The 112,032-nt window shown below is 69.9% G+C and carries 106 protein-coding genes, 4 tRNA genes and 1 other RNA gene (2 of these 111 only partly in view); 32 read left to right on the top strand and 79 right to left on the bottom strand.

Features of this window, described 5'->3' with window-relative positions; all coding sequences use genetic code 11:
* Positions 1-200: the 5' end (the start) of an ATP-binding protein gene (locus tag MRBLWO14_RS14010; protein ID WP_341933737.1), read on the bottom strand. 1,018 nt of this gene lie to the left of the window's left edge; only the first 200 of its 1,218 coding nucleotides appear in the window; the start codon lies at positions 198-200; the stop codon falls past the left edge of the window.
* 220 nt (positions 201-420) lie between these two features.
* On the opposite strand from MRBLWO14_RS14010, the gene phoU reads away from it, so the two are divergent.
* Entirely contained in the window at positions 421-1,119 is a 699-nt protein-coding gene (gene phoU / locus MRBLWO14_RS14005) for a phosphate signaling complex protein PhoU (RefSeq protein WP_341933736.1), read from the top strand.
* A gap of 66 nt (positions 1,120-1,185) precedes the next feature.
* Here phoU and MRBLWO14_RS14000 read toward each other — a convergent pair whose 3' ends face one another.
* Positions 1,186-1,935: a phosphoglyceromutase gene (locus MRBLWO14_RS14000; RefSeq protein ID WP_341933735.1), complete on the bottom strand. Its 750-nt coding sequence runs from the start codon at positions 1,933-1,935 to the stop codon at positions 1,186-1,188.
* Between the two features lie 79 nt (positions 1,936-2,014).
* Between MRBLWO14_RS14000 and MRBLWO14_RS13995 the strand changes: the two genes are divergently transcribed.
* Positions 2,015-2,839 carry a class I SAM-dependent methyltransferase gene (locus MRBLWO14_RS13995; RefSeq protein ID WP_341933734.1) on the top strand — a complete coding sequence of 275 codons (825 nt, stop codon included), beginning with the start codon at positions 2,015-2,017 and terminating at the stop codon, positions 2,837-2,839.
* Between the two features lie 61 nt (positions 2,840-2,900).
* On the opposite strand, the gene MRBLWO14_RS13990 is transcribed toward MRBLWO14_RS13995, so the two are convergent.
* The 3 genes from MRBLWO14_RS13990 to MRBLWO14_RS13980 all read right to left on the bottom strand — a co-directional run bounded on the left by MRBLWO14_RS13990 (position 2,901) and on the right by MRBLWO14_RS13980 (position 5,073).
* A complete protein-coding gene (locus MRBLWO14_RS13990; protein ID WP_341933733.1) occupies positions 2,901-4,022 on the bottom strand; it encodes a glycine cleavage T C-terminal barrel domain-containing protein in 1,122 nt (373 codons plus the stop codon).
* A 1-nt stretch (position 4,023) separates the two neighbouring features.
* Complete coding sequence (locus tag MRBLWO14_RS13985) at positions 4,024-4,626, bottom strand: FABP family protein (protein ID WP_341933732.1); 603 nt, start codon at positions 4,624-4,626, stop codon at positions 4,024-4,026.
* Between the two features lie 159 nt (positions 4,627-4,785).
* Positions 4,786-5,073, bottom strand: a complete 288-nt coding sequence (locus tag MRBLWO14_RS13980; protein ID WP_341933731.1) for a hypothetical protein — start codon at positions 5,071-5,073, stop codon at positions 4,786-4,788.
* A 72-nt stretch (positions 5,074-5,145) separates the two neighbouring features.
* Here MRBLWO14_RS13980 and MRBLWO14_RS13975 point away from each other — a divergent pair, with 72 nt between their 5' ends.
* From MRBLWO14_RS13975 to pstB, 7 genes are all read left to right on the top strand, one after another.
* A complete protein-coding gene (locus tag MRBLWO14_RS13975; protein ID WP_341933730.1) occupies positions 5,146-5,829 on the top strand; it encodes a response regulator transcription factor in 684 nt (227 codons plus the stop codon).
* A 52-nt stretch (positions 5,830-5,881) separates the two neighbouring features.
* Complete coding sequence (locus MRBLWO14_RS13970; RefSeq protein WP_341933729.1) at positions 5,882-8,047, top strand: RNA degradosome polyphosphate kinase; 2,166 nt, start codon at positions 5,882-5,884, stop codon at positions 8,045-8,047.
* Entirely contained in the window at positions 8,044-9,021 is a 978-nt protein-coding gene (locus tag MRBLWO14_RS13965) for an NUDIX domain-containing protein (protein ID WP_341933728.1), read from the top strand. The genes MRBLWO14_RS13970 and MRBLWO14_RS13965 overlap by 4 nt, the downstream gene beginning before the upstream one ends.
* Before the next feature lie 188 nt (positions 9,022-9,209).
* Complete coding sequence (gene pstS / locus MRBLWO14_RS13960; protein ID WP_341933727.1) at positions 9,210-10,310, top strand: phosphate ABC transporter substrate-binding protein PstS; 1,101 nt, start codon at positions 9,210-9,212, stop codon at positions 10,308-10,310.
* A gap of 135 nt (positions 10,311-10,445) precedes the next feature.
* The gene (gene pstC, locus MRBLWO14_RS13955) at positions 10,446-11,411 is read left to right on the top strand and encodes a phosphate ABC transporter permease subunit PstC (RefSeq protein WP_341933726.1); all 966 of its coding nucleotides are present in this window, start codon (positions 10,446-10,448) and stop codon (positions 11,409-11,411) included.
* Between the two features lies 1 nt (position 11,412).
* Entirely contained in the window at positions 11,413-12,510 is a 1,098-nt protein-coding gene (gene pstA, locus MRBLWO14_RS13950; RefSeq protein WP_341933725.1) for a phosphate ABC transporter permease PstA, read from the top strand.
* Positions 12,511-12,545: 35 nt separating this feature from the next.
* Positions 12,546-13,325 (top strand): phosphate ABC transporter ATP-binding protein PstB, encoded by a 780-nt coding sequence (gene pstB / locus MRBLWO14_RS13945; protein WP_251587067.1) that lies wholly within the window; start codon positions 12,546-12,548, stop codon positions 13,323-13,325.
* A 72-nt stretch (positions 13,326-13,397) separates the two neighbouring features.
* On the opposite strand, the gene MRBLWO14_RS13940 is transcribed toward pstB, so the two are convergent.
* From MRBLWO14_RS13940 to sigK, 4 genes are all read right to left on the bottom strand, one after another.
* Positions 13,398-14,282, bottom strand: a complete 885-nt coding sequence (locus tag MRBLWO14_RS13940) for an aminodeoxychorismate lyase (protein ID WP_341933724.1) — start codon at positions 14,280-14,282, stop codon at positions 13,398-13,400.
* 181 nt (positions 14,283-14,463) lie between these two features.
* On the bottom strand, positions 14,464-15,093 hold the full coding sequence (locus MRBLWO14_RS13935) for a DNA-directed RNA polymerase subunit beta (protein WP_341933723.1): 630 nt from the start codon (positions 15,091-15,093) through the stop codon (positions 14,464-14,466).
* 26 nt (positions 15,094-15,119) lie between these two features.
* Entirely contained in the window at positions 15,120-15,944 is an 825-nt protein-coding gene (locus tag MRBLWO14_RS13930; RefSeq protein WP_341933722.1) for an anti-sigma factor, read from the bottom strand.
* Positions 15,941-16,540 (bottom strand): ECF RNA polymerase sigma factor SigK, encoded by a 600-nt coding sequence (sigK, locus tag MRBLWO14_RS13925; RefSeq protein ID WP_341933721.1) that lies wholly within the window; start codon positions 16,538-16,540, stop codon positions 15,941-15,943. The genes MRBLWO14_RS13930 and sigK overlap by 4 nt, the downstream gene beginning before the upstream one ends.
* Before the next feature lie 209 nt (positions 16,541-16,749).
* Between sigK and MRBLWO14_RS13920 the strand changes: the two genes are divergently transcribed.
* From MRBLWO14_RS13920 to MRBLWO14_RS13910, 3 genes are all read left to right on the top strand, one after another.
* Entirely contained in the window at positions 16,750-17,409 is a 660-nt protein-coding gene (locus MRBLWO14_RS13920; protein ID WP_341936204.1) for a fasciclin domain-containing protein, read from the top strand.
* Between the two features lie 531 nt (positions 17,410-17,940).
* Entirely contained in the window at positions 17,941-18,441 is a 501-nt protein-coding gene (locus MRBLWO14_RS13915; RefSeq protein WP_341933720.1) for a hypothetical protein, read from the top strand.
* A gap of 105 nt (positions 18,442-18,546) precedes the next feature.
* Positions 18,547-19,095 (top strand): type 1 glutamine amidotransferase domain-containing protein, encoded by a 549-nt coding sequence (locus MRBLWO14_RS13910; protein WP_341933719.1) that lies wholly within the window; start codon positions 18,547-18,549, stop codon positions 19,093-19,095.
* Positions 19,096-19,125: 30 nt separating this feature from the next.
* Here the strand turns inward: MRBLWO14_RS13910 and MRBLWO14_RS13905 are convergent, their stop codons facing one another.
* The gene (locus tag MRBLWO14_RS13905) at positions 19,126-19,647 is read right to left on the bottom strand and encodes a CGNR zinc finger domain-containing protein (RefSeq protein WP_341933718.1); all 522 of its coding nucleotides are present in this window, start codon (positions 19,645-19,647) and stop codon (positions 19,126-19,128) included.
* Between the two features lie 25 nt (positions 19,648-19,672).
* On the opposite strand from MRBLWO14_RS13905, the gene MRBLWO14_RS13900 reads away from it, so the two are divergent.
* The gene (locus MRBLWO14_RS13900) at positions 19,673-19,873 is read left to right on the top strand and encodes a hypothetical protein (RefSeq protein WP_341933717.1); all 201 of its coding nucleotides are present in this window, start codon (positions 19,673-19,675) and stop codon (positions 19,871-19,873) included.
* 15 nt (positions 19,874-19,888) lie between these two features.
* On the opposite strand, the gene MRBLWO14_RS13895 is transcribed toward MRBLWO14_RS13900, so the two are convergent.
* The 12 genes from MRBLWO14_RS13895 to MRBLWO14_RS13840 form a co-directional block, all read right to left on the bottom strand.
* Entirely contained in the window at positions 19,889-20,419 is a 531-nt protein-coding gene (locus MRBLWO14_RS13895; protein ID WP_341933716.1) for a DUF1697 domain-containing protein, read from the bottom strand.
* Positions 20,416-20,997, bottom strand: a complete 582-nt coding sequence (locus MRBLWO14_RS13890; protein WP_341933715.1) for an isochorismatase family protein — start codon at positions 20,995-20,997, stop codon at positions 20,416-20,418. Before MRBLWO14_RS13890 ends, MRBLWO14_RS13895 begins: the two co-directional genes overlap by 4 nt.
* Positions 20,998-21,075: 78 nt before the next feature.
* Positions 21,076-21,151 (bottom strand) — tRNA-Thr (locus MRBLWO14_RS13885).
* Between the two features lie 73 nt (positions 21,152-21,224).
* A complete protein-coding gene (locus MRBLWO14_RS13880; protein ID WP_341933714.1) occupies positions 21,225-22,781 on the bottom strand; it encodes an alpha/beta hydrolase in 1,557 nt (518 codons plus the stop codon).
* The gene (locus tag MRBLWO14_RS13875) at positions 22,778-23,935 is read right to left on the bottom strand and encodes a DNA polymerase III subunit delta' (RefSeq protein ID WP_341933713.1); all 1,158 of its coding nucleotides are present in this window, start codon (positions 23,933-23,935) and stop codon (positions 22,778-22,780) included. The genes MRBLWO14_RS13880 and MRBLWO14_RS13875 overlap by 4 nt, the downstream gene beginning before the upstream one ends.
* A 53-nt stretch (positions 23,936-23,988) precedes the next feature.
* Positions 23,989-24,618: a dTMP kinase gene (tmk, locus tag MRBLWO14_RS13870; protein WP_341933712.1), complete on the bottom strand. Its 630-nt coding sequence runs from the start codon at positions 24,616-24,618 to the stop codon at positions 23,989-23,991.
* A gap of 28 nt (positions 24,619-24,646) precedes the next feature.
* Complete coding sequence (gene topA, locus MRBLWO14_RS13865) at positions 24,647-27,502, bottom strand: type I DNA topoisomerase (protein ID WP_341933711.1); 2,856 nt, start codon at positions 27,500-27,502, stop codon at positions 24,647-24,649.
* Between the two features lie 98 nt (positions 27,503-27,600).
* The gene (locus MRBLWO14_RS13860; RefSeq protein ID WP_341933710.1) at positions 27,601-27,930 is read right to left on the bottom strand and encodes a helicase; all 330 of its coding nucleotides are present in this window, start codon (positions 27,928-27,930) and stop codon (positions 27,601-27,603) included.
* 34 nt (positions 27,931-27,964) lie between these two features.
* Complete coding sequence (locus MRBLWO14_RS13855) at positions 27,965-28,303, bottom strand: TadE family type IV pilus minor pilin (protein ID WP_341933709.1); 339 nt, start codon at positions 28,301-28,303, stop codon at positions 27,965-27,967.
* Complete coding sequence (locus MRBLWO14_RS13850) at positions 28,303-28,554, bottom strand: DUF4244 domain-containing protein (protein ID WP_341933708.1); 252 nt, start codon at positions 28,552-28,554, stop codon at positions 28,303-28,305. Before MRBLWO14_RS13850 ends, MRBLWO14_RS13855 begins: the two co-directional genes overlap by 1 nt.
* 51 nt (positions 28,555-28,605) lie before the next feature.
* Positions 28,606-29,502 carry a type II secretion system F family protein gene (locus MRBLWO14_RS13845; protein ID WP_341933707.1) on the bottom strand — a complete coding sequence of 299 codons (897 nt, stop codon included), beginning with the start codon at positions 29,500-29,502 and terminating at the stop codon, positions 28,606-28,608.
* Positions 29,496-30,431 carry a TadA family conjugal transfer-associated ATPase gene (locus MRBLWO14_RS13840; RefSeq protein ID WP_341936203.1) on the bottom strand — a complete coding sequence of 312 codons (936 nt, stop codon included), beginning with the start codon at positions 30,429-30,431 and terminating at the stop codon, positions 29,496-29,498. Before MRBLWO14_RS13840 ends, MRBLWO14_RS13845 begins: the two co-directional genes overlap by 7 nt.
* A 451-nt stretch (positions 30,432-30,882) precedes the next feature.
* Here MRBLWO14_RS13840 and acs point away from each other — a divergent pair, with 451 nt between their 5' ends.
* The gene (gene acs / locus MRBLWO14_RS13835; RefSeq protein WP_341933706.1) at positions 30,883-32,850 is read left to right on the top strand and encodes an acetate--CoA ligase; all 1,968 of its coding nucleotides are present in this window, start codon (positions 30,883-30,885) and stop codon (positions 32,848-32,850) included.
* Positions 32,851-32,908: 58 nt separating this feature from the next.
* Here the strand turns inward: acs and MRBLWO14_RS13830 are convergent, their stop codons facing one another.
* Both MRBLWO14_RS13830 and MRBLWO14_RS13825 read right to left on the bottom strand, forming a co-directional pair.
* Positions 32,909-33,367 (bottom strand): RidA family protein, encoded by a 459-nt coding sequence (locus MRBLWO14_RS13830; protein ID WP_341933705.1) that lies wholly within the window; start codon positions 33,365-33,367, stop codon positions 32,909-32,911.
* Complete coding sequence (locus tag MRBLWO14_RS13825; RefSeq protein WP_341933704.1) at positions 33,364-33,588, bottom strand: hypothetical protein; 225 nt, start codon at positions 33,586-33,588, stop codon at positions 33,364-33,366. Before MRBLWO14_RS13825 ends, MRBLWO14_RS13830 begins: the two co-directional genes overlap by 4 nt.
* 76 nt (positions 33,589-33,664) lie before the next feature.
* Between MRBLWO14_RS13825 and MRBLWO14_RS13820 the strand changes: the two genes are divergently transcribed.
* From MRBLWO14_RS13820 to MRBLWO14_RS13800, 5 genes are all read left to right on the top strand, one after another.
* On the top strand, positions 33,665-36,223 hold the full coding sequence (locus tag MRBLWO14_RS13820) for a transglycosylase domain-containing protein (protein WP_341933703.1): 2,559 nt from the start codon (positions 33,665-33,667) through the stop codon (positions 36,221-36,223).
* The gene (locus MRBLWO14_RS13815; protein WP_341933702.1) at positions 36,220-37,158 is read left to right on the top strand and encodes a metallophosphoesterase; all 939 of its coding nucleotides are present in this window, start codon (positions 36,220-36,222) and stop codon (positions 37,156-37,158) included. The genes MRBLWO14_RS13820 and MRBLWO14_RS13815 overlap by 4 nt, the downstream gene beginning before the upstream one ends.
* A 53-nt stretch (positions 37,159-37,211) precedes the next feature.
* Positions 37,212-37,288: transfer RNA gene (locus MRBLWO14_RS13810), tRNA-Pro, on the top strand.
* Between the two features lie 84 nt (positions 37,289-37,372).
* Positions 37,373-37,846 carry a VanZ family protein gene (locus MRBLWO14_RS13805; RefSeq protein ID WP_341933701.1) on the top strand — a complete coding sequence of 158 codons (474 nt, stop codon included), beginning with the start codon at positions 37,373-37,375 and terminating at the stop codon, positions 37,844-37,846.
* Positions 37,843-38,598: an HAD-IIB family hydrolase gene (locus MRBLWO14_RS13800; protein ID WP_341933700.1), complete on the top strand. Its 756-nt coding sequence runs from the start codon at positions 37,843-37,845 to the stop codon at positions 38,596-38,598. Before MRBLWO14_RS13805 ends, MRBLWO14_RS13800 begins: the two co-directional genes overlap by 4 nt.
* A gap of 61 nt (positions 38,599-38,659) precedes the next feature.
* Here MRBLWO14_RS13800 and MRBLWO14_RS13795 read toward each other — a convergent pair whose 3' ends face one another.
* The 16 genes from MRBLWO14_RS13795 to ffs form a co-directional block, all read right to left on the bottom strand.
* Positions 38,660-39,919, bottom strand: a complete 1,260-nt coding sequence (locus MRBLWO14_RS13795) for an alpha-hydroxy acid oxidase (RefSeq protein WP_341933699.1) — start codon at positions 39,917-39,919, stop codon at positions 38,660-38,662.
* Positions 39,920-39,930: 11 nt separating this feature from the next.
* Positions 39,931-40,653 carry an FCD domain-containing protein gene (locus MRBLWO14_RS13790; RefSeq protein ID WP_341933698.1) on the bottom strand — a complete coding sequence of 241 codons (723 nt, stop codon included), beginning with the start codon at positions 40,651-40,653 and terminating at the stop codon, positions 39,931-39,933.
* Positions 40,654-40,756: 103 nt separating this feature from the next.
* The gene (locus MRBLWO14_RS13785) at positions 40,757-41,410 is read right to left on the bottom strand and encodes a thymidine kinase (RefSeq protein WP_341933697.1); all 654 of its coding nucleotides are present in this window, start codon (positions 41,408-41,410) and stop codon (positions 40,757-40,759) included.
* A gap of 7 nt (positions 41,411-41,417) precedes the next feature.
* Entirely contained in the window at positions 41,418-42,887 is a 1,470-nt protein-coding gene (locus MRBLWO14_RS13780) for a malate:quinone oxidoreductase (protein ID WP_341933696.1), read from the bottom strand.
* Between the two features lie 83 nt (positions 42,888-42,970).
* A complete protein-coding gene (locus tag MRBLWO14_RS13775) occupies positions 42,971-44,041 on the bottom strand; it encodes an aspartate-semialdehyde dehydrogenase (protein ID WP_341933695.1) in 1,071 nt (356 codons plus the stop codon).
* Positions 44,042-44,152: 111 nt separating this feature from the next.
* Positions 44,153-45,433 carry an aspartate kinase gene (locus MRBLWO14_RS13770; RefSeq protein WP_341933694.1) on the bottom strand — a complete coding sequence of 427 codons (1,281 nt, stop codon included), beginning with the start codon at positions 45,431-45,433 and terminating at the stop codon, positions 44,153-44,155.
* Positions 45,434-45,518: 85 nt separating this feature from the next.
* Positions 45,519-46,451, bottom strand: a complete 933-nt coding sequence (locus MRBLWO14_RS13765; RefSeq protein ID WP_341933693.1) for an EamA family transporter — start codon at positions 46,449-46,451, stop codon at positions 45,519-45,521.
* Positions 46,448-47,041 carry a recombination mediator RecR gene (gene recR / locus MRBLWO14_RS13760; RefSeq protein WP_096714913.1) on the bottom strand — a complete coding sequence of 198 codons (594 nt, stop codon included), beginning with the start codon at positions 47,039-47,041 and terminating at the stop codon, positions 46,448-46,450. Before recR ends, MRBLWO14_RS13765 begins: the two co-directional genes overlap by 4 nt.
* A complete protein-coding gene (locus MRBLWO14_RS13755) occupies positions 47,041-49,404 on the bottom strand; it encodes a DNA polymerase III subunit gamma and tau (protein WP_341933692.1) in 2,364 nt (787 codons plus the stop codon). Before MRBLWO14_RS13755 ends, recR begins: the two co-directional genes overlap by 1 nt.
* A gap of 176 nt (positions 49,405-49,580) precedes the next feature.
* Positions 49,581-52,085 carry a glycosyl hydrolase family 65 protein gene (locus tag MRBLWO14_RS13750; protein WP_341933691.1) on the bottom strand — a complete coding sequence of 835 codons (2,505 nt, stop codon included), beginning with the start codon at positions 52,083-52,085 and terminating at the stop codon, positions 49,581-49,583.
* Positions 52,082-52,864 (bottom strand): HAD-IA family hydrolase, encoded by a 783-nt coding sequence (locus MRBLWO14_RS13745; RefSeq protein ID WP_341936202.1) that lies wholly within the window; start codon positions 52,862-52,864, stop codon positions 52,082-52,084. The genes MRBLWO14_RS13750 and MRBLWO14_RS13745 overlap by 4 nt, the downstream gene beginning before the upstream one ends.
* A gap of 103 nt (positions 52,865-52,967) precedes the next feature.
* Entirely contained in the window at positions 52,968-54,188 is a 1,221-nt protein-coding gene (locus MRBLWO14_RS13740; RefSeq protein ID WP_341933690.1) for an acetate kinase, read from the bottom strand.
* A complete protein-coding gene (gene pta / locus MRBLWO14_RS13735; RefSeq protein ID WP_341933689.1) occupies positions 54,185-56,302 on the bottom strand; it encodes a phosphate acetyltransferase in 2,118 nt (705 codons plus the stop codon). The genes MRBLWO14_RS13740 and pta overlap by 4 nt, the downstream gene beginning before the upstream one ends.
* A 50-nt stretch (positions 56,303-56,352) precedes the next feature.
* Positions 56,353-56,928 carry a hypothetical protein gene (locus tag MRBLWO14_RS13730; protein ID WP_341933688.1) on the bottom strand — a complete coding sequence of 192 codons (576 nt, stop codon included), beginning with the start codon at positions 56,926-56,928 and terminating at the stop codon, positions 56,353-56,355.
* 101 nt (positions 56,929-57,029) lie between these two features.
* Entirely contained in the window at positions 57,030-57,650 is a 621-nt protein-coding gene (locus MRBLWO14_RS13725) for a rhomboid family intramembrane serine protease (protein ID WP_341933687.1), read from the bottom strand.
* Positions 57,651-57,693: 43 nt separating this feature from the next.
* An RNA gene (gene ffs, locus MRBLWO14_RS13720) (signal recognition particle sRNA small type) lies at positions 57,694-57,790 on the bottom strand.
* A gap of 89 nt (positions 57,791-57,879) precedes the next feature.
* Between ffs and MRBLWO14_RS13715 the strand changes: the two genes are divergently transcribed.
* Genes MRBLWO14_RS13715 through MRBLWO14_RS13705 form a run of 3 tightly spaced genes read left to right on the top strand, consistent with a single transcriptional unit; the run spans position 57,880 to position 62,327 of the window.
* Positions 57,880-58,869, top strand: coding sequence for a MoxR family ATPase (locus tag MRBLWO14_RS13715; protein ID WP_341933686.1), 990 nt, complete (start codon positions 57,880-57,882; stop codon positions 58,867-58,869).
* 13 nt (positions 58,870-58,882) lie between these two features.
* Positions 58,883-60,097: a DUF58 domain-containing protein gene (locus tag MRBLWO14_RS13710; RefSeq protein ID WP_341936201.1), complete on the top strand. Its 1,215-nt coding sequence runs from the start codon at positions 58,883-58,885 to the stop codon at positions 60,095-60,097.
* Positions 60,084-62,327, top strand: coding sequence for a DUF3488 and transglutaminase-like domain-containing protein (locus MRBLWO14_RS13705; RefSeq protein ID WP_341933685.1), 2,244 nt, complete (start codon positions 60,084-60,086; stop codon positions 62,325-62,327). Before MRBLWO14_RS13710 ends, MRBLWO14_RS13705 begins: the two co-directional genes overlap by 14 nt.
* 55 nt (positions 62,328-62,382) lie before the next feature.
* On the opposite strand, the gene MRBLWO14_RS13700 is transcribed toward MRBLWO14_RS13705, so the two are convergent.
* Genes MRBLWO14_RS13700 through MRBLWO14_RS13685 form a run of 4 tightly spaced genes read right to left on the bottom strand, consistent with a single transcriptional unit; the run spans position 62,383 to position 65,479 of the window.
* On the bottom strand, positions 62,383-63,273 hold the full coding sequence (locus MRBLWO14_RS13700; RefSeq protein ID WP_341933684.1) for a rhodanese-related sulfurtransferase: 891 nt from the start codon (positions 63,271-63,273) through the stop codon (positions 62,383-62,385).
* Between the two features lie 33 nt (positions 63,274-63,306).
* Positions 63,307-64,041 carry a hypothetical protein gene (locus MRBLWO14_RS13695; protein ID WP_341933683.1) on the bottom strand — a complete coding sequence of 245 codons (735 nt, stop codon included), beginning with the start codon at positions 64,039-64,041 and terminating at the stop codon, positions 63,307-63,309.
* A complete protein-coding gene (locus MRBLWO14_RS13690; RefSeq protein WP_341933682.1) occupies positions 64,038-64,766 on the bottom strand; it encodes an ABC transporter permease in 729 nt (242 codons plus the stop codon). The genes MRBLWO14_RS13695 and MRBLWO14_RS13690 overlap by 4 nt, the downstream gene beginning before the upstream one ends.
* Positions 64,763-65,479 (bottom strand): ATP-binding cassette domain-containing protein, encoded by a 717-nt coding sequence (locus MRBLWO14_RS13685; RefSeq protein WP_341933681.1) that lies wholly within the window; start codon positions 65,477-65,479, stop codon positions 64,763-64,765. The genes MRBLWO14_RS13690 and MRBLWO14_RS13685 overlap by 4 nt, the downstream gene beginning before the upstream one ends.
* A 228-nt stretch (positions 65,480-65,707) precedes the next feature.
* Here MRBLWO14_RS13685 and MRBLWO14_RS13680 point away from each other — a divergent pair.
* Positions 65,708-65,795: transfer RNA gene (locus MRBLWO14_RS13680), tRNA-Ser, on the top strand.
* Positions 65,796-65,958: 163 nt separating this feature from the next.
* On the opposite strand, the gene MRBLWO14_RS13675 is transcribed toward MRBLWO14_RS13680, so the two are convergent.
* The 8 genes from MRBLWO14_RS13675 to MRBLWO14_RS13640 form a co-directional block, all read right to left on the bottom strand.
* Positions 65,959-66,561, bottom strand: coding sequence for a GNAT family N-acetyltransferase (locus MRBLWO14_RS13675; RefSeq protein WP_341933679.1), 603 nt, complete (start codon positions 66,559-66,561; stop codon positions 65,959-65,961).
* 32 nt (positions 66,562-66,593) lie between these two features.
* The gene (locus tag MRBLWO14_RS13670) at positions 66,594-67,223 is read right to left on the bottom strand and encodes a phosphatase PAP2 family protein (RefSeq protein ID WP_341933678.1); all 630 of its coding nucleotides are present in this window, start codon (positions 67,221-67,223) and stop codon (positions 66,594-66,596) included.
* Between the two features lie 31 nt (positions 67,224-67,254).
* Positions 67,255-68,484 (bottom strand): multidrug effflux MFS transporter, encoded by a 1,230-nt coding sequence (locus tag MRBLWO14_RS13665; protein WP_341936200.1) that lies wholly within the window; start codon positions 68,482-68,484, stop codon positions 67,255-67,257.
* 226 nt (positions 68,485-68,710) lie between these two features.
* Positions 68,711-69,865 carry a cystathionine gamma-synthase gene (locus MRBLWO14_RS13660; protein ID WP_341933677.1) on the bottom strand — a complete coding sequence of 385 codons (1,155 nt, stop codon included), beginning with the start codon at positions 69,863-69,865 and terminating at the stop codon, positions 68,711-68,713.
* A gap of 53 nt (positions 69,866-69,918) precedes the next feature.
* Complete coding sequence (locus MRBLWO14_RS13655) at positions 69,919-71,295, bottom strand: cystathionine beta-synthase (RefSeq protein WP_341933676.1); 1,377 nt, start codon at positions 71,293-71,295, stop codon at positions 69,919-69,921.
* An 87-nt stretch (positions 71,296-71,382) separates the two neighbouring features.
* Positions 71,383-72,345, bottom strand: coding sequence for a carbohydrate ABC transporter permease (locus MRBLWO14_RS13650; protein WP_341933675.1), 963 nt, complete (start codon positions 72,343-72,345; stop codon positions 71,383-71,385).
* Positions 72,345-73,484 (bottom strand): sugar ABC transporter permease, encoded by a 1,140-nt coding sequence (locus MRBLWO14_RS13645; protein ID WP_341933674.1) that lies wholly within the window; start codon positions 73,482-73,484, stop codon positions 72,345-72,347. Before MRBLWO14_RS13645 ends, MRBLWO14_RS13650 begins: the two co-directional genes overlap by 1 nt.
* Before the next feature lie 104 nt (positions 73,485-73,588).
* Entirely contained in the window at positions 73,589-74,908 is a 1,320-nt protein-coding gene (locus MRBLWO14_RS13640) for an ABC transporter substrate-binding protein (RefSeq protein ID WP_341933673.1), read from the bottom strand.
* Between the two features lie 275 nt (positions 74,909-75,183).
* On the opposite strand from MRBLWO14_RS13640, the gene MRBLWO14_RS13635 reads away from it, so the two are divergent.
* The gene (locus MRBLWO14_RS13635; protein WP_341933672.1) at positions 75,184-76,188 is read left to right on the top strand and encodes a LacI family DNA-binding transcriptional regulator; all 1,005 of its coding nucleotides are present in this window, start codon (positions 75,184-75,186) and stop codon (positions 76,186-76,188) included.
* Positions 76,189-76,299: 111 nt separating this feature from the next.
* On the opposite strand, the gene rplL is transcribed toward MRBLWO14_RS13635, so the two are convergent.
* The 3 genes from rplL to MRBLWO14_RS13620 all read right to left on the bottom strand — a co-directional run bounded on the left by rplL (position 76,300) and on the right by MRBLWO14_RS13620 (position 78,538).
* Positions 76,300-76,680 (bottom strand): 50S ribosomal protein L7/L12, encoded by a 381-nt coding sequence (gene rplL, locus MRBLWO14_RS13630; protein ID WP_096715155.1) that lies wholly within the window; start codon positions 76,678-76,680, stop codon positions 76,300-76,302.
* Between the two features lie 48 nt (positions 76,681-76,728).
* Positions 76,729-77,217: a 50S ribosomal protein L10 gene (rplJ, locus tag MRBLWO14_RS13625; protein WP_067121242.1), complete on the bottom strand. Its 489-nt coding sequence runs from the start codon at positions 77,215-77,217 to the stop codon at positions 76,729-76,731.
* 340 nt (positions 77,218-77,557) lie between these two features.
* A complete protein-coding gene (locus MRBLWO14_RS13620; protein WP_341933671.1) occupies positions 77,558-78,538 on the bottom strand; it encodes a hypothetical protein in 981 nt (326 codons plus the stop codon).
* 303 nt (positions 78,539-78,841) lie between these two features.
* On the opposite strand from MRBLWO14_RS13620, the gene MRBLWO14_RS13615 reads away from it, so the two are divergent.
* Positions 78,842-79,522, top strand: coding sequence for a YqaJ viral recombinase family protein (locus MRBLWO14_RS13615; protein WP_341933670.1), 681 nt, complete (start codon positions 78,842-78,844; stop codon positions 79,520-79,522).
* Positions 79,523-79,541: 19 nt separating this feature from the next.
* On the opposite strand, the gene MRBLWO14_RS13610 is transcribed toward MRBLWO14_RS13615, so the two are convergent.
* From MRBLWO14_RS13610 to MRBLWO14_RS13585, 6 genes are all read right to left on the bottom strand, one after another.
* The gene (locus MRBLWO14_RS13610) at positions 79,542-80,063 is read right to left on the bottom strand and encodes a hypothetical protein (protein ID WP_341933669.1); all 522 of its coding nucleotides are present in this window, start codon (positions 80,061-80,063) and stop codon (positions 79,542-79,544) included.
* Positions 80,060-80,851: an LPXTG cell wall anchor domain-containing protein gene (locus MRBLWO14_RS13605; RefSeq protein ID WP_341933668.1), complete on the bottom strand. Its 792-nt coding sequence runs from the start codon at positions 80,849-80,851 to the stop codon at positions 80,060-80,062. The genes MRBLWO14_RS13610 and MRBLWO14_RS13605 overlap by 4 nt, the downstream gene beginning before the upstream one ends.
* Positions 80,848-81,426, bottom strand: a complete 579-nt coding sequence (locus tag MRBLWO14_RS13600) for a signal peptidase I (RefSeq protein WP_341933667.1) — start codon at positions 81,424-81,426, stop codon at positions 80,848-80,850. Before MRBLWO14_RS13600 ends, MRBLWO14_RS13605 begins: the two co-directional genes overlap by 4 nt.
* Positions 81,427-81,479: 53 nt before the next feature.
* Positions 81,480-82,139 carry a SipW-dependent-type signal peptide-containing protein gene (locus tag MRBLWO14_RS13595; protein ID WP_341933666.1) on the bottom strand — a complete coding sequence of 220 codons (660 nt, stop codon included), beginning with the start codon at positions 82,137-82,139 and terminating at the stop codon, positions 81,480-81,482.
* Between the two features lie 2 nt (positions 82,140-82,141).
* Positions 82,142-82,780: a SipW-dependent-type signal peptide-containing protein gene (locus MRBLWO14_RS13590; protein ID WP_341933665.1), complete on the bottom strand. Its 639-nt coding sequence runs from the start codon at positions 82,778-82,780 to the stop codon at positions 82,142-82,144.
* Between the two features lie 197 nt (positions 82,781-82,977).
* Positions 82,978-83,850 (bottom strand): LysR family transcriptional regulator ArgP, encoded by an 873-nt coding sequence (locus tag MRBLWO14_RS13585; RefSeq protein WP_341933664.1) that lies wholly within the window; start codon positions 83,848-83,850, stop codon positions 82,978-82,980.
* A gap of 70 nt (positions 83,851-83,920) precedes the next feature.
* Between MRBLWO14_RS13585 and MRBLWO14_RS13580 the strand changes: the two genes are divergently transcribed.
* The gene (locus MRBLWO14_RS13580) at positions 83,921-84,574 is read left to right on the top strand and encodes a LysE/ArgO family amino acid transporter (RefSeq protein WP_341933663.1); all 654 of its coding nucleotides are present in this window, start codon (positions 83,921-83,923) and stop codon (positions 84,572-84,574) included.
* A gap of 24 nt (positions 84,575-84,598) precedes the next feature.
* Here MRBLWO14_RS13580 and MRBLWO14_RS13575 read toward each other — a convergent pair whose 3' ends face one another.
* From MRBLWO14_RS13575 to MRBLWO14_RS13540, 8 genes are all read right to left on the bottom strand, one after another.
* Positions 84,599-85,402, bottom strand: a complete 804-nt coding sequence (locus tag MRBLWO14_RS13575) for an amino acid ABC transporter ATP-binding protein (RefSeq protein WP_341933662.1) — start codon at positions 85,400-85,402, stop codon at positions 84,599-84,601.
* Positions 85,389-86,054 (bottom strand): amino acid ABC transporter permease, encoded by a 666-nt coding sequence (locus MRBLWO14_RS13570; RefSeq protein WP_341933661.1) that lies wholly within the window; start codon positions 86,052-86,054, stop codon positions 85,389-85,391. Before MRBLWO14_RS13570 ends, MRBLWO14_RS13575 begins: the two co-directional genes overlap by 14 nt.
* Positions 86,055-86,057: 3 nt before the next feature.
* Positions 86,058-86,876 carry a transporter substrate-binding domain-containing protein gene (locus MRBLWO14_RS13565; protein WP_341933660.1) on the bottom strand — a complete coding sequence of 273 codons (819 nt, stop codon included), beginning with the start codon at positions 86,874-86,876 and terminating at the stop codon, positions 86,058-86,060.
* A 172-nt stretch (positions 86,877-87,048) separates the two neighbouring features.
* The gene (gene rplA / locus MRBLWO14_RS13560) at positions 87,049-87,738 is read right to left on the bottom strand and encodes a 50S ribosomal protein L1 (RefSeq protein WP_096715141.1); all 690 of its coding nucleotides are present in this window, start codon (positions 87,736-87,738) and stop codon (positions 87,049-87,051) included.
* A gap of 11 nt (positions 87,739-87,749) precedes the next feature.
* Positions 87,750-88,181, bottom strand: a complete 432-nt coding sequence (gene rplK, locus MRBLWO14_RS13555) for a 50S ribosomal protein L11 (RefSeq protein WP_025102337.1) — start codon at positions 88,179-88,181, stop codon at positions 87,750-87,752.
* 345 nt (positions 88,182-88,526) lie between these two features.
* Positions 88,527-89,621 (bottom strand): transcription termination/antitermination protein NusG, encoded by a 1,095-nt coding sequence (gene nusG, locus MRBLWO14_RS13550; RefSeq protein ID WP_341933659.1) that lies wholly within the window; start codon positions 89,619-89,621, stop codon positions 88,527-88,529.
* A 40-nt stretch (positions 89,622-89,661) separates the two neighbouring features.
* On the bottom strand, positions 89,662-89,937 hold the full coding sequence (gene secE / locus MRBLWO14_RS13545) for a preprotein translocase subunit SecE (protein WP_096715139.1): 276 nt from the start codon (positions 89,935-89,937) through the stop codon (positions 89,662-89,664).
* Between the two features lie 40 nt (positions 89,938-89,977).
* Positions 89,978-90,050: transfer RNA gene (locus tag MRBLWO14_RS13540), tRNA-Trp, on the bottom strand.
* Between the two features lie 190 nt (positions 90,051-90,240).
* On the opposite strand from MRBLWO14_RS13540, the gene MRBLWO14_RS13535 reads away from it, so the two are divergent.
* Positions 90,241-92,064, top strand: coding sequence for an HSP90 family protein (locus MRBLWO14_RS13535; RefSeq protein WP_341933658.1), 1,824 nt, complete (start codon positions 90,241-90,243; stop codon positions 92,062-92,064).
* A 66-nt stretch (positions 92,065-92,130) separates the two neighbouring features.
* Positions 92,131-94,929: a hypothetical protein gene (locus tag MRBLWO14_RS13530; protein ID WP_341933657.1), complete on the top strand. Its 2,799-nt coding sequence runs from the start codon at positions 92,131-92,133 to the stop codon at positions 94,927-94,929.
* A 101-nt stretch (positions 94,930-95,030) separates the two neighbouring features.
* Here MRBLWO14_RS13530 and poxB read toward each other — a convergent pair whose 3' ends face one another.
* Positions 95,031-96,755: a ubiquinone-dependent pyruvate dehydrogenase gene (poxB, locus tag MRBLWO14_RS13525; RefSeq protein WP_341933656.1), complete on the bottom strand. Its 1,725-nt coding sequence runs from the start codon at positions 96,753-96,755 to the stop codon at positions 95,031-95,033.
* Positions 96,756-96,882: 127 nt separating this feature from the next.
* Between poxB and MRBLWO14_RS13520 the strand changes: the two genes are divergently transcribed.
* From MRBLWO14_RS13520 to MRBLWO14_RS13510, 3 genes are all read left to right on the top strand, one after another.
* Entirely contained in the window at positions 96,883-97,539 is a 657-nt protein-coding gene (locus MRBLWO14_RS13520) for a DedA family protein (protein WP_341933655.1), read from the top strand.
* A gap of 69 nt (positions 97,540-97,608) precedes the next feature.
* Complete coding sequence (locus tag MRBLWO14_RS13515; RefSeq protein ID WP_341933654.1) at positions 97,609-98,718, top strand: histidine kinase; 1,110 nt, start codon at positions 97,609-97,611, stop codon at positions 98,716-98,718.
* A complete protein-coding gene (locus MRBLWO14_RS13510) occupies positions 98,709-99,365 on the top strand; it encodes a response regulator transcription factor (protein ID WP_341933653.1) in 657 nt (218 codons plus the stop codon). Before MRBLWO14_RS13515 ends, MRBLWO14_RS13510 begins: the two co-directional genes overlap by 10 nt.
* A gap of 61 nt (positions 99,366-99,426) precedes the next feature.
* On the opposite strand, the gene MRBLWO14_RS13505 is transcribed toward MRBLWO14_RS13510, so the two are convergent.
* The 6 genes from MRBLWO14_RS13505 to gabT all read right to left on the bottom strand — a co-directional run bounded on the left by MRBLWO14_RS13505 (position 99,427) and on the right by gabT (position 107,609).
* Positions 99,427-100,791, bottom strand: a complete 1,365-nt coding sequence (locus tag MRBLWO14_RS13505; protein WP_341933652.1) for an NAD-dependent succinate-semialdehyde dehydrogenase — start codon at positions 100,789-100,791, stop codon at positions 99,427-99,429.
* A 23-nt stretch (positions 100,792-100,814) separates the two neighbouring features.
* Positions 100,815-102,281 carry an NAD-dependent succinate-semialdehyde dehydrogenase gene (locus tag MRBLWO14_RS13500; protein ID WP_341933651.1) on the bottom strand — a complete coding sequence of 489 codons (1,467 nt, stop codon included), beginning with the start codon at positions 102,279-102,281 and terminating at the stop codon, positions 100,815-100,817.
* 56 nt (positions 102,282-102,337) lie between these two features.
* Complete coding sequence (locus MRBLWO14_RS13495) at positions 102,338-103,882, bottom strand: APC family permease (RefSeq protein ID WP_341933650.1); 1,545 nt, start codon at positions 103,880-103,882, stop codon at positions 102,338-102,340.
* On the bottom strand, positions 103,882-104,766 hold the full coding sequence (locus MRBLWO14_RS13490) for a universal stress protein (RefSeq protein WP_341933649.1): 885 nt from the start codon (positions 104,764-104,766) through the stop codon (positions 103,882-103,884). The genes MRBLWO14_RS13495 and MRBLWO14_RS13490 overlap by 1 nt, the downstream gene beginning before the upstream one ends.
* Positions 104,766-106,148 (bottom strand): NAD(P)/FAD-dependent oxidoreductase, encoded by a 1,383-nt coding sequence (locus tag MRBLWO14_RS13485; protein WP_341933648.1) that lies wholly within the window; start codon positions 106,146-106,148, stop codon positions 104,766-104,768. Before MRBLWO14_RS13485 ends, MRBLWO14_RS13490 begins: the two co-directional genes overlap by 1 nt.
* Positions 106,149-106,247: 99 nt before the next feature.
* On the bottom strand, positions 106,248-107,609 hold the full coding sequence (gabT, locus tag MRBLWO14_RS13480) for a 4-aminobutyrate--2-oxoglutarate transaminase (RefSeq protein WP_341933647.1): 1,362 nt from the start codon (positions 107,607-107,609) through the stop codon (positions 106,248-106,250).
* A 106-nt stretch (positions 107,610-107,715) separates the two neighbouring features.
* Between gabT and MRBLWO14_RS13475 the strand changes: the two genes are divergently transcribed.
* On the top strand, positions 107,716-109,224 hold the full coding sequence (locus MRBLWO14_RS13475; protein ID WP_341933646.1) for a PucR family transcriptional regulator ligand-binding domain-containing protein: 1,509 nt from the start codon (positions 107,716-107,718) through the stop codon (positions 109,222-109,224).
* Between the two features lie 31 nt (positions 109,225-109,255).
* On the opposite strand, the gene MRBLWO14_RS13470 is transcribed toward MRBLWO14_RS13475, so the two are convergent.
* The 3 genes from MRBLWO14_RS13470 to MRBLWO14_RS13460 form a co-directional block, all read right to left on the bottom strand.
* Complete coding sequence (locus tag MRBLWO14_RS13470) at positions 109,256-109,882, bottom strand: TetR/AcrR family transcriptional regulator (RefSeq protein ID WP_341933645.1); 627 nt, start codon at positions 109,880-109,882, stop codon at positions 109,256-109,258.
* A gap of 31 nt (positions 109,883-109,913) precedes the next feature.
* On the bottom strand, positions 109,914-111,488 hold the full coding sequence (locus MRBLWO14_RS13465; protein WP_341933644.1) for a glucoamylase family protein: 1,575 nt from the start codon (positions 111,486-111,488) through the stop codon (positions 109,914-109,916).
* Between the two features lie 332 nt (positions 111,489-111,820).
* A protein-coding gene (locus MRBLWO14_RS13460; protein WP_341933643.1) for a helix-turn-helix domain-containing protein crosses the window boundary here: on the bottom strand, positions 111,821-112,032 show its end. It continues 1,240 nt past the right edge of the window; only the last 212 of its 1,452 coding nucleotides appear in the window; the start codon falls outside the window, past its right edge; the stop codon is at positions 111,821-111,823.

Here is a 112,032-nt window from a genome sequence, read left to right as displayed (position 1 = left end):
ACGAATCCCGAGGTGTCGACGACGCAGGCCGCGTCGTCCATGCTGCCCAGCACCGCGGTGACGCCGTCGGGGACGACGAGCGACGTCTCGCTCTCGATCCGCGCCCTCGTGCGGTACGCCCACGCGACGACCAGCGAGAGCCCGACACCCATCGCGACACCGACGAACAGCGCGAACAGCGCGATCTGCGGCAGGGTCATGTCACCAGCGTAGAGTGCGTTCACCTGCCGATCGGCGGGTTCGCCCGCCCCTCAGCCGACACGAGAACTACTATTCACGTGCTGGGCACCGTTCGTTAACCTTCGGGGCAGACAATCGCTTCGGGCCTGTGCGGGAGCGCGGTCCTCTCTCACGCGCGAACGACCCAGCCGTCTCGCGCTGGCACCTCAGCCGAGACCCGAATGAAAGGTTGCGCCTCCCATGCGCGAAGTCTTCCACCAGTCCCTCGAGGACCTGCAGTCCCGCCTCGTGGAGATCGCCGACCTCGTCACGGTCTCGATCGACAAGGCCACCCGCGCCTTCGCCACGAGCGACGTCGCCCTCGCCGAGGAGGTGATCGCCGACGACGCCAAGATCGACGAGCTGGCGGTCGCGCTCGACGAGCAGGCCATCGAGATCCTCGCCCGTCAGCAGCCGGTCGCCCGCGACCTGCGCATCGTCGTCTTCGCGCTGCGCGTGAGCGCGTCGCTCGAGCGGATGGGCGACATGTCCGAGCACATCGCCCAGCTCGCACGCCTCCGGTTCCCCGAGCGCGCCATCCCGCGCGGCCTGAAGGGCACGTTCACGAAGATGGGCGAGCTCGACGTCGAGATCTCGCGCACGCTCACCGAGCTGCTGCGCACGCAGGATCTCCGTCTCGCCGACACGATCCGCAACACCGACGACGACATCGACGAGCTGCACGCCAGCGTCTTCGAGAAGGTGCTCAGCGACAACTGGAAGGGCGAGGCCACCGCCACCGTCGACGCCACGCTCGCCAGCCGCTACCACGAGCGTTTCGCCGACCACGCCGTGGCGGTCGCCAAGAAGGTCGTGTACCTCGCGACCGGCGACTGGCAGGTGCAGGAGGAGGACATCGCCTTCGCCGTCGAGCAGCAGGAGCAGCTCGGGCACGCCTGATCCGGCATGACGAAGGGGGCGGATGCTGTCGCAGCATCCGCCCCCTTCGTCGTTCCGCGTGCGCGGTTACTTCTTGCCCTGCGCGGCGACCGCGGCCGCACCGGCGGCTGCGGCCTCGGGGTCGAGGTATCGGCCAGGGCCGGTGGGCACGTTGTTCTCGTCGAGCTCGTAGACCAGCGGGATGCCGGTGGGGATGTTGAGCTCCGCGATGTCGGCGTCGCTGATGCCCTCGAGGTGCTTCACGAGACCGCGCAGCGAGTTGCCGTGCGCCGTGACGAGCACCGTCTTGCCCGCCTCGAGGTCGGGGACGATCGCGCTCTCCCAGTAGGGCAGCAGGCGGTCGATCACGAGCTTGAGCGACTCGGTGCGGGGCACCTCGCCGTCGATGCCGGCGTAGCGGGGGTCGTTCACCTGGCTGAACTCGCTGTCGTCGTCGAGCACGGGCGGCGGCACGTCGAACGAACGGCGCCACAGCTGGAACTGCTCTGGGCCGAACTCCTCGAGAGTCTGCGCCTTGTCCTTGCCCTGCAGAGCGCCGTAGTGGCGCTCGTTGAGACGCCAGGAGCGGGTCACCGGGATCCACAGCCTGTCGGCGGCGTCGAGCGCGATGTTCGCGGTCTGGATCGCGCGGCTCAGCAGCGAGGTGTGCAGCACGTCGGGGAGGATGCCGGACTCGGCCAGCAGCTCGCCGCCACGACGGGCTTCCTCGCGGCCCTGCTCGTTGAGGCGGACGTCCACCCAGCCGGTGAAGAGGTTCAGTTCGTTCCACTCGCTCCGGCCGTGGCGGAGCAGGATCAGGGTACGCGTCGCAGTCATGCCGCCAGTTTATCGGCGCAGGGCTCCGCGATGACGGCGGGAGTCGGACGCCTCTCCCCCGGGCTGGGAGGATGGGAGCATGGCGTCCTCTCCCCTCGGCAGGCCGACCCGGGGCACCACCGGGACGAACCGCCTGCGGCGCGTGGACCGCTGGATCGCCGCGAGCGCCGCCTTCCGGCGGGCGACCGATCCGCTGGTGGTCGACCTCGGCTATGGCGCGAGCGGAGTCACGGCGTTCGAGCTCGCGCTGCGCCTGCGGCGCGTGCGACCGGATGCCGAGGTGCGCGGCCTCGAACTCGACCCGGTGCGCGTCGCGACCGCCGACGCACAGCTCGCCGAGGTGCGTGCGGGACGCACGTCCTTCCCCGCCGACCTCGGGGTGTCGTTCGGCCGCGGCGGGTTCGAGGTGCCGTTGCCCGGCGGTCGCACGGCATCCGTCATCCGCGCGATGAACGTGCTGCGGCAGTACGACGAGGCCGACGTCGCCGACGCGTGGCGCGCGATGGCGTTCCGCCTCGCACCCTCCGGGTTGCTCGTGGAAGGCACGTGCGACGAGATCGGACGGGTCGCGAGCTGGGTCGACGTCGATGCGACCGGCACGCCGCTCCGGTTCACGATCTCGCTGCGGCTGTCGGAGCTCGAGCACCCGGGCATCGTGGCCGAACGGCTGCCGAAGGCGCTCATCCACCGGAACGTCCCCGGCGAACGCGTGCACGCCCTGCTCCTCGACCTCGACCGGGAATGGGACCGCGCGGCCGCCCTCTCGACCTTCGGCGCGACGCAGCGGTTCCTCGCGGCCGTGGCCGCGCTGCGCACCCAGGGGTGGCCGGTCGAGGGCGGGCGGTCGCGCTGGCGGCTCGGCGAGCTCACGGTGCCGTGGGCCGCGGTCGCACCGTCCGACTGATCTCACCGCGTCTCGTCTCGTCGCTGCGCTCCCCGCTCAACGACCCGCGGAACGGAATGCCTCAGCCGGCGTTGCGCGGATCCGGGGCGCTGGGGCGCCGCGACAGACGCGTCAGGCGCGGGATGTCGGCGGTCGCGCCGGCATCCGCGGGGACGATGACCTGCTGCGCGGCGGCGATGTCGCCGCCCTCCGCACGCACGACGAGGTCGCCGCCGGGAGCGCGGCGGGAGAGGATCGCGAGGGCGATCGGGCCGTCCTCGTGGTGGCGGGCGACGGAGGTGATGTGCCCGACCTCGTCATCTCCGGCGAAGACGGGATCGCCCGGGGCAGGCAGCACGGCGTCGCTGCCGTCGAGGTGCAGGGCAGCGAGTCGTCGCGGAGGGTGGCCGAGGTTGTGCACCTTCGCCACGGTCTCCTGACCGCGGTAGCAGCCCTTGTTGAGGTGCACGGCGGTGCGGAGCCAGTCGGATTCGTGCGGCAGCGAGCGCTCGTCGACCTCCGCCGACCAGCGCGGTCGCCAGGCGGCGATGCGCAGCGCCTCGGCGGCGAGCAGTCCCGCGACATCCTCCGACTGCAGGGAGGCGGCGAGCGCCTCGGCATCCTCACGCGTCACGATCGCGACCCGCCAGGCCAGGTCCGCACCCGGGTGGCTGGGAACTTCGGAATACTGGTGCCCGCCCGCGCTCACGGACTGCCACGGATCGATCCACAGCAGCGGGACGCCGGCGGGACGGGCCGCGACAGCCAGGATGCGCTGGGCGGCGGCGCCGCCGTCGACGACTCCGAGCAGGGCGAGATCGGGCCGCACGTCGACCGTCGCCTGAGTGCGGAACTTCATGCGCTGCAGCCAGGTCGCGAGCGCATCGGCGTCTCCGGCGTCGGCGATGAGCCAGGTCGACGCGCCGTCGTCGACGACCCCCGCCGCATGCTCCACGCGCCCCTGCGGATCGAGGACGAGAAGCTCGGTGCTCTCGCCGGGGGCCAGTCGGCCGAGCGCCTGCGAGGTGATCGAGTCGAGCCAGCTGAGACGCTCGGGTCCGGCGACCTCGATCACCGTGCGGTCGTCGAGCGGGGCGATCGCATCGCCGGCGGCGAGACGGCGCTGCTCACGGAAGGCGTCGCCGAAGTGCGCGATCCCCGCGTCGCCCGCGACCGCACCCGCGATGTCGGAGAACCCGGCCATGTCAGACCCTCGCCAGTCGCGCGGAGGCGTGCGAACGCAGCGGCGTGCCGAGTGCCGCGATGTCCCAGGCCCAGAGCAGGTGTCCGTCGACCAGGCCGTACATGCGCGAGGCGCCGGCGTAGTCCTTGGCTCCCGCCGCGCGGACCACGGCATCCGTGCCGATGTCGATGCGCGGTCCGTTGATCTCGCCCAGGTACAGCTCCAGCATCCCGTCGGCGTGCGCGATCGAGACCTCGAGCGGGAAGCCGCCGGATGCCGCGCGCAGCGCCTCCACGTCGTCGACGTCGCGCGCTGCGGCGTCGCCGAGCGGCGGAAGCAGACCGGGGCCGGCATCCGCGTCGGTGGCCGGACGGCTGAGGCGCCAGAACCCTGACTCCGCGACGAGGGGTACGGACACCGCGTGGTCGTCGCCGGTGAACGTGGCGGTCGCGGCGTAGTTGAGGAAGGGGCCGCCGTCGTGGCTGAAGCTCACACGATGCGTGAACTCGCCCTGCAGCCGCTCGTCACCGACGGGATAGTCGATGACGCCGGTGCCCTCCCAGACGCCGATCAGCCAGGCGAGCGGCGCGAGATCTGCGGGGAGGTCGGTGGGCAGCTCGAGCATCGCGCTCAGCGCTGGCCGCGGAAGAGGTTGCGCAGCACGACGACCGAGACGAAGACGATCGCGAGGCTCGCAAGGCCCAGCAGGCCGATGTAGAAGAGTTCGAGAGCCATGAGGTCCATGACCTCCACACTACCCTCCGTGCGGGCTGCTGTCGCGCGATCAGGCGACGAGGGCGGCGAGGCCGAACCCGACCGAGATCACGCCCATCACGAGGAGCGCGCCGAGGGCCCCTCCGGCGACCCGCAGGATGTACCCCTGCGTGCGTCCGTACCCGAGCTGCACGGCGAAGGACAGGAGCACGACGCCGCCGAAGGCGACGAGGAGCCACGGCACCCGCCACTCCTCCGGGACCAGGATGCCGATGGCGATCGAGGCTGCGAAGGCGACCGCCCAGACGACGAGCACGCCGACGAACGCGTTCCTCGGTGCGAGCGCAGGTTCCGTCATGACTCCATTCTCACCCATCCCGGCCCGGTATCATGGCCCCACGGCGTACCCCGCCGTCCGGAAGGAGTGCGTGTGGCCCAGGTGCTGGTGTTGACCAATGCTCCGACTCCGGAGCAGGTGCTTCCCGCCCTGGAACTGCTGAGCCACCGCGTGCGGCAGATCGCAGCCGAGCCGGCGCAGCTCGTGAGCGCTCCCGACTACGACGTCGTGATCGTCGACGGCCGTCAGGACCTCGTCGGCGCGAAGTCGCTGTGCCGCCTGCTCCGCGCCGCCGGGCAGGACGCCCCGCTGCTGCTCGTCGTCACGGAGGGCGGCATGAGCGCTCTCTCCGGCGACTGGGGCATCGACGACGTGCTGCTCGCCACCGCCGGCCCGGCCGAGACCGACGCCCGCGTGCGGCTCGCGCTCGCTCGGCGCGACGAGGTCGCGGAGCCCAGCCGCGTGCAGGCGTCCGGCGTCTCGATCGACGAGCAGTCGTACTCGGCGAAGCTGCACGGCCGTCCTCTCGACCTCACGTACAAGGAGTTCCAGCTCCTGCACTTCCTCGCCACGCACCCCTCGCGGGTGTTCACCCGCGAGCAGCTGCTCAGCGAGGTGTGGGGCTACGACTACTTCGGCGGCACGCGCACGGTCGACGTGCATGTGCGGCGCCTCCGCGCCAAGCTCGGCGATCAGGAGCAGATCATCGGCACCGTGCGCAACGTGGGCTACCGCTTCAACGTGTACGACGACGAGACCGTCCCCGCGACCCGCTGAGCCGACACGCGCGTTCACACACGCGACACCTCGCGGTGCTTAGATGTACCCCATGATCGATCCCGCTCTCGCCGACGCCGGTCTCGGTGATGCCGAAGACGACGACTTCGATGCCATCGAGGCGCCCGACTCCCAGCTGCCGGACCACCGGTACCTCGACCGCGAGCTGAGCTGGCTCGCATTCAACCAGCGGGTGCTGGAGCTGGCGGAGGATCCGAGCCTGCCCGAGCTCGAGCGTGCGAACTTCCTCGCCATCTTCGCCAGCAACCTCGACGAGTTCTTCATGGTGCGCGTCGCCGGCCTCAAGCGACGCATCGTGACGGGTCTCGCCGTGCCGACGAACATCGGCCGTTCCCCCGTCGACGCCCTCGCCGACATCTCCCGCGAGGCCCACGCCCTGCAGCTGCGCCACGCCGCCGCCTGGACCTCGCTGGTCCGGCCCGCCCTGGCCGACGCCGGCATCGAGATCACCGAGTGGTCCGACCTGACCGACACCGAGCGCGAGGCCCTCTCCGAGTACTTCGGCGCGCAGGTCTTCCCCGTGCTGATGCCGCTGGCGGTCGACCCCGCGCATCCGTTCCCGTACATCTCCGGCCTGTCGCTCAACCTCGCCATCCGGATCCGCAACGCCCGCACCGGTCGTCAGGAGTTCGCGCGACTGAAGGTGCCGCCGATGCTGCCGCGCTTCGTCGAGGTGCCGGGAACGGGTGAGATCAAGAGGTTCCTGCGTCTCGAGGAGCTCATCGCCAACCATCTCGGCGACCTCTTCCCCGGCATGGAGGTGCTCGACCACCACGCGTTCCGACTGACGCGCAACGAAGACGTCGAGATCGAAGAGGACGAGAGCGAGAACCTCATCCAGGCGCTCGAGGCCGAGCTGCTGCGGCGCCGCTTCGGCCCGCCCATCCGCCTCGAGATCACCGACGACATGGACGAGGTCACGATGGACCTGCTCGCCCGCGAGCTCGACATCACCGACCAGGAGGTCTACCGCCTGCCCGGACCGCTCGACCTGCGCGGACTCTTCGACCTGTCGCGCATCGACCGCCCGGACCTCCGGTACCCGCCGCACCTGCCCACCACGGCCGTCGCCTTCCAGCCCACCGGCAGCAACACCCGCGCCGACATCTTCAAGGCGATCCGCAAGTCCGACGTGCTCGTGCACCACCCGTACGAGTCGTTCACGACGAGCGTCGTCGCGTTCCTCGAGCAGGCCGCGCGAGACCCGCACGTGCTGGCCATCAAGCAGACGCTGTACCGCACGTCGGGCGACAGCCCCATCGTGGAGGCGCTGATCGACGCCGCCGAGGCCGGCAAGCAGGTGCTCGCGCTCGTCGAGGTCAAGGCGCGCTTCGACGAGGCGAACAACATCGTCTGGGCCCGCAAGCTGGAGAAGGCGGGCGTGCACGTCGTGTACGGCCTCGTCGGGCTGAAGACCCACTGCAAGCTCGCCCTCGTGATCCGCGAGGAGGAGGGCGTGCTGCGCCACTACTCGCACATCGGCACGGGCAACTACAACCCGAAGACCAGCCGCATCTACGAGGACTTCGGCCTGTTCACCACCGACCCGCAGGTCGGCAAGGACCTGACGCGTCTCTTCAACGAGCTGAGCGGCTACGCGATCGAGAAGAAGTTCAAGCGTCTGCTCGTCGCGCCGCTGCACCTGCGCAAGGGACTCGTCCGTCTCATCGATGCCGAGCGCAAGCACGCCGAGTCCGGGAAGCCCGCGCACATCCGCATCAAGGTGAACTCGATGGTCGACGAGGAGATCATCGACGCGCTGTACCGTGCGAGCGCGGCCGGGGTGAAGGTCGACGTGTGGGTGCGCGGCATCTGCAGCCTCCGCACCGACCTCGAGGGCATCAGCGACAACATCACCGTGCGCAGCATCCTCGGCCGCTATCTCGAGCACTCCCGGATCTTCGCGTTCGAGAACGACGGCGACCCGCAGGTGTACATCGGCAGCGCCGACATGATGCACCGCAACCTCGATCGCCGCGTCGAGGCGCTGGTGCGGGTCACCGACCCCGCGCACATGCAGGATCTGCTGGCCTTCTTCGACCTCGCCATGGCCCCGGGCACCTCGTCGTGGCACCTCGGCGAGGACGGCGTGTGGACCCGCCACGCCGAGGATGCCGACGGCAACCCGCTCACCGACCTGCAGGATAAGACCATGGGACTCATCCAGCGACGTCGTCGGGCGCGGGCGGTTCGATGACCCCGCAGGCCACGGCTCGGGCGACCCGCTCGAAGTGGACCGACAAGGCCGTGTACGCGGCAGGCGCCGTCGTGTGGCGCCTCGTCGACGACAAGCTGCACATCCTGCTGATCCACCGCACGAAGTACCGCGACGTGACGCTCCCCAAGGGCAAGGTGGACCCCGGGGAGATGCTCGCCGAGACCGCCGTGCGGGAGGTGCACGAGGAGACCGGCATCCGCGTCTCCCTAGGGGTCCCCGTCGGCGTGAGCCGCTACCACCTGCCGTCGACCAAGCAGAAGGTGGTGCACTACTGGGCCGCGGAGGCCACGCCCGATGCGATCCGCGAATCGACGTTCGTCCCCAACCGGGAGATCGCCGCCCTCGAGTGGGTGCCGCTGAAGAAGGCGCGCTCGCGGCTGAGCTATCCGGTCGACCTGGAGATCCTCGATTTCTTCGCGAAGCTCGTGGACGACGGCGCACTGCGCACGTTCCCCGTGATCGCTCTCCGGCACGCGAAGGCGCTCCCCCGATCCGAGTGGGACGGAGCGGATGCCGCGCGCCCGCTGACCGATCGCGGACGCCGCCAGGCGGACTCCATCGTCGGCCCGCTGCGGGCGTTCGGGGTGCGGCGCATCGTGACGAGCGACGCCGTGCGCTGCGTGCAGACCGTCAAGCCCCTCGCGAAGTCCCTCGATCGCAAGCCCGTGAAGACCGCGAAGATCAGCCAGGACGCCTGGGAGGACGGCACCGACGACCTGAGGTCGATCATCGGCCGCCGGGTCCGCTCCGGCAAGCCGTCGGTGGTCTGCAGCCACGGGCCCGTGCTGCCCGGCATCCTCTCCGAGATCGCCCTGGCGACCGGCACGATCCAGGGCTCGTACGTCAGCAGCGCCGCCGACCTCGAGCCGGGAGCGTTCTCGGTCGTGCACCTGTCGTCGTCGAACCCCGGCTCCGGGATCATCGCGATCGAGACGCACAGCCCGAAGGTCTGACCGCGGTCGGGCGCCCGTCGGCGGAAGCGGTGCCCGGATTCTCCGCATGATCACGGGGATCGTCTCCAGAGAGTCGCCCGTCGTTCACCTTCCGTTCACCTGCGCGGTCGAGTCTCGTTAACCGCCGCACCTAGCGTCACTGTGTGCCCTGCACCGGGCCCCACCCATCCATGATCGAAGGATCCACAGTGAAGATCTCCCGAATCGCACGTATCGGCGCCATCGGCGCCGTCGCCGCTCTCGCGCTCGCCGGCTGTGCCGCGAACGAGCCCAGCGGCGGATCGTCCGACGCCCCCAGCGACTCCACCCTCTCCGGCAGCCTCGACGCGACCGGCGCCTCCTCGCAGGAGGCGGCGCAGCAGTCCTGGGTCGCCGCCTTCCAGACGGCCAACCCCGACGTGACCGTCAACTACACCGCGACCGGTTCGGGCACGGGCCGCGAGAACTTCATCGCCGGCTCCTCGAACTTCATCGGCTCTGACCGCGCGTTCAACACCGACGAGCTCGCCAAGGGCGGCTTCGGCTCCTGCGCCTCCGACGAGATCGTCGAGATCCCCGTCTACATCTCGCCCGTCGCCGTCGCGTTCAACCTCGAGGGCATCGACGAGCTGAACCTCGACGGCAAGACCCTCGCCGGCATCTTCTCGGGCACCATCACGAAGTGGAACGACCCGGCCATCGCCGACCAGAACGAGGGCGTCGACCTGCCCGACCAGGCCATCGTGCCCGTGCACCGCGCCGACGCGTCCGGCACGCAGGAGACCTTCACCAAGTACCTCAGCGCTGTCGCCCCCGACGTCTGGACCTACGAGGCCAGCGACGAGTGGCCGCTGTCGACCGGTGAGGCCGGCGACGGCACCTCGGGCGTCGTCGACGCCATCACCAACGGCTCGGGCTACATCGGCTTCGCCGACGCCTCGCGCACCTCCGAGCTCGGACAGGTCGCCGTCGAGGTCGAGGGCGAGTACGTCGCGTACTCCGCCGAGGCCGCCGCCGCGCTCGTCGAGGCGTCGCCGCTCGAGGAGGGTCGCTCCGACCACGACCTCGCCTACGCGGTCGACCCGGCAGCCGCTCCCGCCGGCTCCTACCCGATCGCCCTGGTGTCGTACCTCATCGGCTGCGTCGAGTACGACGACGCCGAGACCGCCGGCCTCGTGAAGGCGTACTTCCAGTACGTCGCCTCGGCCGAGGGTCAGGACGCTGCTGCCGAGGCCGCAGGCAGCGCGCCGATCTCGGACAGCCTGCGCGACCAGATCAACACCGCGATCGACGCGATCGTCACCGAGTGATCGCGAGCTCAGCCACTGGCTGAGCTCCGGTCCCGGCGCCCCCGGGTGTCGGTCGACAGGATCTCGACCGACACCCGGGGGCACCCGCATGAGAACACCCGAAAGCCCCTCAGAGCACACCGTGGAGCCGCTCAGATGACCACCACCACAACGGGCCAAGAAACCCGTTCACCCGGGTCGCGCACCGCCCTGCGCCGACGGGGCGATCTCGTCTTCTCCGGCACCGCACTCGGGGCCGGCATCGTCATCCTCATCACCCTCGCCGCCGTCGCGATCTTCCTCATCGTGCAGGCGATCCCCGCACTGTCGCCCGACACCTCGAACAACCACATCCTCGACGGACAGCAGTTCCTCTCCTGGGTGTGGCCGTTCGTGTTCGGAACCCTGTGGTCGAGCCTCATCGCCCTCGTCATCGCCGCACCGATCGCGATCGGCATCGCGCTGTTCATCTCGCACTACGCCCCTCGCCGCCTCGCGGGAGTGCTGGGCTACATCATCGACCTGCTGGCCGCCGTGCCCTCGGTCGTCTTCGGCCTCTGGGGCGCACTCACCTTCGCGCCGATGCTCGTGCCCTTCTACAAGTGGCTCAACGAGAACCTCGGCTGGATCCCGCTCTTCGGCGGCACGCCGTCCGGCACCGGCAAGACCATCCTCACGGCATCCCTCGTGCTCGCGGTCATGATCCTCCCGATCATGACCGCCATCTGCCGCGAGGTGTTCCTGCAGACGCCGAAGCTGCACGAGGAGGCCGCCCTGGCTCTCGGCGCCACGCGCTGGGAGATGGTCCGCATGGCCGTGCTGCCGTTCGCCCGCAGCGGCATGGTCTCGGGCGCCATGCTCGGCCTCGGCCGCGCGCTCGGCGAGACCATGGCCGTGACCCTCGTGCTCTCGCCGCTCGGCATCATCACGTTCAACCTGATCAACCCGGAGAACCCGACGACGATCCCCGCGATCATCGCACTGCGCTTCCCCGAGGCTCACGACGAGGGCGTCAACACCCTCATCGCGGCCGGTCTGATCCTGTTCATCGTCACCTTCGTCGTCAACTTCATCGCCCGCTGGATCGTCTCGCGTCGCGCCGAGTTCTCGGGAGCCAACTGACATGACCGCCACCATGACCCCCACCCCGGTCGCGGCGACCACGCACACGACCTCGGCCGGCCACCTGGCGAAGTGGATGCCGTGGGCCCTGCTGCTCGTGGCGTTCGTCGTGTCCGCGACGGTGTTCGCGTTCATGAACGCCGGCGGCGACCCCGCCGACTTCAACATCGCCCTGACGCTCGTCGTCGGACTGCTGCTCTACATGGTGCTGATCTTCGTGGTCTCGTCCGTGGTGGAGAGCCGCCGTCATGCCGTCGACCGTCTCATGACCGCACTCGTCTCCGGCGCCTTCGTGGTCGCCCTGCTCCCCCTCGTCTCGCTGCTCTACACGGTCGTCGTGAACGGCCTCGCGCGCTTCGACGGAGAGTTCTTCAGCTTCTCGATGCGCAACATCGTCGGCGAGGGCGGCGGCGCCGTCCACGCCATCTGGGGAACCCTGCTCATCACGCTCGGAGCGACGATCATCTCGGTGCCGATCGGTCTCATGACGTCGATCTACCTCGTGGAGTACGGCGAGGGCCGCAAGCTCGCGCGCGGCATCACGTTCCTCGTCGACGTCATGACCGGCATCCCGTCGATCGTCGCCGGTCTGTTCATCTACTCGGTCTTCGCCCTCATCGTCGGGCCGGGAACGAGGATGGGCATCATGGGCTCGCTCGCCCTGTCGGTGCTGATGATCCCCGTCGTGGTCCGCGGCTCGGAGGAGCTGCTGCGCATCGTGCCGAACGAACTCCGCGAGGCGGCGTACGCGCTCGGCGTGCCGAAGTGGCTGACGATCCTCAAGGTCGTGCTGCCGACAGCCATCGCCGGCATCACGACGTCGATCATGCTCGCGATCTCCCGGGTGATCGGCGAGACCGCCCCGCTGCTGCTCACGGTCGGCATCGTGCAGGGCATGAACACGAACATGTTCAGCGGGCAGATGGCCACCCTCCCGGTGTTCTCGTACATGCAGGCGAAGTACCCCGGCATCCCCGTCGATGCGTATCTCGACCGCGCCTGGGCGTCCGCCCTGACCCTCATCCTCATCGTGATGGTGCTGAACCTGCTGGCGAGGATCATCGCCAAGGTGTTCGCCCCCAAGACTGCCGGCCGCTGAGCCGCCCCCACCCGACTGAACAAGAAGGATCACTCGTGTCCAAGAGCATCGAAGTCAACGACCTCAACGTCTACTACGGCGACTTCCTCGCCGTCGAGGGCGTCAACATCGACATCAAGCCGAATACAGTCACGGCTTTCATCGGCCCGTCCGGTTGCGGGAAGTCCACCTTCCTGCGCACCCTGAACCGCATGCACGAGGTCATCCCCGGCGCACGCGTCGAGGGCGAGGTGCTGATCGACGGCAAGAACCTCTACGGCGCCAGCGTCGACCCGGTGCTCGTGCGCCGGCAGGTCGGCATGGTCTTCCAGCGTCCGAACCCGTTCCCGACGATGTCGATCAAGGAGAACGTCCTCGCCGGGGTGAAGCTCAACAACTCGCGCATGGCCAAGAGCGATCAGGACGCCCTCGTCGAGAAGTCGCTGCGCGGCGCGAACCTCTGGAACGAGGTCAAGGACCGCCTCGACAAGCCGGGATCCGGTCTCTCGGGCGGTCAGCAGCAGCGTCTGTGCATCGCCCGCGCGATCGCCGTCTCCCCCGACGTGATCCTCATGGACGAGCCGTGCTCGGCGCTCGACCCGATCTCGACCTTCGCGATCGAGGAGCTCATCGCCGAGATCAAGCAGGAGTACACGGTCGTCATCGTCACGCACAACATGCAGCAGGCGAGCCGCGTCTCCGACAAGACGGCGTTCTTCAACATCGCGGGAACCGGCAAGCCGGGCAAGCTCATCGAGTACGACGACACCAGCACGATCTTCACGACGCCGTCGGTGCAGGCCACCGAGGACTACGTCTCGGGCCGCTTCGGCTGAGTCCGGGAGAACCCAGACCTCACCCTCCGGCCGGTGTGTCCCTCGCGGACGCACCGGCCGCGGCGTTCGTCCTCAGTCGCGGGGCGAGAGCAGGTAGTCGTTCAGCTCGGCCGTGAAGGCGTGATCGACGGGGATCTCGACGTCGTCGACGGCGGTGATGGGAGCGGCCAGACGCACGCTCGACACGAGCCACGCCGCGTCGACGGACGTCAGATCGGATGCCGGGATGCGGTCGTAGTCGGCCGCGAATCCACGTGCCGTCAGGAACTCGTACACGCTCAGCTGCGTGGTGCCGTGCAGGATGCCGCCGTTCGGCGCCGGGGTGAGGAATCGGTCGCCGCTGCGGAGGATCAGAGAGGCGGTCGGCGCCTCCAGCACGTAGCCGTCGCGCGAGAGGAAGACGGCGTCGTCGGCGCCACGGCGGTGGGCCTCGCGCAGCGCCGCCATGTTCACGGCGTACGACAGCGTCTTGGCGCCGAGCAGCAGCCAGGGTGCGCGCTGTGCGATGTCGAGGTCGTAGCCGCGATCCAGGGTGACGACGCGCACGCCGTTCTCGCGGACGCCGGAGAAGTCGGATGCCGGGGCGACCGTGACCCACGCGGTGGGCGTCGGCCCGTGCTCGACGCCGCGGCTGAGGATGAGCTTGATGACGTACTCGCCGTCGCCGCAGCCTTCTGCAGCGGCATCCACCGCCTGATGCCACTGCGCCTGATTGGGCACCGGCAGGTCGCACAGACGCGCCGAGTGCGCGAGACGCTCGAGGTGCGGCACCACCTCCTGCGCGTGCCGGTCGACGACCCCGATCGACTCGAAGACCCCGTCGCCGCGCTGGGTGCTGAGCTCCCCCACGCTCAACGCGGGGGCGGCGGCGTCGACCTTCGTGAAGGTGTCTGCGAAGTCGGTGCGGTCGGCATCGACCTCTGCCGGGTCGATCATGAGAGCGAATCGCTGAGCCATGATCAGAGCCTACGACGCGGGGAATACCAGCCGCCGCATCGCGTTACACTGGTACAGGCCGGGCCGCATAACCCCGGGCTCCAATTTTCGCCGCTGCGAGCGGCCTTCCGCCGAGAGGCGTTCTTGCGGCCCGGTCTTCTCATGTCCGGGCTCGGTCGCGCCGACCAGGCCAGCCCGGCTGTCAGGCCAGCGCGCCCTGGCGCCACAGCACGGCGGACGCGGACAGATCCTGCGCATAGCTGCTGAGGCGGAGCGCCCGCGTGGTCAGCTCGCTCGCCCTCGCCGGTTCGGTCACCTCGTAGTCGTCGGCGGTGTGCGTCGCCCCAGACGCCTGCACGCGGCAGAAGGCGGCGGCGCGGTCGAGCGCCACCGCGAAGTCGCCGCGGAACGCTCCCCGCAGGATCGTATCGATCAGCACGACGAGCTCATCCGGGTTGGCCGGGACCGGCGCACCGGCGATGACGGCATCGGCCGAGGGCAGCTCCACCCGCCCCCGCTCGTAGAGGAGCGCGGCGGTCTGCGGGTCGGCATGGATCGCGAGCTGCAGCAGGTACAGGCGCCACAGAGCTCCGGGCAGCGTGCGCGACGGCGCCTTCGACCACAGCTCGGCGATCTCGTCGATCCCGTGCTCGTCGGTGAAAGCCACGAGACGCTCCGCGCTCACGCCGCTCTCGTCGGCGCGGACCCTCGTGAGGAGAGCGGATGCCGTGGCGTGCGCGACGCGCGTCTCCTCGGCCGGGTCATGGCGACCCACGATGTTGTCGAAGGCGCTGCTCGGACGACGCACGGGGCGGGAGTACTGCTCAGGCATCACTCCAGGGTACGCGCGACTCGACGTCAGGCGGTCGGGATCGCCGCGATCGGATCCGACGTCGGGGCGCCGCTCGGCGAACCACCCGCCTGCTCGACCGTGATCGCGATCACATCGCCCTCGTGCATGTCGCCGGACAGCAGCGCGGTGGCCGAGCCGTCCTGCGCCTCGAAGACGCCGGCAGAGATCGGCCGGTCGCCGCGGACGAACCACAGCTCGTAGTCCTGGTCGTCGGGCAGAGAGGCGATGCCGTCGGCCACGAGCACGGCTTCGCCCACCGAGGCCGACCAGTGGGCCGTGGCCGTGCCGCCGTCGGCCAGCTCCACGCTGGCCTGCTGGGCGTCGCCGGCGGACTGGATCTCCTGCAGCGCCACGACGCTCGCCGGGCGGTTCAGGTAGTCGTTGAGCGCGACGGTGCCGACACCGACGCCGACGAGCAGCGCCAGGCAGGCAGCGAGCGCGAAGAGCACGCGCAAGCGTCGAGCGGGCGCCTTGGCGCCGGTTTCTCCGCCGAGGGCGGGACGGCGGTCCGACGCAGTGGACGCCTGATCATCGCCCTCCTCGGAGTCGGGTTCCCGGGCGGAGCCGTTGGCGGGTGCCGACTCGACGAACACCTCGCCGTTCTGCGGCGTGGTCGCGATCCGAGCGAGCAGCGAGGAGCGGAGGTCGACCGGCGGTGCGACCGGAGCCACACCCTCGGCGAGCATCGCCGCGACCGCGGCATCCGCGTCGGCGATCCTCTGCCATTCCGGGTTCGCGACGAGAGCTGCGTGGTAGCGCTGCTGGTCGTCGGGCGACAGCGCGCCGAGCGCGGCCCCTGCCGCGAGCTCTGCGAATTCGTTCTCGTTCATGCTGTCACCCCCAGTGCTGTGCGCAGACGGCTCAGTCCGTCTCGCATCCGTGTCTTGATGGTCCCCAGCGGGGCTCCGAGGAGCACCGCGACTTCGTTCTGACTGTATCCGCCGAAATATGCGAGGACGAGCGCTTCGCGCTGCGCCTCGGGAAGACCTGCGAGGGCGTTTCTGACCTTCTCGCCCTCGATGCCCAGTTCGACCCGTTCCGCGACACTGTCGTGCGCGACCCCGATGTCCCTGTACCCGGCCTTCACATCCCGGTCCGCGCTGGACTGGGACGCTCTGACCCGGTCGACCGCACGGCGGTGCGCGATCGTCATGACCCAGGTTCTTCCCTGCCCCTTGTTCGGAGCGAACCGTGTAGCGGATTGCCAGATCTCGAGAAAGACCTCCTGGAGGACCTCCTCGCTCTGCGAACGGTTCACCAGTACGCGCAGGATGAGGCCGAAGACGCGGGATGAGAGCGAGTCGTAGAGCTCCGCGAGCGCGCGCTCGTCACCCTCGCCTATGCGTATGAGAAGGTCGGCGACAGCATCCCTCGCCGTACCGTCCTCGGGTACGTCCATCCCGTCGATGACCATCTCTACAAGCATGCCGCATCCTCCTGCCTTTCCCGCGCATCCGTCACCGGAACGTGAGGGAAAAGAACTGCTCGTGATGTGTTCGTGACCCGGGGCCGAAACGGATTGGAATCGGGACTCCCGAAATCCGTCCGAACTTTTTCCCATCCGATCTCGGAGGGGTTCCGAACAGCTGTCAACGCCACGGAGAGGCCGTGGCACAGTTTCTGAAGGAGCACGAGATGTTCAGCACCAAGAAGAAGGTCACCGCAGCGATCACCCTCACGCTGGCCAGCGCGTTCGTCCTTGCCGGATGTTCCATGGGCGGCGGTTCGAGCGACGAGCCGATGGAGTCCTCTGCACCCGAGACGTCGGAGTCGACGGCTCCCGAGACGATGGACCCGGCTGGCGACCTCGTCGGCCCCGGTTGCGCCGCGTACGCCGAGCAGGTTCCGGACGGTGCCGGCTCCGTCGAGGGCATGTCGAAGGACCCGGTCGCAGTCGCCGCGTCCAACAACCCGCTCCTCACCACTCTCGTCTCCGCGGTGAGCGGTCAGCTCAACCCCGACGTGAACCTCGTCGACACCCTGAACGGTGACGAGTTCACCGTCTTCGCTCCCGTCGACGACGCCTTCGCGAAGATCGACCCGGCCACCATCGAGTCGCTCAAGACCGACAGCGCCACGCTGAGCTCGATCCTCACGTACCACGTGATCCCCGGCCAGATCGCCCCGTCCGACATCGACGGCACGCACACCACCGTGCAGGGCGCTGACCTCACCGTCACCGGCAGCGGCGACGACATCATGGTCAACGACTCCGCCAAGGTCATCTGCGGTGGCGTCCAGACCGCCAACGCCACGGTGTACCTCATCGACTCGGTGCTGATGCCCCCGATGTGATCCCGTCACTCCGAGGAGCACTCTCGGTGACCGTCTCGCCACCAGGGGGAGGGCGGTGAGATGATCCAGGGGCCGTCGACGATGCGAATCGTCGGCGGCCCCTTCTTCGCGCCTCCCCACGCTTCGGGGCGAGCCGGCGATGCAAGCTAGGATGAGGAGGTCGGCCTCGCGGCCGATGCAAGGGCCTTTAGCTCAATTGGCAGAGCAGCGGACTTCAACGAAATAGGAGCGCCTCGGGGGAAACCCCGGGGATGACACCACTCAAAGTCGGGGAACCCTTCCTGGAGACAGATGGCGATCCCGAGCCAAGCCGGACCTCGTCCGGAAGGTGTAGAGACTGGACGGGTGGCACCTACAGCGCAAGCCACGGTGAAGGGACAGTCCAGACCACGAACATCCGAGAGGATGGCGGCGAAAGCCGAAGTGGCAGGTTAATCCGCGGGTTGTGGGTTCGATCCCCACAGGGCCCACCACCGCGCCGACTCGGATGTCGGTCCCCTTCGCTACGGTCATCTCGGAAGCGAGGACGAGATGACCGACCGACGAATCGCAGCTCCGACGGGAATTGTTGCGCCGCTGCGCCGCTGCGGAAGCTGTGGCGCGCACAAGTCTCCGTCGGAGTTCAATCGCAAGTCCTCCCGCGCAGACGGACTTCAAGAGGTCTGCCGTGAGTGCAATCGAGAGTCTTCGCGCCGCTACTACCGGCGAAATCGCGAACACCATCTCCGCGTCATCAGCGCACGCACCCAGGCTCAGCGCGCGGCCTCGCTGGACGTCGTCGCAGCGCATCTGCTCTCGCACCCGTGCGTGGACTGCGGGGTCTCGGACGTACGGGTCCTCGACTTCGACCACCGCCCGGGGACCGCGAAGAAGGATGCCGTGATGGCCATGGTTCGCAACGGCTTCGGACTGAAGGCACTCATTGACGAGATCGCCAAGTGCGACGTGAGGTGCCGCAATTGCCACGCAGTGGTGACCTACGAGCGGATGGGCGCGAACTGGCGCTCGCGCATCATGAGCGAGCGCCCGTAGCATCCGCCTGGCGATCCGGCCACCCCCTTCCTTGTATCGCGCCCTTCGCGAGAGGCTCGAGGAGTCCCTCACCCGGGGACCCAGACCTCCACGAAAGGACGCATCATGGCGACTCTGACCGACAGCCGCGTGGCATTCCTCGCGACCGATGGATTCGAGGACAGCGAGCTGACCAGCCCGTGGGAGGCCGTCCAGGCCGAGGGGGCGAGTGCGACCCTCATCGCTCCCGAGGGCCAGCAGATCACCGGCAAGAACGGGCACGTGCAGCACGTCGATCTAACGGCGGATGCCGCGAAGGCCGACGAGTTCGACGCCCTGGTCCTTCCCGGCGGCGTCGTGAACGCGGATCACCTCCGTCTCGACAAGCCGTCGATCGCCCTCGCTCGGACCTTCTTCGAGCAGCATAAGCCCGTCGCCGTCATCTGCCACGGCGCCTGGATCCTCATCGAGGCGGGTGTCGTCGACGGCCGCACCCTCACGAGCTATCCGAGCCTGGCCACCGACCTCCGCAACGCCGGCGCCACCTGGGTCGACGAGGAGGTCGTGGTGGACAGCGGCCTCGTCTCCAGCCGCACCCCCGACGACCTGCCCGCGTTCAACGCGAAGCTCGTCGAAGAGGTGGCCGAGGGCAAGCACGCCGGCCAGACGGCCTGATCTCCCCCTCTGCGGACCGGCGGTCCGGTGTCAGGCGCTCGCCCGAGCGCGGTGACGCCGGACCGCCGCTCTGTTCGCGCACCGCACCGAGCAGAAGCGCTGCCGACCGTTGCGGGTGATGTCGACGACCACGTTGGTGCACGGCGACGCCTCGCATCGGCCGAGGCGATCCATGCCCCGGGTCACGAGATGCAGTGAGGTCCCGACGGTGATGATCGCACGGAGGACGAACGGCAGCGACGCCACATCATCGCGGTAGTGCAGGTGCCACCCTTCGCCGTCGTGGTTCGTGAGCCGCGGATACGCGGCCGCCTCGGCCATCTGGTCGTTCAGGATCCGCGCCCGCTCGGCGGGGTCGTCCTCATCGACGATCTCGAGCCAGTCGTCGATCACCTCGCGCACGCGCTCGTGATCGTCGGACTCCGGCGGGAACACCATCGTCATGCCCATCGACAGCGTGCGCTCCTCGATCGCGGCGCGGTCGGCGGGCCACTCGTTGGCCAGGGAGGCAGCCAGGAGGACCGCGTACTCGCCGTAAGGGTTGAGATGCATAAGGCCATTACATCACGCTGGAGGCATGACCTCCTTGCATACGGTGCCCCTCCCCTGCCCTACCCCCCTCACTCATGAGCACGCCTGGCTCGTCCAGTCGCAGCACACGACCAGTGAGGGCGTGGTGCTCTACGTGCGCTGCAGCGACTGCGGAACGCGTCGCGTCGACCTGCAGACGCACCGCGCCATGCCACCGTCGGCCGTCAGCATCGAACTGAACGGGTGACGATCGAGGGTCGTCTCACGCGGAAAGCTGCAGGAGTGTGCGGACCGTGCGCAGATTACGAGCCGTGCCGGCGACACCCAGCGCCCTGTCGAGCACGGCCTTCGTGAGGCGCGTGTTCTGCACGCCGCCCTCGCCGTAGTCCACCCACAGTTCCCGCCCGACCAGCGCGACGCGCTCCCCCGGCACGAGCCTCTCCGTCAGCGCCTCCACCGCCCCGTCGCGCGCGTCGCTCTCGAGGAACATCGCATGGAGCATCTTCTCCGACGCATCGGGGAACGGGTGCTCCTCCACGGCCGCAGCGAGCTCGGCATGGGAGCGGTGGATGACGGAGGTATCGACGTCGAACTCCTCGGCGATGAGCGCACGGACGCGAGAGCATGCGGCATCCGGGTCCGACGGGGTCTCGCAGATGACGTTGCCGCTCGCGATGTACGTCGAGACGTCATCACCCAGTTCGGGCGCCAGCACCTCGCGCAGTCGCGCCATCGGCACCTTGCCCCGACCGCCGACGTTCACGGCACGCAGGAGCAGGACACTGCGGGTCATGCCTCGCGGCTCTCGACGAGCACGGCGCCCGCGTGCGCGAGTTCGGCCAGCGCCGCTCGGCTCGGCTCCGGCGCGACACCCGCGACGAGGTCCGTGAGGATCCGCACCTGCACGCCGTGCGCGATCGCGTCGAGAGCCGATGCGCGAACGCAGTGATCGGTGGCGATCCCGACGATGTCGGCCTGGAGCACGCCCGCCCCGGTGAGGATGTCACCCACCGTCTCGCCGCTCTCGGTGTGGCCCTCGAACATCGAGTACGCCGGGATGCCCTGCCCCTTGTGCACGTGGTGGGTCACGGCGTCCGTATCGAGGAGCGGGTCGTACGCGGCTCCCTCCGTGCCGGCGACGCAGTGCACAGGCCAAGAGTCGACGTAATCCGGCTCGGGGTGGAAGTGCCCGCCGTTGTCCCCCTCGGCGTCATGCCAGTCGCGCGAGGCCACGATCACCTCGTAGTCGCCGGCATGCGCGTCGAGGTATGCGGAGACGGCGGATGCCACGGCATCCCCTCCCTCGACGGCCAGAGCACCCCCCTCGGTGAAGTCGTTCTGCACGTCGACGATGAGAAGCGCTCTACCCATGCTCCGAGGGTACGCCGGAGCGAGACCTCTCGGGGATACCAGAAGGCCCCGTGATGTTCTTCGCATCACGGGGCCTGGTGGAGCCGCTTGTCAGAATCGAACTGACGACCTTTTCATTACGAGTGAAATGCTCTGCCGACTGAGCTAAAGCGGCGCGATCATCGATATTACCCGTTCCGGACGCGCACCGCGAATCGAGGTCGGAGCCGTCCGGCGCGAGGCCGCGATCACTCGCAGCGCAGACCGTCTTCCGGCACCGTGTCGTCGAGCAGGAACGCCTCGACGGCGCCGTCCACGCACGTGTTGCCCTTGTTGTATCCGGTGTGCCCCTCGCCCACTCGGGTGATCAGCACACCTTCGGACAGCTGGTCTGCGAGCGACTCCGACCACTCGTAGGGGGTGGCGGGGTCGTTGGTCGTGCCGATCACGAGGATTGGCCCCGCGCCCTCCGCGGTGATCTCCCCGCGGGTACCGGTCGGCGGGTACGGCCAGACCGAGCAGGAGTCGGGACCGTCCCAGTACGGAGCGATGGTCGGCGCACCCTCGGCGATCTTCGCCGACGTCGCGGCCTCGGCGGCCGGATCGTCTTCGACCGGGTAGTCCATGCAGTTGTACGCGCGGAAGGCCTCGGAGGAATTGTCGAGGTAGCTGCCGTTCTCACGTCCGTTGTAGAAGTCGGCGAGCAGGAACGCCGTCGAGGGGTCGCCCTGCAGTGCTTCGTCGAACGCCTGCGTGAGGTAGGTCCAGCTGTCCTGCGAGTACAGGGCGGCGATGATGGCGGTCATGAGAGCGTCGGCGCCGAGCATCCGTCCGTCGCCGTTCTTCAGCGGCACCGCGTCGACGCTCGCGAGCAGGGCTCCGAGGTCGGCCATCGCCTCGTCGACGGATCCGTTGAAGGGGCACTGGCCGGAGTCGAGGCAGTCCTGCATGTAGGCGCGGAGCGCCGATTCGAAGCCCAGCGCCTGCGTCGCCCCCACATCGAGCCCGGACACCGCCGGATCGATCGCTCCGTCGAGCACGAGGCGTCCGGCCTTCTCCGGGTACAGGTTCGCGTAGGTGGCGCCGAGGAACGTGCCGTACGAGTACCCGAGGTAGTTCAGCTGCTTGTCGCCGAGGACGGCACGGATCAGGTCCATGTCGCGCGCCGCGTTGATCGTCGTGACGAACGGGAGGATGCCGCCGCTGTTCGCCTCGCACGCGTCGGCGAACTTCTTGTGCGCAGCCAGCAGCTCGGCCTCCCAGTCGGCGCTCCCGCGCGGAGCCGTCGGGATCGAGTACAGGTACTCGTCCATGCCCGCGGCGTCGAAGCAGGTCACAGCGGTCGACTGCCCGACCCCTCGCGGATCGAAGCCGATCACGTCGAAGTTCTCGATCAGGTCGGCGCCGACGGCGAAGTCGAGGCTGTCGCGGATGAGATCGACGCCGCTGGCACCCGGGCCGCCGGGGTTGGTGAGCAGCGACCCCTGTGCGGTTCCGGTCGCCTGGTGACGGACCACCGAGAGCGTGATCTCTCCGTCTCCGGGGTTCTCCCAGTCGAGCGGCGCCGTGACGTCGGTGCAGTCGAAGCCTGTGCCGCACTCGGTCCACGTGAGGGTCTGGCCGTAGAACGGCATCAGGTCGTCGCTGACGCCCTCTGTGTCGGGTTCGTTGGTGACGGAGGGCTTGGGCTCCGCCCCCTCGGGGATCATGGCGTAGAGGCAGCCGGAGAGCGCGACGGATGCCACGGCGAGGCCGGCGACGGTCGCGAGGACGCGGCGGAGGCGAGAAGTCTGTCGGTCGGTCACGGTGTCCTCCCGCTCGTGACGGTCACGAGCAAGCTCTCCAGGGCGAGCAGCGGTGCGACGTTGCGCTCCAGCGACTGGCGGGTCTCGGCAAGGTGGTCAAGTACGACAAGGGTACGCGTCTCGGGCCACGCGGACGCGAGTGCGGCGAGCTCGTCGCGGAGTTCGCTGTTGATCAGCTCGTCGTCGCGCCCGAACTGCAGCATGACGACGTCTCGGAACAGCGACTGGAGATCGGTGAGCACGCGGTCGATGCCGTCGCGCAGGCTGCGGGTCGCGCGCTTCTTCTGCTCGTCTTCGAGCGCGGAGATCTGCGACCGCAGCGCCGGCGGCACGGGCTGCCCCTCGGCGATGCCCACGGTGCGCAGAAGAGTGGCCCGCTCGGCAGCGTCGCGCTCGGCCGTCAGCGCCTTCGCGTCGTCGGTCGCCGCCTGGATGATGCGCCCAGCGACCTCGACCGCGTCGTTGACGCCGCGCACCCCGATCACCGACCGCAGCGTCTCGTCGCGACGACGCCGCGCGGCATCGTCGGTGGCGAGCCTCTGGGCCATGCCGATGTGCCGCTGCGCATGGCGCGCGGCCTGTTCGGCGACGGCCGCGTCGACGCCGGTGCGGAGGGTGATCAGGCGGGCCACGTCGGCGACGTCGGGCTCTCGGAGTCGCAGCGACCGCACGCGCGATCGGATGGTGGGAAGCAGGTCCGCCTCGCTCGGCGCGCAGAGCACCCACACCGTCTGCTCGGGAGGCTCTTCGAGCGCCTTGAGCAGCACGTTGGACGTCCGCTCGACCATGCGGTCGGCATCCTCGACCACGATCACGCGGTAGCGCCCGGCCGAGGGGGCGAAGTACGAGCGCTCGACGAGCGACCTCGCCTCCGCGATCGTGATGATGACCTTGTCGGTGCGCAGCGCGGTGACGTCGGGATGCGTCCCGGCGAGGACCTGCCGCATCGTCGCCTCATCGTCCGGACTGTCGGCGACCAGAGCGGCGGCGAACGCGTACGCGAGCGTGGAGCGCCCGGAACCGGGCGGCCCGGTGATCAGCCACGCGTGCGAGAGCGCCGCGGGATCGGACGCTGCAGCGCGGAGGGTCTGGACAGCGGCATCCTGCCCCCAGACGTCGCCCCACGGGAAGGGAGGGGATACGGTCTGGGGCATGCACTCAGCCTAATCGGCGGCACCGACGTCCGTGGGCGTCGGGGTCCCTCTCGTCAGTCCAGCAGGCTCTGGACCCTCGTGCGGATGCTGTCGGCGATCCGTTCGGGGGATGCGGCGGCGTCCAGCACCAGGAACCGATCCGGTTCGTCGGCGGCCAGCGCGAGGAACGCCTCGCGGACACGGCCGTGGAACTCGCTCTTCTCGGCTTCGAGACGATCGAACGGCTTGTCGGCGGAGTCCAGCCTCTTCCGGGCTTCGTCCTGATCGAGGTCGAGGAGGATCGTCAGATCGGGCAGCGCTCCCTCGGCGGCCCACAGGGAGAGGTTCCGGATCTCGGCGGCGTCGAGCACACGCCCCGCTCCCTGATAGGCGACCGAGGAGTCGAGATACCGGTCCTGCAGCACGACCTCGCCGCGCGCCAGGGCCGGACGCACGACCGTCGAGACGTGATGCGCGCGGTCGGCGGCGTAGAGAAGCGCCTCGGCACGCGGAGCGATGTCCCCGCGGTGGTGCAGCACGATGTCGCGGATGAGCTGGCCGACCTCCGAGCCTCCCGGTTCCCGGGTGCGCACGACCGTCCGCCCCGTGCCCGTCAACCACTCCGCGAGAAGATCGGCCTGCGTCGTCTTCCCCGAGCCGTCGCCTCCTTCGAGCGTGATCCACACACCGCGGTCCGAGGTCATGAGCCGGCTCGCGCTTCGGTCGGTCCGCTCACTCGGCGCGCTTCTTCGCGGCGTTCGCCGCACGGGTCGCCGCGGCCTTCTTGGCCGCCGCCGAGCGTGCGGCCGCCTTCTCGGCATCCGTCTGCGGCTTCTTGGTCGCCGCCTTCTTCGCAGCGGGCTTCTTCGCGGCGGGCTTCTTGGCCGGCGCCTTCTTCGCAGCGGCTCCTCGTGCGCCCCGCTTGGGGGCGGGCCCCTTGGCACGCTTGTCGGCGAGCATCTGCACCGCGATCTCGAAGGTGATGTCCTCCGGCTTCTGCCCCCGCGGGATCGTGACGTTGGTCTCGCCGTCGGTGACGTAGGCGCCGAAGCGTCCGTCGCGGATGCGGATGGGCTTGCCGCTCACGGGGTCGGCCTCGAACTCGGCGAGCGCGCTCGATGCGCGGCGGGCTCCGGCTCCGTACTTGGGCTGCTTGTAGATCTCGAGCGCCTGGTCGAGCGTGACCTCGAAGATCTGCGACTCGCTCTCCAGCGAGCGCGAGTCGGTGCCCTTCTTCAGGTAGGGCCCGTAACGACCGTTCTGCGCGGTGATCTCGTCGCCGGATTCCGGGTCGGTGCCGACGACGCGCGGAAGGCTCAGCAGCTGCAGAGCGGTGTCGAGGTCGATCGTGTCGACCGACATGGAGCGGAAGAGCGATCCGGTGCGCGGCTTGGGGGCGGCGTCCTTCTTCGCTCCGCGCTTGGGCTTCGGCTTCTCGACGACCTCACCGGTGGACTCGTCCACAGCGGCGTCGTCAGACACCGGGTCGTTCTCCTGCACGTAGGGTCCGAATCGACCGTCCTTGACGACGATGACCTTGCCGTTCTCGGGGTTCACGCCGAGAACGCGGTCGCCCGCGACGGGCGCGTCGATGAGCTCCTGCGCCTTCTCGGCGGTGAGCTCGTCCGGTGCGAGGTCCTCGGGGACGTTGACGATGCGCGGCTTCTCGTCGGGAGCCGCGGGGTCGACCACCTCGAGGTAGGGCCCGTACTTGCCAAACCGGAGGGTGGCCGTGTCGGTGATCCGCGTGGAGTTGAGCGCTCGGGCGTCGATCTCACCGAGGTTGTCGACGACCTGGCGCAGACCGACCTGCTGGTCGGAGCCGTAGTAGAAGGAGCGCAGCCACTCCACACGCTTCTGCTCACCGCGCGCGATGGCGTCGAGGTCGTCTTCGAGGGCCGCGGTGAAGTCGTAGTCGATGAGGTCGGCGAAGTGCTCCTCGAGCAGCCGCACGACGCTGAACGCGAGCCAGGTCGGCACGAGGGCCTGTCCGCGCTTCGTGGCGTAGCCTCGATCGATCACGGTGCCGATGATGCTCGCGAACGTCGAGGGCCGGCCGATGCCGTGCTCCTCGAGCGCCTTCACGAGCGACGCCTCGGTGAAGCGGGGCTTCGGAGTCGTGCGGTGACCCTTCGCCTCGGCATCCGTCATCCGGAGTTCGTCGCCGACAGCGACGACGGGCAGCGACTGCTCGTCGGAGGTGTCCTGCGAGTTGCGCTTCTCGTCGCGTCCTTCTTCGTACGCCTCGAGGAAGCCCTTGAAGGTATAGACGGTGCCGGATGCCGTGAACTCGATGCTCTGCGCGTCGACGCCCGACGCCGACGACGTGTCGACAGCGATCGTGACGGTCGTGGTCTCGTACTTCGCGTCGGCCATCTGGCTCGCGACCGTGCGCTTCCAGATGAGGTCGTAGAGGCGGAACTCCTCGCGATCGAGCTCGGACGACACGGATGACGGCGTGCGGAAGGTCTCGCCGGAGGGGCGGATGGCCTCGTGCGCCTCCTGGGCGTTCTTGCTCTTCGACTTGTAGACGCGCGGCTTGAGCGGCACGGCGCTGTCGCCGTAGAGCGCGACCGCCTGGCTCCGCGCCGCCTGCACCGCCTGGGTGCTCAGCGCCGTGGAGTCGGTGCGCATATAGGTGATGTAGCCCTTCTCGTAGAGACGCTGGGCGACGCTCATCGCCTGCTTCGCGCTCATCGAGAGCTTCCGTCCCGCCTCCTGCTGCATCGTGGAGGTGGTGAACGGCGCGTAGGGGCTGCGGGTACCCGGCTTCGCCTCGACCTTGGAGACGGTGCCCACGCCGGCGGCGTCGACCGCGAGCGCGAGAGCTGCGGCCTTCTTCTCGTCGAGGACGACGACGGCCTTCTTGAGCTTTCCGGCGTCGTCGAAGTCGGTGCCTCGGGCGAGCTGACCGCCGTCGACGCGGACGAGCCGCACCCGGAACCCCGAGCTCGACGAGGCGAGCGCCTCCACGTCCCAGTAGTCGGCGGATACGAAGGCCATGCGCTCGCGTTCGCGCTCGACGATCATGCGGGTCGCCGCGGACTGCACGCGTCCGGCGGAGAGACCGGTCTTGACCTTGTACCAGAGCACCGGGGAGACGTCCCAGCCGTACAGGCGGTCGAGGATGCGACGGGTCTCCTGGGCGTCCACGAGGTCGGTGTCGAGTTCGCGGGTGTTGCCGACGGCGGCCTGGATCGCGTCCTTGGTGATCTCGTGGAACACCATGCGCTTGACCGGGACCTTCGGCTTGAGGGTCTCGAGCAGATGCCAGGCGATCGCCTCGCCTTCGCGGTCCTCATCAGTGGCGAGCAGGAGCTCGTCGGCGGACTTGAGCGCGCGCTTGAGCTCGGCGACGGTCTTGGTCTTGCGGTCGGAGACGACGTAGTACGGGTCGAAGTCGTTGTCGACGTCGATCGAGTACTTCCCGTACGCCTGCTTGTCGGCCGCGGGGATGTCCTTCTTGTCGGCGAGGTCGCGGATGTGACCGACCGAGCTGAGCACCTCGTAGCCGTCACCGAGGTACCCCTGAATAGACCTCATCTTCGTCGGGGACTCGACGATGACCAGCTTCTTGCCTTGAGCCAAGGGTGCATCCTTTCTCCGAAGCACACCATACACACCGCCGTGATGGGTTCGTCACAGCGGCGACCTGCGTTCTCGCGGGACCGCGCTTCGCGCCGTCGTCATCTCTCCTCGGGTGGCCCGGCGCGGGCACGGGAGACGGCGGCGAGTCCAGCGTACGCCGCCTGGACCTGCACGGTCGCCACGAGTCCGGCCAGGGCGCAGCCCGTGACCTGCGCGCCGGATGCCTGCGCGACGCGCGCGGCGAGCCCGCACGGGTCCTCGGTCGCGATCACGGCTCCGCTCGCGGCGTCGGCTGCGGCGAGCGCCGCGGCGTCAGCGGCCCCTGCGGCTCGCTGCGCGGTGACGGCGGCGCCGCCGACGGCAGCCAGTCCGAGCGACAGGGTGGCCGCGACGACCAGCAGCCCGGCTCCGAGGGCCGACCCGGCCATCATCGCCTCCCGCCGGGAGGATCCACCGCGTCCATCACAGGCCCCCTGCGAGGGCGCAGCTCGACGCTCGGAGCGGGAGGCGGACGGTCGCGATCGCGACCTCGCTGTGCGCGGTGACGCAGACGACGTCGCCGGCGCTGCGGCTCGCCACACCGGCGCCGGGCACCGCACGCGCGACGGCCGCCGCTGCCGCCCCCTCGTCCTCACCCCGCCCGAGCAGCCGCGCGGCGTCGGCCGCGGCATCCTGCAGCGCGACCTGCCGCGACGCCGCGCCGAGCGCTCCGGCCCCCAACAGGAGTGCCAGCAGCACGGCGGGCAGCGCGAGGGTGAGTTCTGCGGCGACCGACCCGCGGTCGTCGCCCGGCTGACGCATCACGAGACCGTGAGCGCGCGGCGCACGATGTCGGTGAGGATGCCGCGCACCTCACCGGACCGCATGATGACGACGAGGAGGCCCGCGAAGGCGACCGCCGCCATCGTGGTGATGGCGTATTCGGCTGTCGCCGCCCCGCTGTCGTCTCCGAAGAGCGATGCCGCGCGGCGACGGGTCAGGGGCGGGATCGTGCTCTCGGTACGGATCGTGGCCAGGCTCGGGATCGTGGTCAGGGTCGGGATCGTGGTCATGGTGTTCCTCTTTCTCGGGGTTTCTTTCTCTGTGGCTTCTCGTGGGTGGGGTCAGAACGGCAGGGGTGTCGAGGCGAGCACGCTGAGCAGCAGCGGGGCGACGCCGAGCAGGAGGAAGGCGGGCAGCGTGCAGACGCCGAGAGGGATGAGGAGCCGGGTCGAGAGCCGCGCCGCCCGCAGCCGGCCGTCGACGCGAGAGGAATGCCGATCCTGCGCCGCCGACGCACGCAGGAGCTCGACGGCCGGCACACCGGCGGATCGGGACAGGTCGAGGACGGCCTCGAGACGCTGTCCGTCGTCGAGCCGCGACGCGCCCGTGTCGCCGACGAGACGGAGCGCGCGGTCGACGGACGCTCCTCCGGAGAGCGCCACAGCGACCAGTTCCGCCTGCATCCCCGGGGTCCCCGGCCTCGGACGCGCCAGCCTCAACAGGTGAGCCGTCCAGACGCGGGCGGCCAGCACGAGCGCGAGCCCGGCCGCCACGCATCCTGCCCCGACGGGGTTGGTCGTGACGATGCCGAGGGTATCGAAGCCGAGCGCGAAACCGAGGACGAGCCCCGCGAACGGCATCCACAGCAGCAGTCGCGCGGTGCCCGCGGGTTCCGCCAGGGCGATCCGCACGTCGTCGGCAGCCGCCGCGGCGTCGCGCAGAGTGTCGGCGATCATCCGGAGCACCTCGGCCAGCGGAGCGCCGACGGTCGTGGCGACCTCCCACGCTGCAGCGAGATCGCGCCAGGCCCCGCCCTGCGCATCGATCGCGGAGACGAGCGGTTCTCCGGCATCGACCCGGTCGACGATCGACATCGCGTGCGGGTCTCCGAGGTCCGCGATGTGCCGCCACGCGACCAGCGGAACGGCGCCGGCCTGCAGCAGCACGGCGAGTGTCCGCACGGTCGTCGCGGGATCCGAGTTCCGCGGCGGCGCACCCCGGCGGAAGAGCCTCACCACGGCCGCACCTCTTCTATAGCGAGCCGATCGCCGTCCACCGCGAGCACCCCTGCTTTGTCTATGCGCCTCGTCCCGTCCGGATCCCTGTGCAGGTGCAGGACCATCCCGAAGGCGCTGACCGCCTGTCGTGCGAGGGCCGTGGCATCCATCCCCGCGAGCGCACCGAGGGCCTCCAGGCGAGCAGGCACGTCTCCGAGACCCGAGGCGTGGAGCGTTCCCGCACCACCGTCGTGGCCGGTGTTCAAGGCGCTCAGCAGCTCGCGCACCTCTTCGCCGCGGCATTCGCCGACGATAAGGCGATCGGGCCGCATCCGGAGCGATTCCCGCACGAGGCGCGCGAGACTGATGCCACCCGCGCCCTCGAGGTTCGGCTGCCGCGCCTCGAGCGCCACGTGGTGCGGATGACGAGGAGCGAGCTCCGCCACGTCTTCGATCGTGATGATCCGCTCGACGTCCGGCACGGCGGTCAGCAGCGCCGACAGCAGTGTCGTCTTGCCGGTGCCCGTGCCGCCGGAGATGAGGATGTTCGCGCGATCCCTGACGAGGCCGAGCAGCCACCGCTGCTGCCTGTCGTCGAACGATCCGAGAGCGGCGAGGGCATCGAGGTCGGCGACCCGGACGCGCGGCACGCGCACGGAGAGCGCGGTTCCGGAGGCGGAGACGGGAGCGAGCACCGCGTGGACGCGGATCCCGGACGCCAGCCGCACGTCGACGCACGGCGCCTGGTCGTCGAGGTGGCGCCCGCCGAGACCGACCAGGGCGACTGCGAGGTCGCGGACCTCCCGCTCCGAGGCGCTCCACCGGGGAACGGCTTCCGTCCCCCTCCCCCGGTCGACGAACAACCCCGACGAACCGTTCACGAAGATGTCGGTGATGTCCTCATCGGCGCAGAACTCCGCAAGCGGCCCGAACGCCGGATCCAGCGGCATCCGCGTCGTGCCGTCGCCGACGCCCGTGTCGACGCGCGTGTCGCGCGGCTCGATGACGAATCCCTGGCTCATGGCTCGACGCTAGACAGCGCGACCGCTCCGTGGACGCGACGTCCGCTCGCATCCGCGGTGGCTGTGCACAACCCCTCCGGAGCCTCTGCGGTGCAGAGACGGTGCGGCACGCGATCGCATGAGAAAGGCGGCACCTCACGGGGGGAATGAGATGCCGCCCACGGCGGCCCTGTCGGGGGAATCGGGCGCGCCAAGGCCGGAATGAAGAATTCGGCTGTCGTCGAGTGTACGCAAGGCGACCGTCCTCACAAAACCGGGTCGGATACCGACTTTCGGCAGTATGCGGCGGCATCGGCCGAGACTAGATTCGCCCTCACGCGGTCGAGCATCGGCTCGGTCGCGCCCGCACGACCCGCACGCCGCAAAGGAGCGCCTGCCGATGAGCAGTCAGATCGATCATCTTCTCGACGAGACCCGCAAGTTCCCGCCGTCCGAGGAGTTCGCCGCCCAGTCGGTGTCGTCGCCGGAGCTGTACGAGCGCGCCGCGGCAGACCGCGAGACGTTCTGGGCCGAGCAGTCCCGCGAGCTGTTGAGCTGGAGCACGCCGTTCACCCGGGTCGTCGACTGGTCGACGCCGCCGTTCGCGAAGTGGTTCGACGACGGTGAGCTCAACGTCGCGTACAACTGCCTCGACCGCCACGTCGAGGCGGGCAACGGCGACCGCGTCGCTCTGCACTGGGAGGGCGAGCCGGGCGACTCGCGCACCATCACATACGCCGAGCTCACCGATGAGGTCAAGCGCGTCGCCAACGTGCTCGAAGGACTCGGTGTCGGACACGGCGACCGCGTCGCGATCTACCTGCCGATGATCCCCGAGGCGGTGGCCTCGATGCTGGCGGTCGCCCGCGTCGGCGCCATCCACTCCGTGGTCTTCGGCGGTTTCAGCGCGGACAGCCTCCGCGCGCGCATCGACGACGCGGGAGCCAAGCTCGTGATCACGGCCGACGGCGGCTACCGCAAGGGGCGTGTCTCCGCCCTCAAGCCCGCGGTCGACCAGGCGCTGTCCGACCGCGGCGACGGCGAGCAGCAGACCGTCGAGCACGTCCTCGTCGTCAAGCGCGGCGAGAACGAGGTCGACTGGGAGGAAGGGCGCGACATCTGGTGGCACGACGCCGTGCCAGCGGCATCCGCCGAGCACACCGCGCAGTCCTTCCCCTCCGAGAACCCGCTGTTCATCCTCTACACCTCCGGCACCACCGGGAAGCCCAAGGGCATCCTGCACACCTCCGGCGGATACCTCACGCAGGCGGCGTACTCGCACAAGTACGTGTTCGACCTGCACCCCGAGACGGACGTCTACTGGTGCACGGCCGACATCGGCTGGATCACCGGACACAGCTACGTGACCTACGGGCCGCTCGCGAACGGCGCCACCCAGGTCATCTACGAGGGCACGCCGGACTCCCCCCACCCCGGGCGCTGGTGGGAGATCATCGAGAAGTACAAGGTGTCGATCTTCTACACCGCGCCGACGGCGATCCGCTCCTTCATGAAGATCGGCCGCAGCGTCCCGCAGAAGTTCGACCTCTCGTCGCTCCGACTGCTGGGCTCGGTGGGCGAGCCGATCAACCCCGAGGCCTGGATCTGGTACCGCGACGTGATCGGAGCCGGCAAGACCCCGATCGTCGATACGTGGTGGCAGACCGAGACCGGCGCGATCATGGTGTCCGCCCTCCCCGGCGTGACGGCGACCAAGCCGGGCTCGGCCCAGGTGCCGCTGCCCGGGATCTCGATCGACGTCGTCGACGAGTCGGGCACCGAGGTGGGCAACGGCAACGGCGGCCTGCTCGTGATCACCGAGCCGTGGCCGAGCATGCTCCGCGGCATCTGGGGCGACCCGGAGCGCTACAAGGAGACGTACTGGGAGAAGTTCGAGAAGCAGGGCTACTACTTCGCCGGCGACGGTGCGCGGCTCGACGACGACGGCGATCTGTGGCTGCTCGGCCGCGTCGACGACGTGATGAACGTCTCCGGTCACCGGCTGTCGACCGCGGAGATCGAGAGCTCGCTCGTCGCGCACGAGGCCACCGCCGAAGCCGCCGTGGTGGGAGCCTCTGACGAGACCACGGGTCAGGCAGTGGTCGCGTTCGTCATCATCAAGGAGAGCTATCTGTCGGCCCACGATCCGGCCGGGCTCGCCCAGCAGCTGCGTCTGTGGGTCGGCGAGCAGATCGGCGCGATCGCGCGACCGCGCGACGTCTACATCGTCGGCGAGCTCCCGAAGACCCGATCCGGGAAGATCATGCGGCGACTGCTGCGCGATGTCGCGGAGGGTCGCGAGGTCGGAGACACCACGACGCTCGCGGACACCGCGGTGATGAGCATCATCTCGGCGCAGGTCAAGTAGGACGGATGCACAACGCCCCCTCCCGACCGGGAGGGGGCGTTCTGCGTATGCGGCGATGTCAGGCCAGGATGAAGGTGACCTCGACCTCGACCGGGCTGTCGAGCGGGAGCACCGGCACGCCGACGGCCGCGCGGACATGGCGTCCCGCGTCCCCGAAGATCTCTCCGAGCACCACGCTCGCACCGTTGATGACGCCGGGCTGACCGGTGAAGTCGGGGACGGATGCCACGAACCCGCCGACCCGCAGGACGCCGGCGATCCGGTCGACGCCGCCCGCGGCATCCGCAGCGGCGGCGAGCGCGTTCAGAGCGCAGGTGCGGGCGAAGGCGTTCGCGTCGTCGGCGTCGACCCCGGCGCCCACCTTTCCCGTGGCGGGCAGAACGCCGTCGGAGAACGGGAGCTGGCCGGACGTGTAGACGAGCCCGTCGCGGACTACCGCGGGGACGTAGGCCGCGACGGGTGCGGCGACGGCCGGGAGCTCGATGCCGAGCTCCGCGAGACGCGCGGAGACGCTCATGCCGCTCCTCCCTCGAACTGGCGCGATGCCTGCTCGGCAGCCGCGAGACCGGAGTTGCCTGCCGCGTCAGACGTGACCGGCCGCTTGAAGTAGGCGACGAGCCCGCCCTCGGGTCCCTGCACGACCTGGACGAGCTCCCAGCCCTGCTTGCCCCAGTTGTTGAGGATCGCGGCCGTGTTGTGGATCAGCAGCGGCGTGGTGAGGTACTCCCACGTGGTCATGGCTCTCCTGTCTGGCGGCATCCGGTCGCGGATGCGTCGAAGGTGGTTTTTCAGGGAAGTCCCCTACGATCAGCGTATGCCTCAAAAGAATCGCACGGTGAAGGGTGCGCTCGGCGGGGTCCTCGGACTCGTCGGCCTGAGCGCGGTCGCCGGCCTCCTCGTCACGGCCAGCGTCACTCCCGTCCTCGCCATGACGGGTATCGCCGGTTCGCAGGCCCTCACGATCTTCGAAGACCTGCCCGCCAACCTCGACGTGACCGCTCCGATGGAGCAGTCCACGATCTACGCGACCGCAGCAGACGGCTCCGCAGTGGAACTCGCGTCGTTCTACGAGCAGAACCGCGTCCCCGTGACGTTCGAGCAGATCAACCCGGTGGTGTTCGACGCCGTCCTCTCCAGCGAGGACAAGGGCTACTACACGCACGGCGGCGTCAACGTCGGAGCGACGGCGAAGGCTCTCGTCGACAACCTGCGCGGCACCAGCGATCGAGGCGCCTCGACCATCACCCAGCAGTACGTGAAGAACGTGCTCATCCAGGAGTGCGAGCAGGATGCAGACCCGGCGTCCGGCACGTATGCCGACGACCTGCAGCAGTGCTGGCTCGACGCGACCAACGCCTCCGGTTCGAAGGGCATCGAGCGCAAGCTCCAGGAGATGCGTTACGCGCTGCAGATCGAGAAGGAGTACTCGAAGAACGACATCCTCCTCGGGTACCTCAACATCGCGAACTTCGGCGGCACTGTCTATGGCATCGAGTCCGCCGCGAACTACTACTTCTCCACCACCGCCGCGAACCTCACCGTCGCGCAGGCCGCGACCATCGCCGGCATGGTGCAGAACCCGAACCAATACCGCATCGATCGTCCGAACGGCACCTGGACCGACAAAGACGGCGTAGCCCACAACACCGCGGCCGACGGGTACGCCGACACGCTCGAGCGGCGGCACTACGTGCTCGGTCGCATGCTGACGGACGGCAAGATCACGCAGGCGCAGTACGACGAGGCGGAGGCGACCCCGATCACGCCGGCGATCACGGCTCCCACGCAGGGCTGTGTCGCCGCGAACGACATCGCGCGCAGCGCGTACTTCTGCGAGTACGTGAAGTCGGTCGTGCTGAACGACCCCGCCTTCGGCGACACCGCCGAGGCGCGTCGCGATCTGCTGCGCCAGGGCGGGCTGAAGATCTACTCGACGATGAACATCGACATCCAGAACGCCGGCGCGCAGGCGATGCTCGACACCGTTCCGGGGAACTACGACAACCAGTACTTCGGAGCCGCGGGCGTCTCGCTCGAGACCACGACCGGGCGCGTGCTCGCGATCACGCAGAACACGACCTTCAGCGAGACGATCCAGGGCGACCAGGCGTACACCTCGCTCGTCTTCGCGACCGACAAGGCGCACGGAGGGTCGAACGGCTTCTCGGTCGGATCCACCTACAAGCTCTTCACGCTGATCGACTGGCTCGAGGAGGGCCACTCGGTGCGCGAGACCCTCAACGGCAACAATCGCGTGTTCCAGAACTTCAAGTGCGGCGACGACCGCATCCGGAACAACACCAAGATCCAGAACTTCGGAAACCAGGGAGGGTACACGGGCACCGTGATGAAGTTCACGGCCGACTCGCTGAACAGCGGTTACCTCGCGATGGCCGAGAAGCTCGACCTCTGCAAGATCAACGCCGTGGCCGACCGCATGGGCGTGACGCTCGCGAACGGCGGCAAGACCACCGACGATTCCCCCGCCCCGTACGACATCCTCGGCCCGAAGTACATCTCGCCGCTCGCGATGGCCGGCGCCTACGCGACGGTCGCCAACAACGGTGTCTACTGCACCCCGAAGGCGATCGACCGTGTCGTCGACTCCGAAGGCAACGACCTCGCCATTCCCGCCTCATCCTGCTCCCAGGTGATCTCGCCCGAAGTCGCCAGCACCGCAGCCTTCGCTCTGCAGGGCGTCATGAACGGCGGAACGGGAGCGAGGGCCAACACTCGCGACGGCACGCCGCTGATCGGCAAGACCGGAACACACGAGTCCTGGGGAACCATGATGATCGAGTCCAGCACCAAGGTCACGACGGCAGTCTGGGTCGGCCGTTCGCAGGGCCAGGCGAGCATTCTGCGTCAGTCCTGGGGTGGGACGCCTCTCAACGAGATGCGCTACAGCCTCGCTCGAACGATGCAGCGCTCGGCGAACGTCCTCTACGGCGGCGATGCTTTCCCGCAGCCGGACGCGAACCTGAGCAAGCAGGTGCTGACGGACGTGCCGAACGTGGTCGGCATGGATACCGCGACGGCGACCGCAACCCTGCAGAACGCCGACTTCCAGGTCGTCGTCGGCCCCGCTGTCGACGGCCCGGCAGGTGACGTCATCGTCGCGCAGGACCCGCAGGGCCAGGCCCCGAGCGGCGCGACCGTCACGATCTCGCCCAGCAACGGGCAGGGAGCGACCGTTCCCGATGTCGCCGGACAGTCGAAGACGGCAGCCGCAAGCACGCTCTTCGCTGCGGGCTTCGGCTCGGTCTCGTTCGACAACTCCTGCAACCCCGGAAACGCGACCGCCGCAGCCACGACGCCGGCGGCGAACACGGCTGCGAACAAGTCCACGCCGATCACGGTCACCTGCCAGTGACGTCTCGAACGACGGCGAACCCGGCCCTCATCGCGCTCGGCGCGGTGGGGGCCGCTGGCGCCGCGGCCGCGGTATGGGGCTTCGGGATCGAGCGCTACCTCTTCACCGTGCGCGAGGTTTCGGCGTCCGCTCTGCCGCAGGGCTCCGCGCCGATCCGCGTCCTGCACCTCTCGGATGCGCATATGGCACCCTGGCAGCACCGGAAGCAGGACTGGCTCGCCTCGCTCGCGCAGTTGAATCCCGACCTGATCGTCAACACCGGCGACAACCTCGGCCACCGCGACGGCTTGGCCGGGATCCGCCGAGCGTTCGATCCTCTCGCGGGCATCCCCGGTGTCTTCGTGCACGGGTCGAACGACGTGAACGCGCCGTCGCCTCGCAACCCGTTCCTGTATTTCACCGGCCCGTCGAAGAAGAACAGCACGCCCTCGCCGCTCCTCGACACCGCCTCGATGGATCGATACTTCACCGACGAGCTCGGCTGGGTCGGGCTGAACAACGCCGCGGCCCGGATCGAGGTGAACGGCAGGGCGGTGGACCTCTTCGGCGTGAACGACGCCCACCGCGACTGGGACGACCTCGACGCACTGCCCGCGGCCATCGACTCCCTCGGGCCGCGCGAACCGGGAGCACCGGTGCTGGGCGTGACGCATGCCCCCTATCAGCGAGTGCTGAACTCATTCGTCGACCTGGGCGCCGACGCGATCCTCGGCGGCCACACGCACGGGGGGCAGGTCTGTCTCCCCGGCTTCGGCGCGCTGGTCGCGAACTGCGACATCCCGCTCAAGCAGGCGAAGGGACTCAGTACCTGGGCGCACGGCGGCCGCGCTGTGCCGCTCAACGTCAGCGCCGGGTGCGGTCACTCGATCTACGCGCCCGTGCGGTTCGCCTGCCGCCCCGAGGCCACGCTGCTCACGCTGACGGCGCGCGACTGACCCCCCGATTGGGTGCGGGAGAGATTTCCCTGTAGAATCGGAGGGTTGCAAAACGGGGTGTGGCGCAGCTTGGTAGCGCGCTTCGTTCGGGACGAAGAGGTCGCAGGTTCAAATCCTGTCACCCCGACCAGTGACATCGGAAGGCCGCCCTCACGGGCGGCCTTCTCTGTATCGCGGCACCGCATGATCAGCACGCACGGCGAAAGGGGATCGCATGAGCGCACTGCTCCCTGCCCCTCGACGCGCAACCCGCGGGATCGCGATCCTGCTCGGCATCCCCTTCCTGGTGGGGCTGGGACTGCTGACCCTCACCCCGGCCCGCGTCGAGGAATCGATGCCGAATCTCCTCGACCTCGTCCTGTCGACCGCACACCGGGTGGGCTGGGACTGGCTCGATTTCGCGCGCCTCGAGATCCTCGCCAATGTGCTCGTCTTCGTTCCGGTGGGCGTCTTCGCCTTCCTCCTCGTGCCGCGTCGCGTCTGGCCGGTGGCCGTCGTGCTCGGACCTGCGATCTCCGTCGCCATCGAGGTCGCACAACGGCTTGCCCTCCCCCATCGCGCGGCCACGGTGAGCGATATCGCCGCGAACTCCGGCGGCGCGCTGATCGGGGTCTTCCTCGCGATCGCCTGCACCCTCCTCTTCGCACCGAGCACGACCCGACCGCCCCGTAGTCTGGAGGCACCATGACCGCGCCCGCTCTCGTCGCCTTCGACCTCGACGACACCCTCGCCCCCTCCAAGGGAGTCATCAGCGACCGCATCGCCGCGCTGCTCATCGCCCTGCTGCATCGCGGCGATGTCGCGATCATCTCCGGCGGCAACGAGCAGCAGTTCCGCTCTCAGGTCGTCGCGCAGCTCACGACGGTCGACGCCGACGCCCTGTCCCGCCTGCATCTGCTGCCCACGTGCGGCACCCGGTACCTGCGCCATGACGGTGCCGACTTCGCACCCGTGTACGCGCACGATCTCAGCGCGGAGGAGAAGGATGCCGCCCTGACCGCGCTGCGGGAGGAGGCCGAGCGCCTCGGCCTCTGGGAGCCGCAGCCGTGGGGAGACATCCTCGAGGACCGCGGGTCGCAGATCACGTTCTCCGCCCTGGGCCAGAAGGCTCCGCGCGATGCCAAGCACGTCTGGGACCCCGACGGCTCGAAGCGGGCGGCCCTGCGGGATGCCGTCGCCGCGCGCCTCCCCGGACTCGAGGTCCGCTCGGGGGGATCGACGTCGATCGACATCACCCGAGCCGGCATCGACAAGGCCTACGGCATGCAGCGTCTCGCCGACCTGACCGGCATCCCCCTCGCCTCCATGCTCTTCTACGGCGACAGGCTCGACGAGGGCGGCAACGACTACCCGGTGCTCGCTCTCGGCGTCCCCTCGATCCCCGTCGAGGGGTGGGAGGACACGGCAGACAAGCTCGACGAGCTCCTCGCTTCGCTCTGATCCCACCGCAATCCGCCGAGGGCCCGACCTCTCGTCGAGCCCTCGGCAGCCTGAGAACGGCTCAGCGTGCGACGGCCTCCGACGCGCTCTTCGCGACGGGCACCAGTCTCGTCAGCTGCGTCACTTGCGAGGGCTCCAGTTCCGCCAGCGACGCGACACCCAGCAGCCGCATCGTGCGCTCGATCTCGGTGCGCAGGATGGCGATCGTGCGATCCACGCCTGCCCGGCCACCGGCCATGAGGCCGTAGAGGTAGGCCCGCCCGATCAGGGTGAAGTCCGCACCGAGGGCGACCGAGGCGACGATGTCCGCGCCGTTCATGATGCCCGTGTCGACCATGACCGTGAAGTCGTCGCCGACCGCTCGACGGACCCCGGGAAGCAGGTGGAACGGGATGGGCGCGCGGTCGAGCTGGCGCCCGCCGTGGTTCGACAGCACGATGCCGTCGACGCCCGCGTCGCGCAGTCGCACGGAGTCCTCGACGTTCTGCACGCCCTTGATGACGATCTTGCCGGGCCACAGGTCGCGAATCACGGCGAGGTCGTCGTAGCTGATGGTCGGGTCCATCGCGGCGTCCAACAGCTCGCCCACCGTGCCGCCCGTCGTGCTGAGAGAGGCGAACTCGAGCTTCGGCGTCGTGAGGAAGTCGTACCACCACCACGGTCGAGGGATCGCGTTGATGATCGTGCCGAGGGTCAGCTGCGGCGGGATGCTGAAGCCGTTGCGCTTGTCGCGCAGCCGCGCACCGGCCACGGGCGTGTCGACCGTGAACTGCAGCGTGTCGAACCCTGCGGCGGCCGCCCGACGTGTGAGCTCATACGAGATCTCGCGGTCGCGCATGACGTAGAGCTGGAACCAGTTGCGTCCGTGCGGGTTCGCGGCCTTCACGCCCTCGATGGAGGTCGTGCCCAGGGTCGACAGCGTGAACGGGATGCCGGCGGCTGCCGCAGCTCCGGCGCCGGCGACCTCGCCCTCGGTCTGCATGAGTCTCGTGAATCCGGTCGGCGCGATGCCGAAGGGCAGCGCCGACGGGCCGCCGAGGATCTCGACGGACGTGTCGACCCGCGGCGCAGGGCGCAGGATGCCGGGGTGGAACTCGACGTCCTGGAAGGCCTGCCGCGCACGTCGGAGCGACAGCTCGCCCTCGGCGGCGCCGTCGGTGTAGTCGAACGCGGCCTTGGGCGTGCGCCGCTTCGCGATGGTGCGCAGGTCGGCGATCGTGAGGGCCGCGTCGAGCCGCCTCTTCTTGCCGTCGAGCTGCGGCTTCTTGAACTTCATGAGCTCGAGGAGCTCGGCGGGGTTGGGAAGCTGGCGCTGGACCATGCTCTGACCTCTCAGTCGATGGACGGGATGCCGCGGGTGAGCCCCGTGGCGCTGTAGTAGCCGGTGATATGGGCGCGGACGAGCGAACGGGCACCCTCGGCGTCCTCCGCATGGATGGCTGCGACGATGGCGCGATGCTCGGAACGCAGGCGGGCCGCCATGGCATCCCAGTCGGGGATCGCCGCGGCGCCCTGCTGCACGTACGACTCGATCGCGGAGCGGAGACCTGCCATCATCGCGGCGACGACCGTGTTGCCGCTCGCCTCGGCGAGGGCGAGGTGCAGTTGCGCATCCAGCGCGAGGAACTCCGCGGGGGCGAGACCGGGGGCGTCCATCGCGTCGAGCACGCGTCCGACCTCGTCGAGCGCCGGGGCGGATTGCGATGCGAGGTCAGCGGCGACGGCGTCTTCCAGCACCAAGCGGGTCCGGACCACGTCGTCGAGCGGAAACCCCTGCGCGGCGACCTGCAGACGCAGCAGCGTCGACATCCCACCCGTCGGCGTCGCGATCACGATGGCCCCGGATTGCGGCCCGGAACCGGTGGCCGTGCGGATCAACCCCATGACCTCGAGCACCCGCAGCGCCTCCCGGACGCTGGAGCGCCCGACGCCGAGCTCCGTGGCCAGGTCGCGCTCGGAGGCGAGCCGATCGCCCGGACCGAGGCGTGCATCGAGGAGCTCGCGCTCGACGTGCTCGAGTACGAGGCGCCAGGCGCGCGCGGGCTGTTCCGACATCCGCTCTCCTCCGCTCGTGTGGTCTGACCACAGTATCGAGTGCGGTCAGACCACGCAAGAGGAGCCCGTCACGCGGCCGCGGACGGGCGAGAGCGAGGGGCTGTCAGCCCAGGCGTCCGCCGGACTCCTGCAGGTAGCAGGCGCCACACAGCGACTCGTAGGTGGTGAGCTCCGGCGCAACTGCGCCCTCCGCGCCTTCGTCGATGGCGACCTGATCACCGGAGAACACGAACCGGCCGCCGATGACTCGTCCGTTGAAGACGGCCTTCCGGCCGCAGCGGCAGATGGTCTTGAGCTCCTCGAGGGAGTGCGCGATCGCCAGCAGGCGCGCGGAGCCGGGGAACGCGTGCGTGAGGAAGTCGTTGCGGATGCCGTAGGCGATGACCGGGATGCCGTCTTCGATCGCGATGCGGAACAGATCGTCGACCTGCAGAGCGGTGAGGAACTGGGCCTCGTCGATCAGGAGGCACGCCACATCGACGGGGCCCTCCGGGAACAGCTCACCCTCGGCAGCACTCCGCACACGATCGCGCTCCGCGTCGAACAGCGCACGCGCGTCGTCGTCCGGGCCGATCAGGAAGTCGACCTCGCGCGTCATCCCCAGTCGGCTGGAGATCTCGGACGCGCCCTTCGTGTCGATCGCCGGCTTCGCCAGCAGCACGTGCTGGCCGCGCTCCTCGTAGTTGTACGCGGCCTGAAGCAGAGCGGTGGACTTGCCCGAGTTCATCGCGCCGTAGCGGAAGTAGAGCTTCGCCACCGCTGCGCTACTCGTCGATGCCGAGCGTGGCCGCCGTCGACGACGTCGACGACGCGGCCAGAGCGGGCTGGGTGTTCAGCTTCTCGCCGAACGTCGGGATCAGCTCACGCAGCTCGGACTCCCAGCCCGGGTACTCGTCGGGGAAGCACTTCTTCAGCAGGTCGAGCATGATCGGGACCGCGGTGGACGCACCGGGCGACGCACCGAGCAGACCGGCGATCGAGCCGTCGGCGGACGCGACGACCTCGGTGCCGAACTGCAGCACACCGCCCTTCTTCGGATCCTTCTTCATGACCTGGGCGCGCTGACCGGCGTCGATCAGCGTCCAGTCCTCATCCTTCGCGGTCGGCATGAACGTGCGCAGGCTGTCGACCTTCTTCGCGTGGTTCTTCAGCAGCTCGCTGACGAGATAGGTGATGAGGTCGGGGTTCGCGAACGCGACCCGCAGCATCGGCATGAGGTTGTGCGGTCGCACCTGGGTCACGATGTCGAGCAGCGACCCGTTCTTCAGGAACTTGGGGCTGAAGGTCGCGAACGGACCGAACATGAGCGACGCCTCGCCGTCGACGACGCGCGTGTCGAGGTGCGGCACTGACATGGGCGGCGCGCCCACCGACGCCTGCGAGTAGACCTTGGCCTTGTGCTGCGACACGATCTTCGGGTCGCTGGTCTTGAGGAACTGTCCGCCGATGGGGAAGACGCCGTAGCCCTTGATCTCCGGGATGCCGGAGCGCTGCAGCAGCTTGAGCGCCCACCCTCCGGCGCCGACGAAGACGAAGCGCGCCTTGATCTCGGCGGGCGTGCGACCGACGGTCGTGCGGTACTTGACCAGCCACCCGTCCTTCTGCTTCTTCAGCGAGCGGACCTCCTGGTTGGTGCGCAGCGAGACGCCCGACTTCGTGAGGTGGCCGAACAGCTGGTGGGTCAGCGCGCCGAAGTCGACGTCGGTGCCCGCCGGTACGCGGGTGGCCGCGAAGGGCTCGCCCTTGCGGCGCTGCTGCATGAGAAGCGGCGCCCACTTGTTGATGACGCGCGAGTCCTCGCTGTATTCGATACCCGCGAACAGCGGCTGCTTCTTCAGCACCTCGTAGCGGTCCTTGAGGTACGCGACATCCTTCTCGCCGCGCACGAAGGTCATGTGCGGCGTCGCGTTGATGAACGTCGACGGCTCGTCGAGCACACCCTTCTCGACCAGCGACGACCAGAACTGGCGGCTCTGCTGGAACTGCTCGTTGATAGAGATCGCCTTCGCCGGGTCGAGCGGTGCGTCCTTCTGCTGCGGCATGTAGTTCAGCTCGCAGAGCGCAGCGTGACCGGTACCCGCGTTGTTCCAGGGGTTGGACGATTCCTGGGCCACGTCCGACAGTCGCTCGAAGGCGACGATCTTCCAGTCCGGCTGCAGCTCGTGCAGCAGGGTACCTAGGGTGGCGCTCATGATGCCACCGCCGATCAGGACGACATCGACTGTTTCTGTCACCAGGACAGTCTAGTTCGCGGGCACGGCACGACAGACCACGCGGACCGGCCCGACGAGACCGGATCCGCATGGCGGGGATGCCGTCAGGCTATGACCGCCAGGCGCTCGGCGAGGATCTCGGCGATCTGCACGGCGTTCAGCGCGGCACCCTTGCGCAGGTTGTCGTTGCTGATGAACAGCACGAGGCCCTTGCCCTCGGGCGCCGACTGGTCGGCGCGGATACGACCGACGAAGCTCGGGTCCTTGCCTGCGGCCTGCAGCGGAGTCGGCACCTCGTCGAGCACGACGCCGGGGGCGCCGCCGAGCACCTCGCGCGCCCGCTCTGGAGTGATGTCGCGAGCGAACTCGACGTTGATCGACAGCGAGTGACCGGTGAAGACGGGGACGCGCACACAGGTGCCGGCGACGCGGAGGCCCGGGAGCTCGAGGATCTTGCGACTCTCGTTGCGGAGCTTCTTCTCCTCGTCGGTCTCGTTCTCGCCGTCGTCCACGAGGTTGCCCGCGAACGGGATCACGTCGAACGCGATCGGCGCGACGTACTTCTCGGGCTCGGGGAAGTCGATCGCCGAGCCGTCGTGCACGAGGCGCAGCGTGTCGCCCTGCGCGAGGACTCCCTCGACCTGGCCGAGCAGCTCCTGCGCACCGGCGAGTCCGGAGCCGGAGACCGCCTGGTAGGTCGAGACGATCAGCCGCTCGAGACCGGCCTCGGCGTCGAGCGCCTTGAGCACGGGCATCGCGGCCATGGTCGTGCAGTTCGGGTTCGCGATGATGCCGCGGGGGCGGTCGTCGATCGCGTGCGGGTTGACCTCGCTCACCACGAGGGGCACCTCGGGGTCGTTGCGCCACGCGCTCGAGTTGTCGACGACGACGGCGCCGGCCTCGGCGAACCGCGGAGCGTAGGCGCGGCTGGCGGTGGCGCCGGCCGAGAACAGGGCGATGTCGATGCCCGCGGGATCCGCCGTCTCCACGTCTTCGACGATCACGGTCGCTCCCCCGAACTCGATCGCGGTGCCCGCCGAGCGCGACGACGAGAACAGACGCAGGTCGCGGATCGGGAAGGACCGCTCGGCGAGAATCTCGCGCATGACGGTGCCCACCTGGCCGGTGGCGCCCACGATGGCGACGGAGAGTCCTGAGTCGGAGATGCGGGTCATGATGTTCCTTGGCGTCGAGCAGTACTGCAAGCGAGGCTTCGGGCGCGGCGTCGGGGTGCGGATGCCGCGCCTGGCGCCGATGTCAGGGTGTGGGTGAGTCTACCGTGCCGGTCAGCGACCGGTGCCAGCGTGGACCGTGGCTTCGATCTCGCCGTCGAGTCCGTAGGCGCTGTGCACGGTGCGAGCGGCCTCTGCGAGATCGCTGTCGCGCAGCACGACCGAGATGCGGATCTCGGACGTCGAGATCATCTCGATGTTGATGCCGCCGGCCGACAGCGCCTCGAAGAGGATCGCCGAGACGCCGGAGTGCGTGCGCATCCCCGCTCCGACGACCGACAGCTTGCCGATCTGGTCGTCGTGCACGAGGTTGCTGAAACCGACCTCGGCCTGCTCGGCGGCGAGCGACTTCAGCGCGGCGGCGGCATCGGCCTTGGGCACCGTGAACGAGATGTCGGTGCGGCCCGTCGCCGACACGTTCTGCACGATCATGTCGACGTTCGCACCCGACTTGGCGACGATCTTGAAGATCTCGGCGGCCTTGCCCGGCACGTCAGGCACGCCTGCGACCGTGATCTTGGCCTGGCTGAAGTCGGTGGCGACTCCGGCGACGATCGGTTCTTCCATCTCAGCTCCCTCGGCTTCGCGGGGGTTCTTCATTCCCTCGCCCAGAACGTAGGTGCCCTCCGACGACGAGAACGTCGAACGGGCGTGGATCAGGACGCCGTGACGGCGTGCGTACTCGACGGCGCGGATGTAGAGCACCTTGGCGCCGTTCGCGGCGAGCTCCAGCATCTCCTCGCTCGAGATGTGGTCGAGCTTCTGCGCCTTCGGGATGATGCGCGGGTCGGAGGTGAAGATGCCGTCGACGTCGCTGTAGATCTCGCACACGTCGGCCGACAGCGCCGCGGCGAGCGCCACGGCCGTGGTGTCCGAGCCGCCGCGTCCGAGCGTCGTGATGTCGCGGGTGTCACGGTTGAAGCCCTGGAAGCCGGCGACGATCACGATCGCACCCTCGTCGAGCGCTTCGCGCAGACGGACCGGGGTCACGTCGACGATGCGGGCGGCGCCGTGCTGGGAATCGGTGATCATGCCGGCCTGGCTGCCGGTGAACGAGCGCGCCTCGAACCCCATCGAGTGGATCGCCATCGCAAGGAGCGCCATCGAGATGCGCTCACCGCTCGAGAGCAGCATGTCGAGCTCGCGGGGGGCGGGGATCGGGGCGACCTCGTTCGCGAGGTCGAGCAGCTCGTCGGTCGTGTCGCCCATCGCGCTGACCGCCACGACGACGTCGTGTCCGGCACGGCGCGTGTCGACGATGCGCTTGGCGACGCGCTTGATGCTCTCTGCGTCGGCGACGGACGAGCCGCCGTACTTCTGCACGATGAGGGCCACGTTCACTCCCTGGGATGTCGGGCGGATCCGCCCACGCTCATTCTACGATCGGGTCGTATACCCGACCGCGCATGTGACGCAGCACTCAGGGCGCGGGCGGGGCCGCGGCCAGGTCGGGGGCGGTGGATGCCGGAGGCCGCAGCCGCCCGCCGGTGGCGGCGAACCAGCATCCGGCGATGATGAGGGGGAACCCGATGAGCAGTCCCGGTGTGAGCGGCTCGGCGAGCACGATCGCCCCGAGGATGATCGCCACCACCGGGTTGACGTAGGTGAACAGCGGTGCGCGAACCGGCCCCACCTCGCGGATGAGGGCGAAGAAGGCGAGGAACGCCACGGCGGTGCACACGACCGCGAGGACGAGCAGCGCTGCGATCGAGGTGATCGTCGGCACCTCGTGCTGGGTCAGCAGACCGATCGGCAGGTACAGGATGCCGATCATGAGCAGGGAGAGCGTGATCGTTCCGAACGACGGCACGTCGGCGAGCTTGCGCGCGACGATGAAGGGCGCGATCGCGTAGAGGATCGCGACGAGGAGCACTTCTCCCGCAGCGAGCAGGCTCACGTCACCTCCGAAGAGGCCTGGCCCGGCGACGACGATCGCGACGCCGACGAAGCCGACGAGGAGGCCGATCCCCCGCGCGGGGCGCAGCACTCCGCGGTCGCCGCCGCCCAGCGCGATCAGGGCGGCGAACAGCGGAACGGTCGCGACGAGCAGACCGGTCATACCGGACGGCAGGGTCATCTCGGCGTGCCCCAGCAGCACGAACGGACCGGCCATCTCGACGAGCCCGAACGCGAGGACCCACGGCCAGTGCTTCCACGCGGCCTTCAGCGCACCGCCGCGGATCGCGAACGGGAGCAGCAGGAGGGCGGCGATCAGCGTGCGGCCCGCGACGATCGCGGGCGGCGAGAACGACTCGACCGCGACGCTGATGAACAGGTACGGCACGCCCCAGAGGAGCGCCATCGCCCCGAAGAGCAGCCAGCCTCGACGGGAGAAGCCGCCCTGCGCGTTCACAGCACGCGCCGGCCCTCGAACGCGCGCCCGAGAGTGACCTCATCGGCGTATTCGAGGTCGCCGCCGACGGGGAGACCCGAGGCGAGGCGCGAGACGGTGATCTGCATCGTGGTGAGGAGACGACTCAGGTAGCTCGCGGTGGCCTCGCCCTCGAGGTTCGGGTTGGTCGCGAGGATGACCTCCTGCACGGTGCCGTCCGCGAGGCGCGTCATGAGCTGGGCGATGCGCAGATCGTCGGGGCCGATGCCCGCGATCGGGCTGATCGCCCCGCCGAGCACGTGGTACAGGCCGCGGAACTCACGCGTTCGCTCGATCGCGGCGACGTCCTTCGCGTCCTCCACGACACAGATCAGGGCTCCGTTGCGGCGCGGGTCGCGGCAGATCGCGCAGCGCTCCTGCTCGGCCACGTTGCCGCAGATCTCGCAGAAGCGCACGCGCACCCGGATCTCGGTGAGCAGCTCGGAGAGACGCGCGACGTCGAACGTCGGCGTCTGCAGGATGTGGAACGCGATCCGCTGCGCGGACTTCGGACCGATGCCCGGCAGTCTGCCGAACTCGTCGATCAGTTCCTGGACGATTCCGTCGTACATCAGGAGAACCTCGTGGGGGGCTCGTAGGGCTCTTCGCGCACGAACGTGGCGCCGAGCACCTGGCGGATGACGGCCTCACCGTAGCGCTGCACTCCCCCGCCCGGGGTGCGGTCGGTGACGACCGGGGCGGATGCCGGTGCCGATCGAGGCGTCGGGGCTGCCGGCGCGGAGGCGCCCGAGGACGACGACGGGGCGGAGGGACGAGACGGCCCTCGGGACGGCGCGGGCTCGTACGACGGGTCATAGGGCGGCTCGTCGTCATAGGGCGGCGGCTCGTCGTCGTACGGCGGTGGCGCGTCGTCGGCGGGATCGGCCTCACGCGTCACGGTCGGCGCCGCGGCCGCGCGCGGAGCCGTGTCGACCTCGGCGGGAGCAGAAGCGGGTGCCCCCGCGGCAGGAGCGGTGACCGGACGGTCCGCGGAGGCTGCCGGGGCTGCCGGGACCGCGGCGGCTGCCGGCTCCACAGCGGGCGACGCGGGAATCGGCGCGACCGCCCACTCCGTCACGGGTGCGGCGGAGTCACTGCGGGCCTGGGTGCGCGTCGATCCCGCTGACGCAGGCTCCGATGCGGGTGCGCCGGCCGAGGAGGACTCGCTCGATGCCGAGCCGCCGGACGAGGACGGCTGCCGCGGGGCACCGCCCTGCGGCATGGGTGCGGGCACGTACTTGACGCGGACACCGAGTTCCTGCTCGATCGCGGTGCGCAGATGATCGGACGGCCCCGATCCCGGCGTCGTCCCCTTGAACTTCGCGACGTCGTGCTGGCTCGTGAATCCGAGCGTGAGGACGTCGGTGTCGGTGACGTAGGCCAACGGCTGCACGGCGGTGGCCAGCAACCAGGAGCTGCGGCTGATGTCTTCGAGGCGCTTGAGGACGGCCGACCACGACGACGTGATCCGCTCGAACGTGACCGGACCCGAGGGCGCCGCTGCAGGCTGAGTCGGGAACGCGAGCGCCGAGGTCTCGGATGCCGGAGTCCCGGATGCCGGAGTCTCTGATGCCGGAGTGGGCGTGTCGGAGGATTCGGCGCGCGTCGCCTCGGTGGCTGCGCTCCCCCGCTCGACGTCCGGAGAGGAGGATGCGTCCTCACGCTCAGCGGCAGGGGCGGCGGCAGCGGCGGGGGCGGCGCTGGCGGGCGGGGCGGCGGAGGTCGGCGCGGAAGCGCGAGGTGCCGGGCTCGACGGTGCAGTCGCCTGACCGGCAGCCGCTCGTGGCTGCGCGGCCGGCGCGGCGGCCACGGCATCCGTCGGCCCCGCCAGGACCCGGGCGACCATCAGCTCGAGATGCAGCCGGGGCGAGGTCGCACCCGACATGTCGTCGAGGGCGGCGCTCACGACGTCCGCCGTGCGCGAGAGACGAGCGGAGCCGAACGCCTCGGCCTGGGTGCGCATGCGCGCGAGCTCGTCGTCGGCGATGCCCCTGAGCACGGCCGAGGCGCCGGCGCCGACGGCTGCGATCACGATGAGGTCGCGCAGACGCTCGAGCAGGTCGTCGACGAAGCGGCGCGGATCCTGTCCGGTCTGCACCACGCGGTCGATCGCGGGGAACGCCGCTGCGGCGTCGCCCGCGGCGAGCGCGTCGACGATCTCGTCGAGCAGGGTCGCGTGCGTGTAGCCGAGCAGCGCGACGGCACGCTCGTACGCGACGGTCACGGTCTCGGAGCCGGCCGGGGAGTCCGACCCGGCGATCAGCTGGTCGAGCAGCGACAGGGTGTCTCGCGGCGATCCGCCGCCGGCGCGCACGACGAGCGGCAGCACACCCTTCTCGACGACCACGCCCTCTTCGGCGCAGAGCTTCTCGACGTACTCGAGCATCGCGGCCGGCGGCACGAGCCGGAAGGGATAGTGGTGCGTGCGCGAACGGATCGTGCCGAGCACCTTCTCGGGCTCGGTGGTCGCGAAGATGAACTTCACGTGCGGCGGGGGCTCTTCGACGAGCTTGAGCAGCGCGTTGAATCCCTGCGGCGTGACCATGTGGGCCTCGTCGAGGATGAAGATCTTGTAGCGGTCGCGGCTCGGGGCGAAGGTGGCGCGCTCGCGCAGGTCACGGGCGTCGTCGACGCCGTTGTGGCTCGCGGCGTCGATCTCGACGACGTCGAGGGACCCGCCGCCCGCCCGCGACAGCTCGACGCAGCTCGGGCAGGTTCCGCACGGGACGTCGGTCGGCCCCTCGGCGCAGTTCAGGCAGCGGGCCAGGATGCGGGCCGAGGTGGTCTTGCCGCAGCCTCGCGGCCCGGAGAACAGGTAGGCATGGCCGACACGATCGCCGCGCAGCGCGGTCATCAGCGGCTCGGTCACCTGGGACTGCCCGATCATCTCGCCGAACGACTCGGGGCGGTAGCGGCGGTAGAGGGCTGTGGTCACCAGAACAGCCTACGGCGTGCCGCCGACATCGAGGCAGCCCCGGCCTCCGGCATCCGCCCGTTCCGTCCGCCGTCGCCGAACCACCCCTTTCCGCGCGAACCACCCCGTTGCGCGGCGTAGGCAGCGGGGTGGCTCGAGACGAAAGGGGTGGCTCGGCGCGACGGTCGCGAGAATACTCAGTCGTCGTCGCCGATCACGGGAATGGCCGTGGTGATCACCGGAACGGATGCCGACAGCAGCGTGCCGTCCTCCCGCACCGCGTTGGCGAACTGGCGAAGCGTCGGACGCCCGGGGATCAGGGGTCCCTGGTCCGCGAGCGGCACGACGGCGTCCTCGCCGACCGCCGCAGTGAACGCCTCGTCGCGCACGGTGAACGGCACCGGCTCGCCCGACCGCACGTGCACCCGCAACTCGTCGGCCGTGAGGGTGACCTGCAGCATCGAGCCCTGCCACTGCAGCGGGAACGACAGCGACGGCCAGTCGGCGGGCAGTCGCGGGTCGAAGCTCAGCTCGCCCGCCCAGTCGCGCATGCCACCGAAGCCGCACACGAGAGCCGTCCACACGCCGCCGGCCGAGGCCACGTGCACGCCGTCCGACGCGTTGTGGTGCAGATCGTGCAGGTCGACGAACAGCGACTGCTCGAAGTACCGCAGCGCGAGCTCCTGATACCCGACCTCGGCCGCGAGGATCGACTGCACCACGGCCGACAGGGTCGAGTCGCCCGTCGTCAGCGGGTCGTAGTAATCGAAGTCGGCCTTCTTCTCCTCCGGCGTGAAGTGGTTTCCCTGCAGGAACAGCGCGAGCACCACGTCGGCCTGCTTGAGCACCTGGAACCGGTAGATCACGAGCGGGTGGAAGTGCAGCAGCAGCGGGCGCTGATCCGACGGCGTGTGCGCCAGGTCCCACACCTCCCGCTCGAGGAACAGGGAGTCCTGCGGGTGGATGCCGAGGGCCTCGCTGTACGGGATGAACATGGCGTCCGCCGCGCGCTCCCACGCGTCGGCCTCGCCCTCGCCGAGGCCCGTGCGCTCGACGACCCTGGCGAACTCCTCGCCGTTCGCCTCCTGCGCCTCGCGCACGACCCGCGCCGCGTAGCGCAGGTTGTAGCGCGCCATGACGTTCGTGTAGAGGTTGTCGTTCACGACCGTGGTGTATTCGTCAGGGCCGGTGACGCCGTGGATGTGGAAGGTGTCCACACCGTCCTCTCCCGACGTGCCCGGCACCGCCTGAGACGTGCGCCAGAAGCCGAGTGTGGCCCACAGCCGCGCGGTCTCGATCGCCACGTCGATGCCCTCGCGGCGCAGGAAGTCCTCGTCTCCCGTCGCGCGGACGTACTTGCCCAGGGCGAAGCTGACGTCGGCGTTGATGTGGTACTGCGCGGTGCCGGCGGCGTAGTACGCCGACGCCTCCTCGCCGTTGATGGTGCGCCAGGGGAACAGCGCTCCGGCCTCGTTCAACTGGGCGGCGCGCTTCCGTGCAGCGGGGAGCATGTGCACGCGCGCCCGCAGCGCATTGCGCGCCCACTGCGGCGACGTGTAGGTGAGGAACGGCAGGACGTAGATCTCGGTGTCCCAGAAGTAGTGACCGCTGTATCCGGATCCGGTGAGGCCCTTCGCCGGGACGCCGTTGCCGTCGGCACGGGCGGAGGCCTGCGCGAGCTGGAACAGGCACCAGCGCGTCGCCTGTTGGATGTCGTCGCGTCCGCCGATCTGCACGTCGCTGCGATCCCAGAACGCGGCGAGCCATTCGGCCTGTCGGGCGAACCGCGACTCGACGCCCTCGGCCATCACACGGTCCAGCGATCGGCGGCACCGGTCGACGAGCTCGCGGGCGGGCACGCCGCGCGACGTGTGGTAGCTCACGAGCTTGGTGATCGTGATCGGCACCCCGGCCTTCGCCTGCACGCGGAAGACGTTCTTCGAGATGTCCGGGTCGATGAGCGTGCGCGAGGTGTACTCGTTCTCGGTCTCGACGATGTGGTCGGCGACGACCGCGACCGTCATGCCCGATGCGGCGACCGAGTACGACAGCGCCGAGCGGAGGCCGTCCTGCCAGTGCTCGGCCGGCTCCAGCACTCGTTCGGCGATCTTCTCCGCCTTGCGGGGGTCGAAGCCGCCCTTCGCCTCGGCGGGAGTGCCCGCGTAGACGCCAGCGCCGTCCTGACGGTTCAGCAGCTGGCAGCTGATCGTGACCGGGGCGTCGGAGTTCTCGACGACGACCTCGAGGCGGAGGATCGCGAGGTGGCGCTCCTCGAAGCTGACGATGCGCTCGTCGCGCATGCGCACGCGCTTACCGGACGGGGTCTCCCACACGACGATGCGCTCGAGCACGCCGGTGCGCATGTCGAGCGTGCGGCGGTACTCGCGCACGTCGGCCACGTCGAACGAGATCGGCTCGTCGTCGACGTAGACGCGCATGACCTTCGCGTCGGGGGCGTTGACGATCGTCTGCCCGACCTCGGCGAACCCGTAGGCCTGCTCGGCGTGCCGGATGGGCCAGGTCTCGTGCAGGCCGTTCACGAAGGTGCCGTGCTCGTGCGCGCCGCGCCCTTCGATGTGGTTGCCGCGCAGGCCGAGATACCCGTTCCCCACCGAGAACAGCGTCTCGCCGACGCCGTTCTCGGAGTAGCGCGTCTCGATGAGCTTCCAGGGGTCGACGGGGAAGCGGTCGGGGTCGATCATGCGGTCTCCTCGGAGTCGGAGTCGTTCGGGTTCTCGGCGGAAGAGGCGGAGTCGGTCAGGAAGGCGTCGAGGTCGGTGACGACGACGGTGGCGCCGGCGGCGCGCAGCGCGTCTGCGCCGGTGCCGCGGTCCACGCCCACGACGGTCGCGAAGCCCGCGGCGGCGGCGGATGCGGCGCCCGAGGTCGCGTCCTCCACGGCGACGCTGCTCGCCGGGTCGACGCCCAGCGCCTCGGCACCGGCTCGGAACATGTCGGCTGCGGGCTTGGATGCCAGTCCCTCGCGCTCGGCGACGACGCCGTCGACGACCACGCGGAAGAACGAGCGGATGCCGGCTGCGCCGAGCACCTCCTCCGCGTTCTTCGAGCTGGACACGACCCCGATCGGGACCCCGGCCGCGCTGAGCTTCTCGACGAGGGCCAGCGATCCCGGGAACGGCGCGATGCCCTCTGCCCTGAGCGAGGCGGCGAACGCGGCGTTCTTGCGGTTGCCGATGCCGCAGATCGTCTCGGCCTCCGGCGGGTCGTCGACCTCACCCCAGGGCACCTCGACGTTGCGGCTGTGCAGCAGGCTCGCGACGCCGTCGTACCGCTTCTTCCCGTCGACGTAGTCGAAGTAGTCGGCGTCGGTGTACGCGGGTGTGATGCCCCAGCGCTCGAACACCTCGTCGAACACGACCTTCCAGGCGCGCATGTGCACCTCGGCGGTCGGCGTCAGCACGCCGTCGAGGTCGAACAGGACGCCGTCGGCGCGGAGCAGGTCGGGCAGTGCTTCGGGCACAGGAGCCTCCAGGAGAAGGACGAGGGTTCCGGCACCTCTCCGTGCCACTGTGCAAGCGTAATGCCGCACGGGGCCGCCGGTCACCCCCGGAAGGGGTGTCGAGTCAGAGCATCCGCGAGGTCTGCCTGGCGATCTCGAGCTCCTCGTCGGTCGGGACCACGAGGACGGTCACCGCCGAGGCGTCCGTCGAGATGCGCCTGATGCCCCGGCGCCGCTCGACGTTGCGGCCGCGATCGATCTCGACGCCCGCGAATCCGAGCGTCGCCATGGCCTCCTCGCGCACAGCGGCGGCGTTCTCGCCGACGCCCGCGGTGAAGGAGATCACGTCGACTCCGCCGAGCTGCGCGATGTACGCACCGGCGTACCCCCGCAGACGGTGGATGTACACGTCGAAGGCCAGGGTCGCGGCGGCGTCCCCCTGCTCGCGTCCGGCGAGGATGTCGCGCATGTCGCTGCGTCCGGCGAGCCCCTTGAGGCCGCTGCGGGTGTTGAGCAGCGCGTCGAGGTCGTCGATCGAGTAGCCGGCACGGCGAGAGAGGTGCACGAGCGCCGCGGGGTCGAGGTCGCCGGAGCGGGTGCCCATCACGAGCCCCTCCAGGGGGGTGAGCCCCATCGACGTCTCGACGGATCGGCCGCCGTCGATCGCGGTGACCGAGGCGCCGTTGCCGAGGTGGAACACGAGCTGGCGCAGCGAGGCGGGGTCGCGGTCGAGGTAGGCGGCGGCCGCCTCGCTCACGTACTGATGGCTGGTGCCGTGGAACCCGTAGCGGCGCACCCGGTGCTGGGCGGCGAGCTCGGCGTCGATCGCGTACGTGTACGCGGCGGGCGGCAGGGTCTGGTGGAACGCGGTGTCGAACACCGCGACATGCGGCACATCGGCGAACACGGCCTTCGCCGCACGGATGCCGGCGAGGTTGGCCGGGTTGTGCAGCGGCGCGAGCACCGCGAGCTCCTCGATCTGCGCCTCGACGTCCGGAGTCACGAGGGTCGGCGCGTAGAACCGCGCTCCGCCGTGCACGACGCGATGGCCGACGGCAGCCGGCGGATGCTCGTCGAGCGAGGGGCCGTGCTCGGCGAACTGCGCGAGCATGACGGCGAACGCCTGGTCGTGGTCGGCGACGGGGCGCTCGTCCTCGAAGGTCGCGTCGAGCATCGTCACGACGGCGTCGCCCGCGGCATCCGGCCGAACGGTGTGCGTGATCGCGCTGACGTCCTGCCCGATCCGCTCGATGAGGCCGCTCGCGAGCTCGCGCTCGTCCTCGATGTCGATGAGGCTGTACTTGAGCGACGACGATCCGCTGTTGATGACGAGGATGGTGGTCATGAGTCGGCCCCCTGCGCCTGGATCGCGGTGATCGCGACGGTGTTCACGATGTCGTCGACGAGGGCTCCCCGCGACAGGTCGTTGATCGGCTTGTTGAGCCCCTGCAGCACGGGACCGATCGCGACGGCACCGGCCGACCGCTGCACGGCCTTGTAGGTGTTGTTGCCCGTGTTGAGGTCCGGGAACACGAACACCGTCGCGCGTCCGGCGACCGCGGAGTCGGGCAGTTTGGCCTTCGCGACCGCCGCGTCGGCGGCGGCGTCGTACTGGATCGGCCCCTCCACGAGCAGCTCGGGCGCCCGTTCGTGCACGAGTGCGGTGGCCTGGCGCACCTTGTCGACATCGGCGCCCGTGCCGGACTCCCCCGTCGAGTACGAGAGCATCGCGACGCGGGGGTCGATGCCGAACTGCCGAGCCGTGGCCGCCGAGGAGATCGCGATGTCGGCGAGCTGCTCGCTGGTGGGATCGGGGATGACGGCGCAGTCGCCGTAGACGAGCACCCGGTCGGCGAGAGCCATGAGGAAGACGCTCGAGACGACCTGCACCCCCGGCTTGGTCTTGATGATCTCGAACGAGGGGCGGATGGTGTGCGCCGTGGTGTGCGCTGCTCCCGACACCATCCCGTCGGCGAGACCCAGGTGCACCATCATGGTGCCGAAGTACGACACGTCCGTCACGGTGTCCGCGGCCTGAGCGAGCGTGATGCCCTTGTGGGCGCGCAGCCTGGCGTACTCCTCGGCGAAGCGCTCGACGAGTTCGGGGTCGGTGGGGCTGAGGACCTGCGCTGCCTCGATGTCGACGCCGAGCTCGACCGCGCGAGCCCGCACCGCCGCCTCGTCGCCGAGGATCGTGAGGTCGGCCACCTCCCGGGCGAGCAGGGTCGCGGCCGCGCGCAGGATGCGGTCGTCGTCGCCCTCGGGCAGCACGATGCGCCGCCGGTCGGCCCTCGCCCGTTCGATCAGCCCGTACTCGAACATCAGCGGGGTGACGACCTTCGACTCGGCCAGGCCCAGCTGCGTGGTGAGCTCGGCGACGTCGACGTGGGTCTGGAACAGGCCGAGGGCCCGGTCGTACCGGCCGCGCGAGTCGGGCGAGATGCGTCCGCGGGCGCCCATCACGCGCACCGCCGTGTCGTAGGTGCCGAGGTCGGTGGCGATGATCGGCACGGTCGAGGTGAAGCCGTCGAGCAGCTGCACGATCGGATCGGGCAGCGGGAAGGGACCGTTGAGGATGATCCCCGCGACCCGCGGGAACGTGCCGGAGGCGTCGGCGAGCAGCGTCGCGAGCAGCACCTCTGTGCGGTCGGCGGGGATGACGACCACGGCTTCCTCGGTGAGCCGCGGCAGCACGTTCACCATCGACATTCCGGCGACGACGATCGTGAGGGCCTCGCGCCCGAGACGGTCGGGGTCTCCCTTGATGAGTCGTCCGTCGACGGCGGAGAGGATGCCGCGGATCGACGGCGCGACGAGGGTGCGGTCCTCGGGGAGCGCCCACACCGGGGTGGTCCGCGCAGGACGGAGTGCGGCGACCGCCTGCTCGATGTCGCCGAGGCGGTCGGGATCGGCGCGGTTCACGACGATCGCGAACAGCTCGGCGCGCTCGACCTCCAGCTCCGACAGAGCGAGGGCGCCGATCTGGCCGACGGCCTCGGGCGTGCGGGCCGTGGTCGTGCCCAGCTGCTCGGCCTGGCGCTGCTGGTCGCGACCGCTGAGGACGAGCAGCACGGGTGCGGCGAGGTTCGCGGCGATCCGAGCGTTGTAGCCGAGCTCGGCGGGGCTGGCGACGTCGGTGTAGTCGCTGCCGATGATGACGACGGCGTCGCACTGGGCCTCGACGGCCTTGAAGCGGGCGACGATGGTCGAGAGCGCCCGGTCGGGGTCGTCGCGGACGTCGTCGTAGGTCACGCCGATGCAGTCGTCGTAGTCGAGCTGCACGCCGTCGTGGGCGAGCAGCAGCTCGAGCACGTCGTCGCGTTCGGCGACCGAGCGCGCGATGGGCCGGAAGACACCCACGCGCGGTGTGACGCGCATGAGCGCATCGAGCACGCCGAGGGCGATCGTGGACTTCCCGGTATGGCCTTCGGCCGAGGTGATGTAGATGCTCTGCGCCACGGCTCCAGCCTAGGCGCACCTCCCCTTCCGGAGCCTGGATGCGCGGCGGATCAGCAGGGCTGCGACATCGCGTCGACGACCGCGACGGCATCCTCGGTGTAACGCGTGTAGTACGTCGGGTCGAGGTTGACCTGCACGCGGTGGATGGCCAGCGAGCGGTCCATCGACTGCCAGTCGGGCACGCGGGCGAGACGCTGGTAGAAGAGCGTCGCGGCGGTCGCCGGGTCCATGCGCTGCTCGACGCTGCCCCACCACTCCTGCTGCTGGAAGAGCCCGATGCTCGTGGTCCTGCTGCCGTCGGGGTTCGTGAACCCGCTCGTCTCCCAGTCGCCGTAGTCGATGTTGTGCAGGCTGCTCTCGCCCATCGCGGTCATGACGCCGAGCACCTGGCCGTCGCGGCCGAAGCCGAGCGCGGTGGCCGTCTGCATGATGGTCGCGGCGTTCTCCAGCTGCTCCCCCTCCCAACCGGCGATGCCCGCCTCGGGGTAGGTGCTCGGATCTCCGAGGCAGATCGCGAGGGGCTTCTCCTGCGCGAGGCCGAGCGGGATGAGGATCGCGGCGAGCGCGACGGCCACGACGCCCGCTGCCGACAGGGCGATCCGTCGGAGGAGGCGCCTGCGCTGCATCCTGCGCTGTGCGCGGCGACGCGGGGTCGGTCGACGTCGCGCACGGGGGCGCCGGCGCTGCGTCGCTGCCCGGCGTGCTCGCGTGCGACGCGCTGTCGACGTCATGGCCGCCCGCGTCCGCCGCTCGCGCTGCGTCCGATGAACGCGGCGAGCCCTCCGCCGATCGCGCCGAACAGGTGCGCCTGCCAGGAGATGCCCTCGCGCACGCCCACCACGCCGGCGAGCATCGATCCGCCGTAGAGCGCGATGACGATGACGGCGATGACGGCGTAGAGGATGCGGTGCGACACCCGTCCCGGCGCGAACACCCGCAGCACGGTGTAGCCGAAGTACCCGAACACGAGTCCGGAGGCGCCGACGGTCAGCGTCCCCGGCGCATTCAGCAGCCACGTACCCGCTCCCCCGATGACGGCGGCGAAGGCCGTGACCGCCCAGAACCGGCGGGCGCCCTCGACCGCGACGAGGCAGCCGAGCACGACGAACGGCACCGAGTTCGCGATGAGGTGCTGCCAGTTCGCGTGCAGCAGCGGTCCGACGAACACTCCGGGCAGACCCGACGGGTCCCACGAGCGCAGGCCGAAACCGGTGAACGACCCGGGGAGCACGGCGTCCGCGAACTGCACGAGCCACATGGCGGCCAGGAGGAGGATCGGCGAGGCGAAGCGCCCCAGCGCACTGCGGCGCGGGGAATCGGCGGTGCTGATCACGTCTGACCTCGTCACGTCTCGATCCTGACAGGACTGGCCAGGAGGACGCTGACAAAAAGAAAGTGACCCTCCGCGCACCCAGCAGAGCCCGGTTACCCTTGCTGCGTTTCCGCCCTGGGGGAATTGGCCTGGATGCCGCCACGCGGAGAGCCGTGCACAAGTCTAACCGATGCGGAGCCGCTCCCCAGCCGCGCGGGTTACGATCGGTTCACGCGCACCGCAGCGCCCACGCGAGAGGGAACGCATGCCAGACAATCCGCCCCCGAGCCCGACGGTCATCGACGCCCAGGAATTCGCCGCGCAGACTTCCGCCATCGTCGGCTCGATCGGTCGGGTCATCGACGGCAAGCCGGATGCCGTGCGCAGTGCGCTGGTCTGCCTCCTGGCCGAGGGCCACCTGCTGATCGAGGACGTGCCGGGCGTCGGCAAGACCATGCTCGCCAGGGCGCTGGCGGCGAGCGTCGACGCCACGGTGCGGCGCATCCAGTTCACGCCCGATCTGCTGCCGGGCGATGTCACGGGGGTCAGCGTGTACAACCCCGTCGACCGGGAGTTCGAGTTCAAGCGCGGCGCGGTGTTCGCGAACATCGTGATCGCCGATGAGATCAACCGCTCCTCGCCGAAGACCCAGTCGGCGCTGCTGGAGGCCATGGAGGAGGGTCAGGTCACGGTCGACGGCTCGACGCATCTGCTCCCCGATCCGTTCCTCGTCGTCGCCACCCAGAACCCTCTCGAGATGGAGGGCACCTACGCACTGCCCGAGGCGCAGCGCGACCGCTTCATGATGCGCATCTCGATGGGGTACCCAGATGCCGCGGCCGAGGCCGAGATGCTGCGGCAGCGCGACACGGTCAATCCGCTCGCGTCCGTGACGGCCGTGGCCGACGCCGCCTCGATCACCGCGCTCATCGCGTGGGCCCGCTCCGTGCATGTCGCCCCGGCGATCGAGGAGTACACGGTCGCTCTCGCGCAGGCCACCCGCGTCGATCCCAGCCTGCACCTGGGCGCCAGCCCGCGCGCCACGCTGCAGCTCATCAGGGCAGCGAAGGTGTGGGCGGCGCTCGACGGACGCGACTTCGTGATCCCCGATGACGTGACGGCGCTCCTGATCCCCGTGCTCGCCCACCGTCTGCTCCCCGCGCGCGGCGCGCACCGCGCCGGCGCGCAGCCCGTCGAAGCGGCGCTGCGGCAGATCGCCGATCGCGTGCGCGTGCCCGTGGCCGTGCGCTCCTGACCCGGACTCCGTGATGCCCCGCCGCCGGATGCTGACGCTGCGAGGCACGGGTGCGCTCCTCGCCGGCCTCGGCTGCATCGTGGCGGCGAATCTCGTGGGTGCCGCGATCCTGCTCTACATCGGAATCCTGCTGCTCGCGCTGACGGGGTTCGCGCTGCTCGCCGTGCGCGCTCCCCGTCGCTCTGGCGCGGTCACCCGGCAGGTGTCGACCGACCTGATCACGGTGTCGGAGACGTCGCGCGTGACCCTGCGTTTCGCCCTCCGCGCGCTGCGTGTGCCGCGCGGCCTGTGGCGGGACGAGCTGCCCGACGCGGTGTCGGGTGATGCGGCCGGCGAGTATCCACCGGAGACCGGGCAACTGACCTACCTGCTCACGGGGGTGCGCCGCGGAGTGTGGCCGATCGGACCGCTCGTGCTGCGCACGGTCGATCCTTTCGGACTCGCCCAGCGCGAGCAGGCCTTCGGCGAGACCCGCACGGTCACCGTCGTGCCCGAGGTGTTCACCCTGTCGCCGCTCACCGTGAAGGTCGGCGCGGCAGGGGGCACCGCGCAGACCTCGTCGAGCCGGCTCGGCCAGGGCAGCGACAACCTCTCCCCGCGCCGCTACATCCCCGGCGACTCGATGCGGCGCATCCACTGGCGGGCGACCGCGCACCGCGGCCAGCTCATGGTGCGGCAGGAAGAGGAGGAGTCGAGCCCCGACGCGCTCGTCGTCCTCGATCGGAGCGCAGCGCGCTGGCGGAAGGCCGACGACGCGGCCGATCCGGCCTTCGAGGCGGCGGTGTCGCTGTGCGCCTCGGCCGCCGTGCACCTCATGCACGAGGGGTACGGCGTCGACGTGATCGACAGCGCCGGTGCGCTGCTCGGCACGCTGCGCGGTCACGAGGACGACCGCGACGGCCTCTTGGTCGCGCTGGCTCTCGTCACTCCCCGCGGCGAGGCGCGCGACCTGGCGGCGCTGGTGGGCGGCACGCCTCCCGGCCCGCTCGTCTACATCACCGGCGAGATCGACGAGGAGGATGCCGCGCTGCTCCGCCCGGCCGGAGCCGCCGCGCCGATGCTCTTCGCCACGACCCCGCTCGAGGGGGCGGCCGCCGCGGCCGCCCAGCACGGCTGGCGCGTGGCCACCCTCGGCGACGACATCGCCGAGGCCTGGGAAGACGCACTGCCCGACCGCCTCAGCGGCGCGCCCGTCGAGCCGGAGAGGTCGTCCGATGCCTCGCGCTGAGCGTCGTCGGGCTCCCGCCTGGCACCGCGACCGGGAGCTCCCCCGGAGCGCCGTCGCGTCGTCGGTGCTCGCCGCCGCCGCAGGCCTCGTGGCGATGTGGCCGTTCACGTCCGTCATCCGTCCCGGAGCCTGGTCGGCCACGGTGCTCGTCGTCATCGTGCTGACCGCCCTCACGGGGATCATCGCGCGTACGCTCCTGAAGCACCGGCCTGCGTGGGTGCGCGACCTCGTCACCCTCGCCGCGCAGCTCGTGGTGGCGATCGCCGCGCTCACCCGGCTCGTCGCGGGCGAGACCGCGGTGTTCGGGCTCGTCCCCACCGACGCGACGATCCTCACCTTCCGAACCCTCGCCGCCGCCGCGGGCGAGGAGATCGTCTTCGGCGCTGCTCCGCTCGATCCCTCGCCCGGTCTGCAGGCCGTGATGGGGCTCGGGTTCGCCGTCGTCGCGATCCTGCTCGACCAGCTCGTGGCGCAGCGCGGCGCGATCATCGCGTTCCTGCTGACCGCCGCGATCGGTGCCATGCCGATGATCGTCACGGTGAGCGGCGCGGACGTCGTGTGGTTCGTCATGCTCGGCATCCTGCTGCTCCTGCTGCTGCGGTACACCGCCGCACAGCATCCGAAATCGCCGCGCCGCACGTCGACCGCCGTCGCGGCGGGCGTGGGCGTCGCGGCGCTCGCTGCCACCGTGATCGTGGCCCCCGTGCTGCCCGTGTCGACGGCACTGGCCGGCACCGGGACGGGCGTCACGGTCGATGCCTCCCTGCGCCTGGGCGACGACCTGCGCCAGCCGAATCCGGTCGAGGTGCTCACGCTCTCGACCACGGCCGATACTGCCCCGTATCTGCGTCTGACGACCCTGTCGCACTTCGACGGCCGCGTGTGGGAACCGGATCGGGGCGGCTTCGAGCCCCAGGATGAGGGGTTCGGACCCGACGAGTGGAGCCCCGAGATCGCGGTCGAGGAGCAGAGCACGTCGATCAGGGTCCTCCGCGTGTCGAGTTCGTGGCTGCCGGTGCCGTACCCGGCGACCGAGCTGGAGGGCGTGCCGTCGTCCTGGCGGGTGAGTCAGGAGAACCGCACCGTGGCCTCCCGGAACGCCGACGCGGTCGGCAACGACTACACGGTCCGGTCACTCGAGGTCGACCCCACCCTCGAGCAGATCAGGGCGACACCGGCCGCTCCCCTCGTCGTCGACCCCGATGAGGATGCCGTCGAGCTGCCCGCCGTGATCGGCGAGACCGCCGACGAGGTGACCGCGGACGCGACCAACGACTACGACCGCCTCATCGCCCTGCAGTCCTGGTTCCGCAGCCAGTTCTCGTACTCGCTGGAGACGCCGGTGGAGGAGGGCTTCGACGGCACGGGCGCCGACGCGGTCGCGCAGTTCCTCGATGTGAAGTCCGGCTACTGCATCCACTTCGCCGGAGCGTTCGCGCTCATGGCGGAGAGCCTCGACATGGAGGTGCGGATCGTCGTCGGCTACCTGCCCGGCGCGCTGACCACGACCCAGCGCGACGAGGATGCCGTCTACTCCGTGTCGAGCGATCAGTTGCACTCCTGGCCGGAGGTGCTGTTCCCGGGCATCGGGTGGGTGCCGTTCGAGCCGACGGCCTCGCTCGGCATCCCCACGGCGTTCGCCGCCGGGTCCACGTCGGGCGGGGGCAGCACCGGAACGACGCCGGGCGCCCCGTCGGCCGCGCCCGAGGCGCCGCAGACCACGGGTCCCGAGGTCGAGCGTCCGGACGCGGGGGACAACGCGGGCGCCACGGGTCAGCTCGATCGACTCGACCCGACGCCCGTGCTCCTGACGACGGTCGGCGTTCTGGTGGTGGTGCTGCTCCCGGCGCTCGTGCGCCTCTCCCTCCGCACATCACGGCGCACGCGCGCGCGTCGCGGCGACGCCGGCGCGGCGTGGGGCGAGCTGAGGGCGACGATGCTCGACCTCGGCATCGCGGTCTCGGATGCCGAGTCGCCGCGCATGCGGGCCGCCGACCTCGTGCGGGACAAGCGGGTCGAGACTCACGATGTGCGAGTGCTCACGGACGCCGTCGAGCGGGCGAGCTACGCGCGCCCCTCGGCGGAGAGGGCGGGTGCCGTCGACGACGCGCTCGGCCGGGTGCTCGCCGATCTGCGACGCAGCGTGTCCCGCCCGGCCCGCGTGCGGGCGTTCCTGCTCCCCCGGTCGCTCTTCGCGACGCGCGGAGCCGACGCGCCGCTGCTCGTCTGACGTCTTCGTGACCGCGACGCAGCGCAGCGCGGTGGGCCCTGCGTCGGCCGGAGAGTCAGGCGGCGTGCGCCGGGCAGCGGACGGCGTCGCACGCCTCGCACACCACGAACTGGGTGCGGCAGGAGGGATCGGGGCAGTTGGCGGTGCGCTTGGTCGCGGCACCGCATCCTTCGCAGACGCCGATCACGGCCGCGTGATCGGAGAAGTCGACCGATCCGCGCTTGTCGAACACGTAGAGCGAGCCGTCCCAGAGGCCGTCGTCGCCGTACTTCTCGCCGTAGCGGACGATGCCGCCCTCGAGCTGGTACACCTCGCCGAAGCCGCGCGACGTCATCAGGCTGGAGAGCACCTCGCAGCGGATCCCGCCGGTGCAGTACGTGACGATCGGCTTGCCCTTGAGATCGTCGTAGGCGCCGGAGTCGAGCAGCTGCACGAAGTCCCGAGTCGTGTCGGTGTCGGGCACCACCGCACCGCGGAACCGGCCGATCTGCGCCTCGAGCGCGTTGCGGCCGTCGAAGAACACGACGTCGTCGCCGCGTTCCTCCACCAGCTCGTGCAGGTCCTCCGGGCTCAAGCGCGCGCCGCCTCCGACGACGCCGTGCTCGTCGACGCGGAGCTCTCCCGGCGCACCGAACGAGACGATCTCGTCGCGCACCTTCACGCTGAGCTTCGGGAAATCGAGGCTGCGGCCTTCGGCGTCGACGCCGGTGCCCTCGCTCCACTTGAGGTCGACGTCACGGAACGGCGCGTAGGAACGGAAAGACCTCGCCCACCGCTTCAGCACGGGCAGGTCGCCGCCGAGGGTGCCGTTGATGCCGTCCTTCGAGATGATCAGCCGTCCGCGCAGGCCCAGCGCCTCTCCGAGATCGCGCTGCCACACACGGATCGCCTCGGGGTCCGCGAGCGGGGTGAACACGTAGAAGAGCACGATCTTGGGGGTTGCCACCCAGCGATTTTACGGGCCGTGGCTGCGCGCGGGTCACCGCACGTCGCGTCGCATGAACACGAGGGAGGAGGCGAGCAGCATCACGGCCACCCAGCTCGCGCCGACCACGGCAGCGAGCGATGCGTCCAGGGCGCTGCCCCGCCCGATCCCGACGGCTGTGACGTCGAACCGGAGAGCCTCGAGCAACGCGACCAGCGGCAGGTAGACGGCGCCGTCCGGCCAGAGCATCGCGACCAGGAGAGCACCCCCGAGCGACATCGGCGCGAGGAACAGCGCCAGCAGGTGCACCCGCACCACGACGCCCAGACCCAAGCCCCACAGTGCGGCCGCGGCGCCGAGAGCGAGGGCGGAAGCAACCGCCCCACCGTCGACGGACGCCCCGGCCCCCGAGACAGCCAGTGCCAGATGACCCCCGCCGAGCGCCGCCGCCGCCACGATCGCGCCGCCGACCGCCGACGCGGGCATCCTGGCCAGCAGGGTCGGCCACCGCCGCTGCAGCATCAGCCTCTGGGCGACGACCCCGTCGCGTCGGTCGACGGTGTAGCGGAACGAGCCGTACGCAGCGGCGAGGATGCTTCCGTAAGTCGCCAGCACGGCACCGAACGGTGCGGCCAGGGCCGCGCGGAGTTCAGCGGGTGCGTCGGCGAACTCAGGAGGGATGATCGTGACCAGCGACAGCGACATCCCGAACGCCGCCACGGCCGCCCAGAGCAGGACGATGTCGCCCGCGGCGCTGCGCGCCTGGGCACGCAGGGCCCGCCCGATCACACGAGGCTCCGTCGACCTCGGATCCACGCGACCGCGATCAGCCCGGCCGTCCAGACGAGGGCGGCGCTCAGAGCCGGACCGAAGGCGAGCAGACGGTACTCGTGGCCGGGAACACCGAGTGCGACGAGGACGAGGGCCGGCGAGAACCTGGCGATCTCGGGCATCGCGCGCAGCAGCGCGAAGTCGAGGGCCATCGGCAGCACCAGGATGACGGCGGCCGCCACGTAGTAGTTCCTTGCGATCCAGCCGACCGCTCCGCCGCAGAGCGCGCCGAGAACCGCCCCGAGCAGCGCGCCGGCGTACAGCCGCGCCGTATCGGGGGTGAGGGCGAGCGACAGCCCGCTCTGCGTGAGCGCGGCGGAGACGGCGACCGTCCAGACCAGGTCGAGCAGCACGGAGAGGGCGAGCGAGACGAGCGCTCCGCTGATCAGCTTTCCCGCGAACGCCCGCGGGAAGGCTACGCCGGCGAGGGTCCTGTCCATCGACGCGTAGTACGTCTCCCGAGTCACACCGTAGGCGCTGACGAACGCCGCCGAGACCGCCGACCAGGCGAGCGGCTCGAGCAGCCGTGCCGTGGCCGTAGGGCCGTCGAGTCCCGTGAGATCGAGCCTCTCGCCGTGCGAGACGAGCACGAACACGGGCAGGAGCAGGGCGATCAGGGCGACCGCGAGCATGGAGAACCCGCTCACGGAGCGCAGCATCTCGCTACGGACGACGCCGTTCATGTCTGTGTTCCTTCCACGAGGTCGAAGTACTTGCTCTCCAGCGACTCCGCGTCGCTCGTGACGAGATCCTGCAGACGACCCGCGAAGAGGACCCGTCGCTTGATGACGATCACCTGATCGACGACCTGCTCGAGCTCGGCGAGCTGGTGACTGGCGACCAGCACGGTCCCGCCACGCTCGGCGAAACGACGGAGGAACCCGCGCAGCCAGCGGATGCCGTCGGGATCGAGTCCGTTCGCCGGCTCGTCCAGGATCAGCGTTCGGGGCGAGCCGATCAGGGCCGCAGCCAGTCCGAGCCGCTGTGCCATGCCGGTAGAGAAGGTCTTCACCCGGCGGCGGGCGTCGTCCGTGAGCCCGACCTCGTCGAGGACCTCGTCGACGCGACCTCGGGGCGCTCCGGCCGCGAGGCGGGAGATCTCGAGGTGACGACGAGCGGTGATCGCCCCTTCGAAGCCGAAGCCGTCCATGTGGACGCCCACATGAACGGCCGGGTTCTCGAGTGCCGCGAACGGACGACCGTCGATGAGCGCATCGCCGCTCGTCGGGGCGAGCAGGCCGACGATCGTGCGCAACGTCGTGGACTTGCCCGCGCCGTTGGGCCCCAGCAGACCGACGATCGACCCGTGCGGCACGGCGAACGAGAGGTCGTCGACCGCGAGCCTCCCGCCGAAGCGCTTCGTGACTCCCCTGACCTCGATCGCATGCTTGTGCATTCCGGTCCTTTCCCGGACATCACTCCGAGGGATAGTGGCGACATCGCTTTCTCGCGGGATGCCGTCCTCGCATGAAGTCGCGAAGCCGTTCGACGCTACGAAGAAGCCCGCAGAGTGGCAATATTCTTCGACACGGCGCGAACGAGGCGAGCGCCGTGGCTCCCCACCCGGCAGCGGCCTGGTCGTGGGCTCGTCATCCAATCGGATAGACTGTTCAGGTTGTTCCCTGGTGACGTGTCCGAGCGGCCGAAGGAGCACGCTTGGAAAGCGTGTGTTGTGCAAGCAACCGCGGGTTCGAATCCCGCCGTCACCGCCAGACGATGAAAGGGCCTCACGAAGTGGGGCCCTTTTGTCGTCTCTCGAGCACTGGGGGATTCGGGGAGCCCTGAGCGCAGCGAAGAGCGGAGTCCCGCCGTCACCGCCAGACGATGAAAGGGCCTCACGAAGTGGGGCCCTTTCATCGTCTCCGCCAGAGGCGCTTATCGCGGGAACGTCACGCCGTAGCTCTGACCGCCCGGTTCGGCGGGCAGCGGCGTCATGCCGAGGCGCTCGTAGAAAGCGGCGGCACCGAGGTTCTTGGGGTCCATACCGAGGTGCAGGGCGGGGACTCCACGGCGGGTGAGCTCGGCGAACAGCGTCTCGATGAGTCGCCGGCCGAGGCCCTGGCCCTGCGTCTCGGGCAGCAGGTCGATGTGCAGGTGCGCGGGGTAGTCGCCGGCCAGCGCGTTGGTGCCCGGAGCCTGCCGGTACCCGTACTCGACCATCTTCTCCTCGCGGGTCGAGGGGTCGGCCGCACGCGGGTACTTGGTCGTCAGCGCCGGCCACCACTCGTCGCGGAACCAGGTCTGGAACGCCTCGGTGTCGTCGGTCGCGACGATGTAGCCGATCACCCGCTCGTCATCGGATTCGACGACCCATGCGAGATCGGGGTGCCGCTCGGCATACGGTGCGGCGAAGAGGTCGCCCCACAGCTCGTCGTCCGAGAAGATGCCGGTCGCATCCTTCCCGGCATCCGCGGTCTTCACGCACACCTCGTACAGGGCGGCGCGATCGGAGGGGCGATACGGGCGGATGCGGGACACGACGACTCCTCGATGAGTGCTGGGGGACGTGGTCAGCCTATCCGGCTGGGGATGCGCTTCGACGTCGTGCGCGCCCACGGCAGCATGATGGCGGCGACGAGCAGCACGGCGCTGGAGCCGACGAGCGCTCCGCCGACCGTATCGGTCGCCCAGTGCACCGAGAGCAGCGTGCGCGACAGGGCCATGGCGACGATCCAGAGGGCGCCGACGATCGCGACCCACAGCCGCGGGAAGAGCAGGTAGAGCACGATGGCGATCGTCGCGGCGTTGGCGGTGTGACCCGAGGGGAACGACCCGAAGTCGCTCACCACGATCATGTCCTCCGGGCGGGCACGGCCGAACAGGTTCTTCAGCAGCTGCACGAGGGCGGCACTCGCAAGGAACGCCACGGCCGCGAACACGGCGCCGCGCCAGCGTCGGGCGAGCAGGAGGGCGACGATCACGAGCAGCGGCACCGCGAGGATCGCCACCCATCCCCCGCCGATGTGGTCGAGCACGAGGGCACCCGTCAGCATCCAGTCGGCGCGGTTCTCGACGATCTCGCTGTTCCACCAGCTGTCGAAGCCCGGGGGCTCGGTGTAGCCGAACACGATCACCGCTCCCAGGGCCGCCGCCGCCGCCAGCAACCCGATTCCCCACCACAGCAGCGTTCGTGATCTCATCGGACCATTCTGCCGGGTGAAGGCTGAAGGATCAGGGAGCGAGCATCCCGACGCTCCGGGGCCGCACGATGAGCCAGAGCGACAGGACGGCGATCGCAGCGCAACCGACCATGACGGATGCCATGGTCGTCGCGGTGATCCCCGCGCCCTTCGAGATCCACCCGACGATGGGCGAGATCAGTCCTGCGACGCCGAAGTTCGTGGCGCCGATGACGGATGCCGCGGTGCCGGCGGCCTTGCCGTGCCGGTCGAGCGCGAGCACCTGGACGTTCGGGAACGTGAAACCGCACGCCGTCATGAAGAAGAAGAGCGGCACGACGGTGCCCCAGAGCCCGAGGCCGAGCTGGTCGGTCACGATGATCGCCGCGCCCGCGAGCAGCAGCACCGCGGTCGAGTACGCCATCACCCACTGCGGCCCGAAGCGCGCGGCGAGTCGGGATGCCGTCTGCACCCCGAGCACGACTCCGAGCGAGTTCACGGCGAAGAGCAGACCGTACTGCTGCGCGTCGAGGCCGTGCGTCTGCTGGAAGAGGAACGGCGAGGCCGACAGGTAGGAGAAGAGCCCGGAGAAGGTCATGCCGCCGATGATCAGCACTCCGATGAACACGCGGTCGGAGAACACGGAACGGTAGCGCTGCAGGACGGTCGCTCCGCCCTTCTCCTGGCGCCGGGCGACGGGCAGTGTCTCGGGCACGAAGATGAGTGCCGAGACGAGCATGACGACGCCGTACAGCGCCAGCACGATGAAGATACCCTGCCACGGCATGAGGGTCAGCAGCCAGGAGCCGATGAGAGGTGCCGCGACGGGTGCCACGCCCGAGACCAGTGCGAGGCGGGAGAGCATCACGACGAGCCGGCGTCCGCCGAACAGGTCGCGCACGATCGCCATCGCGACGACGCCGCCCGCGGCAGCGCCCACGCCCATCAGCACGCGCGCGCCGCCCAGCAGCGGCAGCGTCGGCGCGAACGCGGCGGCGAAGCTCGCGAGCACGTGCAGCGCGGTCACGGCGATGAGCGGGATGCGGCGGCCGACCTTGTCGCTGAGCGGTCCGACGACGAGCTGGCCGAGCGCGAACCCGATCATCGTGCCGGTCAGGGTGAGCTGCACCGCCGCCGCGGTGGTCTGGAAGTCCTCTTCCAGCACCGGGAAGGCGGGCAGGTAGAGGTCGATGGTGAACGGGCCGAGCGCGGTCAGCGCACCGAGCAGCACGATGTACAGCGCCCGGCGGCCGTTCGAGATCGAGTCGCCGGGGTGCAGCATGATCGGCGCGGTGGCCGGGTTCGCGCCGAGCGTGCGGATCGCCCCGGTCGCGGAGGGCACGCGGATGCTCCCGGTCGCGGTGCGCTCGGGAGCAGGGGCGGTGGGGACGGAATCGGTGCGGGGCGCGTCAGACACAGGGGCTTTCCGGGGAGGGGGATGGTTCTCGAATCGATTCGAGCGAAGCATCCATGCTACTCCCTGTCGGCCGCGACCAGCCCGCCGACCGTCAGCGCGCGGTGCGGGAGAGCGCTTCGTCGAGGTCGGCGAGGAGGTCCGAGACGTCCTCGATGCCGACCGAGAGTCGCACGACGTTCTCGGGCACGGCGAGTTCCGTGCCGCGCACCGAGGCGTGCGTCATGTCCGGCGGGTAGCCGATCAGCGACTCGACCCCGCCCAGCGACTCCGCGAGCTGGAACAGCTCGGTCGACTCCGCGAAGGCCTTCGCGGCGGCCGGCCCGGCGGCGAGGCCGAGCGACAGCATCCCGCCGAATCCGCTCATCTGCCGAGCGGCGATGTCGTGTCCGGCGTGCGCGGCGAGCCCCGGGTAGTAGACCTCGGAGAACTCCGCACGCCCCGCCGCCCACTCGGCCACGGCCTGCGCGTTCTCGGAGTGCTGACGCATGCGCACCGCGAGGGTCTTGATGCCGCGGGTCGTGAGCCACGCGTCGAACGGCGCCGACACGGCGCCGACCGCGAACTGCTGGAACTTGACGTCGTCGACGAACCGGTCGTCGCCGAACACGACGGCGCCGCCGAGCACATCCGAGTGCCCGCCGAGGTACTTGGTGGTGGAGTGCACGACGAGGTCGGCGCCCAGGGCGAGCGGCTGCTGCAGCGCCGGCGAGGCGAAGGTGTTGTCCACGACCGCGATCGCCCCGGCGGCGTGCGCGATCTCGGCGATCACCGCGATGTCGACGATCTTCAGGAGCGGGTTGCTGGGTGTCTCGACCCAGATGATCCTCGTCTCGGGGCGGAGGCCGGCGCGCACCGCATCGAGGTCGGAGAGCTCGACGGTCGTCGTCTCGACGCCCCACTTCGACAGCACCTTGGTCAGCAGGCGATACGTGCCGCCGTACGCGTCGTTGCCGAGCAGCACATGATCGCCGGGAGAGAGGATGCCGCGCAGCAGCGCGTCCTCGGCCGCGAGGCCCGACGCGAAGGAGAGGGCGTGCGCGCCGCCCTCGAGCGCCGCGAGCTGCGTCTCGAGCGACGAGCGCGTGGGGTTGCCCGCGCGGTTGTACTCGTACCCTTCGCGGAAGCCGCCGATGCCGTCCTGCACATGCGTGGACGCCTGGTAGATCGGCGGGATGATCGATCCGGTGGTCGGATCGGGCTCCTGGCCCGCGTGGATGGCTCGGGTGGCGAAGGAGTGCTCGGACATGCCCTCAGCCTACGTCGGCGGTCGGGGTGCCGGCCGTCCCGTTACGCCCGGCGTCAGCGCGACAGGTACGACAGCAGATCTTGCCGCGTGAGCACGGTGTGCGGGCGTCCGCCCTCGGTGACGAGCAGCGCGTCGGCGTCGGCGAGCGCGGCGCGCGCCTGCGCTATGGGAGCGTGGATGCCGATGAGCGGCAGCCTCTCCCCGACGTGCTCGCCCACGGCATCCGTCGCCTTCGCCTCACCGCGGAAGAGCAGGTCGAGCAGGCCCTTCTCGTCGACGGTCCCGACGACTTCGCCCATCATCACGGGAGGCTCGGCGCTGAGCACGACGAGCTGCGACACCTCGTATTCGGTGAGCAGGCCGATGGCCTCGAGCACGGTGTCGGTGGGGTGCGCGTGCACGAGGTCGGGGATGCTCTCCCCCTGTCGCGTCGCGCGGGCCGCGAGCACATCGGCGACCGTCTCGCCCTCCTCGACGTCGCTGAACCCGTAGGAGCGCATCCATCCGTCGTTGAAGATCTTGCTCAGGTATCCGCGCCCGCCGTCGGGCAGCAGCACCACCATGACCGCCTCGGCCGGCAGCTCGCGGGCGACGCGCAGCGCACCGACGACCGCCATGCCGCTGGATCCGCCGACGAGGATTCCCTCCTCGCGGGCGAGGCGCCGGGTCATCGCGAAGGCCTCCGCGTCGTCGACCGCGACGATCTCGTGCGGCACGGACGGGTCGTACGCACCGGGCCAGATGTCCTCCCCCACCCCCTCGACGAGGTACGGGCGACCGGTGCCGCCGCTGTAGACGCTGCCTTCGGGGTCGACGCCGATGATGCGCACCCGGCCGTCGGAGACCTCGCGCAGGAACCGACCGGTGCCCGTGATCGTGCCGCCCGTGCCCACGCCTGCCACGAAGTGCGTGATCTCGCCGTCGGTGTCGCGCCAGATCTCCGGCCCCGTGGTCTCGTAGTGGCTGCGCGGGCCGTTCGGGTTCTCGTACTGGTTGGGCTTGAACGCCCCGGGGATCTCACGCGCCAATCGGTCGCTCACGCTGTAGTACGACTCCGGACTGTCGGCGGCGACCGAGGTGGGCGTCACGACGACCTCCGCGCCGTAGGCCCGCAGCACGTCGATCTTGTCCTCGCCGACCTTGTCCGGCACGACGAAGACGCACGAGTACCCGCGCTGCTGCGCGACGAGCGCGAGCCCCACTCCCGTGTTGCCGCTCGTGGGCTCGACGATCGTGCCGCCCGGCTTCAGCTCGCCCGAGGCCTCGGCCGCGTCGATGATCCGCGAGGCGATGCGATCCTTCGCCGACCCGCCGGGGTTCAGGTACTCGAGCTTCACCAGCACGGTGCACTCGATGCCCTCCGTGACGTGCTGGAGCTTCACGAGGGGCGTGTCGCCGACGAGGTCGACGATCGAGTCCGCATACTTCATGTCTTCAGGGTAGACGCGAGGATGCCGCGACCGGGGCTGTGTTGCACCCGGCCGCGGCATCCTGTCATCGGCTCTCCCGTCGGGGGGTCAGCCCTTCGTGGACCCCGCCAGCAGGCCTCGCACGAAGTAGCGCTGCAGGGCGAAGAACACGATCAGCGGGATGATGATCGACACGAAGGCACCGGCGGTGAGCAGGTACCAGTCGTTGCCCCGTGTTCCCGTGATCTCGGCCAGCAGCTTCGTGATCGGCGCCGCGGCGCCGTCGGCGAACACCAGTGCCACGAGCAGGTCGTTCCAGACCCAGAGGAACTGGAAGATCGCCACGGACGCGATCGCCGGCATCGTGAGCGGCAGCACCACGCGGAAGAAGATCTGCCCACGGGATGCGCCGTCGACGCGTGCGGCCTCGATGATCTCGCCCGGGATCTCCGACATGAAGTTGTGCAGCAGGTAGATCGCGAGCGGAAGCGCGAACATCGAGTGCGCGAACCACACCTGCGCGTAGCCCTGTGAGGCGTCGAGCGGCAGCGTGACCTGCAGGCCGAAGAGGTTGATGCCCCGCGAGAACGAGCTGAGCAGCGGCACCAGGGCCATCTGGATCGGCACGATCTGCAGCGCGAACACGAAGATGAACAGCGCGTTGCGCCCCTTGAAGTCGATCCACGCGAAGGCGTACGCCGCCATCGCCGCGATCATCAGAGGAATGATGGTCGCGGGGATCGTGATCGCGATCGAGTTGATGAACGACTCGAGGATCGTCAACTGCGTGGTGCCCGACTGCAGCACCTGCACGTAGTTGTCGAACGTCACCTGCGGGTTGGTGAAGAACTCCCACCATCCGCTGGACTGGATCTGATCGCGCGGACGGAACGACGAGATGAACAGCCCGAGCGTCGGGATCGTCCACAGCACGGCGATGACGATGGACCCGACCGACGCCCACGGGCGCGAGAGGCGCTTGCGCGCACGTCCCGCCGCTGCGTCGAATCCGCCGCCCGTCGTGATCGCGCGGGTGGAGGCCGGTGTCTCGGTCTTCAGGGTGTCGCTCATCATCGCACCTCCCGCTGCTTCTTGATCTGTCTGGCGTTGTAGATGACGATCGGCAGCACGAGGACGAAGAGGATGACCGACAGCGCCGCACTGCGACCGGCCTCGAACTTCGAGAACTGCGTGTACATCTCATTCGCCAGCACGGAGGTGCCGTAGTTTCCTGCGGTCATGGTGCGGACGATGTCGAACACCTTCAGCGAGGCGATGGAGATCGTCGTGAGCACGACGATGAGAGCCGGACGGATCGACGGCACGGTCACGGACCGGAACCGCTGCCACGCGTTCGCGCCGTCGAGCTCGGCCGCTTCCAGCAGCTCGGCCGGTACGCCCTTGATGGATGCCGAGAGCACGACCATCGCGAAACCGGTCTGCACCCAGATGAGCACGACGATGAGGAACAGGTTGTTCCACGGCTCGTTGAGCAGCCACTGCTGCGGCGTGCCGCCGAACCAGACGAGGATCTGGTTGAGCAGACCGATCTGCTTGAAGTCGCCGCCGCGGTACTCGTACATGAACCGCCAGATGATGCTCGCGCCGACGAACGAGATCGCCATCGGCATGAACACGAGCACCTTGTAGATCTTCTCGCCGCGGGTGCGGTCGATGAAGACGGCGTAGGCGAGGCCGACGATGGTCGACACGGTCGGCACGAGCAGCACCCAGATGATCGAGTTGACCACCGAGGTGATCCCGTCGGACTGGGTGAAGATCCAGGTGTAGTTCGCGAATCCGACGAAGTCCTTGCCCGACGAGTTCAGGAACGACGCGTACATGGTCTGGATCGACGGGAGGATGAGGCCGACGAGCAGCAGGAGCATCGCCGGGGCCATGAAGGCCACGAGCTGGATCAGGTAGCCCGCTCCGTCGCGGGATCGGTAGTCCAGGAAGAAGAACAGCGCCCCGACCAGCACGGCGACACCCATCGCCCAGTAGTAGGAGCTGAAGAAGAACATCACGGCGAGCGGGATGAGCAGGCACATCGCCAGCCGCACCCACGTGTAGATCGCCCCTCGGCGCGGAGCGACGTCCACGAGGAGGAGGATGACGGCCACGACCACCGCGAAGGCGATGACCACGACCACTGCTTGAAGGATCGGAGGCAGCGTCCCGATCCACTGGAAGAATGCTGTCGCGTTCACGGATTCCCCTTCATGACGCGTTGCGGATCAGCCCGCACGTCGATGTGCGGGCCACGGGATGAGAAGGAGGGCCGCCCCGGGAAGGGGCGGCCCTCCTCATCCGATCAGCTGGACGGCCAGCCGGTCTCGATCTGCGTGAGCACCTCGTCGGTCGAGGTGCCGTTGACCCAGGCCACGATCCCCTTCCAGAACGTGCCGGCGCCGACGGCACCGGGCATGAGGTCGCTCGCGTCGAAGCGGAACGTGGTGTCCGGGTCCTGGAGGATCTTGATGGTCTCCTGCAGGATCGGGTCCTTCGCGTTCGCCGGGTCGAGGCCGTTGTTGGCCGAGGTGACGCCGCCGAGGCTCACGCGGCTGTTGGCCCACTCGGGGCTCGACAGGTACGCGAGGACCTTCTGCGTCGCCTCCTTGTCGGTGAAGGCACCGACGATCTCACCGGCGCCGGTGACGGCCTTGTCGTCAGCGGACTCGCCCGGGAGCATGAACGCCCAGACGTCGCCGTCCTCGGCGATCTCGGTGCCCTCCGGGAAGAAGCCCGACAGGAACGAGGCCTGGTGCGTCAGCGCGCACGTGCCCTCGGCCAGCGCCGGAGCCACGTCGCCGAACGCGGTCGAGTTGATCGAGCGCACGTCGCCGAAGCCCGCGTTCACGTTCGACGGGTTGAGCAGGATCGAGCCCACCGAGTCGAAGGCGGTCTTGATCTGCGGGTCTGTGAACGGGATCTCGTTGGTCACCCACTGGTCATACACGTCGGGACCGGCCTGACGGAGCACGTAGTCCTCGACCCAGTCGGTGCCCGGCCATCCCGTGGCCGTGCCGGACTCGAAGCCGGCGCACCATGCGGGGGTTCCGGTCTTCGCCTGGATCGTGTCGGTGAGCGCCTGCATCTCGTCGAGGGTCGTCGGGACCTCGACGCCCCACTCGGCGAACTTCGCCGGCGAGTACCAGATCCAGCCCTTGACGTTCGCCATCAGAGGCGCGCCGTAGAAGGTGCCGTCGACGGTGCCGTAGTTGACCCAGTCCTCGGTCCAGTACTCGTTGGCGTTCTTCTCGACCTCTTCGGGCGCGGGCTTCAGGTAGTCGCGGTTCGCGAAGTCCGCGAACAGACCCGGCTGCGGGAAGATCGCGATGTCCGGCGGGTTGCCGCCCTGGGCGCGGGTGCCGAGCTGCGTCTCGAAGTCCTGGCTGCCCTCGTACTTGATGGTGATGTCGTTCTCCTCGGCCCAGTCCTTCCAGGACTCCTGGAGGAGTTCGGCCTCGGAGTCGACGATCGTGCCGTAGATCGTGACGGTGTTGTCTCCGCCGCCGTCGCCGCCGCTGCCGCCGCCCGGTGCGCCGGGAGCACCGCAGCCCGCGAGCGCGATGCCCGCGACACCCAGGAGGGCGATCGGCGCGTAACGCCGAGAACGCTGTGACAGACCCATGTGAATTCTCCTCTTCGAGTTTCACGGTCCCTCGGTGATCCACGCCGCCCCTCGGCGCGGATCGGGAACCGATTCCACGCCAACATACCGGCGTCTCACTTCCCGGCACAACACACGAGGATCACAAGCTTGCAACCATTCCGCGCACACGTGACGTCTCGATGGGAGCGCTCCCGCATCGATTGTGTGGAACCGGTTCCTTTCGGCGCCGCAACGGGCTACCATGTCATCCGCGCACGCTGACGTGCGCGGATGGCACGGGTCGAGGAGGACCGATGAGCACGATCGCGGACGTCGCGGCTCGTGCCGGTGTGTCCAAAGCCACGGCCAGCCGCGCTCTCACCGGTCGGGGCTACGTCTCCGAGGAGACGAGGCAGCGGGTGTCGGATGCCGCGGACGAGCTCGCCTACGTCGCCCACTCCTCCGCCACCAGCCTCGCCACCGGTCGCACGCAGACGGTCGGGGTCATCATGCCTCCCGTCGACCGCTGGTTCTTCGCGGAGCTGCTCGACGGCATCCAGGAGTCGCTGTTCGCCCTCGACTACGAACTGGCGCTGTACGGCATCCGCGAGGGCAGCGAGACCCGCGAGCGCCTCTTCGACACCGTGCTGCCCGGGCGCCGCTTCGACGGGATCATCGCCGTCGGCATCCAGCCCAGCGCGCAGGAGCTCGAGCGACTCCACCGGTCGGAGCGACCTCTCGTGAGCGTCGGGCCGTACAGCGAGGGGTCCAGCGCCGTATCGATCGACGACGTGGCCGCGGGGCGCATCGCGACGGAGCACCTCATCGACCTCGGTCACACCGACATCGCCTTCGTCGGCGGGTCGAACGACCCGGGGCGGCTGAGCTTCGGCGACGCCCGGCGCATCGACGGCTATCGCGAAGCGCTCACTGCCGCAGGGCTGGCCGACCGCGCACGCATCGCCGACTCGCCGCCAACGATGCCCGGGGGCTATGCGGCCGCCGTCGAACTGCTCGGCGACCGGCGTGCACGCCCCAGCGCCGTCGTGGGCGTCTGCGACGAAGCCGCGATCGGAGCCATGATCGCCGCCAGACGGCTCGGGATCGCGGTGCCGACCGAGCTCAGCATCGTCGGGATAGACGACCACCAGCACGCCGAGATGTTCGCCCTCACCACGATCAAGCAGTCGCCCCGCGAGCAGGGGCATGAAGCGGTACGGCTGCTGCAGCGCCAGATGGAGGAGCCCGATTCGCCGCTGGAGCGGTGCGTGACGGCATCCGTGCTCGTGGTGCGCAGCTCGACCGCCGCGCCACGCTGAACCGACCGCCGGGATCGCCGGAACCATCCGCAGACGCACGAAGGCCCCGGGGTGACCCGGGGCCTTCGCAGACGTTCGGGAGGAGGTGCGAGCACCTCGACCCGGACGGGATTACTTGAGGGTGACCGTCGCGCCGGCCTCTTCGAGAGTGGCCTTCGCCTTCTCGGCGGTCTCCTTGTTCGCGCCCTCGAGGACGGCCTTGGGAGCGCCGTCGACGACAGCCTTGGCCTCGCCGAGGCCGAGCGAGGTGAGCTCGCGGACGGCCTTGATGACCTGGATCTTCTTGTCGCCGGCAGCCTCGAGGATGACGTCGAAGGAGTCCTTCTCCTCGACCTCTTCCGCAGCACCAGCGCCACCGGCGCCGGCAACGGCGACGGGTGCAGCAGCGGTGACCTCGAACTTCTCCTCGAACGCCTTCACGAAGTCGTTGAGCTCGACGAGGGTCAGGCCAGCGAACTGCTCGAGCAGCTCCTCGGTGGAAAGCTTCGCCATGATGTATCTCCTAGATAGATGGGGTTGTTGTACGAGAACGTCGGACGCTTACGCGGCCTCGGCGGTCTCGAGCTTTTCGCGAAGCGCGTCGATGGTGGCGGCAGCCTTGCCCATCGTCGCCTTCATCATGCCCGCAGCCTTCGCCAGCAGAACCTCACGGCTCTCGAGCGAGGCGTACTTGTTGACCTCGTCGGCGGTGAGGGCGTTGCCCTCGAAGATGCCGGCCTTGATCACGAGAAGCGGGTTGGCCTTGGCGAAGTCACGAAGAGCCTTGGCAGTGGCGACGAAGTCACCGTGCACGAACGCGACGGCCGACGGACCCTTGAGGTCGTCGTCCAGTGCGGTGATGCCGGCCTTGTTGGCGGCGATCTTGGTCAGCGTGTTCTTCACCACGGCGTACTCAGCGTCCTGACGGATGCTGTTGCGCAGCTCCTTGAGCTGGGCAACCGTCAGACCGCGGTACTCGGTCAGCAGAACGGCAGTCGAGTCCTCGAATGACTTCGTGAGCTCGGCGACCGATGCATCCTTCTGCGCCATGGTCACTCCTTGGTGTGTACGAGGCGCCTCACGGCGGTGAGGCGCCGACCTCGACCGCATGCAACAGAAAAGCTCCGGCGCAAGCGCACGGAGCTTCGGAGAGTTCGTGTCCTGCGCGGGCCCCTGCTGAGCAGAGCTTCGATCGTTCGTGTTCGCACACGCACGATGACCAGCGGTCTTCGGTTGCCCCCACTCTACCTCACGCGCGCTCCCCGCCCAAATCCCGCATCCCCCTCCCCTCCTCTCCCCCTGACGTCGAGACCCACCACGCGCGTCGAGACCCACCACCAGAGACGTCGCGCCCGGTGGGTCTCGACGCGGATGCTGGGCTTCGGTGCGCTCATCGAGGCCGGATGCCGAAGGCGGCCAGCCTCGCGCCGAGAGCGTCCTCGCTGCGGATGTGCTCCGACCCCCATCGAACGATGCGCCATCCCGTCACGCCGCGGACTTCGTCCTCACGACGCTTCTCGGCGATCACGACGTCGTCGATGCTCCTGTCCCCGCGCATCTCCGGCGACACGTACTTGCCGAGGCCGTCGAACTCGCCGAAAGCGCGTGCCTGCGGAAAGCCGAAGTCCAGCCAGAAGTCGCGGCCATCGGATGAGGTGACATGCGGCTGAAGCTCGATGTCGCGGAAGCCGAGACGGTGCAGCAGCAGCCGGCTGACGCTCTCGCCGGGGAGCTGCGCCCGACCGTCCGCGAACGCCACCACCCGTCGCGCCTGACGGATGCCGCGATTCGACGACCGGCTCATCCGACGATCGAGCCGCTCCCTCCATGCCGCAGCGACGGATTCGTCCTGCCGGTGCCCCACCACAGCGATGCGGCGGAGCGCGGCATCCGCACTCGCCACTGCCGCTTCGGGGTGCAGAGTTCTCGCGAGGTCGACGACCGTTCGTTCCAGGGAGGTGCAGGCGATCCCGGCGACCTCGGTCAGATCGTCCTCGCCGAGCGCAAGGGAGTGACGGGCGACCCCGGACCGCCGACGGCTGTGACTCGTCGGGGCTGTGAGTGTGTGCACGGCCGAGGGCTGCGTCCGGTACAGCGGCAAGCCGTGCAGCACCGCCGCGGACTCGAGACAGAAAGGCGGCGCCGCGTACGTGGCCTCGCGCCGCACGGCCACGACCTCGAGCAGGTGACGCCCCTCGCGCCAGAGGTCGGCCCAGTCATCCCCCGCGACGTACCACCCGCGACGCACCCTGATCAGTGCACCGGACTGCACGGCGGCGGCGATGTCTCGCTCGGTCATGCCGCGTTCCATGAGCCCGGATCGAGCCCTGAGCATCCGCTCGGCGGACGGGACGGTGAGTTCGCGCGGCATCCCGACATCCTGTCGAGCCTGCAGCCTCCGCGGACGCCCCTGGGCACGATGTGGAGGGATCGGGCCACATCCTCGTTTGTGCAGGAGAGGTGCGGAGGAGTCCCCCTCTCGTCGATACCCACCACGCTCGTCGAGACCCACCCCGCGCGACGCTGCGCTTGGTGGGTCTCGACGGGGGAGGTGGGTTTCGACGGCGGGTGGGTTTCGGGACGGGGGACGGCGGGTGGGTTTCGGGACGGAGGGGGATGCCGCGGAGCGGCGTGTACGGCGGCGCGGGTCGGCACCCGGGGTTAGGCTCGTGAGGTGACCCCGGAACTCCAAGCGCGCATCGTTGCGGACTCCCGCGACCGCGTCGCCTGGATGCGCGCGAGGTCGCGCGGGATCACCGCCACCGACGTCGCCGGGCTCACCAGCGACAGGTCGATCGCCCGCGCCGCCGACTTCAAGCTCGGGGGCGGTCCGCGCTTCGGCGGCAACGCCTACACCGACCACGGACGTCGGCGCGAGCCGGAGATCGCGGCCTGGGTCGCGGCGACGCACGGCATCCTCCCCTCGTCGGCGCTGTTCCGCGCCGAGGTCGAGCACCGTCATCTCGCCACTCCCGACGGCATCGCGGTCGACACGGCCGGGCGCATCGAGCTCGCCGAGATCAAGACGACCAACAAGGCCTTCCGCGGCATCCCCCGCACCTACCTGCGTCAGGTGTGGTGGCAGCAGCACGTGCTGGGCGCCGAGCGCACCCTGTTCGTATGGGAGGAGCACGTCGACTTCGCCCCGGTGCACGACGAGCCCCGCTGCGTCTGGATCGACCGAGACGATCGCGAGATCGCCAAGCTCGTCGGCCTCGCCACGGAACTCATCGACGAGCTGTACCGGCGGACGACCGGTCAGCAGGTCCCCCGCAGGATGCCGGTCGCCACGACCAGCCGCCGGGAGCACCTGCGCGAGCGCGACGCGTTCCGCGCCCTGGCACTCGCCGACTGAGCTCGGCCACGCACCGACGTCAGGTGCAGGTCGCGCCGGTTCCCAACAGCGCGATCGACAGCTGCCTCGACACCCCGGCGGAGACCCACGCGGTGCCGACCAGGAGATTGTCGACCGTCATGGTCGTCGTGCTGCCGAGCAGGTTGGTGACCAGGCTGCTGAGCAGCGTCTGCGACAGCACCGCGGTGTGCGTGTAGACCCCGCCCGACGGACCGGAGGTGCTGATGTTCGATGCCGGGACGACCGCCGTGGTCGCCCCCTGCGTGAGCGTCAGTCGCACCCCGCTGGCCGGGTAGATCGACGTCCACACGAGCGTCACGCTCTGGAAGATGCCGAGCGCACCGTTCGTGATGGTGCACGCGGTGATGGTCGCCGGCGGCACCGTGAACGACGTGAACGTGCCGGAGGCCGCGTACTCGGGGTCGGTGAAACGGGCGTCGACCTGCTGCGTGCCCCCGAGCGCGCTCGCACCCGTCAGGACGCTCACGCCCAGGATGCCGGCGAGCAGCCGCCGCCGTGATGCACGAGCTCGCGCGGTCACGGCGCCACCTCCGCATCCCGGCCCTCGTCCCGCGAATCCCGCGCGCCCCGCGCATCCCGCGGAACCCGATCGCCCCGCGCATCCCGCGGAACCCGATCACTCCGCGCATCCCGCGGAACCCAATCACTCCGCGCATCCCGCCGGCCACGCCCCCGCCGCCGGATGCGCTCCGCGAGCAGCACCGCCCCGGCGCCGACCAGCACGATCCCGCCGACGAGCACCCCCACGGGCGCCGTTCCGCCGGTGGTCGGGAGGGAGGACAGCCCGCCGCCCGTGTCGGCGACCACCGCGTCGCCGACCCCACGGGCCGAGACGCGCACGTCGGTGAAACCAGGCCCGTCGTCATCGCCGCCCATGGCCACGCGCAGGCGCAGGTGCGCGGTCTGTGTCGACGGGAAATCGGCGAGCACGGCCTCGCTGCCGTCGCGCGGGATGGTCCACGCTGTCGCGAGCACCGTGGCGCCACCCGGGCAGGCACCGTCGGTCCAGGGCTGCAGACAGAGTTCCGCATCGACGAGCAGGGGCGCCGCGCCGGTCGCGCTCACGGCGAGCGTAACGGTCCCGGGTTCGACATCGGCGTCCGCGCTGACCGCCACGTCCCACACCACCGATTCGCCGGGGAGCAGGTTCGCGGCCTCGGCCCAGTCGGCGACGGAGACGATCCGCAGCACGGAGCCCTGCACGACCTCCGTGCTCGGCGCCGCCCAGGCCGGCGCCGCGGCGAGAGCAGCTCCCGCGACGAGCGCGACGGCGAGCCCCGCGCCGGCCGCCGCCCGGGAGGTCGTCATTCCCGCCCTCGCTCACGCCGCCTCCGCGGCCAGAACGCCCAGACGACGAGCGCGGTCGCCGCGACCGTGATCCCGGCCAGAACGAGGGGATCGCCCAGGCCGGCGATGACGGATGCCACGCCCGGCACCGAGAAGAGCACGCGCCGCACCGAGGTGACCGCGTACGGGAACGGGTCGTCGGAGGCGTTCGCATCGCCCCGCATCGTGATGATGCGCTCGTCTGCGACGGCTCCGTCGGCGACCGAGGTGATCCGGTGGGTGATGGGCAGCTCCCCCGGCCGGTCGACGGTCACGACATCTCCGACGACCACGTCGGACGCGGGCACCCTCTGCACGACGGCGACCGATCCGGCGGGGATCGTCGGGGACATCGATCCGGTGCGGAACATGATGAGCGTGACCTGCAGCGCGAAGGCGAGCACGACCAGCGCGATGCACACCACACCCGCGGCGGCGGCGATCCACAGGGCCGAGTCGACGAGGAAGCGCCCCACGCCACGGGGCTCCCGTGCGGTCGGCGCGGCGGCCGCGCCCGAGCCCTCGCGCCGTTCGCGCCGGGTGGTCGGTGTGGTCATCTCCCCTTCTCTCCTCGCCCCCTCTGCATCCGTCGCCCTCGGGATCCGTCCCGCTACGACGAGGTGCCCTGGATCTGCCACGTCTGCGTCATCGTGAGCCCCTGCGCCGCGTTGACCGCGGCCGTCGGAAGCGTCACGGCGACGCAGTAGTTCAGCTGATTGCCGCCGTTCGCCGTGACCACCTGCGGCACGGACGTCGTGGCCGCTCCCCCGACCGTGAGCGCCGATCCGTCTGCGACGATCACGCTCGAGGCTCCGGATGCCGCGGCGTAGGTCGCGGCCGTGCACGACTGACTCGGCGTGGCAGCCGTCGGCACGAGGCGCACTCCGTACGTGAGGTACGCGGCGAGACCGGTGCCGCCGGGCGTGCCGGCGGTGAGCTGCAGCGTGCCCGCCGCCGACGGGGTGGCGGTCTTGACGCTGAACAGCGCGTAGGTCGTCGTGCCGGGCACCATGGCGGTCGGTGCGACGGCGAAGCTGAGCGCTGCGGCGGCACCGGCGGTGGCATGGTTCGAGAACGTCGCACCGTCGGTGGCGCCCACGATGTCGAAGCGTCCGGCGGTGAACGTCGACGACGCGTACTCGGAGTCGTTCCATGCGGCGAGGGTCATCGTCGCGCCGACGCCGAAGACGAGTCCGCCCGCGAGGACGGCCCGGATCCGACGGGAGCGCAGTCGCTTCCTCTCCCGCATGCGTCTGCGGGTGTCGGCCATGATCAGTCGGAGACGGAGGTGGCGGTGAACTCCCACGTCGCGGTCGCCGTCGCGCCCTGGGTCAGCGCAGCACCCGCCGTGACGGCGAAGCACAGCTGCACTGGTGCACCGGCCGTGCCGGGGGCGGTTCCCTCAGCGAGCGGCACCGATGTCGCTCCGGTCTGGGCGCTGAGCGTCGCTCCGGACGCGACGACGGTTCCCGTGGCCCCTGCCCCGCAGGTCGCTGCGGCGCCGATGGCGGTGACGGTGTACGACAGGTTCGCCTCGTTGCCGCCGGTTCCGGCGGTGATCCCGGCGGGGACCAGGGTCGCCGCGTTCGTCGTCGTGGCGTCGAGTCGTACCCAGAACGGCGCGTAGACGACGTCGCCCGGCGACATCGACGCGGCGACGGCGGGCAGTTGGAACACGAGGGATGCCGCAGCATCCCCGTTGTCGATGTTGTGGTCGTCGTACCCGGTGGTGGCGCTCGTGGTCGAGCCCTCCAGGTTGAACGATCCGGCGCCGAAAGTGCCGGTGGCGAACTCGGAGTCGTTCCAGGCGGCGAGCGTCACTCCGACGCCCACCCCCAGCACGACGCCTCCGGCGAGGACGGCGAGAACCTTCCTCCTGGTGTCCGCCCTCCTGGTGTCCGTGGTGACCATGTCTCTTCCCCCTCAGGAATCGAGAGTGCGCGGACGAGGTGGACGATCTTCCCTCAAAGACCGGTGCCTGCACACTCTTTCGTCTTGCATGCGCCTCGACGAAACCGCTCCCACAAGACACATGCCCGTTCATCAGATTGAATACCTATTCAATCGAGGATGCAACGGCCTGTCGCAAAACGGATCGCAGACGTCCGTCAGGGGGCGAGGACGCGATGCGCCTCCTCGGCCACCTCGGCGGCGATCGCATCGAGCAGCTCGGAACGGAGGTTCCACTGCTGCCAGTAGAGAGCGACCCGCAGCGGAGGACCGCCGAGATCGACGAGTCCGCCCTCGTCCTGCAGCCCCGGAACCATCCCCCACCCCAGCCCGAGCCGGACGGCGAGCGCATAGTCATGGGATGCCGGGACGTAGTGCCGCGGAACTCCCTGAGCGGTCACTCCCCTCGCCGCGAGCCACTCGTGCTGCAGCGTGTCTCGACGGTCGAAGTCGACGAACGGCGCCGTCACGAGCGCCTCGCCGGTCACCCCGTCCGGGAACCAGCGCTCGGCGTAGCGGGGCTCGGCCATCGCCCGGTACTCCAGCACCCCGAGCGGCGAGACCGAGCACCCGGCCACCGGCGTCGCCTCGCTCGTCACCGCCGCCATGACCGTGCCCGACTCCAGCAGCCGCGCGGTGAAGTTCTGGTCGTCGCGGTGCAGGTCGACGTCGATGTCGTGCGTGCGCGACAGACGCGCCAGCGGGGCGAGGAACCACGTCGCCATCGAGTCGGCGTTCACCGCGAGCGGGATCCGCGGCCGAGCCATCCCGCCGTCCAGCCCCAGCCCGCCGAGCGCGTCGTGCTCGAGGAGCGCCGCCTGCCGGGCGAGCCGCACGACGGCCTCCCCCGCCTCCGTGAGCCTGGCCGGCTTCGCACGGACGACCAGAACGCGGCCGAGCTGCTGCTCGAGGCTCTTCAATCGCTGACTCACGGCCGACGGCGTGATGCGCAGCACGCGGGATGCCGCGTCGAGGGTGCCCTCGTCGGCGACGGCGGCGACCGTGGCGGCGAGTTCCGGATCGATTCTCACATCAGCCAGGCTAATGGTTCACAAGGAATCCTCGCTGGTGCTCATGCCGACCCGCACTTAGCGTGAAGACATGCTCTCGGTCCTCTCGGGTCTCGGACTCGGCCTGTCGCTCATCGTCGCCATCGGCGCGCAGAACGTCTTCGTGCTGCGCCAGGGGATGCGTCGGGAGCACGTGCTGCCGGTCGTGGTGATCTGCGCTCTGTCCGACGCCCTCCTCATCGCCGCGGGGGTCGCCGGTCTCGGTGTCGTGATCTCGGCCGCCCCGTGGCTCGTCGTCGTCGCCCGGTGGGCCGGCGCACTGTTCCTGCTCGGCTACGGACTCCTCGCCGCACGCCGCGCCTGGCGCGGAGGGGAGCAGCTGCGCCTCGACGACGCTCCTGCGACCGGCGGAGCACCCGACGGAGCGACGACCGCCACCGCGACACGCACCGCGCTGGCCCCGGTGCTCCTGACCGTCCTCGCGCTCACCTGGCTCAACCCGCACGTGTACCTCGACACCGTGCTCATGCTCGGATCGATCGCTGCCACTCACGGCGATGACCGGTGGCTGTTCGCCGCCGGGGCGATCGTCGCCAGCATCCTCTGGTTCACCGCGCTGGGCTTCGGCGCGCGCTACCTCGGTCGCTGGCTGCGCACGGAGCGCTCTTGGCGCATCCTCGACGGGATCATCGCTGTCGTCATGATCGCTCTCGCGATCAGTCTCGTCGCGCCTCTCTTCGCCTGACGCGGGGCGCCCGGTATCGGGCGTTCAGTCGCCGTCGAGCGGGCGCAGGATGCGGGTCAGGAACCGCTGCGTGCGCTCCTGCCGGGGAGCGCCGAAGATGTCCTGCGGAGCGCCCTCCTCGACGACGGCCCCGCCGTCCATGAACAGCACCCGGTCGGCTGCCTCGCGCGCGAAGCTCAGCTCGTGCGTGACGACCACCATGCTCCACCCCTCGTCGGCGAGTTCCTTGATGACCAGCAGCACCTCCCCCACGAGCTCCGGGTCGAGGGCACTGGTCGGCTCGTCGAAGAGCAGCAGGCCGGGCCGCAGGGCCAGCGCCCTGACGATGCCGACGCGCTGCTGCTGCCCGCCCGAGAGCTGGTGCGGGCGGGCGTTCTCCTTGTCGGCGAGCCCCACGCGCGCGAGCAGGGTGCGCGCCTCGGCGATCACCTCGGCCTTCGGCCTCCCCTGCACCCGCCAGGGTCCCTCGATGACGTTCTCGAGCACCGTGAAATGCGGGAACAGGTTGTGGTGCTGGAACACCATGGCCGACCGGTCGCGCAGAGCCAGGCGCTGCTGGGCCCGCTTCCGCGCGCCTCGGCCGCCCGCGTCCGCGAAATCGATCTGCGGCCCGCCCGACACCTCGATGGTTCCGGCATCCGGCGTCTCCAGCCCGTTGAGCGCGCGGAGCACCGTCGTCTTGCCCGACCCGCTCGGACCGATCAGCACGACGACCTCTCCGCGGTGCAGCGTCAGATCGATCCCGCGCAGCACCTCGTTGTCACCGAAGCGCTTGTGCAGCCCGCGAGCGGCGAGCAGCTCCCCACCCGTTCCGTCAGTGCGCGACATGGCGATCGAGCCTCCTCTCCAGTGCGCTCTGCCCGAACGACAGGACGAGGCAGAACACCCAGTAGACCAGCGCTGCTGCGAGATACAGCACCATGAACTGGTACGTCGTCGACGCGATCTGCTGCGCGACCTTGAACAGCTCGGTCACGAGGATCAGCGAGGCGAGCGAGGTGTCCTTGACCAGGGAAATGAAGGTGTTCGACAGCGGCGGCACCGAGACCCGCGCAGCCTGCGGCAGGATGACGCGCGTCAGCGTGCGCGTGCGGTTCATGCCGACCGTGTAGGCGGCCTCCCACTGTCCCTTCGGTACCGAGAGGATCGCCGCCCGCACCACCTCGGCCCCGTAGCCGCCGACGTTGAGCGACAGCGCGATGATCGCGCTGGGCCATGGATCGATCGTCACGCCGATCGACGGCATCCCGTAGAAGATCACGAAGAGCTGCACGAGCATCGGCGTTCCGCGGATCACCGAGATGTAGAACCGGGCGATGCCGGATACCACCGGGTTCACCGAGATCCGCATGAGCGCCACGCCGATCGCGATGAGCAGACCGATGACGAAGGAGACGAGCGCCAGCGGCACCGTGGCCGTCAGCCCCGCGAGGGCGATCGGCCCCAGCGAGTCGAGGAACAGCTGCCAGGGGCTCTCCATGGGTTACTGCGTGACGTCGGCGCCGAAGTACTTGTCGCTGATCTCGGCGAGCGTGCCGTCGGCGCGCAGCTCCTCGAGGGCGGCGTCCACGGCCTCGACGAGCGACTTCTTGTCCTTCGTGAACACGAAGGCCTGCTCGCCGGCGTCCTCGGTCTCCGCCGCGATCTTCAGACCGGTCGGGCTGTTCGTCTTCTCGTAGTCGAGGAACGTGAGCTTGTCGTTGATGGTCGCGTCGACGCGGCCCTGGCGAAGGAGCTCGACGGCCTGTGCCCACCCCTCGACGCCCTCGACGTTCGCGCCCGACTCCTTCGCGAGGTCGTTCCAGTTGCTGGTGAGCGACTGGGCCGTGGTCTTGCCCTGCAGGTCGTCGAACGACGAGATCGAGTCGTCGTCCTCGGCCACCACGATCACACCGGGCGACACCGTGTACGGCTCGCTGAACAGGTAGGAGGCCTTCCGGTCGTCGTTGATGGTGACCTGGTTGGCGATCACGTCGAAGCGTCCGGCGTCGAGCCCCGCGAAGATCGCATCCCACTGCGTCTCCTTGAAGTCGACCTCGAGGTCGAGCTTGTCGGCGACGGCCTGGATGATCTCGACGTCGTAGCCCGTCAGGTCGCCGGTGCCGCCGTCGCCGTGGAAGCTGAACGGGCGGTACGTGCCCTCGGTCGCGACCGTCAGCGTGCCGTCCTTCACGAGGCCGAAGTCGTTCGAACCCTCTTCGGAGGAGGAGCCGCTCTCGGCGGGAGCGGTGCTGCCGCTGCACGCGGTGAGCGCGGCGGCGCCGAGGACGAGCGCGGTGACGGCGATGAGGCGACGGGACATGGATGAACCCTCCTGGGGTGATGCGGTGCGCGGATGCTGTGGTGCGCGGAACTCACCCACAGTACGCGGGATCCCTCCGGCATCCCAGTCGGATGACGTCGGATGTCGCCATGGTGTAGGCGACGAAGAAGGCCCCCGCCGAGGCGGGGGCCTTCCTGTGAGCGCGTGAGCGTCAGATCGCGTTGACGTCCAGCGGGATGCCGGGGCCGAACGTGGTCGACACGGCGCCCTTCTGGATGTAACGGCCCTTCGAGCTCGACGGCTTGAGGCGGACGATCTCCTCGAGCGCTGCGTCGATGTTCTCGTTCAGCTGCTCGGTGGAGAAGGAGGCCTTGCCGACGACGAAGTGCACGTTGGCGTGCTTGTCGACGCGGAACTCGATCTTTCCGCCCTTGATGTCCTCGACGGCCTTGGCCGTGTTCGGGGTCACCGTGCCGGTCTTCGGGTTCGGCATGAGTCCACGCGGACCCAGGACCTTTCCGAGACGACCGACCTGGCCCATGAGCTCCGGGGTGGAGACGGCCGCGTCGAACGCGGTCCAGCCGCCGGCGACCTTCTCGATGAGCTCGGCGCCGCCGACCTCATCGGCGCCTGCAGCGATCGCCGCCTCGGCCGCGGGGCCGGTGGCGAACACGATGACGCGGGCGGTCTTGCCGGTGCCGTGGGGCAGGATGACGGTGCCGCGCACCATCTGGTCTGCCTTGCGGGGGTCGACCGAGAGCTTCAGCGCGACCTCGACGGTGGCGTCGAACTTCGACGAGCCGGTCTCCTTGGCCAGGGCGACAGCCTCGGCGGGAGTGTAGAAACGGTCTGCCTCGATCTTCTCGGCGGCAGCGCGGTAAGCCTTGGACTTCGTAGCCATGATTATCTCCCTCAGCCCTCGACCGTGATGCCCATGGAACGGGCGGTGCCGGCGATGATCTTCGAGGCGGCCTCGATGTCGTTCGCGTTCAGGTCGGCCTGCTTCTGCTCGGCGATCTGGCGGACCTGGTCCTTGGTGATCTTGCCGACCTTGACGGTGTGCGGGGTGGCCGAAGCCTTCTGCACGCCGGCGGCCTTCTTGATGAGCTCCGCCGCGGGCGGGGTCTTCAGGACGAAGGTGAAGCTGCGGTCCTCGTAGACGGTGATCTCGACGGGGATGACGTTGCCGCGCTGCGACTCGGTCGCGGCGTTGTACGCCTTGCAGAACTCCATGATGTTGACGCCATGCTGACCGAGCGCGGGGCCGATCGGCGGCGCCGGGTTGGCTGCACCGGCGTTGATCTGAAGCTTGATCAGGCCGGTCACCTTCTTCTTCGGTGCCATTCTCTTTCCTTTCATCGAATCGGATGCCGCAGCACCCGCTTCTCCCACAGATCCGGCATCTCCGGACCGTGGTCGTCTGGACGCACGCGAAAGCGGCGCACAAACCACAACAGTCTACCCGATCGACGCCCGCCTTGTCGCCGAGTCCCGTCGCCGCCCCACACGCGCCGACCCACCCCTCGCCGACCCACCCCTCTGTGCGCGAGCCACCCCCCTTGTTCTCGTGCACAAGGGGGTGGCTCGCGCGGAAGGGGGTGGGTCGCGCACGAGGCGCGCACGAGAACGGATGCCGCAACGAGAGAAGGCCGCCCCGAGGGGCGGCCTTCTTCCTGCGACTCGTGGTCGTCAGATCATCTTGGTGACCTGGTCGAACGACAGCTCGACCGGCGTCTCGCGCTCGAAGAGCGACACGAGCACCGTGAGCTTGCCGCTCTCGGGCTTGATCTCGCTGATCGACCCGGGCAGACCCGCGAACGAGCCCTCCTTGATCGTGATGGTCTCGCCGACCTCGAAGTCGACCTCGGCCGGCAGCGGACGTGCGACAGCGACGCCGCCCTTGGCCGCGATGTTCTTGGCGGTCGGGACGTCCTTGACCTCGACGAGCGACTTCAGCATGTTGAAGGCCTCTTCGAAGCGCAGCGGCGTCGGGTTGTGGGCGTTGCCCACGAAGCCGGTGACACCGGGCGTGTGACGGACGACCGACCAGGTGTCCTCCGTGAGCTCCATGCGCACCAGCACGTAGCCGGGGATGCGCACGCGCGTGACCATCTTGCGCTGGCCGTTCTTGATCTCGACGACGTCCTCCATCGGGACCTCGATCTGGTAGATCTCGTCCTCGACCTCGAGCGTCGACTTGCGCTGCTCGATGTTCGCCTTGACCTTGCGCTCGAAGCCGGCGTACGAGTGGATGACGTACCACTTGCCGGGGAGCATGCGCAGGTCCATGCGGAACGCCTCGTACGGGTCCTCCTCGGAGTCGACGTCGTCGGACTCCGCGGCTTCCTCGGCCTCCACGGCCGCGACCACGGGGTCGTCCGCGTCGTCGGCGTCGACGGCCGGGCGGTCGTCCTCGCCGTTCACGTCGGGTCCGTCGTACGGGGTGACCTCGTCGGCCGCCTCCGCTTCCTGCTCTGCGGTCTCTTCGGCCACAGCGTCGTTGAGGACCTCAGCGGCAGCCTCGGACTCAGCCGCTTCGTCCAGGTTGAGAGCGTCGTTCACGATCGCATCCGCCTCCGGGTCGTCGATGTCGATGTCGGTGTCTTCTTCCGTGCCGGTCTCGTCGTCGCCGTCCACGTCCTCGACGTGGAGAGCCACGTGCTCGGCGGACGTGACGGAGAACTCCTCTGCGGCGAGGACGTTGCCCTCCTGGGCCTCGTCCTCCTCGCTGGACTGCTCGGCAGCGGTCGCCCAGTCGGCGTCGTCGGAATATCGTTCAGACACGGTGTTTCTTTCCAATCACTGCGGCCAGGGCCGCAGGGCGTCAAGCGTCCGGAACTCCGAACACGATGTGCGTCAGCCACGCGAACAAGGTGTCCAGCCCGTAGACGATGCCCATGACGATCAGAACGAAGACGAGCACCACCGCGGTGAACTTGAACAGTTCCTTGCGGGTCGGAGTGACGACCTTGCGAAGCTCTGCGATGACCTGACGGAAGAACAGGGCGATGCTCCCGAAGAACCGGGAGATGGGGTTGCCCGTCTTCTCTCGGGTGGCGCCGGCCGCGACGACCTCGCCGCGCGGTTCGTCCTGATCCATCCTGAATGTACCTTTCGTGTGTCAGCGTTGCGCTGACGCGCAGGGCGGACAGGAATCGAACCTGCAACCTGCGGTTTTGGAGACCGCTGCTCTGCCAATTGAGCTACCGCCCTAGAGACCGTGAGGTCTCGGGGTGTCGTCTCCATCCTGCCATCCGGCCCGGGCGTGTGGGCCGGGGCACGGCGAAAGGATGCAGACAACAACTGCTGGTCAAGCATACGGCATCCGTCGGCGGGTGCCGAACCGGCGGAGGGACCGCGCTGTTGCTAGGCTCGGCGGGCGGACGCAACGGGAGGGAATGCGGTGAGCTCTGACGTGCAGCAGTTCCAGGTGGATCTGCGCGGGGTCGTCGACCTCCTCAGCCGGCACATCTACTCGAGTCCTCGGGTGTACCTGCGCGAACTGCTGCAGAACGCGAGGGACGCCGTCACGGCCCGCCGGGAGCTCGACGGCACCGGCGGCAGCATCCGCATCACCCCGCTCACCGACGAGAGCCGCGAGTTCGTGCTGCGCGACGACGGCATCGGACTTACCGCTGCTGAGGTCGCCGACCTGCTCGCGACGGTCGGCCGCAGCTCGAAGCGCGACATCTTCGACATGCCCCGCAGCGACTACCTCGGCCAGTTCGGCATCGGGCTGCTCAGCTGCTTCATGGTCGCCGACACCATCGTCATCCGCTCGCGGAGCGCGAAGGGCACACCGGCCGTCGAGTGGACCGGCAGCGCGGACGGCACGTTCCGGGTGACCGAGATCGACGACGAGCTGCCGATCGGCACGAGCGTGCACCTCGCGCCGCGGTTCGACGCCGACGAGCTGCTGCGCCCCGCCGCCGTGCGGGAGCTGGCGACCGCCTTCGCGGAGTTCCTGCCGGTGCGCGTCACGATCGACGCCCCCGGCGGTGACGTCGACATCACGAGGGCGGCTCCGTTCCTCGACGCGGCGACCGACCCCGAGGCCGCCGTGCAGTACGGACGCGACCTGCTCGGCGCCGCACCCCTCGACGTGATCGAGATCGGCGAGCCCGCGACCGGCACCCGCGGCCTCGCGTACGTCCTCCCCTACGCGCCCCCTCCCGGCGCTCGGCAGGCGACCCGCATGTACCTCGGCCGGATGCTGCTGTCGGAGCGCGCCGACGACGTGCTGCCCGACTGGGCCTTCTTCGTCAGGGCCGTCGTCGACTCGACGGGCCTGGCGCCGACGGCGAGCCGCGAGTCGCTCGTCGATGACACCGCGCTGGAGCACGTGCGCGAGCAGCTCGGCGCCGGCATCCGCCGCTGGGTGCTCGACCTCGGGCTCCGAGAGCCCCACCGCCTCGCCCAGTTCGTCGCCGTCCACGAGGTCGGCCTGAAATCGCTGGTGCGCCACGACGAGGAGCTCGCCCGCTTCATCACCCGGTGGCTCACGCTCGAGACGACCCACGGAACCCTGCGCATCGGCGATATCGTCGAGCGCTTCCCGCACATCCGATTCGCGCAGACCGTCGACGAGTTCCGGCAGGTCGCCGGCATCTCCCCCGCATCCGAGGTGCTCGTCAACGGCGGCTACCTGTACGACGCCGACCTCGTGCGCATGCTGCCTGAGCTGTATCCGCAGGTGTCCGTCGAACTCGTCGACGTGGGCGGGGAGCTCGACCGCCTCGACCCTCCCCCGCTCGACGATCGCGACGCCGCGGTCGCGCTGGAAGCCCGTGCGGGCGGGGTGCTCGCGGCATCCGACTGCTCCGTGACCGTGCGATCGATCGATCAGCCGGAGCTCGCCGCGCTGTACGTCGCCGACCCCGAGGTGCTCCGCCGCCTCGACCGTGGTCGCACCAAGGGCTTCACCGGCGCGCTGTGGGGCGGCGTGCTGGACCGCATCGACGCCACCCTGTCGGCATCCCGCGATGACGACCTCAGCGCCCGCCTCTGCCTCAACTGGTCGAACCGCGTCGTGCGCGCTCTCGTGCGGGTGCAGGACGATGCGGTCTTCGCCCGCACCGTGCAGCTGCTGTACATCCAGGCGCTGCTCGCCGGCCACCACCCGCTCTCCGACGCGGATCGGGCGCTGATGACCACCGCGCTCAGCGACCTCGTCTCGCTCTCCGCCGGGATCGAGGGAGACGCGGTCCCCTTCGACGACGTCGTCTGAGCCTCCGTCCGTCGTCACCGACCCGTCCGTCCGTCGTCACCGACCCGTCCGCATGAAGGGGCCACCATGGCACGTCCGCAGAAGCGCTTCCGGCAGCTCATCGAAGAGATCGACCGCACCCCGTGGGGGCCAGCCGAGCAGGCGCTCGTCGCGGAGGCCGTCGCCCTCGCCGTCGAGCTCGGCGACGAGCGCCTCGAGTACGAGGCCCGGATGCGGCAGACGGCGTCGGCGAACATGAACGGCGCCACCGACGTGATGCTGAACTCCTTCGCGTGGTGCCTCGCCAGGCACGACGCCGACCCGCAGCGGTTCCCCGCGGACCTCGACTACGGCGGCGCCGACCTGATGTGGCAGTTCAAGTGGATGGCGTCGGCCCTCCGGTCGTCTCCGGCGTTCTCCGGCGAGCAGATCGCCGCGGTGCTCGACGACATGGAGACCCACTACCGTGCGGGCGGCCTCGGCCTCAGCGGCGTGCTCACCGCGCGCTTCGAGGATGCGTGGGACGCCGGAAGGATGGACGACGCCGAGGCCCTGCGCGTGCGCCTGGAGGCGACGCCCCGCGACGAGCACAGCCACTGCGACGCGTGCGGACGCAGCCAGTTCGCAGGGTTCTTCGCGGAGACGGATCGGGATGCCGAGGCGATCCGACTCGTCGAGGAGATGCTCGAGGGCGGCTACTCGTGCGGTGAGGAACCGGAGCACGCCCTGTCGCGCGTGCTCCTGCCCTACCTGCGCGCGGGCCGCTTCGACGAGGCGAAGAGCGCCCACCTGCGCAGCTACCGCCTCGCGAAGGACAATCCCGACAACCTGCGCATCGTCGCGAACAACCTCGTGTTCGCCGCGATCACCGGCAACGAGGCCCGCGCCCTCGCCCTCGTGGAGCGCCACATCGGCTGGCTGGCGCATGACGGGCTCAACGTCGACGCCCACTTCGCCACGCTGGGCGCGATCGCCTTCGCGCTCGACCGGGTCACGCTCGCGGGGCACGGCGACACCCCCGTGCGGGGAGCGGAGACCCCGGCGCTGGAGGCGTTCTTCGGACCGCACGAGGGCTCGTGGAGCGCCGCCGACCTCGCCGCCACGGCATGGGCCGCCGCCGAGCGCATCGGCGCGGACTTCGACCGCCGCGACGGCAGCGACGGCCACGCGCGCAGCATCGCACGGCTCCGCGCGCTCGAGGGCGAGCGGTACGACGTGCCGATCCGGTCGGACGCGTTCGTCGCGACCGCCGATCCGGCGACCCCGACGGATGCCGACGGCTGGTTCGACCGCGCCATGAACCTCGCGCAGTTCGGCGCAGAGCACGAGACGCTGCAGGCTCTGCCGAAGGCGCTGGCCGTCGAGGATCCGGCGAAGGTCGCTCAGCTCATGTCGATGCGCCTCGGCATCCTCGTCGCCCTCGACCGCGCCGACGAGGCAGCCGACCTCCTGCCCGCCCGCATCGAGGCGCTGCGCGCGGCCGGACGCGACGAGCAGGCCGATCTCGAGCAGCGCCTGGGCCTCGCGACCTTCGGTCTGAACACTCCCGAGACGGTGGCCGCGCTCGAGGACGCCCTCACGGCATCCGACGCCCTTCCCGCCTGGTCGCGCGGCGACCTGGCGATCAGCCGCGCCTCCCTGCACATGCACGCCGAGGAACCGGACGCCGCGCTCGATCTCGCCGAACGCGCGGCACGGGCGTTCGCCGAGGCCGGCGACGCACGGCTGTCGAACACGACGACCCTCATCGCGATCGCGGCCGTGCTGCAGAAGGGCGACACGGAGGCGGCGACGGCCCTGCTCGATCGCCTCCTCGCGCAGGACGACCTGAGCGACGGCCACCGTGCGCAGGCGCTGCAGACCCGCGCCCGCGTGCGCGGCGGGCAGGAGGCGTTCGTGGAGGGCGCGGCGGATGCCGATGAGGCGTGCCGCCTGCTCGCCGGACTCGGCGCCACACGAGCGCTGGGCACCGCGCACCTGCTCGCCGGTGCGCTCTGGGAGGACGCCGGCGAACCCCAGAAGGCCGTGGCCCGCTATCGGGTGACGTCTCGCATCGCCGCGCAGGAGGGCGGCGATCAGGTGGCGGCGGACTTCCGGCTCGCGCGCGCCATGCTCGCGCAGGGCGACGCCCCCGAGGCCGCCGAGCTCTTCGGTCAGGTGCTCGAACGCGAGGAGCAGGCCGAGGTGCATGCGGCATCCCGCGGCATGACCGCGTCGCTGCTGGCTCGCGCACTGGCGGGCGCCGGGGAGTTCGGCCAGGCCGTCGGCGCCTACGGGTACGCGGCCGAGCTGTTCGGCGAGGGCGAGGAGCCGGCCGATCAGGCCGTCTCGCTCACCGAGCGCGCCAAGATCCTCGCCCGCTTCGACGAGCACGACGCCGCGATCGCCGACCTCGAGTCCGCGGCCGAGATCGTCCGGGCCGTGCCCGACGCCGTCGGCGCACGGGTCGAGGTGCTGCACAACCTCGGGCAGGCGTACGGGGCTCAGCAGGACGAACGAGCCTTCCCGATGCTCGACGAGGTCGCCGCGCTGGCCGGGGAGCACGACGCGGGCTGGCTGCTCGCCGACGTCACCGACTCCCGCGCCCGTGCGCTCGCCTCGTTCGGCCGCACCGATGAGGCCGTGTCGTCGGCCCTGACGGCCGCCGACGGCTTCGCGGAGCTCGGCGACCTCGGCTCGGCAGGCGGCTCGGAGCTCTTCGCCGCGCGACTGCTCGCCTCGAACGAGCGCTCAGAGGATGCCGTGGCGATCTATCGCACGGTCATCGAGCACGCCGCGGGGCACCCGCCCCTCCTGCAGGTCGCCGCGCTCGAGCTCGGCGACGTGCTCGAGGGACTCGGGCGTCACGCGGAAGCCGCCGAGGTGCGGGCCCGGCTCGACGGCTGAGCCTCGGGGCGCACTGCTGTCGCAGAAGTACGCTCGCGTCGCACGTTCTCACGGGAGTCGTGCGACGCGGGCGCATTCCTGCGACGCAGGGCGCGCAGGACTCAGAGGAACTGACGCCAATTGGCCCTGGCGAGGTCGAGCAACTCGTCGCCCCGGCCCGACATGACCGTGCGGATCGCGTACAGAGCGAAGCCCTTGACCTGTGCGGCCTCGATCGCGGGCGGCATCGAGAGCTCCTGGCGCTCGGTCACCACGTCCAGCAGAGCGGGGCCATCGTGTGCGAGCACCTCGCGCACGGCATCCGGCAGGTCCTCGCTGTTCTCGACGCGGCGGGCGAAGATGCCCATGGCCTCGGCGATCGCGGCGAAGCTCGGATTGTCGAGACCGGTGCCGTAGTTGACGAACCCGGCGGCCTTCATCTCCAGCTCGACGAAGTTCAGCGAGGAGTTGTTCACCACGACCGTCTTCACCGGCAGCCCGTTCTGGGTGACGGTGAGCAGCTCCCCGAGCATCATCGCCAGGCCGCCGTCCCCGGCGAGCGCGACCACCTGGCGGTCCGGGTGCGACACCTGCGCTCCGATGCCGTGCAGCAGGGCGTTGGCCATGGATCCGTGCGTGAACGATCCGATCAGGCGGCGCCCCTCGGTCATCGACAGGTAGCGCGCGGCCCACACGGTGGGCGAGCCGACGTCGGCGGTGAAGATCGCGTCATCCGTCGCCTGCTCGTCGAGCACGCGGGCGAGGTATTGCGGGTGGATCGGGCGCCCCTTCTTGGTGGGCGTCGCGAGGTCGTCGAGCTTCGCGCGGGTCTTGCGGTAGTGCGCGACCGCGTCGTCGAGGTGCCCGCGGTCGGTCTTCGCGGCGAGTCGCGGCAGCAGGGCGTCGACCGTCGCCCGCACGTCGCCGACGAGGCCCAGGTCGAGCGGATGCCGCTTGCCGAGTTGCGATCCGCGGATGTCGACCTGGATCGTGGTCGCGTGCTCCGGGTAGAACTGCTCGTAGGGGAAGTCGCTGCCGAGCACGAGCAGGGTGTCGGCCGCCTCCATCGCGCGGTACCCCGACGCGAAGCCCAGCAGTCCCGTCATGCCCACGTCGAACGGGTTGTCGTACTCGATGAACTCCTTGCCGCGCAGAGCGTGCACGATCGGAGCACCGAGTCGGTCGGCCAGCGCGACGACCTCGTCGTGCGCGCCCTCGACCCCTGCTCCGGCGAGGATCGTCGTCTTGGACGAGGCGTTCAGCAGCGCGGCCGCGCGCTCGAGCTCGTCGGGGCTCGGCGTCACGACGGGGCGCGTGCGCTCGATCACCACGGCGCGGTCGTCGGCGATCTCGGCGAGCGCGACGTCGCCCGGGATCACGAGCACGGCCACCCCGCGCTGCTCGATGGCCGCGCGCATGGCGATCTCGAGCAGACGGGGCATCTGCCGCGGGTCGGCGACGTACTCGACGTACACGCTGCACTCGCGGAACAGCTCCTGCGGGTGCGTCTCCTGGAAGTACCCCGTGCCGATCTCGTTCGTCGGGATGTGAGCGGCGATCGCGAGCACGGGCACGCGCGAGCGGTTGGCGTCGTAGAGGCCGTTGATGAGGTGCAGGTTCCCGGGACCGCAGGAGCCGGCGACCACCGCCAGGTCGCCGGTGAGCGCGGCATCCGCTGCGGCGGCGAAGGCTGCCGATTCCTCGTGGCGCACGTGGACCCAGCGGATGCTGCCGTCCTTGCGAAGCGCGTCGGTGAAGCCGTTCAGCGAATCGCCCGGGAGTCCGTACACCCGCTCGATCCCGTTGGCTCCCAGTGTCTTGACGATGTTCTCTGCAACCGTGGCCATGCTTCGACCCTACGCCCGCGTGGTGGGCCCAGGGCCAGTGGGCAGCGCCCCGGTTTCCGGTTTTCCGCACCTCGACGGAGGGGCAGCCGCAGTGACGGCATCCGTCCTGCTCCGTAGCGTCGATGGCATGGACGCTTCCGAGGGTTTGGGCCTGTTCGCGGACTGGGCGATCGCGCTCATGGAGACGCTCGGCAGCGTCGGCGCCGGCGTCGCCGTGGCGATCGAGAACCTGTTCCCGCCGATCCCCAGCGAGGTGATCCTGCCGCTCGCCGGGTTCACCGCCAGCCAGGGCTCGATCGTGCTGTGGGAGGTGCTGGTCTGGACGACGGTGGGCTCGGTCGTCGGCGCGCTCGCGCTGTACGGCATCGGCGCCTGGCTCGGCCCCGCGCGTCTGCGCCGGATCGTCGACCGGATGCCCCTCATGAAGGTCAGCGACGTCGATCGCGCCGAGGCGTGGTTCGCGAAGCACGGTTCGAAGGCGGTGTTCTTCGGTCGCATGATCCCGATCTTCCGCAGCCTCATCTCGATCCCCGCGGGGATCCAGCGGATGCCGCTGCTGCGCTTCACGCTCCTGACGGCGGCCGGCAGCGCGATCTGGAACACGGTGTTCGTGATGGCGGGGTTCCTGCTCGGCGAGCAGTGGCACCTCATCGAGCAGTACGCCGACGGTCTGCAGCTCGTCGTGGTCGCTGCGGTCATCGCCGCCGTGTCGCTCTTCGTCGTGCTGCGCGTGCGGCAGCGGGTGCAGGGCCCTCCCGCCGCCCCCGTCGAATCGCGCAAATGACGGTTTTCGGCCCCCGAGAGTTGCCAGTCACGCGATTCGAAAGCGCCGCCTGACCGGCACAATGGACTCATGACGTCCCGGCCGATCGTGCGCGATGTGCTGCGGATGCTGGGCGGCACCGCCGCCGGGATCGCGATGCTCCCCGCGACGCTCGTCGCGGTCGTGACGACACCGCGTCGCCCGGCGCCGACGGTGCTCGACGCTCTCGCCGCCCGCCTCGCGTGGGTGGACGGCATCCCCCGTCGCGTCCCGCCGCCTGCGCGCCGCACCCGCGGGCTGCTCGCTCTGTCGGCGCTGCTGCAGCTCGTCGTGCTGTGCATCCTCGTGCTGATGGTCGCGGGAGTCGTGGTCGGCGTCCAGATGCTCGTCGCCGCGGCCACCGGCGGTCCCGTGGCCCTGTTCAGCGCCCGCCCTGGACGCGTGACCTGGGCGACGGTCGGCCTCTTCGTCGTGCCGGGGCTCGTGCTGCTGTTCCTCGCGCTCTCGGGCCTGGGCGGCATCGCGTGGCTCGAACGGCGGGTCTGGGACGCGTTCCAGCGGCCGGGCGCCGGTGAGCTGTCGCAGGAGGTGGTGCGGCTGCACGCCACGCTCGACGAGGTCGTCGATGCGGTCGACGCGGAACGCCGACGGATCGAACGCGACATCCACGACGGCGTGCAGCAGCGAGTCGTGGCGCTGTCGATCCTGCTCGCGCGAGTGGAGCGCTCCGATCCCGCCGAGGGTGCGGCCCTGCTGCGCACCGCGCGTGACGAGACCCAGCACGTCCTCGACGATCTGCGCGACGTGGCCTGGCGGACGTATCCCGAGATGCTGCAGCGGGACGGACTCGCGGTGGCCCTGCGCGCCCTGCGCGACCGCGTGGCCATGCCCGTGCACCTCGATGTCGAGGCGGGGCCGATCGCCGACCGGGCGGCCGAGACCGCAGCCTACTTCGTCGCGAGCGAGGCAGTGACGAACGCGATCAAGCACGCGGATGCCGCATCGATCACGATCCGTGTGCGCAGCGGCGACGGGCTGCTGTCGGTCAGCGTCGAGGACGACGGCGTCGGCGGGGCGGATGCCGCGGGCACCGGGCTCTCGGGGATCGCGTCACGGGTGGCAGCCCGCGACGGGCAGCTGCGTGTGCACAGCCCGGTCGGCGGCCCGACCGTGGTCGAGGCGGTGATCCCGTGCGGATAGCCATCGCCGAGGACTCGACGCTGCTCCGTGAGGGCATCGCTCAGCTTCTCGTCGCCGAGGGGCACGTCGTGACGGCATCCGTCGGCGATGCCGACGCCCTCCTCGCCGCCATCGCTGCGGACGAGCCCGACGTCGTGATCGCCGACGTGCGCATGCCGCCGGAGTTCGTCGACGAGGGCATCCGTGCGGCTCTCCGCATCCGCCGCGACCACCCCGGTGTCGCGGTGCTCGTGCTCTCGCAGCACGTCGAGCGCCGCTATGCGAGCGAGCTGCTGCTCGACGGCCGCGGCGGGGTCGGGTACCTGCTGAAGGACCGTGTGTCCGACATCGCCGGCTTCCTCGACGCGATCGTGCGGATCGCCGACGGCGGGGTCGCGTTCGACCCCGAGGTGATCAGTCGTCTCATCGCCGACCGGTCGGGCCCCGGTCAGCGCATGGGCGAGCTCAGCGAGCGCGAGGCCGCGGTGCTCGAGCTCATCGCGGAGGGCCACAGCAACGCCGGCATCGCCGAGCGGCTGTACATGAGTCAGAGCGGCGTCGAGAAGCACATCAACACGATCTTCACGAAGCTCGGAGTCGCGTCGGGGTCGGCCGTCAACCGCCGCGTGCTCGCGGTGCTCGCCTACCTCGACCTCGCAGACGGATGAGACCTCGCGGACGGTGAGAGAGAGGGGCGGATGCCGCAGCATCCGCCCCTCTCCGTCCGCGTCAGCCGATGCGGATCAGCTTCTTGTTGACGAACTCGTCGGCGGCGAGGTGACCGAGCTCGCGGGCGGTGCCGCTGCGCTTGATGCCGCCGAACGGCAGCTCGGGGCTGTCGGCCAGCACGAGGTTGACGTAGACCATGCCGGCCTCGATGCGGTCGGCGACGCGCTCCGCCTGCTCGGCGTCGGTCGTGAACACGTACGAGCCGAGCCCGAAGGTGGTGTCGTTCGCGAGTGCGATCGCCGCGTCCTCGTCGGCGACGCGGTACACGACCGCCGCCGGGCCGAAGAGCTCCTCGCGGTACACGTTCATCTCGGGCGTGACGTCGGCGAGCACGGTCGGCGCGAAGAACGCCCCGTCGCGCGTGCCGCCGGTCAGCAGCGTCGCACCCTGCTCGACGGCCGTGTCGATCTGCTTCTGCAGGTTCTCGGCCGCGGTCTCGGAGGAGACGGGGCCCAGCACGGTGTCGTCGAGCATGGGGTCGGTCGCCTCGACCGCAGCCATCGCCGCGGTGAACTTCTCGACGAACGCGTCGTACAGGTCGTCGACGATGATGAACCGCTTGGCGCCGTTGCACGCCTGGCCGTTGTTGTCGAGGCGGGCATCGACGCCCGCCTGCACGGTGGCATCCAGGTCGTCGGTCGACAGCACGATGAACGGGTCGGATCCGCCGAGCTCCAGGGCGACCTTCTTCAGGTTGCGACCGGCGATCTCGGCGACGGCGGCACCGGCGCGCTCCGAGCCCGTGAGGGACACGCCCTGCACGCGCGGGTCGGCGATCATCGTCGCGATCTGCTCGTTCGTGGCGAGCACGTTCTGGTACGCGCCCTCCGGGAAGCCCGCGTCGCGGTAGATCTCGGCGATCGCGTTCGACGACTCGGGGCACTGCGGTGCGGGCTTCAGCAGGATCGTGTTGCCGACGATGAGGTTCGGGGCCGCGAAGCGCACGATCTGGTACGCCGGGAAGTTCCACGGCATGATGCCGACGAGCGGTCCGAGCGACGAGCGGCGGATGATCGCCGAGCCGTCTCCGAGGATGTCGATCGGCTGATCGGCCATGATGGCCTCGGCCTGGTCGGCGTAGTACTCGGCGATGTCGGCCGCGAAGTCGACCTCTCCGAGCGCGGCCTCGCGCGGCTTGCCCATCTCGCGCACGAACACGTCGGCGAGCTCCTCGCGGCGCTCGCGGTGCAGCTCCGCCATGCGGCGGATGAGCGCGGCACGCTCGGCCACGGTCGACGAGCGCGACCATTCGCGGTGCGCGGTGTCGGCGGCCGCGACGGCCTCCTCGATCTGCGCATCCGTGAACGTGTCGAAGGACTTCAGCGTCTCCCCGGTGGCGGGGTTGATGACGGCGTAGTCGGTCATGGTTTCGTTCTCCTTCGGCTCGGTCAGGAGACCGGGATCAGGGTGTACTTGGTGGACAGGTACTCGTGGATGCCCTCGAAGCCGCCCTCGCGGCCGACACCCGACTGCTTGACGCCGCCGAAGGGAGCTGCCGCATTCGAGACCACGCCCACGTTGAGACCCATCATGCCGGTCTCGAGGCCGTCGATCATCCGCTGACCGCGCTGCAGGTTCTCGGTGAACACGTACGACACGAGTCCGTACTCGGTGTCGTTGGCGAGGCGCACGGCCTCCTCCTCGGTGGCGAAGGTGGAGATCGCGAGCACCGGGCCGAAGATCTCCTCGCGGAGGATCGCCGATCCGGGCACGACGTCGGTGAGCACGGTGGGCTCGTAGTACGTGCCGACGCCCTTGAGCGCCTTGCCGCCCGCGAGCAGCGTCGCGCCGCGGCCGACGGCGTCGTCGACGAGCTCGCCGGCCTTGGCCACGGCATCCTCGTCGATGAGCGGTCCGATCGCGACGCCCTCTTCCGTGCCGCGGCCGATCTTCATCGCGGAGACGCGCTCGGTGACGCGCTTCGCGAACTCGTCAGCCACGTCCTGGTGCACGATGAACCGGTTGGCGGCCGTGCAGGCCTGACCGATGTTGCGGAACTTCGCGGCGAGGGCCCCGTCGACCGCCTTGTCGAGGTCGGCGTCGTCGAAGACGACGAACGGCGCGTTGCCGCCGAGCTCCATCGAGACGCGCAGCACGCCCTCGGCGGCCTGGGCGATGAGCTTGCGCCCCACCTCGGTCGAGCCGGTGAACGACAGCTTGCGCAGACGGGGGTCGGCGATGATCGGGCCAGAGAGCGCCGAGGACTTCGACGTCTGCACGACGTTGACGACGCCCTTCGGGAGTCCTGCCTTCTCGAGCAGCGAGGTGAAGAAGATGGTCGTGAGCGGCGTGAGAGCCGGCGGCTTGATGACGACGGTGCAGCCGGCGGCGAGGGCGGGGGCGATCTTGCGGGTCGCCATCGCGAACGGGAAGTTCCACGGCGTCACGAAGAACGACGGGCCCACGGGACGCTGCGATACGACCATGTGGCCGGTGCCCTCGGGGTTGATGCCGTAGCGGCCGCTGATGCGCACCGCCTCCTCGCTGAACCAGCGCAGGAACTCACCTCCGTAGACGACCTCGCCGCGGGCCTCGGCGAGAGGCTTGCCCATCTCGAGGGTCATCAGCAGCGCGAGGTCCTCCTTGTGCTCCTGCACGAGGTCGAACGCCGTGCGCAGGATCTCGCTGCGGGCGCGCGGCGCGGTCGCCGCCCACTCGTCCTGCGCGGCCACCGCGGCGTCGAGAGCGCGGATGCCGTCGGCCGGCGTCGCGTCCGCGATCGTGCGGATCACGTCGCCCGTCGAGGGGTCCTTGACGTCGAAGGTCGCGCCGGTCTCTCCGTCGATCCACTCGCCGCCGATGAAGAGGCCGGTGGGGATGCTGTCGAGCAGCGCCTGCTCTGTCTGAGTGCTCATGGGTTCTCTCTCTGTGGGGCGGATGCCGGGGTCTGGGGTCGGCGGCGGATGCGGGGTCAGCGGCGGCGGAGGCTCGGCGGGGCGTCGGCGGTGAGGGTCTCGCCGCGGAAGAACGCCGGGCGCCGGACGGCCTGCCAGATCATCACCGCGATGCCGATGACGATGATGCCGACGCCGAGCACGAACACGAGCCCGACGCCGCCGATGCTCGAGCCGCTGCCGTAGGCGGGGTCCATGGAGTCGATGAGCGTCGTGACGAACAGCACGGCGAGGATCGCTCCGCCGACCAGCGGGAACAGGAACGTGAAGAAGAAGCTGCGCGTCGAGTCGAACCACTGGCGACGGAAGTACCAGACGCACGCGAACGCGGTGAGGCCGTAGTAGAAGCAGATCATCATGCCGAGCGACAGGATCGTGTCGGTGAGCACGTTCTCGCTGACGAGTCGCATCACGGCGTAGAACACCGAGGCGACGACCGCCGACACGATCGTGGAGTAGCCCGGGGTGAAGAACCGCGGGCTGACCTTCGCGAACTTCTTGGGCAGCGCGCCGTAGTGACCCATCGCGAGCAGGGTGCGCGCCGGGCCGACGGCGGTGGACTGCAGCGACGCCGCCGAGCTCGACAGCACCGCCAGCGACACGAGGAACGCGAGCGGCCCGAGGATCGGGTCGGAGAGCGCGAAGAACACGTTCGCGCTGATGTCCTCGTTCGCGAGCCCGAGGTTCCCGTCGCCGACACCCGCGAACATGATGAGGCCGATCGCGAGGAGCAGGTACAGGCTGACCACGACGAACACGGTGACCATGGCCGCCCGACCGGGCGTCTTCGCCGGATCCTTGGTCTCTTCGTTCATGGTGAGCACGACGTCCCAGCCCCAGAAGATGAAGATCGACAGCGAGAGCCCGGCGGCGAAGGCGCTGAACGTGGGCACTTCGAACGGGTTGAACCACGACCACGAGAACGCGGTGGGGTCGGGGGCGTCGCCCGACACGGCCTTCACGATCGCGACGACCGCGAACACGACGAGCACGAGCACCTGGAACCCGACCAGGATGTACTGGAACTTCTGCGTGGTCTGCATGTCGCGGTACGACACGAGCGTCGCCCCGAGCATGAAGAGCAGACAGACGACGACGTTGATGAACGGGTTGAACGCCAGGTCTGCGATGTCGGGGTTGCCCGAGATCTGCGAGATCAGCAGGAACAGGAACTCCACGGCGATGCCGGCGAGGTTCGACAGCACGATGACGGTGGCGGCGATCAGGCCCCACCCCGTCATCCATCCGATCCACGGGCCGAAGGCGCGCACGCCCCACGTGAACGAGGTGCCGGAGTCGGGCATCTCGCGGTTGAGCTCGCGGTATCCGAACGCCGTGAGGAGCATCGGGATGAAGCCGACGAGGATGATCGCCGGGACCTGCGTGCCGACGACCGCGACGGTCGGACCCAACGAGGCGGTGAGCGTGTAGGCGGGCGCGATGGTCGAGACGCCGATGACCACGGCGCCGATCACGCCGACGGTGCCGACGCTGAGACCCTTCTGAGAGATGCCGGTCGTCACACCGGATGCGGGCTCCGTCGCCCGGTTCGAGCTGCTCATCAGCGGACTCCTGCTTCGGTGCGCGTACGCGGGACGACGATCATGGGGACGGGCAGCTCGTGCAGCATCTTCGCCGCGGTCGAGCCGAGGAAGAGCCGGCGAGGCTGCGCGAGACGGCTCGATCCGACGAGGATCACCTCGCCGGGAAGCCAGGACAGGTGGGCGACCGCGTCCTCGACGGTGTCGCCGGGGGCCTCCTCGACCGTGGCGTCGAGCGTGTCGGGCAGCAGCGTCGACGCGACCGCGAGCACTTCGCGGGAGTGCTCGTCGCCCGCGATGCGGATCGACCCCGTGTCGAGACCGGGAGGCACGTCGAAGGGGACGAGCGACACGAGCCTCAGACCGACGTGCGCATCGGCGGCGACTGTCGCCGCCTCGTCGAGGAGGTTCTCCGCGCCGGGACGGGTGCCGACCGCGACCGTCACCCGGGGCAGGACGTGGTCGTCCTCGGTCGAGGTGCCGGCGGGAGCCAGCGCGACGGGGATGGTCGAGGAGTGCAGCAGCTCCGACGCGACGCTGCCGAGACGGTGGCGCCCGAACAGGCTGCCGTTCGCGGCGCCGACGACGATGAGCCGCGCCCCGAACTCCTCGCCGGCGGCGATCAGCCCCTCGGCGAACGACTCCCCGAACCGCACGTGCCCGGTGCGGACGAGCTCCTGCGGCAGACCGGTGACCGCTTCCTCGAGCCACTGCGTGGCCTGACGACGCAGGTGGTCCTCATACGCCCGCTCGGGCGCGACGGCGGCGTTGCGCGTGCCCTCCGAGGGCAGCACGATGACGAGGCGCAGAACGGCGCCGAGGCTGCGAGCCAGTCGGGCGCCCAGCGCGGCGGCGTCCGCTCCGGCATCCGTCGCCGTGTACCCGACGACGATCGAGCCGCTCATCAGCCGACCTCGGCCGTCTCGCCCGCATCCCTCGTCGACTCGACGATGTTCGACGCGACGAGATGACCCATGCGGATCGCCCCGTCGACGTGCTGGAAGCCCGCTCCGGCCATGTCGCTGCAGGCGAAGTGGATCGGCCCCACCGGCGTGCGCAGGTCGGCGCCGTACCGGTGCAGGCCGCCCATGTCGAAGCTCGCGGCGTAGGCGCCGCGGGTCCACTCCTCCGTGCCCCAGTCGCTCTCGTAGTAGACGACCGGATTCTTGGCCTCGGGCCCGTAGTAGTGCGACAGCGACTCGAGGATGCGCTCCCTGCGCTCGTCGTCGCTCAACGCGAACAGGTCGTCGGCGTTCTGGTCGCTGACGAATCCCACGAGGGTGCCCCGCTCGTCGCCGTGGTTCGTGTTGTCGTAGGCCTCGTGCGAGAGCTCGTACGGACTGAACGCGGTGCCGCTGAGGCCCTGCTCGCGCCAGAACGGGGTCTCGTAGACCGCGTGCACCTTGATGACGAAGCCCATCGAGAGGTGCTGGTGCAGCTGGTGCTGGCGACGCGGCAGCGGAGGCACGAACGAGATCCGGTCGTACAGCACGGGTGCGTGCGCGAGGATCGCGAACCGGGCGCGGGCCGTGAGCTCATCGGTCGTGGCGGTGACCCCGTCGGCACCCCACTCCAGCGTGCGCACGGGCTGGCCGAGCAGCACGTCGTCGCCGAGACGCTCGGCGAGCAGGATCGGCACCTGCTGCAGCCCGCCGACCACGCGCTTGTCGAGGATGAAGTCGGCGTCGACGAGGTTCGAGTACGAGCCGGCGGACGCCGCCATGAGCAGCGACTGCAGCAGCGAGAACGTGTGCGTCGGCTTCGTGAGCATCGCCGAGCCGGTGGCGAAAGCGAGGTTGCGCACCGCTTCGTCGTCGTCGGTCTGCTGGCGCAGCCAGGCATCCCAGGTGACGCTGTCCCACTCCGCGGCCTGCGGGTGCTCCCACGGGCGATCGGGGTCGATCTGCGCCACCATCTCGTCGAGGCGGGCGGTGATCTCGGCGATGACCTTCTCGGTCTCGGCCGAGACGGGGAACATCTCCCCGGTGAACCGGTGCACCTCGCCGTCGGGGCCGACGTACACGCTGTCGCCGTCGCGGTAGCGGCTGTACGTCTCGAGCCCGAGCTCCTCGATCGTGTCCTTGAGCGCGTCCTGGTCGGGCGAGACCCACTGGCCGCCGAGCTCGAGCATGGCGCCGTCGATGACGTCGGTCCACAGCCGACCGCCGACGCGGTCGCGGGCCTCCAGCACGGCGACCGACAGGCCGGCCTTGCGCAGGTCGTTCGCCGCGGTGAGCCCTGCGGCTCCGGCTCCGACGATCAGCACGTCACGGGTGATCTCAGCCATCTGCTTCTCCTTCGTGGGAAAGGTTGCCGGCCGCGACTCGAAATCCCCCGATACGAGTCGCGGCCGGACGTGTGTGCCGACCGCCTCAGCGGCCGTGGTTCAGGCCGACGCGAGCGCCTCGGCGATGACGTCGAGACCCTCGTCGAGCAGGTCGTCGCCGATCGACAGCGGCGGCAGGAAGCGGATGACATTGCCGTACGTCCCGCAGGTCAGCACGATCACGCCCTTCGCGATCGCGGCCTTGGCGACGGCGGCCGTGAGCGCGGCGTCCGGGGCCTTGGTCTCGGGATCGACGAACTCGGCCGCGATCATCGCACCGTGTCCGCGGATGTCTCCGATGCGGGGGTCGCCCTGCTGCAGGGTCGTGAGGCGGCGCGTGAGGATCTCGCCGATCTCCCTGGCGCGCTCGATGACGCCGTCGTTCTCGAACACGTCGATCGCGGCGAGCGCGGCGGCGCACGCGATCGGGTTGCCGCCGTACGTGCCGCCGAGGCCGCCGGTGTGCGAGGCGTCCATGATCTCGGCGCGGCCGGTGACGGCGGCGAGGGGCAGACCGCCGGCGATGCCCTTGGCGGTGGTGATCAGGTCGGGCTCGATGCCGAAGATCTCGCTCGCGAACATGTGGCCGGTGCGGGCGAAGCCCGTCTGCACCTCGTCGGCGATGAAGACGACGCCGTTCGCGCGGCACCAGTCGAGGATGGCCGGCAGGAAGCCCTCGGCCGGCACGATGAAGCCGCCCTCGCCCTGGATGGGCTCGATGATGACGGCCGCGAGGTTGTCGGCGCCGACCTGCTTCTCGAGCTGCAGGATGACGCGGGCTGCGGCCTCCGCACCGTCGAGGCCGTCGCGGAACGGGTACGACATGGGTGCGCGGTAGACCTCGGGCGCGAACGGGCCGAACCCGCTCTTGTACGGCATCGACTTGGCCGTGAGCGCCATGGTGAGGTTGGTGCGGCCGTGGTAGCCGTGATCGAACGCGACGACGGCCTGGCGGCCGGTGTGCTTGCGGGCGATCTTGATCGCGTTCTCGACGGCCTCGGCGCCGGAGTTGAACAGGGCGCTCTTCTTGGCGAAGTCCCCGGGCGTGAGGCGGTTGAGCGCCTCGGCGACCTCGATGTACGACTCGTACGGCGAGATCATGAAGCAGGTGTGCGTGAACTGGGCGGCCTGGGCGGCGACGGCGGCGGCCACCTTGGGGTGCGCGTTGCCGACCGTCGTCACGGCGATGCCGGATCCGAGGTCGATGAGGGAGTTGCCGTCGGCGTCGACGACGACGCCTCCGCCTGCGGCGACCGCCGCGACCGGCACGGTGTGCCCGACGCCGGCGGGCACGGCCTCGGCCTTGCGGGCGAGGATCTCGGCCGAGCGGGGCCCGGGGAGCTCAGTGACCAGTCGACGCTCCTGGGGGAGGTCGGGTCCGCCGAGGGGAACGGTCGCGGTGTCGGTGTCGAGGAGAGCCATGTCGCGAGCGTACGACCGCGACAGACGTGCCTGCATTCGCCGGACTGTACAATCTGACGAAGGGATTCGCCGCACCGTACATCCCTGTCGACGGGGAGGGAGCCGGATGGAGATCGCCGACGAACCCACGCTGCAGGCGCTGCTCCGCCGTCGCGATCTGGGGCTGCGGCTCGTGTCCGAGCCGCAGGAGCTCCCCGCGGAGGCGCTGGAGAGTCCGCTGCGCTGGGTGCACAGCTCCGACCTCGCCGACCCGACGCCGTTCCTCGCAGAAGACCTCGCCCTGCTGACCACGGGCGTCCAGTTCGACGCCGACACCGGGTTCGGCGTGTACGTCGACCGGCTCGCCGACCGCGGCGTGCGCGGACTCGGCTTCGGCACGGAGGTGCATCGAGCCGGTATCCCCGACGAGCTCGTCGTCGCCTGCGCACGCCGAGGGATGCCGCTCTTCGAGGTCCCCTACCGCACGCCGTTCATCGCGGTGGCGCGCGCGCACTCCGAGGCCATCGCCGCGCAGGCGTACGCGCGGCGGTCGTGGGCGCTCGACACGCAGCGCGCCCTCGCCCTCGCCGCTTTGCGTCCTCGGGGGCTCGACGCCACCCTCGCCGAGCTCGGTCGGCGCCTCGGAGTCTGGGTCGGGATGTACGACGCCTCGGGGGCGCTGCAGTCCTCGCATCCCCGCGACGAGGTCCCGAGCGCGGCGCGGGATGTGCTCGGGCAGCACGTCGCCGAGGTGCTGACCCGCGGACTCGAGGCGGGGCAGTCGCTCACCGCCGGCGACCGCTCGTTCATGCTGTTCACGGTCGGCCGCGGCGGCCGCCTCCGCGGCGTCATCGCGCTCGGCATCGACGGGCTCGACCCCGAGGCGCGCACGGTCGTGACCTCGGTCATCGCGATGGCGGGACTCGCGCTCGAGCAGAGCGAGCAGCTCGCACGGAGCCGACGCCGCCTGCACTCGCAGCTGCTGTCGTCGTTGCAGGGCGACGACCCCGCGCTCGCTCGTCGGGTGCTCGGCTCGCTGCCGCCCGCCCCGATCGTCGTCGCCGTCGCGGCCGATGCCCCGGCCGGTCCGTTGACCGACTGGTGGGATCGACGCCGGACGGACGAGGGCACGGCCTCCTTCGTCGCCGAGTCCGACGACGGCGTCACGCTGTGCGTGTCGGCCGTCGACGAGGGGCTGCTCGACGAAGTGGCCGAGCGCTTCGGCATCCGCATCGGGGCTTCGGGATCGGAGTCGTACGACTCCTTCTCGCGTGCGCACGCGCAGGCCGTCGCGGCGCTGCACCAGCAGTCGGATGCCGGGGTCCACCGCTACGCCGACACGGTGGGCTCCAGCATCCTCAGCGCGCTCGCGACCGATGAGGCGCGTCTGCTCGCGGAATCCCGCCTCGCTCCCCTCCGCGACAGCGACCTCCGCTCGGCAGGCGAACTGGAGCGGACGCTGCGGGTGTGGCTCGAGCACGATGCGAAGGCGGAACCGGCCGCCGCGGCGCTCGGCGTGCACCGGCACACCCTGCGGTCGCGCATCGCCCAGGCCGGGACGCTGCTGGGCGCCGACCTCTCGTCCTTCCCCGCACGCGCCGAGCTGTGGGCGCTGCTGCAGACGGCGCGCGACTGAGACGGCTCCACCGCGTCAGGGCGTGGATCGGTCAGCCGTCCGCGTCGGGCGCCGGATGCAGGTACCGCCCCACGAACTCCTCGAACAGGGGCACCATGTCGACGGAGTCGTCGAGCAGCCACTGCAGCTGGATGCCGTCCATCACCGCGCTGATCAGCCTCGCCGCCTGGGCCGGGTCGATGTCGGCGCGCACCTCTCCGGCATCCTGACCCCGGCGGAGGATCTCCTCGGCTTCGGCGGCCCGGTCGCGGTAGCGCGCGGCGAAGTCGGCGTGCGACGGATGATCAGGGTCCGTCGCCTCGGCCGACACGATCGCATACAGCGAGGTGAGGCCGCGAGAGGTCTGGTTGTAGGCGACGACGCGCGTCGCCTGTTCGAGCAGGGTGTGCTCGGCCGGGTCTCCCGCGGCCGCACGCACCTTCTCGTCGCGCTGGTGCAACACCTCCGCGAACAGCTCCTCCTTGTCGGCGAAGTGGTGCAGCAGCCCCGCCGGCGTGACGCCGACCCGCTTCGCGATCTCCCGCAGGGATCCGCCGTGGAATCCCGTGCGGGAGAACACCGCGAGCGCTTCGTCGACGATCGCCTGCCGGCGGGCCTGGCCGGCCGCGTAGGGGCCGCGGCGACCGCGTCCCGCGACCGGCTGCTGATCCGTGCTCACTGCCCGCTCCCGTCCTCCGACGCGAGGGGGGTCAGCCGCCGTGGCCGTGTCCCGCTCCCCACGACGAGCCGAATACCTGCTGTGTCATCGCGGGCCGCAGGCGCTGCTCCATCTCCCGGTCCACGAAGTAGTCCTTGAGTGTATCTTTCGTGAGCTCGTTGCCGATCGCCGCCATGATCATCGACTGGTCGAGTGACAGGTAGCGCTCGGCGATGGTGCCGCTGTGCACGGCGACCGCGTCGTAGAAGCCGCCGGGACCGTAGGCTCCGAGGTCCTGCTCGATGCCCTCGAGGTTGCGCAGGGCGCCCTCGCGGTCGTAGGGCAGGGCGAGGAAGGCCGCGTGCGGGGTCACGACCCCGTCACCGAACTCCGGATCGGGGTTGGTGCCCGTCGAGCATCCGGGACGGTCGACGTCGACGTCGGTCTTCTCGGCATCCGAGGTGTATCCGTCCGAGCGCATTCCGGCGATGTCGACGCCGTACTCCGCGTACCCGCCGAAGGGGTCGCTCGCCGGCGAGAACCCCCAGTAGCCGTAGCCGGCTTCGTCGAGACCGTGCTGCTTCTGCACCGCGACCGTGATCGGGTGATTGAGCTTCCACGACTTCGGGCCCCACTTCGTCTCGGGCACGAGCAGGTCGGGCATCAGGGACTCGAACATGCTGCCGCCCCAGCTCGGGACGAACGACATCCCGCCGTACTGGTAGGTGCCTTCCCACACCTCGACGCCGTCGTACGTGCGGTATTCGCCCTGCGGCAGCTGCTCCTGCCAGGCCCAGTCGCAGCCGGGAGGCATGGTGCGGTGCGTGCCGTACAGCGCGGTGGCGGGGATCTGCCCGTTCGCGATGCCGAGGTACGTCGCGATGCGGCTCTCGCTCACGGTCGTGTCGTAGTGGTGGCACGTGTAGAACGCGGTCTCGCCCGAGCCGTTGTACATGGGCACCTCGACGCTGCAGTCCGGCGGAGCCGCGTCCCAGAACCCGCCGCGGTTCGTGCCGGCGGGGAGGCCTGCGGCACCGGCCGGGTCGAAGAACGACGCGAAGTCCATGGAGTCGTACAGCGCGTCCGCCTGCTCCGCGAGATCGGGCTCGGCCTCGCGGACGATGCGGAGGGATGCGGCCAGCCATCCATTGTCGACCGTGCTGAGGAACGGGTACACCGGGTCGCCGGAGTCCGGCCAGGTCGTGAGCTTCTCCCCCGTGGTCGGCGAGTACCAGTTGTAGAACATGCCGCTCGCGTCGTTCCGCTCGAGGCCCGCGAGGGTGTCGAGAGTCGTGGCGAGGCGCTCGTGGGCCTCGTCGTCGCCGATGACGCCGAGGTCACGGGCCGTGACCGTGGACCACAGATATCCGCCGATGTTCGTCGGCGAGGTGTGGGCGCCCGGCGTCTGCAGATCGCCGGTGATGTTGTCGGACGGCAGACCCGTCTGCTCGTCGGTCATCGCGTCCAGCGATCGCCAGGTGTCGACCGCCCAGCGGTTCAGCTCTTCGGTGCCGGGCTTGCCTCCGCCCGGCCCTCCACCCGGCCCTCCTCCGTGGCCGCCCGCTGCTGCGGGGCCGGCCACCGCGAGTCCCGCGACGACCAGTCCGGTCGCCGCCGCTGCGCTCATCCATCGCTTCATCGTGTCTCCTCATCGAGAACGGCGCCGCCGATCGCAGCGCTCCGACTCGCGAAAACCTAACACGTGTTCGGTGTTCGCTCAACCCCTCTTCCCGACGCCACTCCCCCTCTCCCCCTCTCCGCCTCATCCCCTCATTCCCCCCTCCCCTCCCCGAAACCCACCACGCGCGTCGAGACCCACCACGCCAGACGCTGGCGAAGGTGGGTCTGGACGCGCGTGGTGGGTCTCGACGGATGTAGGAGCACACGCCGCAGCCGCACACGCCGCACAGCACACGCCGCAGCCGCAGCCACAGGAGAGCGGATGCCGCGGCGAACCGCTCAGCGCGGCGCGTGAGCCTCGAGGAACTCGTACACGTCGGTCGTGTCGACGCCGGGGAACGACCCGGTGGGCAGGGTCGCGAGCAGCGTGCGCGGCGTCTTCACGTTCGGCCACGAGTGCTCGCGCCACCGCTCCTCGAGCTCGGCGGGCGCGCGACGGCAGCACACCTCGATCGAGTGCTTCGAGACACCGCGGTGCGGGGTGTCGCGTC

Origin of the sequence: Microbacterium sp. LWO14-1.2, assembly GCF_038397715.1 — a bacterium.
GTDB lineage: Bacteria > Actinomycetota > Actinomycetes > Actinomycetales > Microbacteriaceae > Microbacterium.
This window is presented reverse-complemented; position numbering and strand designations above follow the sequence as displayed.

Excerpts from the sequence above, each read along its gene's own strand:
- MRBLWO14_RS13920 (WP_341936204.1), top strand. The coding sequence starts at position 16,750 with ATGTTCAGCACCAAGAAGAAGGTCACCGCAGCGATCACCCTCACGCTG.
- MRBLWO14_RS13940 (WP_341933724.1), bottom strand. The coding sequence starts at position 14,282 with ATGGCTCAGCGATTCGCTCTCATGATCGACCCGGCAGAGGTCGATGCC.
- MRBLWO14_RS13840 (WP_341936203.1), bottom strand. The coding sequence starts at position 30,431 with ATGCCGCTGGATCCGGCGTTCGGGCCGCTTGCGGAGTTCTGCGCCGAT.
- MRBLWO14_RS13495 (WP_341933650.1), bottom strand. The coding sequence starts at position 103,882 with ATGAGCAGCTCGAACCGGGCGACGGAGCCCGCATCCGGTGTGACGACC.
- secE (WP_096715139.1), bottom strand. The coding sequence starts at position 89,937 with ATGGATCAGGACGAACCGCGCGGCGAGGTCGTCGCGGCCGGCGCCACC.
- MRBLWO14_RS13500 (WP_341933651.1), bottom strand. The coding sequence starts at position 102,281 with ATGAGCACTCAGACAGAGCAGGCGCTGCTCGACAGCATCCCCACCGGC.
- MRBLWO14_RS13605 (WP_341933668.1), bottom strand. The coding sequence starts at position 80,851 with ATGACGACCTCCCGGGCGGCGGCCGGCGCGGGGCTCGCCGTCGCGCTC.
- MRBLWO14_RS13805 (WP_341933701.1), top strand. The coding sequence starts at position 37,373 with ATGAGCGCACTGCTCCCTGCCCCTCGACGCGCAACCCGCGGGATCGCG.
- MRBLWO14_RS13860 (WP_341933710.1), bottom strand. The coding sequence starts at position 27,930 with ATGGCCGGGTCGGCCCTCGGAGCCGGGCTGCTGGTCGTCGCGGCCACC.
- MRBLWO14_RS13705 (WP_341933685.1), top strand. The coding sequence starts at position 60,084 with ATGCCTCGCGCTGAGCGTCGTCGGGCTCCCGCCTGGCACCGCGACCGG.
- MRBLWO14_RS13990 (WP_341933733.1), bottom strand. The coding sequence starts at position 4,022 with ATGGCCGGGTTCTCCGACATCGCGGGTGCGGTCGCGGGCGACGCGGGG.
- poxB (WP_341933656.1), bottom strand. The coding sequence starts at position 96,755 with ATGGCCACGGTTGCAGAGAACATCGTCAAGACACTGGGAGCCAACGGG.
- MRBLWO14_RS13855 (WP_341933709.1), bottom strand. The coding sequence starts at position 28,303 with ATGCGTCAGCCGGGCGACGACCGCGGGTCGGTCGCCGCAGAACTCACC.
- MRBLWO14_RS13985 (WP_341933732.1), bottom strand. The coding sequence starts at position 4,626 with ATGCTCGAGCTGCCCACCGACCTCCCCGCAGATCTCGCGCCGCTCGCC.
- gabT (WP_341933647.1), bottom strand. The coding sequence starts at position 107,609 with ATGGCTCTCCTCGACACCGACACCGCGACCGTTCCCCTCGGCGGACCC.
- MRBLWO14_RS13670 (WP_341933678.1), bottom strand. The coding sequence starts at position 67,223 with ATGAGATCACGAACGCTGCTGTGGTGGGGAATCGGGTTGCTGGCGGCG.
- MRBLWO14_RS13715 (WP_341933686.1), top strand. The coding sequence starts at position 57,880 with ATGCCAGACAATCCGCCCCCGAGCCCGACGGTCATCGACGCCCAGGAA.
- MRBLWO14_RS13685 (WP_341933681.1), bottom strand. The coding sequence starts at position 65,479 with ATGCACAAGCATGCGATCGAGGTCAGGGGAGTCACGAAGCGCTTCGGC.
- MRBLWO14_RS13730 (WP_341933688.1), bottom strand. The coding sequence starts at position 56,928 with ATGCAGCGCAGGCGCCTCCTCCGACGGATCGCCCTGTCGGCAGCGGGC.
- MRBLWO14_RS13520 (WP_341933655.1), top strand. The coding sequence starts at position 96,883 with ATGGACGCTTCCGAGGGTTTGGGCCTGTTCGCGGACTGGGCGATCGCG.
- MRBLWO14_RS13980 (WP_341933731.1), bottom strand. The coding sequence starts at position 5,073 with ATGACGGAACCTGCGCTCGCACCGAGGAACGCGTTCGTCGGCGTGCTC.
- MRBLWO14_RS13930 (WP_341933722.1), bottom strand. The coding sequence starts at position 15,944 with ATGAACGAGAACGAATTCGCAGAGCTCGCGGCAGGGGCCGCGCTCGGC.
- MRBLWO14_RS13795 (WP_341933699.1), bottom strand. The coding sequence starts at position 39,919 with ATGGTCCAGCGCCAGCTTCCCAACCCCGCCGAGCTCCTCGAGCTCATG.
- MRBLWO14_RS13740 (WP_341933690.1), bottom strand. The coding sequence starts at position 54,188 with ATGACCACCATCCTCGTCATCAACAGCGGATCGTCGTCGCTCAAGTAC.
- MRBLWO14_RS13690 (WP_341933682.1), bottom strand. The coding sequence starts at position 64,766 with ATGAACGGCGTCGTCCGTAGCGAGATGCTGCGCTCCGTGAGCGGGTTC.
- MRBLWO14_RS13820 (WP_341933703.1), top strand. The coding sequence starts at position 33,665 with ATGCCTCAAAAGAATCGCACGGTGAAGGGTGCGCTCGGCGGGGTCCTC.
- MRBLWO14_RS13710 (WP_341936201.1), top strand. The coding sequence starts at position 58,883 with ATGCCCCGCCGCCGGATGCTGACGCTGCGAGGCACGGGTGCGCTCCTC.
- MRBLWO14_RS13915 (WP_341933720.1), top strand. The coding sequence starts at position 17,941 with ATGACCGACCGACGAATCGCAGCTCCGACGGGAATTGTTGCGCCGCTG.
- MRBLWO14_RS13570 (WP_341933661.1), bottom strand. The coding sequence starts at position 86,054 with ATGGAGAGCCCCTGGCAGCTGTTCCTCGACTCGCTGGGGCCGATCGCC.
- pstC (WP_341933726.1), top strand. The coding sequence starts at position 10,446 with ATGACCACCACCACAACGGGCCAAGAAACCCGTTCACCCGGGTCGCGC.
- MRBLWO14_RS13490 (WP_341933649.1), bottom strand. The coding sequence starts at position 104,766 with ATGAGCGGCTCGATCGTCGTCGGGTACACGGCGACGGATGCCGGAGCG.
- MRBLWO14_RS13635 (WP_341933672.1), top strand. The coding sequence starts at position 75,184 with ATGAGCACGATCGCGGACGTCGCGGCTCGTGCCGGTGTGTCCAAAGCC.
- MRBLWO14_RS13595 (WP_341933666.1), bottom strand. The coding sequence starts at position 82,139 with ATGGCCGACACCCGCAGACGCATGCGGGAGAGGAAGCGACTGCGCTCC.
- phoU (WP_341933736.1), top strand. The coding sequence starts at position 421 with ATGCGCGAAGTCTTCCACCAGTCCCTCGAGGACCTGCAGTCCCGCCTC.
- MRBLWO14_RS13910 (WP_341933719.1), top strand. The coding sequence starts at position 18,547 with ATGGCGACTCTGACCGACAGCCGCGTGGCATTCCTCGCGACCGATGGA.
- MRBLWO14_RS13505 (WP_341933652.1), bottom strand. The coding sequence starts at position 100,791 with ATGACCGACTACGCCGTCATCAACCCCGCCACCGGGGAGACGCTGAAG.
- MRBLWO14_RS13530 (WP_341933657.1), top strand. The coding sequence starts at position 92,131 with ATGGCACGTCCGCAGAAGCGCTTCCGGCAGCTCATCGAAGAGATCGAC.
- recR (WP_096714913.1), bottom strand. The coding sequence starts at position 47,041 with ATGTACGACGGAATCGTCCAGGAACTGATCGACGAGTTCGGCAGACTG.
- pstA (WP_341933725.1), top strand. The coding sequence starts at position 11,413 with ATGACCGCCACCATGACCCCCACCCCGGTCGCGGCGACCACGCACACG.
- MRBLWO14_RS13850 (WP_341933708.1), bottom strand. The coding sequence starts at position 28,554 with ATGACCACGATCCCGACCCTGACCACGATCCCGAGCCTGGCCACGATC.
- MRBLWO14_RS13660 (WP_341933677.1), bottom strand. The coding sequence starts at position 69,865 with ATGTCCGAGCACTCCTTCGCCACCCGAGCCATCCACGCGGGCCAGGAG.
- MRBLWO14_RS13465 (WP_341933644.1), bottom strand. The coding sequence starts at position 111,488 with ATGAGCGCAGCGGCGGCGACCGGACTGGTCGTCGCGGGACTCGCGGTG.
- MRBLWO14_RS13515 (WP_341933654.1), top strand. The coding sequence starts at position 97,609 with ATGACGTCCCGGCCGATCGTGCGCGATGTGCTGCGGATGCTGGGCGGC.
- MRBLWO14_RS13900 (WP_341933717.1), top strand. The coding sequence starts at position 19,673 with ATGACCTCCTTGCATACGGTGCCCCTCCCCTGCCCTACCCCCCTCACT.
- MRBLWO14_RS13895 (WP_341933716.1), bottom strand. The coding sequence starts at position 20,419 with ATGACCCGCAGTGTCCTGCTCCTGCGTGCCGTGAACGTCGGCGGTCGG.
- MRBLWO14_RS13650 (WP_341933675.1), bottom strand. The coding sequence starts at position 72,345 with ATGAGCGACACCCTGAAGACCGAGACACCGGCCTCCACCCGCGCGATC.
- MRBLWO14_RS13565 (WP_341933660.1), bottom strand. The coding sequence starts at position 86,876 with ATGTCCCGTCGCCTCATCGCCGTCACCGCGCTCGTCCTCGGCGCCGCC.
- MRBLWO14_RS13620 (WP_341933671.1), bottom strand. The coding sequence starts at position 78,538 with ATGCCGCGCGAACTCACCGTCCCGTCCGCCGAGCGGATGCTCAGGGCT.
- rplK (WP_025102337.1), bottom strand. The coding sequence starts at position 88,181 with ATGGCACCGAAGAAGAAGGTGACCGGCCTGATCAAGCTTCAGATCAAC.
- MRBLWO14_RS13965 (WP_341933728.1), top strand. The coding sequence starts at position 8,044 with ATGACCCCGCAGGCCACGGCTCGGGCGACCCGCTCGAAGTGGACCGAC.
- MRBLWO14_RS13890 (WP_341933715.1), bottom strand. The coding sequence starts at position 20,997 with ATGGGTAGAGCGCTTCTCATCGTCGACGTGCAGAACGACTTCACCGAG.
- MRBLWO14_RS13640 (WP_341933673.1), bottom strand. The coding sequence starts at position 74,908 with ATGGGTCTGTCACAGCGTTCTCGGCGTTACGCGCCGATCGCCCTCCTG.
- rplL (WP_096715155.1), bottom strand. The coding sequence starts at position 76,680 with ATGGCGAAGCTTTCCACCGAGGAGCTGCTCGAGCAGTTCGCTGGCCTG.
- MRBLWO14_RS13825 (WP_341933704.1), bottom strand. The coding sequence starts at position 33,588 with ATGACCACGTGGGAGTACCTCACCACGCCGCTGCTGATCCACAACACG.
- MRBLWO14_RS13485 (WP_341933648.1), bottom strand. The coding sequence starts at position 106,148 with ATGGCTGAGATCACCCGTGACGTGCTGATCGTCGGAGCCGGAGCCGCA.
- MRBLWO14_RS13875 (WP_341933713.1), bottom strand. The coding sequence starts at position 23,935 with ATGCCCCAGACCGTATCCCCTCCCTTCCCGTGGGGCGACGTCTGGGGG.
- rplJ (WP_067121242.1), bottom strand. The coding sequence starts at position 77,217 with ATGGCGCAGAAGGATGCATCGGTCGCCGAGCTCACGAAGTCATTCGAG.
- MRBLWO14_RS13750 (WP_341933691.1), bottom strand. The coding sequence starts at position 52,085 with ATGATCGACCCCGACCGCTTCCCCGTCGACCCCTGGAAGCTCATCGAG.
- MRBLWO14_RS13655 (WP_341933676.1), bottom strand. The coding sequence starts at position 71,295 with ATGAAGTATGCGGACTCGATCGTCGACCTCGTCGGCGACACGCCCCTC.
- MRBLWO14_RS13665 (WP_341936200.1), bottom strand. The coding sequence starts at position 68,484 with ATGCTGCACCCCGGCGACTCGATCTCGAACGGCCGCCGGGCGCTGTAC.
- MRBLWO14_RS13580 (WP_341933663.1), top strand. The coding sequence starts at position 83,921 with ATGCTCTCGGTCCTCTCGGGTCTCGGACTCGGCCTGTCGCTCATCGTC.
- MRBLWO14_RS13970 (WP_341933729.1), top strand. The coding sequence starts at position 5,882 with ATGATCGATCCCGCTCTCGCCGACGCCGGTCTCGGTGATGCCGAAGAC.
- MRBLWO14_RS13775 (WP_341933695.1), bottom strand. The coding sequence starts at position 44,041 with ATGACCCGCATCTCCGACTCAGGACTCTCCGTCGCCATCGTGGGCGCC.
- MRBLWO14_RS13790 (WP_341933698.1), bottom strand. The coding sequence starts at position 40,653 with ATGTCGGAACAGCCCGCGCGCGCCTGGCGCCTCGTACTCGAGCACGTC.
- MRBLWO14_RS13830 (WP_341933705.1), bottom strand. The coding sequence starts at position 33,367 with ATGAGCGTCTCCGCGCGTCTCGCGGAGCTCGGCATCGAGCTCCCGGCC.
- rplA (WP_096715141.1), bottom strand. The coding sequence starts at position 87,738 with ATGGCTACGAAGTCCAAGGCTTACCGCGCTGCCGCCGAGAAGATCGAG.
- MRBLWO14_RS13600 (WP_341933667.1), bottom strand. The coding sequence starts at position 81,426 with ATGACCACACCGACCACCCGGCGCGAACGGCGCGAGGGCTCGGGCGCG.
- MRBLWO14_RS13590 (WP_341933665.1), bottom strand. The coding sequence starts at position 82,780 with ATGGTCACCACGGACACCAGGAGGGCGGACACCAGGAGGAAGGTTCTC.
- acs (WP_341933706.1), top strand. The coding sequence starts at position 30,883 with ATGAGCAGTCAGATCGATCATCTTCTCGACGAGACCCGCAAGTTCCCG.
- MRBLWO14_RS13935 (WP_341933723.1), bottom strand. The coding sequence starts at position 15,093 with ATGCCTGAGCAGTACTCCCGCCCCGTGCGTCGTCCGAGCAGCGCCTTC.
- MRBLWO14_RS13575 (WP_341933662.1), bottom strand. The coding sequence starts at position 85,402 with ATGTCGCGCACTGACGGAACGGGTGGGGAGCTGCTCGCCGCTCGCGGG.
- MRBLWO14_RS13905 (WP_341933718.1), bottom strand. The coding sequence starts at position 19,647 with ATGCATCTCAACCCTTACGGCGAGTACGCGGTCCTCCTGGCTGCCTCC.
- tmk (WP_341933712.1), bottom strand. The coding sequence starts at position 24,618 with ATGACCTCGGACCGCGGTGTGTGGATCACGCTCGAAGGAGGCGACGGC.
- sigK (WP_341933721.1), bottom strand. The coding sequence starts at position 16,540 with ATGCTTGTAGAGATGGTCATCGACGGGATGGACGTACCCGAGGACGGT.
- MRBLWO14_RS13800 (WP_341933700.1), top strand. The coding sequence starts at position 37,843 with ATGACCGCGCCCGCTCTCGTCGCCTTCGACCTCGACGACACCCTCGCC.
- MRBLWO14_RS13995 (WP_341933734.1), top strand. The coding sequence starts at position 2,015 with ATGGCGTCCTCTCCCCTCGGCAGGCCGACCCGGGGCACCACCGGGACG.
- MRBLWO14_RS13475 (WP_341933646.1), top strand. The coding sequence starts at position 107,716 with ATGGAGATCGCCGACGAACCCACGCTGCAGGCGCTGCTCCGCCGTCGC.
- MRBLWO14_RS14000 (WP_341933735.1), bottom strand. The coding sequence starts at position 1,935 with ATGACTGCGACGCGTACCCTGATCCTGCTCCGCCACGGCCGGAGCGAG.